This is a genomic window from Rhizobium sp. NLR22b, assembly GCF_019685295.1.
Lineage (GTDB): Bacteria > Pseudomonadota > Alphaproteobacteria > Rhizobiales > Rhizobiaceae > Rhizobium.
In genome coordinates, this window is sequence record NZ_JABDWM010000017.1 from 56,202 (window position 1) to 169,995 (window position 113,794).

General features: G+C 62.0%; 104 protein-coding genes, 1 tRNA gene, 1 other RNA gene and 1 pseudogene (2 of these 107 only partly in view). 62 read left to right on the top strand and 45 right to left on the bottom strand.

All coding sequences use genetic code 11. The features are described from left to right. The 14 genes from phnH to HJC00_RS24805 form a co-directional block, all read left to right on the top strand. Window positions 1-18: the 3' portion of a phosphonate C-P lyase system protein PhnH gene (gene phnH, locus HJC00_RS24740; protein WP_210629607.1), read on the top strand. It extends 591 nt beyond the left edge of the window; 18 of the gene's 609 nt are visible here — the last part of the coding sequence; its start codon lies off the left edge, out of view; the stop codon is at window positions 16-18. Between the two features lie 4 nt (window positions 19-22). Beyond that, window positions 23-1,129: a carbon-phosphorus lyase complex subunit PhnI gene (locus HJC00_RS24745; protein ID WP_221164737.1), complete on the top strand. Its 1,107-nt coding sequence runs from the start codon at window positions 23-25 to the stop codon at window positions 1,127-1,129. Continuing rightward, the gene (locus HJC00_RS24750; RefSeq protein WP_221123528.1) at window positions 1,126-2,001 is read left to right on the top strand and encodes an alpha-D-ribose 1-methylphosphonate 5-phosphate C-P-lyase PhnJ; all 876 of its coding nucleotides are present in this window, start codon (window positions 1,126-1,128) and stop codon (window positions 1,999-2,001) included. Before HJC00_RS24745 ends, HJC00_RS24750 begins: the two co-directional genes overlap by 4 nt. Then, entirely contained in the window at window positions 1,998-2,774 is a 777-nt protein-coding gene (gene phnK, locus HJC00_RS24755; protein ID WP_221123527.1) for a phosphonate C-P lyase system protein PhnK, read from the top strand. Before HJC00_RS24750 ends, phnK begins: the two co-directional genes overlap by 4 nt. 24 nt (window positions 2,775-2,798) lie before the next feature. Beyond that, window positions 2,799-3,506, top strand: a complete 708-nt coding sequence (gene phnL, locus HJC00_RS24760; protein WP_221124363.1) for a phosphonate C-P lyase system protein PhnL — start codon at window positions 2,799-2,801, stop codon at window positions 3,504-3,506. Then, window positions 3,503-4,120: a DapH/DapD/GlmU-related protein gene (locus HJC00_RS24765; protein ID WP_221164738.1), complete on the top strand. Its 618-nt coding sequence runs from the start codon at window positions 3,503-3,505 to the stop codon at window positions 4,118-4,120. The genes phnL and HJC00_RS24765 overlap by 4 nt, the downstream gene beginning before the upstream one ends. A gap of 118 nt (window positions 4,121-4,238) precedes the next feature. Continuing rightward, window positions 4,239-5,084: a phosphonate ABC transporter ATP-binding protein gene (gene phnC, locus HJC00_RS24770; RefSeq protein ID WP_210629613.1), complete on the top strand. Its 846-nt coding sequence runs from the start codon at window positions 4,239-4,241 to the stop codon at window positions 5,082-5,084. Window positions 5,085-5,170: 86 nt separating this feature from the next. Then, a complete protein-coding gene (gene phnD / locus HJC00_RS24775) occupies window positions 5,171-6,076 on the top strand; it encodes a phosphonate ABC transporter substrate-binding protein (protein ID WP_221164739.1) in 906 nt (301 codons plus the stop codon). A gap of 64 nt (window positions 6,077-6,140) precedes the next feature. Beyond that, a complete protein-coding gene (gene phnE, locus HJC00_RS24780; protein WP_221124360.1) occupies window positions 6,141-7,100 on the top strand; it encodes a phosphonate ABC transporter, permease protein PhnE in 960 nt (319 codons plus the stop codon). A 7-nt stretch (window positions 7,101-7,107) separates the two neighbouring features. Beyond that, window positions 7,108-8,451 carry a phosphonate ABC transporter, permease protein PhnE gene (gene phnE / locus HJC00_RS24785; RefSeq protein WP_221147674.1) on the top strand — a complete coding sequence of 448 codons (1,344 nt, stop codon included), beginning with the start codon at window positions 7,108-7,110 and terminating at the stop codon, window positions 8,449-8,451. A 141-nt stretch (window positions 8,452-8,592) separates the two neighbouring features. Continuing rightward, window positions 8,593-9,288, top strand: coding sequence for a DUF1045 domain-containing protein (locus HJC00_RS24790; protein ID WP_210629617.1), 696 nt, complete (start codon window positions 8,593-8,595; stop codon window positions 9,286-9,288). A gap of 13 nt (window positions 9,289-9,301) precedes the next feature. Further along, window positions 9,302-10,441 (top strand): alpha-D-ribose 1-methylphosphonate 5-triphosphate diphosphatase, encoded by a 1,140-nt coding sequence (locus HJC00_RS24795; protein WP_210629618.1) that lies wholly within the window; start codon window positions 9,302-9,304, stop codon window positions 10,439-10,441. After that, a complete protein-coding gene (phnN, locus tag HJC00_RS24800) occupies window positions 10,438-11,034 on the top strand; it encodes a phosphonate metabolism protein/1,5-bisphosphokinase (PRPP-forming) PhnN (RefSeq protein ID WP_210629619.1) in 597 nt (198 codons plus the stop codon). The genes HJC00_RS24795 and phnN overlap by 4 nt, the downstream gene beginning before the upstream one ends. A gap of 20 nt (window positions 11,035-11,054) precedes the next feature. Continuing rightward, complete coding sequence (locus tag HJC00_RS24805; RefSeq protein WP_221124358.1) at window positions 11,055-11,558, top strand: GrpB family protein; 504 nt, start codon at window positions 11,055-11,057, stop codon at window positions 11,556-11,558. A 50-nt stretch (window positions 11,559-11,608) separates the two neighbouring features. Here HJC00_RS24805 and HJC00_RS24810 read toward each other — a convergent pair whose 3' ends face one another. Beyond that, window positions 11,609-12,319, bottom strand: a complete 711-nt coding sequence (locus HJC00_RS24810) for a LysR substrate-binding domain-containing protein (protein WP_311044190.1) — start codon at window positions 12,317-12,319, stop codon at window positions 11,609-11,611. Window positions 12,320-12,346: 27 nt separating this feature from the next. Next, window positions 12,347-12,508: pseudogene (locus HJC00_RS33045) on the bottom strand (LysR family transcriptional regulator); the annotation flags it as partial. 537 nt (window positions 12,509-13,045) lie between these two features. Between HJC00_RS33045 and HJC00_RS24815 the strand changes: the two are divergent. From HJC00_RS24815 to HJC00_RS24830, 4 genes are all read left to right on the top strand, one after another. Then, window positions 13,046-14,095 carry an ABC transporter substrate-binding protein gene (locus HJC00_RS24815; RefSeq protein WP_221164740.1) on the top strand — a complete coding sequence of 350 codons (1,050 nt, stop codon included), beginning with the start codon at window positions 13,046-13,048 and terminating at the stop codon, window positions 14,093-14,095. A gap of 109 nt (window positions 14,096-14,204) precedes the next feature. Then, a complete protein-coding gene (locus HJC00_RS24820; RefSeq protein ID WP_221147672.1) occupies window positions 14,205-15,278 on the top strand; it encodes an ABC transporter ATP-binding protein in 1,074 nt (357 codons plus the stop codon). After that, the gene (locus tag HJC00_RS24825) at window positions 15,275-16,444 is read left to right on the top strand and encodes an ABC transporter permease (protein ID WP_210629622.1); all 1,170 of its coding nucleotides are present in this window, start codon (window positions 15,275-15,277) and stop codon (window positions 16,442-16,444) included. The genes HJC00_RS24820 and HJC00_RS24825 overlap by 4 nt, the downstream gene beginning before the upstream one ends. Before the next feature lies 1 nt (window position 16,445). Then, window positions 16,446-17,234: an ABC transporter permease gene (locus HJC00_RS24830; RefSeq protein ID WP_210629623.1), complete on the top strand. Its 789-nt coding sequence runs from the start codon at window positions 16,446-16,448 to the stop codon at window positions 17,232-17,234. Between the two features lie 58 nt (window positions 17,235-17,292). Here the strand turns inward: HJC00_RS24830 and HJC00_RS24835 are convergent, their stop codons facing one another. Both HJC00_RS24835 and polA read right to left on the bottom strand, forming a co-directional pair. Beyond that, complete coding sequence (locus tag HJC00_RS24835) at window positions 17,293-19,662, bottom strand: DNA translocase FtsK (RefSeq protein ID WP_221164741.1); 2,370 nt, start codon at window positions 19,660-19,662, stop codon at window positions 17,293-17,295. Window positions 19,663-19,832: 170 nt separating this feature from the next. Continuing rightward, window positions 19,833-22,832, bottom strand: coding sequence for a DNA polymerase I (gene polA, locus HJC00_RS24840; RefSeq protein ID WP_221164742.1), 3,000 nt, complete (start codon window positions 22,830-22,832; stop codon window positions 19,833-19,835). 404 nt (window positions 22,833-23,236) lie between these two features. Here polA and HJC00_RS24845 point away from each other — a divergent pair, with 404 nt between their 5' ends. Then, window positions 23,237-23,653: a MarR family winged helix-turn-helix transcriptional regulator gene (locus tag HJC00_RS24845; protein ID WP_011423544.1), complete on the top strand. Its 417-nt coding sequence runs from the start codon at window positions 23,237-23,239 to the stop codon at window positions 23,651-23,653. Window positions 23,654-23,659: 6 nt separating this feature from the next. Here HJC00_RS24845 and HJC00_RS24850 read toward each other — a convergent pair whose 3' ends face one another. Beyond that, window positions 23,660-26,047 carry an EAL domain-containing protein gene (locus HJC00_RS24850; protein WP_221156100.1) on the bottom strand — a complete coding sequence of 796 codons (2,388 nt, stop codon included), beginning with the start codon at window positions 26,045-26,047 and terminating at the stop codon, window positions 23,660-23,662. A 211-nt stretch (window positions 26,048-26,258) separates the two neighbouring features. Here HJC00_RS24850 and HJC00_RS24855 point away from each other — a divergent pair, with 211 nt between their 5' ends. The 6 genes from HJC00_RS24855 (at window position 26,259) to HJC00_RS24880 (ending at window position 35,557) form a co-directional block, all read left to right on the top strand. Next, complete coding sequence (locus HJC00_RS24855) at window positions 26,259-27,647, top strand: M20/M25/M40 family metallo-hydrolase (protein WP_210629627.1); 1,389 nt, start codon at window positions 26,259-26,261, stop codon at window positions 27,645-27,647. 372 nt (window positions 27,648-28,019) lie between these two features. Then, window positions 28,020-28,712 carry an SH3 domain-containing protein gene (locus tag HJC00_RS24860; RefSeq protein WP_210629628.1) on the top strand — a complete coding sequence of 231 codons (693 nt, stop codon included), beginning with the start codon at window positions 28,020-28,022 and terminating at the stop codon, window positions 28,710-28,712. A gap of 542 nt (window positions 28,713-29,254) precedes the next feature. Further along, entirely contained in the window at window positions 29,255-31,582 is a 2,328-nt protein-coding gene (locus HJC00_RS24865; RefSeq protein ID WP_210629629.1) for a transglycosylase domain-containing protein, read from the top strand. Window positions 31,583-31,864: 282 nt separating this feature from the next. Beyond that, the gene (dnaK, locus tag HJC00_RS24870) at window positions 31,865-33,781 is read left to right on the top strand and encodes a molecular chaperone DnaK (RefSeq protein ID WP_221147668.1); all 1,917 of its coding nucleotides are present in this window, start codon (window positions 31,865-31,867) and stop codon (window positions 33,779-33,781) included. An 85-nt stretch (window positions 33,782-33,866) separates the two neighbouring features. Beyond that, window positions 33,867-34,994 carry a molecular chaperone DnaJ gene (gene dnaJ / locus HJC00_RS24875; protein WP_221147667.1) on the top strand — a complete coding sequence of 376 codons (1,128 nt, stop codon included), beginning with the start codon at window positions 33,867-33,869 and terminating at the stop codon, window positions 34,992-34,994. Between the two features lie 362 nt (window positions 34,995-35,356). Beyond that, on the top strand, window positions 35,357-35,557 hold the full coding sequence (locus HJC00_RS24880) for a hypothetical protein (protein ID WP_085776534.1): 201 nt from the start codon (window positions 35,357-35,359) through the stop codon (window positions 35,555-35,557). Between the two features lie 124 nt (window positions 35,558-35,681). Here HJC00_RS24880 and HJC00_RS24885 read toward each other — a convergent pair whose 3' ends face one another. Further along, on the bottom strand, window positions 35,682-36,047 hold the full coding sequence (locus tag HJC00_RS24885) for a helix-turn-helix domain-containing protein (protein WP_210629632.1): 366 nt from the start codon (window positions 36,045-36,047) through the stop codon (window positions 35,682-35,684). Window positions 36,048-36,423: 376 nt separating this feature from the next. Here HJC00_RS24885 and recF point away from each other — a divergent pair, with 376 nt between their 5' ends. Genes recF through HJC00_RS24900 form a run of 3 tightly spaced genes read left to right on the top strand, consistent with a single transcriptional unit; the run spans window position 36,424 to window position 38,848 of the window. After that, window positions 36,424-37,548 (top strand): DNA replication/repair protein RecF, encoded by a 1,125-nt coding sequence (gene recF / locus HJC00_RS24890; protein WP_221156103.1) that lies wholly within the window; start codon window positions 36,424-36,426, stop codon window positions 37,546-37,548. After that, on the top strand, window positions 37,545-38,378 hold the full coding sequence (locus HJC00_RS24895) for a molybdopterin-synthase adenylyltransferase MoeB (protein WP_405048799.1): 834 nt from the start codon (window positions 37,545-37,547) through the stop codon (window positions 38,376-38,378). Before recF ends, HJC00_RS24895 begins: the two co-directional genes overlap by 4 nt. Then, window positions 38,375-38,848 carry a GNAT family N-acetyltransferase gene (locus HJC00_RS24900; RefSeq protein ID WP_210629634.1) on the top strand — a complete coding sequence of 158 codons (474 nt, stop codon included), beginning with the start codon at window positions 38,375-38,377 and terminating at the stop codon, window positions 38,846-38,848. The genes HJC00_RS24895 and HJC00_RS24900 overlap by 4 nt, the downstream gene beginning before the upstream one ends. 33 nt (window positions 38,849-38,881) lie before the next feature. Here HJC00_RS24900 and HJC00_RS24905 read toward each other — a convergent pair whose 3' ends face one another. Continuing rightward, a complete protein-coding gene (locus HJC00_RS24905) occupies window positions 38,882-39,883 on the bottom strand; it encodes a D-glycerate dehydrogenase (RefSeq protein ID WP_210629635.1) in 1,002 nt (333 codons plus the stop codon). 185 nt (window positions 39,884-40,068) lie between these two features. Between HJC00_RS24905 and HJC00_RS24910 the strand changes: the two genes are divergently transcribed. Beyond that, window positions 40,069-40,608, top strand: coding sequence for an SH3 domain-containing protein (locus HJC00_RS24910; RefSeq protein ID WP_221164743.1), 540 nt, complete (start codon window positions 40,069-40,071; stop codon window positions 40,606-40,608). Here HJC00_RS24910 and HJC00_RS24915 read toward each other — a convergent pair. Beyond that, complete coding sequence (locus tag HJC00_RS24915; RefSeq protein WP_221147666.1) at window positions 40,601-41,593, bottom strand: adenosine kinase; 993 nt, start codon at window positions 41,591-41,593, stop codon at window positions 40,601-40,603. The two genes, HJC00_RS24910 and HJC00_RS24915, sit on opposite strands and share 8 nt — an antisense overlap. A 524-nt stretch (window positions 41,594-42,117) precedes the next feature. Here HJC00_RS24915 and HJC00_RS24920 point away from each other — a divergent pair. Continuing rightward, the gene (locus HJC00_RS24920) at window positions 42,118-43,065 is read left to right on the top strand and encodes an AEC family transporter (protein WP_210629638.1); all 948 of its coding nucleotides are present in this window, start codon (window positions 42,118-42,120) and stop codon (window positions 43,063-43,065) included. Window positions 43,066-43,186: 121 nt separating this feature from the next. On the opposite strand, the gene HJC00_RS24925 is transcribed toward HJC00_RS24920, so the two are convergent. Further along, window positions 43,187-43,750: a cytochrome c family protein gene (locus tag HJC00_RS24925; protein ID WP_210629639.1), complete on the bottom strand. Its 564-nt coding sequence runs from the start codon at window positions 43,748-43,750 to the stop codon at window positions 43,187-43,189. Window positions 43,751-43,903: 153 nt separating this feature from the next. On the opposite strand from HJC00_RS24925, the gene HJC00_RS24930 reads away from it, so the two are divergent. Further along, window positions 43,904-44,659, top strand: coding sequence for a 3-deoxy-manno-octulosonate cytidylyltransferase (locus HJC00_RS24930; RefSeq protein WP_210629640.1), 756 nt, complete (start codon window positions 43,904-43,906; stop codon window positions 44,657-44,659). Window positions 44,660-44,669: 10 nt separating this feature from the next. Then, a complete protein-coding gene (locus HJC00_RS24935; RefSeq protein ID WP_210629641.1) occupies window positions 44,670-45,524 on the top strand; it encodes a prephenate dehydratase in 855 nt (284 codons plus the stop codon). Between the two features lie 19 nt (window positions 45,525-45,543). Here the strand turns inward: HJC00_RS24935 and HJC00_RS24940 are convergent, their stop codons facing one another. The 5 genes from HJC00_RS24940 to HJC00_RS24960 form a co-directional block, all read right to left on the bottom strand. Next, window positions 45,544-45,912 (bottom strand): VOC family protein, encoded by a 369-nt coding sequence (locus HJC00_RS24940; RefSeq protein ID WP_210629642.1) that lies wholly within the window; start codon window positions 45,910-45,912, stop codon window positions 45,544-45,546. Between the two features lie 132 nt (window positions 45,913-46,044). After that, on the bottom strand, window positions 46,045-46,305 hold the full coding sequence (locus HJC00_RS24945) for a hypothetical protein (protein ID WP_210629643.1): 261 nt from the start codon (window positions 46,303-46,305) through the stop codon (window positions 46,045-46,047). 142 nt (window positions 46,306-46,447) lie between these two features. After that, window positions 46,448-47,143, bottom strand: a complete 696-nt coding sequence (locus HJC00_RS24950) for a YafY family protein (protein WP_210629644.1) — start codon at window positions 47,141-47,143, stop codon at window positions 46,448-46,450. Window positions 47,144-47,147: 4 nt separating this feature from the next. Beyond that, a complete protein-coding gene (gene nudC, locus HJC00_RS24955; RefSeq protein WP_210629645.1) occupies window positions 47,148-48,107 on the bottom strand; it encodes an NAD(+) diphosphatase in 960 nt (319 codons plus the stop codon). Then, complete coding sequence (locus HJC00_RS24960) at window positions 48,104-48,514, bottom strand: HIT domain-containing protein (RefSeq protein ID WP_210629646.1); 411 nt, start codon at window positions 48,512-48,514, stop codon at window positions 48,104-48,106. The genes nudC and HJC00_RS24960 overlap by 4 nt, the downstream gene beginning before the upstream one ends. A gap of 89 nt (window positions 48,515-48,603) precedes the next feature. Here HJC00_RS24960 and ffs point away from each other — a divergent pair. The 3 genes from ffs to HJC00_RS24975 all read left to right on the top strand — a co-directional run bounded on the left by ffs (window position 48,604) and on the right by HJC00_RS24975 (window position 50,958). Next, an RNA gene (ffs, locus tag HJC00_RS24965) (signal recognition particle sRNA small type) lies at window positions 48,604-48,700 on the top strand. A gap of 46 nt (window positions 48,701-48,746) precedes the next feature. Then, window positions 48,747-50,612, top strand: a complete 1,866-nt coding sequence (locus HJC00_RS24970) for a DNA polymerase III subunit gamma/tau (RefSeq protein WP_210629647.1) — start codon at window positions 48,747-48,749, stop codon at window positions 50,610-50,612. Window positions 50,613-50,634: 22 nt separating this feature from the next. After that, window positions 50,635-50,958 carry a YbaB/EbfC family nucleoid-associated protein gene (locus HJC00_RS24975; RefSeq protein ID WP_003571208.1) on the top strand — a complete coding sequence of 108 codons (324 nt, stop codon included), beginning with the start codon at window positions 50,635-50,637 and terminating at the stop codon, window positions 50,956-50,958. A gap of 84 nt (window positions 50,959-51,042) precedes the next feature. On the opposite strand, the gene HJC00_RS24980 is transcribed toward HJC00_RS24975, so the two are convergent. Continuing rightward, window positions 51,043-51,660, bottom strand: a complete 618-nt coding sequence (locus tag HJC00_RS24980; RefSeq protein ID WP_221164744.1) for an MOSC domain-containing protein — start codon at window positions 51,658-51,660, stop codon at window positions 51,043-51,045. Between the two features lie 57 nt (window positions 51,661-51,717). On the opposite strand from HJC00_RS24980, the gene recR reads away from it, so the two are divergent. Both recR and HJC00_RS24990 read left to right on the top strand, forming a co-directional pair. Next, window positions 51,718-52,323: a recombination mediator RecR gene (gene recR, locus HJC00_RS24985; RefSeq protein ID WP_210629650.1), complete on the top strand. Its 606-nt coding sequence runs from the start codon at window positions 51,718-51,720 to the stop codon at window positions 52,321-52,323. Window positions 52,324-52,334: 11 nt separating this feature from the next. After that, window positions 52,335-53,573, top strand: a complete 1,239-nt coding sequence (locus HJC00_RS24990) for a lytic murein transglycosylase (protein ID WP_221123519.1) — start codon at window positions 52,335-52,337, stop codon at window positions 53,571-53,573. Between the two features lie 6 nt (window positions 53,574-53,579). Here the strand turns inward: HJC00_RS24990 and HJC00_RS24995 are convergent, their stop codons facing one another. Together HJC00_RS24995 and HJC00_RS25000 are read right to left on the bottom strand one after the other, a co-directional pair. After that, entirely contained in the window at window positions 53,580-54,035 is a 456-nt protein-coding gene (locus HJC00_RS24995) for a GNAT family N-acetyltransferase (RefSeq protein ID WP_221147662.1), read from the bottom strand. An 8-nt stretch (window positions 54,036-54,043) separates the two neighbouring features. Further along, complete coding sequence (locus HJC00_RS25000; protein ID WP_221164745.1) at window positions 54,044-55,675, bottom strand: MFS transporter; 1,632 nt, start codon at window positions 55,673-55,675, stop codon at window positions 54,044-54,046. A gap of 244 nt (window positions 55,676-55,919) precedes the next feature. On the opposite strand from HJC00_RS25000, the gene rimP reads away from it, so the two are divergent. The 10 genes from rimP (at window position 55,920) to HJC00_RS25050 (ending at window position 68,166) form a co-directional block, all read left to right on the top strand. Further along, window positions 55,920-56,525 (top strand): ribosome maturation factor RimP, encoded by a 606-nt coding sequence (rimP, locus tag HJC00_RS25005; protein WP_088396888.1) that lies wholly within the window; start codon window positions 55,920-55,922, stop codon window positions 56,523-56,525. 59 nt (window positions 56,526-56,584) lie between these two features. Further along, window positions 56,585-58,186 carry a transcription termination factor NusA gene (gene nusA / locus HJC00_RS25010; protein ID WP_210629654.1) on the top strand — a complete coding sequence of 534 codons (1,602 nt, stop codon included), beginning with the start codon at window positions 56,585-56,587 and terminating at the stop codon, window positions 58,184-58,186. Then, entirely contained in the window at window positions 58,183-58,875 is a 693-nt protein-coding gene (locus HJC00_RS25015) for an RNA-binding protein (protein WP_210629655.1), read from the top strand. The genes nusA and HJC00_RS25015 overlap by 4 nt, the downstream gene beginning before the upstream one ends. Window positions 58,876-58,977: 102 nt before the next feature. Then, window positions 58,978-61,731: a translation initiation factor IF-2 gene (infB, locus tag HJC00_RS25020; RefSeq protein ID WP_210629656.1), complete on the top strand. Its 2,754-nt coding sequence runs from the start codon at window positions 58,978-58,980 to the stop codon at window positions 61,729-61,731. A gap of 150 nt (window positions 61,732-61,881) precedes the next feature. Continuing rightward, window positions 61,882-62,286, top strand: a complete 405-nt coding sequence (gene rbfA, locus HJC00_RS25025) for a 30S ribosome-binding factor RbfA (protein WP_009993666.1) — start codon at window positions 61,882-61,884, stop codon at window positions 62,284-62,286. Between the two features lie 12 nt (window positions 62,287-62,298). Continuing rightward, a complete protein-coding gene (gene truB, locus HJC00_RS25030; RefSeq protein WP_221147660.1) occupies window positions 62,299-63,231 on the top strand; it encodes a tRNA pseudouridine(55) synthase TruB in 933 nt (310 codons plus the stop codon). Between the two features lie 79 nt (window positions 63,232-63,310). Next, window positions 63,311-64,159 (top strand): alpha/beta fold hydrolase, encoded by an 849-nt coding sequence (locus HJC00_RS25035; RefSeq protein WP_221158282.1) that lies wholly within the window; start codon window positions 63,311-63,313, stop codon window positions 64,157-64,159. A 151-nt stretch (window positions 64,160-64,310) separates the two neighbouring features. After that, on the top strand, window positions 64,311-64,580 hold the full coding sequence (rpsO, locus tag HJC00_RS25040; protein ID WP_009997779.1) for a 30S ribosomal protein S15: 270 nt from the start codon (window positions 64,311-64,313) through the stop codon (window positions 64,578-64,580). A gap of 350 nt (window positions 64,581-64,930) precedes the next feature. Further along, entirely contained in the window at window positions 64,931-67,069 is a 2,139-nt protein-coding gene (gene pnp, locus HJC00_RS25045) for a polyribonucleotide nucleotidyltransferase (RefSeq protein WP_011423507.1), read from the top strand. A gap of 80 nt (window positions 67,070-67,149) precedes the next feature. Beyond that, on the top strand, window positions 67,150-68,166 hold the full coding sequence (locus HJC00_RS25050; protein WP_210629659.1) for a class I SAM-dependent methyltransferase: 1,017 nt from the start codon (window positions 67,150-67,152) through the stop codon (window positions 68,164-68,166). Window positions 68,167-68,259: 93 nt separating this feature from the next. Here the strand turns inward: HJC00_RS25050 and fabI are convergent, their stop codons facing one another. From fabI to fabA, 3 genes are read right to left on the bottom strand one after another with little or no spacing between them, the layout of a single operon-like run. Next, window positions 68,260-69,066, bottom strand: a complete 807-nt coding sequence (fabI, locus tag HJC00_RS25055) for an enoyl-ACP reductase FabI (protein WP_210629660.1) — start codon at window positions 69,064-69,066, stop codon at window positions 68,260-68,262. Window positions 69,067-69,070: 4 nt separating this feature from the next. Next, window positions 69,071-70,303: a beta-ketoacyl-ACP synthase I gene (gene fabB / locus HJC00_RS25060; RefSeq protein ID WP_221147657.1), complete on the bottom strand. Its 1,233-nt coding sequence runs from the start codon at window positions 70,301-70,303 to the stop codon at window positions 69,071-69,073. Window positions 70,304-70,348: 45 nt separating this feature from the next. Beyond that, on the bottom strand, window positions 70,349-70,864 hold the full coding sequence (gene fabA, locus HJC00_RS25065) for a 3-hydroxyacyl-[acyl-carrier-protein] dehydratase FabA (RefSeq protein ID WP_020920068.1): 516 nt from the start codon (window positions 70,862-70,864) through the stop codon (window positions 70,349-70,351). A 301-nt stretch (window positions 70,865-71,165) separates the two neighbouring features. Here fabA and irrA point away from each other — a divergent pair, with 301 nt between their 5' ends. Next, a complete protein-coding gene (irrA, locus tag HJC00_RS25070; RefSeq protein WP_210629662.1) occupies window positions 71,166-71,585 on the top strand; it encodes an iron response transcriptional regulator IrrA in 420 nt (139 codons plus the stop codon). A 15-nt stretch (window positions 71,586-71,600) separates the two neighbouring features. On the opposite strand, the gene HJC00_RS25075 is transcribed toward irrA, so the two are convergent. Then, window positions 71,601-72,236: a trimeric intracellular cation channel family protein gene (locus tag HJC00_RS25075; protein WP_210629663.1), complete on the bottom strand. Its 636-nt coding sequence runs from the start codon at window positions 72,234-72,236 to the stop codon at window positions 71,601-71,603. Window positions 72,237-72,413: 177 nt separating this feature from the next. Here HJC00_RS25075 and HJC00_RS25080 point away from each other — a divergent pair, with 177 nt between their 5' ends. Continuing rightward, the gene (locus tag HJC00_RS25080; protein ID WP_221164746.1) at window positions 72,414-72,887 is read left to right on the top strand and encodes a hypothetical protein; all 474 of its coding nucleotides are present in this window, start codon (window positions 72,414-72,416) and stop codon (window positions 72,885-72,887) included. A 2-nt stretch (window positions 72,888-72,889) separates the two neighbouring features. On the opposite strand, the gene HJC00_RS25085 is transcribed toward HJC00_RS25080, so the two are convergent. Then, complete coding sequence (locus HJC00_RS25085; RefSeq protein WP_221164747.1) at window positions 72,890-73,678, bottom strand: YdcF family protein; 789 nt, start codon at window positions 73,676-73,678, stop codon at window positions 72,890-72,892. A gap of 74 nt (window positions 73,679-73,752) precedes the next feature. Then, complete coding sequence (locus tag HJC00_RS25090; RefSeq protein WP_210629666.1) at window positions 73,753-74,469, bottom strand: YoaK family protein; 717 nt, start codon at window positions 74,467-74,469, stop codon at window positions 73,753-73,755. Between the two features lie 228 nt (window positions 74,470-74,697). Here HJC00_RS25090 and HJC00_RS25095 point away from each other — a divergent pair, with 228 nt between their 5' ends. After that, window positions 74,698-74,934, top strand: a complete 237-nt coding sequence (locus tag HJC00_RS25095) for a DUF2798 domain-containing protein (protein WP_221147656.1) — start codon at window positions 74,698-74,700, stop codon at window positions 74,932-74,934. A gap of 56 nt (window positions 74,935-74,990) precedes the next feature. Here HJC00_RS25095 and HJC00_RS25100 read toward each other — a convergent pair whose 3' ends face one another. From HJC00_RS25100 to HJC00_RS25110, 3 genes are all read right to left on the bottom strand, one after another. Further along, window positions 74,991-75,230 (bottom strand): GIY-YIG nuclease family protein, encoded by a 240-nt coding sequence (locus HJC00_RS25100; protein WP_210629668.1) that lies wholly within the window; start codon window positions 75,228-75,230, stop codon window positions 74,991-74,993. Between the two features lie 120 nt (window positions 75,231-75,350). Beyond that, window positions 75,351-75,426, bottom strand: a tRNA-Ala gene (locus HJC00_RS25105). Window positions 75,427-75,574: 148 nt separating this feature from the next. Continuing rightward, on the bottom strand, window positions 75,575-75,958 hold the full coding sequence (locus tag HJC00_RS25110; RefSeq protein ID WP_210629669.1) for a TIGR02300 family protein: 384 nt from the start codon (window positions 75,956-75,958) through the stop codon (window positions 75,575-75,577). Window positions 75,959-76,344: 386 nt separating this feature from the next. Between HJC00_RS25110 and cmk the strand changes: the two genes are divergently transcribed. Beyond that, window positions 76,345-76,992: a (d)CMP kinase gene (gene cmk / locus HJC00_RS25115; protein WP_210629670.1), complete on the top strand. Its 648-nt coding sequence runs from the start codon at window positions 76,345-76,347 to the stop codon at window positions 76,990-76,992. A gap of 175 nt (window positions 76,993-77,167) precedes the next feature. Further along, window positions 77,168-78,871, top strand: a complete 1,704-nt coding sequence (rpsA, locus tag HJC00_RS25120) for a 30S ribosomal protein S1 (protein ID WP_210629671.1) — start codon at window positions 77,168-77,170, stop codon at window positions 78,869-78,871. A 77-nt stretch (window positions 78,872-78,948) separates the two neighbouring features. On the opposite strand, the gene HJC00_RS25125 is transcribed toward rpsA, so the two are convergent. The 3 genes from HJC00_RS25125 to HJC00_RS25135 form a co-directional block, all read right to left on the bottom strand. Next, window positions 78,949-80,475, bottom strand: coding sequence for a hypothetical protein (locus HJC00_RS25125; protein ID WP_221164748.1), 1,527 nt, complete (start codon window positions 80,473-80,475; stop codon window positions 78,949-78,951). Between the two features lie 225 nt (window positions 80,476-80,700). Beyond that, window positions 80,701-81,327 (bottom strand): ribonuclease D, encoded by a 627-nt coding sequence (locus HJC00_RS25130; protein WP_064800202.1) that lies wholly within the window; start codon window positions 81,325-81,327, stop codon window positions 80,701-80,703. Window positions 81,328-81,411: 84 nt separating this feature from the next. After that, a complete protein-coding gene (locus HJC00_RS25135; RefSeq protein ID WP_221164749.1) occupies window positions 81,412-82,221 on the bottom strand; it encodes a MerR family transcriptional regulator in 810 nt (269 codons plus the stop codon). Window positions 82,222-82,386: 165 nt separating this feature from the next. Here HJC00_RS25135 and HJC00_RS25140 point away from each other — a divergent pair, with 165 nt between their 5' ends. After that, a complete protein-coding gene (locus HJC00_RS25140) occupies window positions 82,387-83,667 on the top strand; it encodes a 4-aminobutyrate--2-oxoglutarate transaminase (protein WP_210629674.1) in 1,281 nt (426 codons plus the stop codon). Window positions 83,668-83,730: 63 nt separating this feature from the next. Then, the gene (locus tag HJC00_RS25145) at window positions 83,731-85,212 is read left to right on the top strand and encodes an NAD-dependent succinate-semialdehyde dehydrogenase (protein ID WP_210629675.1); all 1,482 of its coding nucleotides are present in this window, start codon (window positions 83,731-83,733) and stop codon (window positions 85,210-85,212) included. A gap of 43 nt (window positions 85,213-85,255) precedes the next feature. Here the strand turns inward: HJC00_RS25145 and HJC00_RS25150 are convergent, their stop codons facing one another. Beyond that, window positions 85,256-85,465 carry a SlyX family protein gene (locus HJC00_RS25150; protein WP_210629676.1) on the bottom strand — a complete coding sequence of 70 codons (210 nt, stop codon included), beginning with the start codon at window positions 85,463-85,465 and terminating at the stop codon, window positions 85,256-85,258. A 180-nt stretch (window positions 85,466-85,645) separates the two neighbouring features. Here HJC00_RS25150 and uxaC point away from each other — a divergent pair, with 180 nt between their 5' ends. Together uxaC and HJC00_RS25160 are read left to right on the top strand one after the other, a co-directional pair. Next, on the top strand, window positions 85,646-87,061 hold the full coding sequence (gene uxaC, locus HJC00_RS25155; protein ID WP_221147654.1) for a glucuronate isomerase: 1,416 nt from the start codon (window positions 85,646-85,648) through the stop codon (window positions 87,059-87,061). Next, window positions 87,058-88,515 (top strand): mannitol dehydrogenase family protein, encoded by a 1,458-nt coding sequence (locus HJC00_RS25160; RefSeq protein ID WP_221164750.1) that lies wholly within the window; start codon window positions 87,058-87,060, stop codon window positions 88,513-88,515. The genes uxaC and HJC00_RS25160 overlap by 4 nt, the downstream gene beginning before the upstream one ends. Before the next feature lie 226 nt (window positions 88,516-88,741). Here the strand turns inward: HJC00_RS25160 and HJC00_RS25165 are convergent, their stop codons facing one another. The 7 genes from HJC00_RS25165 to HJC00_RS25195 all read right to left on the bottom strand — a co-directional run bounded on the left by HJC00_RS25165 (window position 88,742) and on the right by HJC00_RS25195 (window position 97,500). Further along, window positions 88,742-91,192: an FAD-dependent oxidoreductase gene (locus HJC00_RS25165; RefSeq protein ID WP_221164751.1), complete on the bottom strand. Its 2,451-nt coding sequence runs from the start codon at window positions 91,190-91,192 to the stop codon at window positions 88,742-88,744. Continuing rightward, window positions 91,193-92,068, bottom strand: a complete 876-nt coding sequence (locus HJC00_RS25170; protein WP_221164752.1) for a phosphotransferase — start codon at window positions 92,066-92,068, stop codon at window positions 91,193-91,195. 99 nt (window positions 92,069-92,167) lie between these two features. Further along, window positions 92,168-93,244, bottom strand: a complete 1,077-nt coding sequence (locus HJC00_RS25175) for an ABC transporter ATP-binding protein (RefSeq protein WP_221164753.1) — start codon at window positions 93,242-93,244, stop codon at window positions 92,168-92,170. Between the two features lie 26 nt (window positions 93,245-93,270). Next, window positions 93,271-94,368: a Gfo/Idh/MocA family protein gene (locus tag HJC00_RS25180; RefSeq protein ID WP_221164754.1), complete on the bottom strand. Its 1,098-nt coding sequence runs from the start codon at window positions 94,366-94,368 to the stop codon at window positions 93,271-93,273. Next, a complete protein-coding gene (locus HJC00_RS25185) occupies window positions 94,368-95,255 on the bottom strand; it encodes a carbohydrate ABC transporter permease (protein WP_405047683.1) in 888 nt (295 codons plus the stop codon). The genes HJC00_RS25180 and HJC00_RS25185 overlap by 1 nt, the downstream gene beginning before the upstream one ends. Beyond that, window positions 95,248-96,207, bottom strand: coding sequence for a carbohydrate ABC transporter permease (locus HJC00_RS25190; RefSeq protein ID WP_221164755.1), 960 nt, complete (start codon window positions 96,205-96,207; stop codon window positions 95,248-95,250). The genes HJC00_RS25185 and HJC00_RS25190 overlap by 8 nt, the downstream gene beginning before the upstream one ends. Before the next feature lie 6 nt (window positions 96,208-96,213). Continuing rightward, window positions 96,214-97,500 carry an ABC transporter substrate-binding protein gene (locus HJC00_RS25195; protein WP_221164756.1) on the bottom strand — a complete coding sequence of 429 codons (1,287 nt, stop codon included), beginning with the start codon at window positions 97,498-97,500 and terminating at the stop codon, window positions 96,214-96,216. A gap of 306 nt (window positions 97,501-97,806) precedes the next feature. Here HJC00_RS25195 and HJC00_RS25200 point away from each other — a divergent pair, with 306 nt between their 5' ends. The 5 genes from HJC00_RS25200 to HJC00_RS25220 all read left to right on the top strand — a co-directional run bounded on the left by HJC00_RS25200 (window position 97,807) and on the right by HJC00_RS25220 (window position 103,219). Then, the gene (locus tag HJC00_RS25200) at window positions 97,807-98,484 is read left to right on the top strand and encodes a TetR/AcrR family transcriptional regulator (protein ID WP_210629685.1); all 678 of its coding nucleotides are present in this window, start codon (window positions 97,807-97,809) and stop codon (window positions 98,482-98,484) included. A 131-nt stretch (window positions 98,485-98,615) separates the two neighbouring features. Continuing rightward, window positions 98,616-99,764, top strand: a complete 1,149-nt coding sequence (locus HJC00_RS25205) for a Gfo/Idh/MocA family protein (protein WP_210629686.1) — start codon at window positions 98,616-98,618, stop codon at window positions 99,762-99,764. Window positions 99,765-99,767: 3 nt separating this feature from the next. After that, a complete protein-coding gene (locus HJC00_RS25210; RefSeq protein WP_210629687.1) occupies window positions 99,768-100,931 on the top strand; it encodes a dihydrodipicolinate synthase family protein in 1,164 nt (387 codons plus the stop codon). A 30-nt stretch (window positions 100,932-100,961) separates the two neighbouring features. Further along, window positions 100,962-101,792, top strand: coding sequence for a sugar phosphate isomerase/epimerase (locus HJC00_RS25215; RefSeq protein WP_221147648.1), 831 nt, complete (start codon window positions 100,962-100,964; stop codon window positions 101,790-101,792). A gap of 149 nt (window positions 101,793-101,941) precedes the next feature. Further along, entirely contained in the window at window positions 101,942-103,219 is a 1,278-nt protein-coding gene (locus HJC00_RS25220) for a Gfo/Idh/MocA family protein (RefSeq protein ID WP_221156181.1), read from the top strand. A 21-nt stretch (window positions 103,220-103,240) separates the two neighbouring features. Here HJC00_RS25220 and HJC00_RS25225 read toward each other — a convergent pair whose 3' ends face one another. Genes HJC00_RS25225 through HJC00_RS25235 form a run of 3 tightly spaced genes read right to left on the bottom strand, consistent with a single transcriptional unit; the run spans window position 103,241 to window position 107,140 of the window. After that, window positions 103,241-104,251, bottom strand: coding sequence for a hydroxyacid dehydrogenase (locus HJC00_RS25225; protein WP_210629690.1), 1,011 nt, complete (start codon window positions 104,249-104,251; stop codon window positions 103,241-103,243). Next, the gene (locus HJC00_RS25230; protein WP_210631715.1) at window positions 104,248-106,104 is read right to left on the bottom strand and encodes a DUF2264 domain-containing protein; all 1,857 of its coding nucleotides are present in this window, start codon (window positions 106,102-106,104) and stop codon (window positions 104,248-104,250) included. The genes HJC00_RS25225 and HJC00_RS25230 overlap by 4 nt, the downstream gene beginning before the upstream one ends. Window positions 106,105-106,111: 7 nt before the next feature. Further along, complete coding sequence (locus HJC00_RS25235; protein WP_221156183.1) at window positions 106,112-107,140, bottom strand: LacI family DNA-binding transcriptional regulator; 1,029 nt, start codon at window positions 107,138-107,140, stop codon at window positions 106,112-106,114. Between the two features lie 146 nt (window positions 107,141-107,286). Between HJC00_RS25235 and HJC00_RS25240 the strand changes: the two genes are divergently transcribed. Next, entirely contained in the window at window positions 107,287-108,573 is a 1,287-nt protein-coding gene (locus HJC00_RS25240; protein WP_210629692.1) for an ABC transporter substrate-binding protein, read from the top strand. Window positions 108,574-108,633: 60 nt separating this feature from the next. Here the strand turns inward: HJC00_RS25240 and HJC00_RS25245 are convergent, their stop codons facing one another. The 5 genes in view from HJC00_RS25245 to HJC00_RS25265 are tightly spaced (at most 35 nt apart) and all read right to left on the bottom strand, a layout consistent with a single transcriptional unit that may run on beyond the window. After that, the gene (locus HJC00_RS25245) at window positions 108,634-109,605 is read right to left on the bottom strand and encodes a glycoside hydrolase family 26 protein (protein WP_210629693.1); all 972 of its coding nucleotides are present in this window, start codon (window positions 109,603-109,605) and stop codon (window positions 108,634-108,636) included. 3 nt (window positions 109,606-109,608) lie between these two features. Beyond that, a complete protein-coding gene (locus HJC00_RS25250; RefSeq protein ID WP_210629694.1) occupies window positions 109,609-110,127 on the bottom strand; it encodes a DUF995 domain-containing protein in 519 nt (172 codons plus the stop codon). Between the two features lie 35 nt (window positions 110,128-110,162). After that, entirely contained in the window at window positions 110,163-112,019 is a 1,857-nt protein-coding gene (locus tag HJC00_RS25255; protein ID WP_210629695.1) for a glycosyltransferase family 2 protein, read from the bottom strand. Next, window positions 112,016-112,999, bottom strand: a complete 984-nt coding sequence (gene galE, locus HJC00_RS25260; RefSeq protein ID WP_210629696.1) for a UDP-glucose 4-epimerase GalE — start codon at window positions 112,997-112,999, stop codon at window positions 112,016-112,018. The genes HJC00_RS25255 and galE overlap by 4 nt, the downstream gene beginning before the upstream one ends. Window position 113,000: 1 nt before the next feature. After that, on the bottom strand, window positions 113,001-113,794 hold the 3' portion of the coding sequence (locus HJC00_RS25265; RefSeq protein ID WP_221156193.1) for a UDP-glucuronic acid decarboxylase family protein. It continues 226 nt past the right edge of the window; only the last 794 of its 1,020 coding nucleotides appear in the window; its start codon lies beyond the right edge, outside the window; the stop codon is at window positions 113,001-113,003.

The window sequence follows — 113,794 nt, forward strand, 5'->3', positions numbered from 1 at the left end:
ACAGCAACGGAGATCTGAGCTCATGTATGTTGCCGTCAAAGGTGGCGAGGCCGCCATCGCCAATGCCCATCGGCTGCTTGCCGACCGCCGCCGCGGCGACCGTTCGTTGCCGGCGATCGGCATTGAGCAGATCGTCGAACAACTCGCCCTCGCCGTCGACCGCGTCATGGCGGAGGCCTCGCTTTTCGACCGCACGCTCGCCGCCCTCGCCGTGCGCCAGTCGCGCGGCGACATGATCGAGGCGATCTTCCTGCTGCGCGCCTATCGCACGACGTTGCCGCGCTTCGGCTATTCCAAGCCGCTCGAGACGGCTGATATGACGATCGAACGGCGCATCTCGGCGACTTACAAGGATCTGCCGGGCGGCCAGCTGCTTGGGCCTACTTTCGACTATACTCATCGCCTTCTCGATCCGTCGCTGCTTCAGGACGAACTGGTCGAGGCGCCGGCCCGGCGCCCGGCCGAGACCGGCCGCGTCATGCGCGTCTCCGAAATCCTCGGCGAAGAGGGCCTGATCGAGGCCGACGGCGACATGCCCGAAGATCACGAGATCGGAGACCTGACCCGCGAGCCGATGGAATTTCCGATGCCCCGCGACCTGCGCCTGCAGGCGCTTTCCCGCGGCGACGAGGGCTTCCTGCTAGCGCTCGGTTATTCCACTCAGCGTGGCTATGGCCGAAACCACCCCTTCACCGGCGAGATCCGCATCGGCGAAGCCGAGGTGGAATTCGACGTGCCGGAGCTCGGTTTCGCCGTCTCGCTTGGCACAATCCAGATCACCGAATGCCAGATGGTCAACCAGTTCAAGGGCTCGGCCAAGGCGCCGCCGCAGTTTACCCGCGGTTACGGCCTGGTCTTCGGACAGAGCGAGCGCAAGGCAATGGCGATGTCGCTGGTCGATCGCGCGCTTCGCGCCGAAGAACTCGGCGAGGATATCACCGCGCCGGCACAGGACGAGGAATTCGTCATTTCGCACTCCGACAATGTCCAGGCGACCGGCTTCGTCGAGCACCTGAAGCTGCCGCATTATGTGGACTTCCAGGCGGAACTCGATCTCGTCCGCCGCATGCGCCGCGAATTCGAAGCCGCCCGCAATGCCGGCGAAGACATGAAGGAAGCCGCCGAATGAGCGATCTCGCCAGCTACAACTTCGCCTATCTCGACGAGCAGACCAAGCGGATGATCCGCCGCGCCATCCTGAAGGCGATCGCTATTCCGGGCTACCAAGTGCCCTTCGCCAGCAGAGAAATGCCGATGCCTTACGGCTGGGGCACCGGCGGCGTGCAGGTGACGGCCTCGATCATCGGGCCTGATGACGTGCTGAAGGTGATCGACCAGGGCGCCGACGACACGACCAATGCCGTTTCGATCCGGGCCTTCTTCCAGAAGGTCGCCAATGTCGCGGTGACGACGCGCACCAGCGAAGCGACGATCATCCAGACGCGCCACCGCATCCCGGAAGAGAAGCTCGGGCCTGGCCAAGTGCTCGTCTACCAGGTGCCGATCCCCGAGCCGCTGCGCTTCCTCGAACCGCGCGAGACCGAGACGCGCAAGATGCATGCGCTGGAAGAATACGGCCTTATGCATGTGAAACTCTACGAGGATATCGCCCGCAACGGCCGCATCGCCACCACCTATGCCTATCCGGTCAAGGTACATGGGCGTTATGTCATGGATCCCTCGCCGACGCCGAAATTCGATAATCCGAAGATGCACAGGTCGGAAGCGCTGCAGCTTTTCGGCGCCGGTCGCGAAAAGCGCATCTATGCCGTGCCGCCCTATACCGATGTCGTCAGCCTGGATTTTGAGGACCATCCCTTCGAGATCCAGCGCTTCGACAGGCCTTGCGCGCTCTGCGGCGCTGAGGAGGTCTACCTCGATGAGGTCATCCTCGATGACAAGGGCGGGCGCATGTTCGTCTGCTCCGATACCGACCATTGCGAAGATCGCCGGGCCCAAGGGCATGCCGGCAAAATGCTGGCCCGGGGGGCTGCAGAATGACCAATATCCCGCTTCTCAAGGTCAACGACCTCTCGAAGTTCTACGGCAAGCGCATCGGCTGCCGGAACGTCTCCTTCGAGCTCTGGCCCGGCGAGGTTCTCGCCATCGTCGGCGAATCCGGTTCGGGCAAGACGACGCTGCTCAATTGCATCTCCACCCGGCTGATGCCGACGACCGGCAGCGTCGAGTACCACATGCGCGACGGCGGCTACCGCGACCTCTACCACATGAACGAGGCCGAACGCCGCTTCCTGATGCGCACCGACTGGGGCTTCGTGCACCAGAACCCGGCCGACGGGCTACGCATGAGCGTCTCTGCCGGCGCCAATGTCGGTGAACGGCTGATGGCGATCGGCGACCGGCACTATGGCAAGATCCGCTCCACCGCCATCGACTGGCTCGAACGCGTCGAGATCGATGCCGATCGCATCGACGATCAGCCGCGCGCCTTTTCCGGCGGCATGCGCCAGCGCCTGCAGATCGCCCGCAACCTCGTCACCGGTCCGCGTCTGGTCTTCATGGACGAGCCGACCGGCGGCCTCGATGTTTCGGTGCAGGCGCGCCTGCTCGATCTGATGCGAGGCCTCGTCAACGATCTTGGCCTCTCGGCCATCATCGTCACCCACGATCTCGCCGTCGCCCGCCTGCTCTCGCACCGCATGATGGTGATGAAGGACGGCTACGTCATCGAACAGGGCCTCACCGACCGCGTGCTCGACGATCCCAGAGAGCCTTACACGCAGCTGCTCGTCTCCTCGATCCTGCAGGTCTGAGCTAGAAACCAGGAGAACCATATCATGCCAACGCCCCTCGTCGTTTCCGAAGTCTCGAAGAGCTTCACCATGCACCTGCGCGACGGCATCAGGCTGCCCGTCGTCTCCGACGTCGCCTTCTCCGTGTCGTCAGGCGAATGCGTCGTTCTCGGCGGCCCCTCAGGCATCGGCAAGAGCTCGCTGCTCAAGATGATCTACGGCAATTATGCCGTCGACACCGGCCAGATCCTCGTCCGCCACGACGGGCGGATCGTCGACCTCGCCGCCGCCGATCCGCGCACCGTGCTCAATGTTCGCCGCGATACGCTCGGCTATGTCAGCCAATTCCTGCGCACCGTACCGCGCGTGGCGGCAATCGACGTGGTGGCCGAGCCGCTCGTGGCGCGCGGCGAAGAAATCGTCGTTGCACGCGAAAAGGCAGGCGCCCTGCTTGCCAGGCTCAACCTGCCGGAGGCGCTTTGGCAACTTCCGCCCGCCACCTTTTCCGGCGGCGAGCAGCAGCGCGTCAACATCGCCCGCGGCTTCATCACCGAGCATACGATCCTGCTTCTCGATGAACCCACAGCCTCGCTGGATGCGAAAAACCGCGCCGTCGTCGTCGGCATGATCGCAGAGAAGAAGAAGGCGGGCGTCGCCCTTCTCGGCATCTTCCATGACGAGGAAGTGCGCGAGGCCGTCGCCGACCGCATCCTCGACGTCCAGCAGTTCTCGCCGAGGAAGATTGCCGCATGAGCCGCAAGCTTGGTATCGAGCCCGCCATCCACGAAACGGCCGAGGTCAGCGATTCCACCTTCGGGCGCTATACGGAAGTCTGCGAACGCTGCCGCATCAGCGAGGCGACCTTCGGCGACTATTCCTACATCATGCAGGACGGCGCCGTCTGGTGCGCAACGATCGGCAAGTTCGTCAATATCGCCGCCGCTGTGCGCATCAACGCCACCAACCACCCGACCTGGCGCGCGACTCTGCATCATTTCACCTATCGCGCCGCCAATTACTGGCCGGACGCCGATATGGAGACGGATTTCTTCGCCTGGCGGCGCTCGAACCGGGCGACGATCGGCCACGACGTCTGGATCGGCCATGGCGCGACCATCCTGCCCGGCGTCAACGTCGGCAATGGCGCCGTCATCGGGGCCGGCGCGGTCGTATCGAAGGACGTTGCATCATACACGATCGTCGGCGGTGTGCCGGCGAAGCTGATCCGCGAACGTTTCCCGAAAGAGATCGGCGAACGCATGGACAGGCTTTCCTGGTGGGATTGGCAACACGACCGGTTGCGCCTGGCCTTGCAGGATTTCCGCAACCTTAGCGCGGAAGATTTTCTGGCCCGCTACGAATGCTAGACGCCACCGCCGAGACACGGAGATTTGTGACACCTCTTACACAAATATGACATTGGAGGTTCATGAAGCGGGACTAATGCGATGCTGACCAAGGCCTGGAGTGCAAGGGAAGAGCATGATGTTCGAGCTGAAGGATGTCACCCGCCGTTTCGGAAACAAGCTCGCCGTCGATGCCGTGACGCTCACCGTTGCCCAGGGCCAGATGGTTGGCATCATCGGCCGCTCCGGCGCCGGCAAGTCGACGCTGCTGCGCATGATCAATCGGCTGCAGGAACCGAGCTCCGGCTCCATTCATTTCGCCGGCGTCGAGGTCTCCGGGCTTCGCGGCCAGGCATTGCGCAACTGGCAGCGCGACTGTGCGATGATCTTTCAGCAGTTCAACCTGGTGCCGCGCCTCGATGTTCTCACAAATGTCATGCTCGGCCGCCTCAATCACCGCTCGACGCTTCTGAGCCTTCTCAACATCTTCACCCGGGAAGAACGCGTTCATGCGATCGCCGCACTGGAGCGCCTCGGCATCGAGCAGACGGCGCTGCAGCCGGCCGGCACGCTTTCCGGCGGCCAGCAGCAGCGCGTGGCGATCGCCCGGGCGCTGATGCAGAACCCGAGGATGGTACTCGCCGACGAGCCTATCGCCTCGCTCGACCCGCTGAACGCCAAGATCGTCATGGATGCGCTGCGCGACATCAACGAGCGCGAGGGCATCACCGTCATCACAAATCTGCATACGCTCGACACTGCCCGCAACTATTGTGAGCGCATCGTCGGCATGGCCGGCGGCCGCGTCGTCTTTGACGGCAAGCCCTCGGAGCTGACGGCCGAAGCCGTGAAGGCAATCTACGGAACGGACAAGGATGGCGCCGGCATCGACGAAACCATGACGTCGACATCCATCAATATCGCTGCCGAGCGGGCAGACAATCCATCCGCCGGCGCCCAACCGCTGGCATTGGCCGGTCTCTGAGCGGGACCGCCGCGATCGAACGCCCGCGTCAAGGGCACATTCTTCGTAACGGGAAGGCCGGAACACCGGTCGATAGGAGAGAACGCATGTTGAAGAAAGCACTCTTTGCGGCAACGGCGCTGTTCGCGCTCGCCGGCGCCGCCAATGCCGCAGACCTCAAGGAATTCCGCATCGGCATCCTTGGCGGCGAAAACGAAACCGATCGCCTGCGCAATTATGCCTGCCTTGCCGACCATCTGAAGCAGGAGTTCGGCTTCGAGAAGGTCTCGCTCTTCCCGGCCGCCGATTATGACGGCGTTATCCAGGGTCTGCTCGGCGGCACGCTCGACTTCGCCGAACTCGGCGCTTCCGGCTACGCCTCCGTCTACCTCAAGGACTCGAAGGCCGTTACGCCGATCCTGACGACGCAGCAGAAAGATGGTTCGACGGGTTATTACTCGATCGGCCTTGCACTGAAGTCCTCCGGTATCAAGACCATCAAGGACGCCAAAGGCAAGAAGCTCGGCTACGCCGATCCGGACTCCACCTCCGGTTACCTCGTTCCGCTGACGCAGATCCCGAAGGACACCGGCATGCCGAATGACAAGTTCTTTGCCTCGACCCAGTTCAACGGCGGGCATGAAAACAACCTGCTTGCCGCCTATGACGGCAAGGTCGACGTCGCAGTCGACGACTCGTCGGGCATCGGCGATTTCAAGGACGGCTACACCTCCGGCACCTTCCGCAAGGAAGTCGACAAGGGCGCCGTGGACCCGAACAAGCTCGTTGAAGTCTGGCGTTCGCCGCTGATCCCGAACGGCCCGCTCGTCGTGCGCAACGCCCTCGGCCAAGAGTGGCAGACGAAGCTCGCAGCCTTCTTCATGGCCCTGCCGGAAAAGGATCACAAGTGCTTCTCGGCTGTCGAAGGCGGCGACTACAAGGGCTATGCCCCGGTCAAGCACGACTTCTACAATGCTGTCGTCGAGGTTCGCAAGGCGGCCATCGGCGGCTGATCGCCTTTTCAATGCGGGGCGGCCGGCAACGGCCGCCCTTTGTTTGTTACCGCGCGGAGCGTCCATGACCATTGCCGATACACAGCCGCACGTGCAGAGCACGCAGGAGATCGCCACCGCCTGGGATCGGATGGTCGCGAAGCGCCGCTTTTATACCGTCCTTGGCTTGGTCATCCTCGTTGCGGCATTCGTCAGCTCCGTCCGGTTCGCCGATGAGAGCAATGCCGGCCATTTCTTCGAGCGTCTGCCGCATCTTTTCGACTTCCTGAGCTGGCTCATTCCCAAGGATTGGAACGATGTCTGGCGCGCGCTGTTCGACATAGCCAGCGTCAACGACAGAGGCGGCGAGGAATTCAACTTCGACAAGGGCCGCGTCTACGTCTGGGGTGCCTTCTACATTCCGGAATATTTCGAGCTGATGATCGTCACGATCAACGTAGCGCTCATCTCGACCATCATCGCCTTCATCTTTGCGGTTCCCTTGAGCTTCTTTGCCGCGCGCAATCTCACGAATTCATGGCCGCTGCGCATCGTCACCAAGCGGCTGATGGAGTTCCTGCGCGCCTTCCCCGAGATTGTCATTGCCGGCCTGTTTTCGGCGATCCTGTCGATCGGGCCGGTCGCCGCCATCATAGCCATCACCCTGCACACGATCGGCGCGCTCGGCAAACTCTTCTACGAAGTCGCCGAAAACATCGATATGAAGCCGCATGAGGGGATGAAGGCCGTCGGCGCCAACTGGTGGGAGCGCGTGCGCTTCGCCGCCCTGCCACAGGTGCTGCCGAATTTCACCTCCTATGCGCTCTTACGCCTGGAGATCAACGTGCGCGCCTCGACCATCATCGGGGCCGTCGGCGGCGGCGGCATCGGCGAGGAGCTGAAGCTTTCGATCTCGCGCGGCTTCGGCGCCAAGACGATGGCGCTCGTTCTGCTGCTCTTCGTGACGATCGTCGCCGTCGACCAGTTCTCCGCATGGCTGCGTCGCCGTCTCGTCGGCGAGCACGCTTTCCTTCCGCAACATTGAGGCCGCCATGACGGTGATTGACGCAAACCGCATGCATGAGATCGAAGCGCGCTATCCGGAATATTTCCACCGATCGTTCCGCCAGCGTTTCGGCGGGCTGATGATCCTCATTGCGACGCTGCTCTACGGGCTCTATGCCGTCTGGTTCTTCGACCTGCCCAAGCTCTTCGCCGAGGCCCATTGGGAACGCGTCGGCATCTATCTCAGCCAATGGGTGAGCTACGATGTCCAGCCGGACCTCCGCATCCAGGACGACGGCTCGATCGAGGTGCGTTATCCCCGCTTCTCACCGCTCGGCGATCATCCGCACCCGGACTGGGTGGTCAACAATCCCGACGGCAGCATCACCGTTTCCATCAGCGGCATCAGCCGCAGCGTCACCGTCTCAAAGAGCGAAACGATCGTGACCGCGCACGGCGTCAGCGTCCCCGTCGACGTATCGAGCGGCGCGCCTGAGGTGGTCGGGCCGGTGCCGAGCTGGATGACTGTTTATGACGACAACGTGCTTGCGGATCTCGGCTTTGCCGGCGACGTCAGCATTTCCGTCGATCGCGTGAAGGTCCGCAAACGCTTCCTCGGCTGGGCGAATTTCATCTTCGACACGCAATCCTCCTTCTTCGACAAACCGGTCGGCGAAGTCATCGGCCTCGTTGTTTCCGGCCCGCGCATCAAGCCCGACCAAACCAACCTATCGCTCGCCTTCGAGGATATCTGGAACAACAGCGAATGGCAGCATGGCGACGTCTGGACCAAGCTTTTCCAGACGATCGTCATGGCCTTTCTCGGAACGCTGCTCGGCGCGCTTGCCGCCTTCCCCCTCGCCTTCCTGGCAGCGCGCAACATCACGCCGAACCGCCTCCTGAACCAGATCCTGAAACGCTTCTTCGATTTCCTGCGCTCGGTCGACATGCTGATCTGGGCGCTGTTCCTGACGCGCGCCTTCGGCCCCGGGCCGCTCGCCGGCAGCGGCGCGATCTTCCTCACCGAGACCGGCACGCTCGGCAAGCTTTATTCCGAGGGGCTCGAGAATATCGACAACAAGCCGCGGGAAGGCATCAAATCAACCGGCGCCCAAACGGTGCTCGTCCATCGTTACGGCATCATGCCGCAGATCGTTCCGGTTATCGTCAGCCAGACGCTCTACCAGTGGGAATCGAACGTGCGCGGCGCGACCATCATCGGCGCTGTCGGCGCGGGCGGCATCGGCCTCAAACTCTGGGAGGCGATGCGCACCAACGCCAACTGGGAAAACGTCGCCTATATGGTCATTCTGATCTTGATCGTCGTCTTCCTGTTTGACGCCGCCTCGAACGTCCTGCGCCACCGGCTGATGGGCACGAAGACGCACTGACCGTTCGACGAGGGGCGACGGCGACGCTGCCGCCATCATCATTCTGTCACGGAAATCTTTTAGCCGGGAGCCTGCTTGCGGTTCGCCGCCAAATCACTGCACATTGCGCTCCCCGTTTCGACGATCCCCAGGATAAAAGCCTTGCGCTACGCTCTCTATTTCTCGCCGCCGAAGGATGATCCCCTGACCGGCGCGGCTTCGCTCTGGCTCGGCCGCGATGCTTTCACCGGCAAAACCTATCCTGCACCCGAACATGAGACACTCAGTGCGGCAGAGCAGTTCGAGCTGACCGCCGACCCACGCCGCTACGGCTTTCACGCGACGATCAAGGCGCCGTTTTCGCTTGCCGCTTCCGTCACCGAACGGGATCTCATCACCTTTGCCGAGGATTTCGCGGCGCGCACCCCGGCCTTCAAGATTCCTGAACTCGTGCTCGGCCAGCTTGGCCGTTTTTTTGCACTGGTTCCCGGTTCTCTTTACCAACCTCTTCAGGATTTCGCCGGAAAGGTGGTAAAATCCTTCGAACCGTTCCGCGCTACGCTTTCCGAGACTGATATCGCGCGACGCAACCCGGAGAAGCTCAGCGACAGCCAGCGCGCCAATCTGCAACGCTGGGGCTATCCTTACGTCATGGAGGATTTCGGGTTCCACATGACTCTGAGCGGCCAGGTGCCGGAGACACGCGCGGAGGTGATGAAAACGGTCCTGGCGGAGCGTTTTGCCGGTTTTACCGGCCGGCCGCTTTCGATTTCCGGCCTCGCCGTCTTCATCGAGGAGACGCGCGGCGCCCCGTTCAAAGTTCATTCCTGGCTGCCGCTTTCCGGCGCCAAAAGCTGAAAGACCTGACGATATGAGCAAAGAGACCGTCTTTTCCAACGCCCGCATCGTTCTCGAGGAGGACGTCCTTTCAGGATCGATCCTCATCCGCGACGGCAAGATCGTCGATATCTCCGAAGGCAATTCGGTAGCCGGCGAAGATTTCGAGGGCGACTACGTCATTCCCGGCCTTGTCGAGCTGCATACCGACCATCTCGAAGGCCATTATCAGCCACGTCCGGGCATCCGCTGGCACAAGACGGCTGCCGTCCAGGCGCATGACGCCCAGATCGTCACATCGGGCATCACCACGGTCTTCGACTGCCTGCGCATGGGCGCGGACGAGGACGGCGGCTTCGAACATGGCGAGATGCGCGAGATGGCCGACGCCATCCAATCGGCGGAGAAGGAAGGCAGGCTGCGCGCGGAGCACCTCCTGCACCTGCGCTGCGAGGTCTCGGCCGACAACGTGCTCGAACATTTCGCCGATTTCGAAAAGGATCCGCATGTGCGGCTCGTCTCGCTGATGGATCACGCGCCCGGCCAGCGGCAGTTCCAGACGATGGATCAGTATATCTTCTACTACCAGAAGAAGCGGGGCCTGAGCGATGAGGCTTTTGCCCGTTTCGTCGCCAAGCGCCAGGCGGAATCGGCGCGCAATTCGACGCCTCATCGCAATGCCATCGCCAAGGTCTGCGCCGAGCGCGGCATCACCGTCGCAAGCCATGACGACGCCACGCTCTCTCATGTCGACGAGGCGATCGACAATGGCGTGCGCCTCGCCGAGTTTCCGACCAGCTTCGATGCCGCCCGGGCATCGCACGAGCACGGCATGAGCGTGCTGATGGGCGCACCGAATATCGTGCGCGGCAAATCCCATTCCGGCAACATCGCCGCCCGCGATCTCGCCGAAATGGGCGTGCTCGACGTGTTGTCCTCCGACTACGTGCCGCTCAGCCTGCTGCATGCACCCTTCATCCTCGCCGACGAGGTGGAGAGCATCACCCTTCCGAAAGCGATCGCGATGGTGACATCGACGCCCGCCCGCACGGTCAGCCTCGACGATCGCGGCCGGATCGCGACCGGGCTGCGCGCCGATCTCGTCCGTGTCCACCGTTCGCACGGCGTGCCGGTCACACGCTCCGTCTGGCGCCAGGGACGCCGTGTCGCATGACCCCGCACGAACCACATGCAGCAGCCGGAGCCGAACGGGGCATCATGGTCGTCGTCGTTGGGCCGAGCGGCGCCGGCAAGGACACGCTGATGAACCTCGCTGCGCGACGTTTTGCCGGCCGCGACAATGTGCATTTCGCCCGCCGCGTCATCACCCGCCACCGTGACGCCGGCGGCGAGGATCATCTTTCCGTCTCTCTCCAAGGCTTTGCCGCCATGGAGCAGTCAGGCTCCTTCGCCGTCTGGTGGGAAGCGCATGGCCTGAAATACGGCATTCCGGCCGAAGTCTCGGTGGCGCTGTCGCGAGGCCACGTCGTCGTTGCCAACGGCTCGCGCTCGGCGCTTCACCGCTTCCAAGCCGCTTTCCCGCGGCTGAAGGTCATCAACGTCACGGCCCGTCCCGAAGTGCTCGCCAGCCGGCTGGAAGCGCGCGGCCGCGAGACACATGAGGACATCATGGCCAGGCTCGCCCGCGGGCCGCTGACCGTGCGTGGCGACTACGACGTCACGGAGCTCGACAATAGCGGCTCGCTCGAAGAAGCTGAGCAGAAGATGATCGCGATCCTGGACGGATTGTTGGCCGAAGTGCGCTGACGACAATCGCGAGGAAGGGCATGCGCGCCGTCAAAGTGGTCGACTACAACCCGTCCTGGCTGCGGCTCTTTGCCGAAATCAGCGCCGAGATCTCCATCCTGCTCGGCAATCTCGTGCTTTCCATCGATCATATCGGCAGTACGTCGGTTCCCGGCCTGGCCGCCAAGCCGAAGATCGACCTCGATATCGTCACGATCTCCGACGACGCTCTACCGACGGCGATCGATGCGATGCGCGCGGCCGCTTTCGTCTTCCACGGCGATCGGGGAGAGAAACGCTGGGCCTTCACCCGGGATCACCCGGGTTACGGATTCAAGCTCTATCTCTGCGGAGCCGATAATCGCGCGCACCGCGAGCGCATCCTGTTTCGCGACTATCTCAGGGAGCACCCGGAAAGAGCCCGGGCCTATGCCGAGCTGAAACGCCGGCTGGCTGTGGCGGCAGGCGGCGACTGGGATTTCTACACCGGCGGGAAGACCGGGTTCGTCAGTGAGACGGTGCGGCTGGCCATATCGGGAGCGTGAGATCGGCTGTGCGCCCTTTTTCAAACCAGGAAAGCGTGTTCCACCCCCTCCTATCGCCCCGGCTTGCTGGTTTCATCAGACGAATGACCGCCAATAGTTTCAGCGATTGACTGTTGCATCCATGCGCGGAACCGCGCCAAGGTCACTTCATTCCAGCGTTCTCGCGATCCGACGAAATAGTAGCCGCCGAGCCGAACATCCGTTTCGAGCAATTCGACCAGCCGCCCAGCGCGCAGGTCATCCGCAGCGATCAAACGCGTCGCAAGCGCTATTCCTTGGCCCGCGACCGCCGCATCGACCGTCAGATTGGCCGACCAGAGGCGCGGACCATTCAAAACGACTTCATGCTCGAAGCCGGCCTTGTGGAACCATTGGCGCCATTGGTCGCGGCTTTCCTCATGGATCAACGGCTGGCACACCAGATCATCGAGAGTGCGTATTGGGGCGTTCCTGCTGATCCATTCGGGGCTTGTAACCGGAAACATGCGGGGCCTCTCCAGCAAGATCCAGCGGACATTTCCTCTTGGCTCGTCAGAGTAGCGAATGTCCACATCGGCCTCATAACGCGTGAAATCCGGTTCCAGATCGGTTGCGCGCATCACGAAATCGATTCCGGGCAAGGCAAGCTGGAGCTGATTGAAGCGCGGCGTCAGCCAACGCGTTGCGAGGCCCGGCACGCACCAGATGCGCAACACGGTGCGGTTGACCGCTGGGCGCAATTCCGCCGTCGACTTGGCAATGAGGTCGAAAGCGATCCCCACGGTCTCGGCAAAAATCCGGCCTTCCGCCGTGAGCCTGATGCCGCGCGGTCCGGCATCGACAAGCCGTGTGCCAAGCCAGGCTTCGAGGTTGCGGACGTGACGGGATATGACGGTGTGGCTGAGATTGAGATCGTCCGCGGCCCTGCGCATCGAGCCCAGCCGGCTGACCGCCTCGAAAGCGCGCACCATGGATAATGGTGGCAAACGTCCGCGTTTCTGAACCCCTGCCGGTTCATCTGCCAACGATTTCCCTCTGCGCAATCCTGTCCCTCACAAGGAAAGTGGTTCGACCGAACCGAAGTCGGAATGCCGTCTACGCCTTCCATATTACACAGGCTTCGGACCTTCGGTGTAACGAAGAGTGGTGCACGGTGGTGCATATGATGCACCACTTACCGGTTACTTGACAATTGCGCTACCGGCCCCTTTTTCACCGGCGAGTCCCGTCGAATTCTGGGGCTTGAGCAATGCCTGGCCGTGGAGGTCGATTGGGAGCGGTGCATCCACGTCTCCACCGAGGGCAACAAAAAGCGCCTTTCCGCCCCTTGGGACATCCGCCAGCATTGTCCCTAGCAAAACCGTCCGCCTCTTGGAGATGACACATGGCAAGCCTGCTGCAGCCGGGCTTTGCTTATCCCACAGGCGCGGCTGACGAGATCGCCAACGATTCAGAAGATCGTGGCTGTCAACCAGGCGTCTGAGACGCTCAACAAACAGGGGAAGCGAATGAAACTCAAGAACAGGTCTACGATTGCAGCTCTGGGACTGCTGTCATTGGCAGTCGCTGCCGGGCCGAGCGTGGCCAGGGACCTCACCATAGCTTCCTGGGGTGGGAACTTTCAGGATGCTCAACGAAAGATTTTTTTCCAACCCTTTTCTGAAGTCACCGGCAAGCCCTTGCTCGATGAGGCCTGGGATGGCGGTATCGGTGTACTTCAAGCGAAGGTCAAAGCTGGCAATCCTTCCTGGGACGCCGTGGAGGTCGAGGCAGACGAGCTTGCGCTCGGCTGTGCAGACGGTCTTTTTGAAAAGGTGGACTGGAGCAAGCTCGGCGGCAAGGATGCATTCCTCCCATCCGCCGTCAGCGATTGCGGCGTCGGCTCCATCGTTTGGTCGACAGCAATCGCCTATGACGGCGCAAAGATTGCCAAGGGCCCGGAATCCTGGGCCGATTTCTGGGATGTGAAGAAATTTCCGGGCAAGCGTGCGCTGCGCAAGGGGCCGAAATACACGCTCGAATCCGCGCTGATGGCCGATGGCGTGCCGGCAGATCAGGTTTACGAGGTCCTGGCGACATCGGCAGGCGTCGACCGCGCCTTCGCCAAGCTCGACGCCTTGAAGCCGAGCCTCGTCTGGTGGACCTCGGGCGCCCAGCCGCTGCAACTGCTTGCCTCCGGCGAGGTTGCCATGACCAGCGCCTATAACGGCCGCATCACCGGCATCAACCGCTCGGAAGGCAGGAAGTTCAAGGTTGTCTGGCCGGGCAGCATCTACGCCGTGGACAGCTGGGTCGTCCTTAAGGGTACCGAAAACAAGGATGCGGCCTTTGACTTCGTTGCCTTCGCCAGCAAGTCGGAAAATCAGGCCAAACTGCCGCAATATATCGCCTACGGTCTTACGAACACAGAAGCCGGCAAGACCCTGCCGCCCGACCAACTGGCGGACCTGCCGACGACCCCGGCCAACATGCAGGGTGCCGTCAGCCTCGATACAGACTTCTGGATCGACAATTCGGAAGCGCTGACCAAAAGATTCGACGCCTGGTTGGCACAGTAGCGGCACAATATCGCCCCACGGATCGCTCGTGCCGAGGATCCATGGGGGCTTCCGCACATCCTCGTCACTTCGTCTCCTTGAGAACCGATAATCCGAACGGAGGGCCGCCTTGGCTACGCCGCGCATACGCTTTGATAGAGTCTCCAAATCCTATGGCACGCTTCAGGTCGTCAAAGACCTGTCGCTCGACATCGAGAGAGGCGAATTCGTCAGCCTTCTCGGACCTTCGGGTTCCGGCAAGACAACCTTGCTGATGATGGCGGCGGGTTTCGAAAACCCAACCGGCGGCAGCATCTGTCTCGACGGCCGCCGTATCGACCATCTGCCGCCGCATCGGCGCGAAATGGGTGTCGTTTTCCAGAATTATGCACTCTTTCCGCATATGTCGGTCGCCGACAACATCGCCTTTCCGCTGAAGATGCGCGGTACCGGCCGCAGTGAGATCGAGGATCGCGTAAAACGAGCGCTCGACATGGTGCAGCTGTCTGCAATGAGCAGCCGCAAGCCGGCCCAGCTCTCCGGTGGCCAGCAGCAGCGCGTGGCACTTGCCCGCGCCCTGGTGTTCGAGCCGGCCGTCGTGCTGATGGACGAGCCACTTGGTGCGCTTGACAAGCAGTTGCGGGAACAGATGCAACTCGATATCCGCGCACTCCACAAACGTCTGGAGCTGACCGTGGTGTTCGTAACCCACGATCAGGCCGAGGCGCTTACCATGTCCGATCGCATTGCGGTCTTCGACCATGGGAACATTGAGCAGATCGGTTCGCCGCGTGATATCTATGACCGCCCGCAAACACGCGTCGTCGCCGAATTCATCGGCGAAACCAATCTGATAGAAGGAACGGTGAAGACGACGGGAGCAGCCGGGGCTTCCATCGAGATCGCCGATGGACGGCATGTGATGGTATCCGGCTACGGCTCCCTCTCGGTCGGAAGCCGCGTCCATATTTCGGTCCGCCCCGAGCGGATTTCTCTTATGGCCCGCGGCACCGGCTCTGCGATGAATGCCTTGCCGACGAAAATACTCGACAGCGTATACCAGGGCGATCACTTGCGGGTACAGCTTGACCACGATGCCTTCCGCTTCGTGGTTCGGACCGACAGGCGATCGGTGGAGTGGCCAGCCGGCGCCGAAGTGGTGGCGCATTTCGCACCGGACGATTGCTGGGTGATTGCGGCATGAGCGCTTTCCGTCAAAGCGTGGGCAGCCTCGCCCTCGTCCTTCCTCTTACCCTGTTCCTGGGTGTCTTCTTCATGTGGCCACTTCTGACAGTGCTCGAGCAGGCGGTGTCCGATCCTGTCGTCAGCCAAAACCTGCCCCGGACGACCGCCGCGGCCTCAACCTGGAACCGTATTTCCCCACCCTCCGACGACATGCAGACAGCGCTTGTCGACGACCTGAAATCGATCGACGACGATCAGAAGCTGGGCGAGGTGGTCCGAAGACTGAACAGCGCCCAGCCGGGCTTCCGCACTCTGATGAGAAAGACCGTCGCCGCGGTCAAAGACGGCGCTGGGGCGGCAACCCTCGGCGAGGTGGACGCGCGATGGAACGATGCTGCGTTCTGGAGAGCGATCGCCGAGGCGACCAATCCTTATACCGATCGCAATCTCCTTGCCGCGGTTGATCTTCAGCACGACACATCGGGAGCGATCGTGGCGATGCCGGATGGAGAGTCGGCCAATCAGGCGATTCTTCTAAGAACTTTCGGTGTGGCTGCCGTCGTGACCTTGGCGACATGCCTGACCGGCCTGCCATATGCGATGCTGGTCGCAGCCACCAGTGGCTGGCGGCGACAGCTTCTCCTTGCCGCGGTGCTCCTGCCGCTATGGACATCGCTGCTGGTGCGCACCGCGGCGTGGTACATTCTCCTGCAGGACAAGGGGCTTATCAACTCCTCCCTCCTGTCGCTCGGCCTCGTCAGCGACGCGTTGCCACTTCTCTTCAACCGAACGGGTGTCATTATCGCCATGACGCATGTTCTGCTGCCCTTCATGGTCCTCCCGATCTACAGTGTCCTCATCGCAATCCCTCGAAATCTCATGCCGGCGGCAGCCTCCCTCGGTGCGAGACCGATCCGGGCCTTCCTGCATATCCTGTTGCCTCTGACATTGCGCGGTATCGCTTCCGGCGGGCTGCTCGTTTTCATGGCAGCGCTCGGTTATTACATCACGCCGGCGCTCATCGGCGGGCCGAAAGACCAGATGATCAGTTCGGTGATTGCCTTCTACGCCACCGGCTCCGCCAATTGGGGCATGGCCGGCGCGCTCGGTATCGTGCTGCTTGCCGCGACCATCGTGCTCTATGGCGTCTATGGCCGGCTCACGACGAAGACGGCAGGTGCATGACATGATAGTTCGTTTGCTTAAATCTCTGTACGGCGCGGCAACGGTGATTTTTCTGCTGGCCCCGCTTTTGGCGATCCTTCCGATCGCATTTACCTCCAGCAGTTTCCTGGCCTATCCCATCCCTTCTTTTTCGACCCGCTGGTTTGCGGAACTCGCAAACGAGGACGCCTGGCGCCGGTCCATCGTCAACAGCCTGCTGATCGGTACGGGGACCACTCTGCTTTCAACCGTGCTCGGCATGCTGGCCTCGCTTGCGCTGCGCAGGCGCATTGTCTTCGGCTCAACGCTGCGGACAATGTTCCTTCTGCCGATGGTCGTTCCAGCGGTCGTGCTCGGCGTCGGGCTTCAAATCCTGTTTGCCAAGCTCGGATTTCCGAATACCTTTGCGGCCGTCATCATAGCGCATACCGTTGTCGCCGTACCCTTCGTGCTGATCAGCATTACCGCATCGCTTGAAGGTATCGACTATCGTGTCGAGCGGGCGGCGACGAGCCTGGGGGCTTCCCCGGCAAAGGTCTTCTGGAAAGTGACGCTGCCGCTCGCCATGCCGGGCGTGCTGTCGGGCGCGGTGCTTGCTTTTGCCACCTCGCTTGATGAAGTCGTGCTGACATTGTTTGTTGCCGGCCCAAATCAGTTGACGCTCGCGCGCCAGATGTTCTCGTCGATTCGCGAAAACATCAGCCCGGCCATCGTCGCTGCGGCATTTCTCTTCATCCTCGGAACGGTCTTTCTCGGAGGCCTGCTGGCCGTCGTGCACAAACGCGCCGCCCGTTCCACAATCGTGGGATGATCCGGGGCTATGGAGTGCAGCGCCTCACGTCGAGCCGTGACGGCGCTGCTCATGCCGATCAATCGCCCTCGCTCCGTCCGGAAACGATCTCGCGCTTGCCGACATGGTTTGCCGGGCCGACGAGACCTTCCTTCTCCATGCGCTCGACGAGCGAAGCGGCTCTGTTGTAACCGATGCCGAGGCGGCGCTGGATATAGGAGGTCGAGCACTTCTTGTCGCGCATGACGACCTTGACGGCCTGCTCGTAAAGCTCATTGCCATCCTCCGAAGCCATGGCGCTCTTGTCGAAAACGGCGCCGGCGTCTTCCTCTTCCGGCTCTTCCTCCTCGTCGGCCGTCACGGTGTCGAGATATTCGGGGCGCCCCTGCGTCTTCAGGTGCGCAACGACTTTCTCCACTTCGGCATCGGAGACGAAGGGACCGTGGACGCGGGCGATGCGTCCGCCGCCCTGCATATGCAGCATGTCGCCCTGGCCGAGCAGCTGTTCGGCGCCCTGCTCGCCGAGGATGGTGCGGCTGTCGATCTTCGAGGTGACCTGGAAGGAGATGCGGGTCGGGAAATTCGCCTTGATCGTGCCGGTGATGACATCGACCGACGGGCGCTGGGTCGCCATGATCAGATGAATGCCCGCGGCACGCGCCATCTGCGCCAGACGCTGGATCGCGCCCTCGATCTCTTTGCCGGCGACCATCATCAGATCGGCCATTTCGTCGACGATCACGACGATATAGGGCATCGGCGCAAGATCCAGCTCTTGGCTTTCCTCGATCGGCGCGCCGGTCTGCCGGTCGAAGCCGACCTGGACCATGATGTGGATGGTCTCGCCCTTTTCGCGCGCCTGGGAGACGCGGCCATTGTAACCGTCGATGTTGCGCACGCCGAGGCGCGACATCTTGCGATAACGCTCCTCCATTTCGCGCACGGCCCATTTCAGCGCCATGACCGCCTTCTTCGGATCGGTGACGACGGGCGTCAGCAGATGCGGAATGCCGTCATAGACGGAAAGCTCAAGCATCTTCGGGTCGACCATGATCAGTCTGCATTGTTCCGGCGTCATGCGGTAGAGCAGCGACAGGATCATCGTGTTGATGGCGACCGATTTGCCCGAGCCGGTGGTGCCGGCGACGAGCAGGTGCGGCATCTTCGCGAGCTCGGCGATCACAGGCTCACCGCCGATGGTCTTGCCGAGTCCGAGCGCCAGCTTATAGCCGCTCTTGTCGAAATCCTGGCTCTCGATCATCTCGCGGAAATAAACTGTTTCACGGGTGACATTCGGCAGCTCGATGCCGATGACGTTGCGGCCGGGAACGACGGCGACGCGAGCCGACAGCGCCGACATCGAGCGGGCGATATCATCGGCCAGGCCGATGACCCGCGACGACTTCACGCCGGGCGCCGGTTCGAATTCATAAAGGGTGACGACGGGGCCGGGGCGGACATGAATGATCTCTCCCTTGATGCCGAAATCCTCAAGCACGCTTTCCAGAAGGCCGGCATTCTGCTCCAGCGTCTCCTGCGACATGATCTCGCCGAGACGTTCAGGCGGCTCCTGCAAAAGAGCGCGCGGCGGGAATTCATAACCCGATGCATCGATCTTTTCAGGCCTCGCCGCAAGGCGCGGCGACGGCAGGACTGCGGCGACCGGGGGCGTAGGCCGAGACACGGGGGCGGCCTGGGGCACGAGGGCAGTCTGAGACTCTGGGGCGGCCTGAGGCACCGGCGTGACCTGAGGCATCGGCGCAGTCTGGGGCGCGGCCTGCGGCGCCGGTGCAGTCGCCGCCTCGCGGGTAGGCACGGGCCTTTCCAGGGAAATGGCCGCCGGCGGGCGCGGAGCTATCGGCGCGGGCGCTGCAGCCGGCGGCTGGACCGGTCGGGACGCCGCCTGAGTGGGCTTCGGCGCGCCCGGGCGCCATTCCATGATGCGAAACAGCGAGGTAATTGATTCGGGCGCGGTCTCGATCTTCGGAAGAATGATCGAGGGCGCGCGTACCGGTTCGCCCTCCTCGAAGGCCATGACTTCCCAGAAGGCAAAATCGGAAATCGAAGACAGTTCGGAAGCGACGCGCAGGGTGGGAGCCTCCAGCGCGGCGGCCGGCGGCTGCGGCGTCTCGGTCGTCTGAGCCGGTGCTGCGGCAGCTCCAGCGGGCTCCGGCAGGTAGATATCGAAGGGCACGTCGACCGTGACCGGTTCTATCCGTATCGCCTGCTGTTCCGCTTCCGGTTCGCTGCGAACGGGCTCGTTCGACGGGCGGCGGCGGCTGATCAGCGTTTCGGGCGTGCGGGTGAAGCGAACATTCGGCGCGAGCGAGAAGTTGCTCTGCCAGATCGGCGCCGGCGGCCTCTCGCCTGGATTTTCCTCCGGAAGCTCCGTTTCAATGCCGCTGGAAAAATCTGCGGCATCCGTCAAATTGGTTCTGGGAAAACGCATGCGTCCGCTACTCACTCATGCCTAACAAACTACGACCCTACCGGGATAGAAAAGGAAGGTTAATAAGTTCCTTCCAGCCGTATCGTTCCGATACGAACCAGGGAAGCACATCGTCGTGAATTCAATAAGTTAGGGGAAGCGGAAAAATCTTTTTCGTTTTGGGGAGGCGGTTAATGCGCCTCGTCCCAATTGCTGGCGGCGCGAGCATCGACCTTGAGCGGCACGCGCATTTCGAGCGCCGGCATCGTGGCGTTTTCCATGACGGAGACAATGACCGGCATCGCCTTTTCGACGTCCTCGTCCTCGACCTCGAAAATCAGCTCGTCATGCACCTGCAGCAGCATGCGCACACGCTCGGCAAGACCGGCTTCGGCCAGCGCCGGCTCCATCTTGATCATCGCCCGGCGGATGACGTCGGCAGCAGAGCCCTGGATCGGCGCGTTGATCGCCGCCCGTTCGTTGAAGGCGCGCACCGAAGGGTTGGAGGAGCGGATTTCGGGATAGTTGATGCGGCGGCCGAAGATCGTTTCGACATAACCCTTGTCGCGGGCCATCGCCTTGCGGCTTTCCATATAGTCGCGGATGCCGGGGAAGCGCTCGAAATATTTCTTGATGTAGTCGCCGGCTTCCGAGCGCTCGATCGAAAGCTGGTTGGCGAGGCCGAAGGCGGAGATGCCGTAGATGATGCCGAAATTGATCGCCTTGGCGCGGCGGCGCACCTCACCCGGCATGCCTTCGACCGGCACGCCGAACATTTCCGAGGCCGTCATGGCGTGAATGTCGACGCCATCTTCGAAGGCCTTGGTCAGCTGCGGGATCTCGGCCACATGGGCGAGCACCCGCAGTTCGATCTGGCTGTAGTCGGCGGAGATCAGCTTGTGACCCGGCGTCGAGATGAAGGCGGTGCGGATCCTGCGGCCCTCTGCGGTGCGCACCGGAATGTTCTGCAGGTTCGGTTCGGACGAGGACAGGCGCCCCGTGGTCGTCGAAGCCAGCGAATAGGAGGTGTGGACCCGCCTGGTTTCCGGATGGACATAGCCCGGAAGCGCGTCGGTATAGGTGGATTTCAGCTTGGTGAGCTGGCGCCAGTCGACGATCTTGCGCGGCAGCTCGAAACCGGCGGCGGCGAGGTCCTCGAGCACTGAGGCGGAGGTCGACCATTGTCCGGTCTTCGTCTTGCTGCCGCCGGCAAGTCCCATCTTGCCGAACAGGATGTCGCCCAGCTGCTTCGGCGAACCGATGTTGAAACGCTCGCCGGCGAGCTGGTAGATCTCGTCTTCCAGGCGCGCCGCACCCTGAGCCAGTTCGCCTGACAGCCGCGACAGGATCTGCCGGTCGACGGTGATGCCGCGCGCTTCCATACGCGCCAGCACCGGCAGCAGCGGCCGCTCCAGCCGCTCGTAGACGCTGGTCAGCCCCGTCGCCGCCAGCCGCGGCTTCAACACCAGCCACAGGCGCAGCGTCACGTCGGCGTCTTCAGCGGCATAATGGGTGGCGCGGTCGATATCGACCAGATCGAAGGTGACGTTCGCCTTGCCGCTGCCCGCCACATCCTTGTAGGGGATCGGCGTATGGCCGAGGAATTTTTCCGAGAGCGGATCCATGCCGTGAGCGCCGGTGCCGGCGTCGAGCACATACGAGATCAGCATCGTGTCGTCGAAACTCTTCGTCTCGATGCCGTAGCGCTTCATCAAGAGGTAGTCGTATTTCAGGTTCTGGGCGATCTTGAGGACCGATTCGTCCTCCAGCAATGCCTTCAGCCGCGGCAAGGCGTCACCCATGGGAATCTGGTTGTCGGCCAGGCCGCCGCCGAGCAGATCGCCGACGCCGTTCTTGTGGGCAAGCGGCACATAGGCGGCGCGAATCTTCGTTCCAGTGGGATCGCTGACATTGTCGGCGATCGCCATCGCAAAACCGACAAGCTCGGCCTGCATCGCATCCAGCGACGTGGTCTCGGTATCGAAAGCCACGAGGCCGGTGTCGCGCGCATCGGCGATCCATCGGTCGAGCGCCGCCAGATCGCGGATCGTCTCATAGGTCGAATGATCGAAAGGCAGCGCCGCAAAAGCCTCGGCCCGCGCTTTGGCTAGATCCGCCGGCGAAAAAGCGCCTTCGACACCGCTCTTTGCCTTCGCGCGCGGCGGCACGGGCACCGATTCGCCCGAAACGTCGGGGATGCCGCCGGCAACGGGCTCCGGCTCGGCCGCATCGAGATCGGGACCATGGGCCGCCTTACCCCATTCGATAGGGACGACCGCCGGTTCGATGGCGCTCGCATCGCAATCGCAGACTTCGGCGACGCGTCGGGTCAGCGACGTGAATTCCATCATCTTCAGGAAGCCGATGAGCTTCGGGCCGTTCTGCGGTTCCAGCACCAGCGCGTCGAGATCGAGATCAAGCGGCACGTCGGTGCGCAGCCGCACGAGTTCGCGCGAAAGCCGCGCCATCTCGATATTGGCAAGGATCGTCTCGCGGCGTTTGACCTGCTTGATCTCGGTGGCGCGATCGAGCAGCGTGTCGAGATCGCCATATTCCTCAAGGAGCTGGGCAGCCGTTTTCGGGCCGATGCCGGGAATGCCGGGAACATTGTCGACGGAGTCACCGGTCATCGCCTGCAGGTCGATCATCTTTTCCGGCGGCACGCCCCATTTCTCGACGACATCGGGAATGCCGATCTGCTTGTCCTTCATGCTGTCGTACATGTGGACATTTGAGGTGACGAGCTGCATCAGATCCTTGTCGGAGGAAACGATGGTGACATCGGCGCCCGCCGCCTCGGCCTGGCGGGCGTAGGTGGCGATGATATCGTCGGCCTCGAAGCCTTCGGTCTCGATGCAGGGCAGGTTGAAGGCGCGGGTCGCCTCTCTTATCAGGCCGAATTGCGGGATGAGCTCTTCCGGCGGGGCCGAGCGGTTCGCCTTGTAGGCGTCATAGAGATCCTTACGAAAGGTCTTGGCGGAATAGTCGAAAATGACGGCAAGATGGGTCGGCGTTACGCCGACATCGGTGTTGCGCGCATCCCTCAAGAGCTTCCACAGCATGTTGCAGAAACCGGAAACGGCGCCGACCGGCAGACCGTCGGTCTTGCGTGTCAGCGGCGGCAATGCGTGAAACGCCCGGAAGATGAAGCCGGAACCGTCGACTAGGAAGAGATGATCGCCTTTTTTCATGCGTGCATGGATAGCGCGGGCAGGAAACCAGGTCCATATAAAGTTCGGTGCACCAGGAGCGGAAAGGATTTCCGCTCACCAAACTGTTACCAATTTGTAACGTACCGTGACCCTTGAAAAACCACATTCGTAGCCACAAATCCATGTCACCGGCGCTTGATCGCGTCGCGGGTCTGATTACCGGCTTGTCCCCCGCCGCATCAGGCTTGGACAAAGGCCTTATCCCCCTCTCCGGGCCTTTGTCCCCATTTTAAAGTCGCCATGGCCAACCTCCAGGTCATGGCGACTTTTATTTTCCAGGTCCGCGCAGTTCCGGCTTACATTTTTTGCAGCATCCTCTGCGATTTGCTGCATTGTCTCCGGCACGGTTTTGAGCCTAACTTGCAATCATGGGATTTAACCGCATGGATTCGGGAGCTTACCTTGCCAGCCAGCTGGCGAAGGGTTTTGCCCGCTCGCTGCACCAGCGCGCGGTAGGGCTCGGTTTCTCTCCCGGCCAGTTTCCCATCCTGCTGGAACTCTGGGCCGAGGATGGGCTGACCCAGAAACAGCTTCTCGACCGAGTTGCTATCGAGCAGGCGACCATGGCCAACACGCTTTCGCGCATGGTCCGCGACGGGCTGATCGAACGCCGGCCGCATCCGTCCGACAAGCGGGCGCAGCTGATTTTCCTGACGCCGAAGGCCCGTGCCATGGAGGCTGAGGCGATCGAGACCGCGCGTGAGGCGGACCTGGCGCTGTTCAAAGGCTTTCGCGGATTCGAGCGCGAGCTGACGCTCGAATATATCCGCCGGCTGCTGGAAAACGCCAAGGCGCTCTGACCGGGACTACTCGCAGGCAAGACGCGTAGGTCGCCGCCACGGTGTTGACAGCGCGTCGGAGTCGGCCGTCGAGGACAGAAGACTTTTGCGGGCGGCGAGCTTGATGCTCGGCTCGATATCCGGCTTGCCGAGCAAAAAGCCCTGTACCTGGGCGCAGCCTTCTTCGACGACGATCTGGCGCTGCGTCTCGGTTTCGACGCCCTCCGTTACGACAGGCATGCCGAGGCTGTGGCCGAGACCGATGATTGCGCGCACGATCGAACGTGACGCAGCGTCATGTTCCAGCATGCCGGTGAAGCTGCGGTCGACCTTGATCTTGTCGAACGGGAAGGTTCGCAGGTTGGAAAGCGAGGAAAAACCGGTGCCGAAGTCGTCCATGACGATGTGAACACCCAGACTGCGCAGGCGCTGCAGCGTGGCCATCACCCGATCGCGGTCACGGATGAGAGCGGCTTCGGTGATTTCGATTTCCAGCCGGTCCGGCGCGAGCCCCGTTTCCTCGAGGATTGCCTCGATCCGCTCGCAAAGGTTCGGCAGCATGAACTGCACCGGCGAGACATTGACGGCGATCGTCAGCGGATGCGGCCAGCGCGCAGCCTCTGTACAGGCCTCGCGCAGCACCCATTCGCCGAGCTGGACGATCGATCCGCTTTCCTCGGCGATTGGAATGAAGACATCCGGCTCGCTGATGCCGTGCCCCGGCCGGTTCCAGCGCATCAAGGCCTCATAACCGCTGACCTCGCCGCTAAGCGCACCGTAAATCGGCTGATAGCAGACATGGATCTGATTGCGGGTGATGGCGTGGCGCAGTTCGCTTTCGATTTGGCGGCGGGCTCGCGTGGCCTCGTCCATTTCCGCATCGAAGAAACAGGCCTTTCCGCGGCCGCCGTGTTTGACCCGATAGAGTGCGATATCGGCATTGTTGCAGATCTCGTCGACATCACGTCCGTCGGCCGGGTAAAGGGCGATGCCGAGGCTGACGCCGACGGCGGTGGGGTCGCGCGCCGTATCCATCTCGGCGGCGAATTCGTCGAGGATCGCGGCTGCGAGCTTCTGTGCGGCCGCCGGTTGCTGTCCGGCGGGCTGGATGATGGCAAATTCATCGCCACCGAGACGGGCGATCGTATCGCTTTCATCAGCGACGCGACGGAGAATCGAGGCGACCTTGCGGAGAATTCGGTCGCCCTCGGCATGGCCGAAAATATCGTTGACGCTCTTGAACCGATCGAGATCGATGTAGAAGAGAGCCACCTTGCTGCTCTTTCGTTCGGCCATCTGCAGCGCCTGGCGGATGCGCGTATCGAACAACGACCGGTTGGGAAGATCGGTCAGAACATCGTGGTGGGCGAGATGTTCTATCATCTCTTCGGCCTGCCTGCGCTCCGTCAGATCGCGCACCGCCAGCACGTCACAATTGTGACCGCGATAGACGATCCGGCTCGTATTCACTTCGACGGCGATCTCCTTGCCGCTGCTGGTGCTGAGCAAGGTCTCGCCGGGCCTGTTCTGCCCCTGGATGACGGTCAAGGCAGCGGACGCCGCCTTGCCGGCAAGATCGGCAAGCTTCCAGCCGGAAAGAGCCTGGAAGCGTTCATTGGCATCGATGATCCTGCCATCGCGCAGGATCAGCAATCCTTCCTGTGAGGCATTGGCGAGCCCTCTCAGATCCGTCAGATGGCTTTCGATAAAGACCACCGCGATAGCGGTCAGAATGAGAGCGGTCGCCGCTACCACCACGATCGCCGCCAGCAGACTGGTATCGAGCACCATCGCCGGAACCTCTTTGCCGGGATCCGGCACGAGCGTGATGCTTGCCATCGAAATGAAGTGGAGAGCGCAGATTGCAAGGACGAAGGTGACGGACGAGGTGAGGAGCCGCCTCGGGCCCCTCCACCGGAAGAAGGCGTGGAAGGCAGCGCTCGACAGCAGCGCCCCCGCCAGAACCGCACTCAGCGTCATGTAGGGATCATAGACGATTACCGCCTGTGTCTCGATCGCCTGCATACCGGTCAGGTGCATCGAGGCGATGCCGAGCGCCATCAGGACGCCGCCGCGGATGCGCGAAAACCTGCCGCGGCTCTCCGAAGCGACGACGATCGCCGCCCACGAACCGGCAACCGACAGGAGGAAGGAAAGCGCCGTCAGCCCCAGTTGGTAGCTGATCGGCATGCCGCCGTCATAGGCCAGCATCGCGATGAAGTGCGTTGCCCATACGCCGGTGCCGAAGGCGAAAGCCGAGGCGCCGATCCAGAGCTTGCGGCGCCCGGCATCGCATTCTTGAGCGCGCGAAAGTGGCAGCATTGCTGCCATCGCGCCGACCAGACAAACCGCGGCGGCCGCAAGTACCAGCCGCCAATCATGATCGTCCCGAATACATGTAATGACCGAAAACATCCGTCCCCCCGAACAGCTGAATTCAGTCAGATTATTTAGGTTGTACTAAATAACTGTAAATTGAATTAGAAGCTTCTTCTATATTAACCGGCAATCTTCTTGCACCCCGATCCGGATATGGCCGCGTTCGCGCCGCCCATTTTGCTTTTCCGCCTCGCCTGCCTTCCTCGTTTGGTCTATCGTCCGGCCAAATTTCAAAAAGGAGTCGACAATGGCGGATCTACAACAGGTGCTTGCGCGCGCGGATCACAACCTTTCCTCAAGCCTCGAAAAGCTGTTCGAGCTTCTGCGCATCCAGTCGATTTCCACCGATCCCGTCTACAAGGCCGAATGCCGAAAGGCAGCCGAATGGCTGGTCGCCTATCTCGAAGGCCTTGGCTTTACCGCCTCGGTGCGTGACACTCCGGGCCATCCGATGGTGGTCGCCCACCATGGCGGCGCTTCCGCCGACGCGCCGCATGTGCTTTTCTACGGCCATTATGACGTGCAGCCGGTCGACCCGATCGAGCTCTGGGAAAACGATCCCTTCGAGCCATCGATCAAGGATGTCGGCGATGGCCGCAAGATCCTGACCGGGCGCGGCACCTCCGACGACAAGGGCCAGTTGATGACCTTCGTCGAAGCCTGCCGCGCCTATAAGGAGATCAACGGCGCACTTCCCTGCCGCATCACCATTCTGTTCGAGGGTGAGGAGGAATCGGGCTCACCGTCCTTGAAGCCTTTCCTCGAAGCAAACGCCTCCGAACTCAAGGCCGATTATGCGCTTGTCTGCGATACCGGCATGTGGGACCGCGATACGCCGGCAATCGCCGCGGCACTGCGCGGCCTCGTCGGCGAGGAGGTGGTCGTGACGGCCGCCGACCGCGACCTGCATTCCGGCCTCTTCGGCGGTGCTGCGGCCAATCCGATCCATATTCTCGTCGAGGCGCTTGCCGGCCTGCATGACGAGACGGGCCGCATCACGCTCGACGGTTTCTACGACGGCGTCGAGGAAACGCCCGACAACATCAAGGCGTCATGGGAGACGCTCGGCAAGACGGCCGAGAGCTTCCTCGGTGAAGTCGGCCTTTCCATTCCCTCCGGCGAAAAGGGCCGGTCGGTGCTGGAACTCACCTGGGCAAGGCCGACGGCCGAAGTCAACGGCATCTGGGGCGGATATACCGGCGAAGGCTTCAAGACGGTCATCGCCGCCAAGGCCTCGGCAAAGGTTTCGTTCCGGCTCGTCGGTACCCAGGATCCGGCTGCTATCCGCGAAGCTTTCCGCAGCTATGTCAGGTCGAAAATTCCGGCCGACTGCTCGGTGGAATTCCATCCGCATGGCGGCTCGCCGGCGATTCGTCTCTCCTATGATTCGCCTGTTCTGACCAAGGCGAAGACGGCGCTTTCCGACGAATGGCCGAAACCTGCCATCGTCATCGGCATGGGCGGCTCGATCCCGATCGTCGGCGATTTCCAGAAGATGCTCGGCATGGAATCACTGCTCGTCGGTTTCGGTCTCAGCGACGACCGCATCCATTCGCCGAACGAGAAATACGAGCTTGTTTCCTATCACAAGGGCATCCGCTCCTGGGTGCGTATCCTTCAGGCACTGGCCGGCTGAAGGGCAATGGCGTGCCTGACCAGGAAAACAAAAACAAAAGGCCGGTCGCCCGGCCTTTCGTCATCCGCTCGGCTCGGTGCCAGTTCATCCGTGGTCAAGGAGCAAGCAGGTATTGACGCCAGATTGCAGCCGCAAGGTTAACAGAGCGTTAACGCTTCGAACGCAACCGATTTCCGGGACGAGCATGAGAGCACAAATCTCCCCCCGTTCAAGCTACGTTCATCGCGCTCAATCTATAAAGCATTGAAAGACAAGCGAATGATGACGCCCTAACAAATGCCGGCGATCGCTCTATCTTTTGTTCCAGATGGCATATGCCAAGGAAACGCAGCCGAGTGCTGCCTGAAAACACGCCAACGAGGAGTAAGAAGCGTGAAAAACCTGATCGTCAAGATAGCCGGGGCCGCGCTGCTGTTGCTGGCTCCGGCAATCGCGCAGGCCGCCGAGGGTTACTCGACGGCAAACGTCAATATGCGTGCGGGTCCGAGCACCCGGTATCCCGCCGTCGCCGTCATACCCGCCGGATCATCGGTCGAAATTCGCGGCTGCCTTTCCAACGTCAACTGGTGTGACGTCGAGTTCTATGGCGGCCGCGGCTGGGTCTCGGGCCAGTACGTGCAGGCAGTCTACCAGCAACGCCGCGTCTATGTCGGGCCGGAATATTATCGCCCGCTGGGCATTCCAATGGTCACCTTCAGCGTCGGCAATTATTGGGACCGTTACTACCGCCATCGCGATTTCTATCGCGAGCGCGACCGCTGGAGCCGCGGCCCCGACTATTATTACCGCAACCGCGACGGCGATTATTACCGCAACCGCGACGGCGATTATTACCGTGACCGCGATCGCGGTTATTATTCCCGCGACCGCGACTACCGGGAACGCAACCGGGACTGGCGCGACGATGATCGCAGAGAGGAAGTCCGCCGGCCCGAGCGTCGGAAAACCGACACGGATTTCCGTGACCTGCCGCAGTTCAGAGGTGGTAAGGCCGACACCCACAATCGTCCGGATCCAAGGGCTTCGCCTTTCGTCTGCCGTCCGGGCGATCCCGCCTGCGACTGAAACATTGAGGGCGGCAGCGATGCCGCCCTTTCTGCGTCACGGGGTGCTCTTGCGAAAATGGAGCTAAGAAAGAGCCCGGCGCTCCTTGGGGGGATGCACCGGGCCTGATGTCGATCGGCGCGCGTTGAGGGGAGACGGCCGATCAATCGCGGGACGTGAGGGGCTGTCCCGCTTCCCCATAAACAATCGTCGAGCCTATTGGTTCCGCTCGCCGCATAATTCCTTAAACCGGAAATCCTGTTTGCTCGGCCGGCGCAACGCGTCCCTATCTCTCTGGTCATGACCATGCGGCTTCGACAATGCGCCGGGCGCTTGTCGGCCTTTAACACCCCGTTAAATCGCCGCAATTACAGTTCACTCGGATGATCGCGTCGCCCGCTGCATAGTTCCTTAAATCGAAACCAGTTTAAGGAAAAAATTATGCAGCACTTCAAAGTGCTACAGCGTCCTTCGCGCGTCTAAAGACACGCCCGGCGCTGTAATAGGGGCGCCGTTATGCGAAGTGGGCTTCGCGATCGAACAGGGGATGCGACCGGTCCGCGATGGCAGGCAGAGGCAAATCAGGCGACAGAATCGAACCGTCCTTCAGCGGCCGCCCGGCCCGCGAAGATGATGAATTTTCGCTCGACGCCGATGACCGCGTCATCGGAAGTGGATCCGTGCGCCGCGGCGGCTCCAAGCCGCCGCCGCAGCGTGCCGCCCGCCAGCGGCGGCGCGAGCCGCGGGAGCGTGAGGGCGGCGGCCTTTTCGGCTTCTTGCGCCGCGTGGTCTATTGGTGCGTCGTGCTTTTCATCTGGGCCGGCATCGGCATTGCCGGGCTCGTCCTCTACTACGGCTCGCGCATGCCGAGCGCCAGCACATGGGCGATTCCCGAGCGGCCGCCGAACGTCAAGATCACCGCCGTCGACGGCAGCGTCATTGCCAATCGCGGCGCCACCGGCGGCGAGGCGCTGTCGCTGGAAAACATGTCGCCCTATATTCCGGAGGCCGTCATCGCGATCGAGGACCGGCGCTTCTATTCGCATTTCGGCGTCGATCCGCTCGGCCTCGGCCGGGCGATCGTCACCAACTTCACGGCCGGCCACATGGTGCAGGGCGGCTCGACGCTGACCCAGCAGCTTGCCAAGAACCTCTTCCTCTCTCCCGAGAGAACACTGGAGCGCAAGGTGCAGGAGGTTCTGCTCGCGCTGTGGCTGGAGCAGAAATATACCAAGGACCAGATCCTTGCGATGTATCTCAACCGGGTGTTCTTCGGATCGAACGCCTATGGCGTCGAGGCAGCGTCGAGGCGCTATTTCAACAAATCGGCGCGGGATGTGAACCTCGGCGAGGCAGCAGTGCTGGCAGGCCTGCTCAAGGCGCCGTCGCGGCTTTCGCCGGCCCGCGACGCGGAAGCGGCGAATGCGCGCGCCCAGCTCGTGCTCGCGGCCATGCGCGAGCAGGGTTTCATCACCGATTCCGAGGTCAAGACAGCAATGTCGCAGACCCCGGCTTCGGCCAAGAGCTACTGGTCGGGCGCCGGGCATTACGTCGCCGACATGGTCATGGACGAGCTGCCGGGCCTGATCGGCGACGTCAAGGAAGACATCATCGTCGATACGACGATCGACAAATCGCTGGAGAAGAAGGCTGAGCAGTCGCTGGTCGACGTGCTCGACAAGGAGGGCGGCAAGCTCGATGCCTCACAGGCGGCCCTGGTTTCGATCGACGGCACCGGGGCGATCCGGGCACTCGTCGGCGGCAGAGACTATGCGACGAGCCAGTTCAACCGCGCCGTCAAGGCCAAGCGTCAACCGGGATCTTCGTTCAAGCCCTTCGTCTATACCGCGGCGCTGGAAAAAGGGCTGACGCCTTTTTCGGTGTTCAACGACGCGCCGATCCGCATCGGCGACTGGACGCCGGAGAATTACGAAAAGAAATACAATGGCGAAGTGACGCTGGCGACCGCGCTCGCCAAGTCGCTGAACACGGTGGCCGCGCAGCTGGTGATGTATGACGGGCCGGATCAGGTGATCAAGCTCGCCCACCGGCTCGGGATCGAAAGCGAGCTGCAGCCGAACGCCTCGATTGCGCTCGGGACGTCCGAAGTGTCGTTGATGGAATTGACCGCCTCCTATGCCGCCTTCATGAACGGCGGCTACAAGGCGACGCCGCACGTCATCCGCCGGGTGACGACCGCCGAGGGCAAGGTTCTCTACGAAAATACTTATGACAGTCCGCCGCGCGTGCTTTCCGAGCAGATCGCCGCGCAAATGGATACGATGATGATGGGCGTCATCGAGAACGGCACCGGCAAGAGTGCTAAGATTCCCGGCTGGCAGGCGGCGGGCAAGACCGGCACGACGCAGAATTCGCGCGACGCGCTGTTCGTCGGCTTCACCAGCAATCTCACGACAGGCGTCTGGTTCGGCAATGACGACGGCAAACCAATGAAAAAGGTGACCGGCGGCGGTCTTCCTGCCAAGGCCTGGAAGGAATTCATGATCGCCGCCCACAAGGGTCTTTCGCCGGCACCGCTCTTCGGTAACGGCCAGCTGATCGACAATCCGAACAGCGGTCAGCCGATGGCGCAGGCAACGCCCGACGGCGGGCAGCCGGTCACGGCCGAAGTGCCGCCGCCAACGACGATCGGCGGCATCATTTCCGGCGTCTTCGGCGGCGGCGAGAATGCCGAGCGTTATCCGCAGGCGCCTGTCCGGCAACCGCGGGCAAGCCCCGGAAACGGCCCTGTTCCTCCTGCAGACGTTGCCGAAGGCGGCGGTTCAAGCTACGACGGCATCGTGCCGCCCGGCGATGTCGGTGGGCCGCAGACGACCTCGTCGGTGCAGCCTCGGCGCACGACTCTGCTCGATCTGATCATGGGTCAATGAGATTCCGTGCTGCATGCCCGGCGCAGGCCACATTTCCTAGAAATCGCACGCTTCCGGGGGATCGGGCGGCCTCTTTCCCGGCTGCTGCGAAAATTGAAGGCAACACATTCGTTTTGCTGGATTCCGGGCTATTTCCCGCCTTGCAGTCCAGAAAACCGCTCCTTATATACGCCGCATCACCGCAATCACGATTGCGTAATCTCAAATAGACCCATCCCGTAAGGGGCTGTCAGGGAAATGCCTTCTGGGGGTTCCGACAGCTTGCTTCAAGGAGAGAATGACATGGCAAAAGTAATTGGTATCGACCTTGGAACGACGAATTCCTGCGTCGCAGTCATGGACGGCAAGGACGCAAAGGTCATCGAGAATGCGGAAGGTGCGCGCACGACCCCTTCCATGGTGGCCTTTTCCGACGATGGCGAGCGCCTCGTCGGCCAGCCGGCCAAGCGCCAGGCGGTCACCAACCCGACGAACACGCTCTTTGCGGTCAAGCGCCTGATCGGCCGCCGCTACGAAGACCCGACCGTCGAGAAGGACAAGCATCTCGTTCCCTTCAGCATCGTCAAGGGCGACAATGGCGACGCCTGGGTCGAAGCCAATGGCAAGGGCTACTCGCCCGCACAGATTTCCGCGATGATCCTTCAGAAGATGAAGGAAACCGCCGAATCCTATCTCGGTGAAAAGGTCGAGAAAGCCGTCATCACTGTTCCCGCCTACTTCAACGACGCGCAGCGCCAGGCAACCAAGGATGCCGGCAGGATCGCCGGTCTCGAAGTGCTGCGCATCATCAACGAGCCGACCGCTGCCGCTCTCGCCTACGGCCTCGACAAGAAGGACGGCAAGACGATCGCCGTCTACGACCTTGGCGGCGGCACCTTCGATATTTCGATCCTCGAGATCGGCGACGGCGTCTTCGAAGTGAAGTCCACCAACGGCGATACCTTCCTCGGCGGTGAAGACTTCGACATGCGCCTCGTCGAATATCTCGTTGCCGAATTCAAGAAGGACAACGGCATCGACCTGAAGAACGACAAGCTTGCCCTGCAGCGCCTCAAGGAAGCTGCCGAAAAGGCGAAGATCGAACTGTCGTCCTCGCAGCAGACCGAAATCAACCTGCCGTTCATCACGGCTGACGCCTCCGGTCCGAAGCACCTGACGCTGAAGCTGACCCGCGCCAAGCTCGAGAGCCTGGTCGACGATCTCGTCCAGCGCACGATCGCTCCGTGCAAAGCGGCTCTCAAGGATGCCGGCGTCACCGCTGCCGAAATCGACGAAGTGGTCCTCGTCGGCGGCATGAGCCGCATGCCGAAGGTGCAGGAAGTCGTCAAGCAGCTGTTCGGCAAGGAGCCGCACAAGGGCGTCAATCCGGATGAAGTGGTTGCGCTCGGCGCCGCCATCCAGGCCGGCGTTCTGCAGGGCGACGTCAAGGATGTCCTGCTGCTCGACGTCACCCCGTTGTCGCTCGGCATTGAGACACTCGGCGGCGTCTTCACCCGTCTGATCGAACGCAACACGACAATCCCGACCAAGAAGAGCCAGACCTTCTCGACCGCCGAAGACAACCAGCAGGCCGTCACCATCCGCGTTTCGCAGGGCGAACGCGAAATGGCTGCCGACAACAAGCTGCTCGGCCAGTTCGACCTCGTCGGCCTGCCGCCGTCGCCGCGCGGCGTGCCGCAGATCGAAGTCACCTTTGACATCGACGCCAACGGCATCGTGCAGGTTTCGGCCAAGGACAAGGGCACCGGCAAGGAACAGCAGATCCGCATCCAGGCTTCCGGCGGCCTCTCCGACGCCGACATCGAAAAGATGGTGAAGGATGCCGAATCCCACGCTGCCGAAGACAAGAAGCGCCGCGAGACCGTGGAAGCCAAGAACCAGGCCGAGAGCCTGATCCACTCCACGGAAAAGTCGCTGAAGGATTACGGCGACAAGGTCTCCGAAGCCGACCGCACCGCCATCTCGGATGCGATCGCCGCGCTGAAGTCCTCGACCGAGGCAACCGAAGCCGACGCCGAAGACATCAAGGCCAAGACCCAGACGCTGATGGAAGTTTCCATGAAGCTCGGCCAGGCGATCTATGAAGCACAGCAGGCCGAAGGCGGCGCTGCTGCCGATACCTCCGCGGAAGGCGGCGACAATGTCGTCGACGCCGACTACGAGGAAATCAAGGACGACGACCGCAAGAAGTCCGCGTAATCCGCGGCGGCGTGGTTATGCTTCAACACCTGATCCGGCTGCTCACCATGGCAGCCGGAAATCCATTTCCGGGGTTTAATCCTTAATGGCAAAAGCGGACTTTTACGAAACTCTGGGTGTAGCCAAATCGGCGGACGAGAAAGAGCTGAAGAGCGCCTTCCGAAAGCTGGCGATGAAATATCATCCGGACAAGAACCCGGATGACAAGGAAGCCGAACGGAAGTTCAAGGAAATCAACGAAGCCTATGAAATGCTCAAGGACCCGCAGAAGCGGGCAGCCTATGATCGTTATGGCCACGCAGCCTTTGAGCATGGCGGCATGGGCGGCGGTGGCGGCGGCTTTGCCGGCGGCGGCTTCTCCGACATCTTCGAGGATATTTTCGGCGAGATGATGGGCGGCGGACGGGCGCGCCAGCGCTCGTCGGGAGGCCGCGAACGCGGCGCCGATCTTCGCTACAATATGGAAATAACGCTGGAAGAGGCTTTCTCGGGCAAGACGGCGCAGATCCGCGTTCCCACCTCCATCACCTGCGACGTCTGTTCGGGTTCAGGCGCCAAGCCCGGCACGCAACCGAAGAACTGCGGCACCTGCCAGGGCACGGGCCGCGTGCGCGCGGCGCAGGGTTTCTTCTCGATCGAGCGGACCTGCCCGACCTGCCACGGCCGTGGCCAGATCATTCCCGATCCGTGTCCGAAGTGCCACGGCCAGGGCCGGGTGACGGAAGAGCGGTCACTCTCGGTCAATATTCCCGCCGGCATCGAGGACGGCACGCGCATCCGCCTACAGGGCGAGGGCGAAGCCGGGGCTCGCGGCGGACCGGCCGGCGATCTTTATATCTTCCTGTCGGTGAAGCCGCATGAATTCTACCAGCGTGACGGAGCCGACCTCTATTGCGCCGTGCCGATCTCGATGACGACGGCTGCTCTCGGCGGAACCTTCGACGTAGCGACACTCGACGGCACCAAATCGCGGGTGAGCGTGCCTGAGGGCACGCAGGCCGGCAAACAGTTCCGTCTCAAGGGCAAGGGCATGCCGGTGCTGCGTTCGGCGCAGACGGGCGACCTTTATATCCAGATCCAGATCGAGACACCGCAAAAGCTCACCAAGCGTCAGCGCGAACTGCTGCAGGAATTCGAGCAGATTTCTTCCAAGGAGAACAATCCGGAGTCGACGGGTTTCTTTGCCCGGATGAAGGAATTCTTCGAAGGCTGAGCCGTCGATCGATAGGCAATCGCGAAAGCCGGGGACGGAAACGTCTCCGGCTTTTTTTGCACCCGCAAATCCTGATTTGGGACATGGGCAGTTCATGCCAGGCGATCTGTTCCAGATCTGCCGCGCAATCTGTTCCAGATCGACACGGTGCCCGCTCGGAACAGGAACTTGCGTTAACGCAGCCCGATGATGCCGCTTGCAAGTTTTTAAAATGACTCCAATCTCTGCTGTCAGCGCATGACCCAGGAGCTCGGAATCGATGTCAGGGGGGTGATGCGCAGTTTCAGAGCGACAGAGCGTTTCCCGCGCGTCCAATTGGACGCAGGCGCTCTAACGGGGACCACGAAGCAAGAGTATTCATCATGGCGCCAGCCTTTTCCTCTCAGTCCGAAGATGTCGACGTTCTCGCCGGCGCCATTTACACATGGTGTGCCGAGCGCAATATCAAGCTTCGCAGCCAGCAGGGCCTTTCCATCGCCAGTATCGCGATCGACCTCTACCACGCCGGCCACCAGACGCAGGACGACCTGCTAACGGCGTTGCATGGGTGCGAGATTCACTGATTCACCAACGCGTCGCGAAATGCGTCTACCGCTGGGGACAGGCAGCCCCCGACATCGCTCGGAGGTCATCCCTGTCTGAAGAAGTCTTGCTTCTCCCGAAGGTCAGCTAACCGCTTCAGCGGAGTCAGGCGGCGCTATCGACCGCTTCGCCGCTCATCAGTGTAAGGATTGTCTTGACCGCTTCCTTGCCTGCCGCCGAATTCAGCTTGTCGTAGCTCAGCGCAAGGGCATAGGCATCAGGGCTGAGTTCGATACGGCCGCCGAATTCCGATATATCGGTCCCCTCGAAGAGGGCGGCGATCTCGACGCCGAGAAAAACCGCGATCTGATGCAGCTTGCTGGCTGAAACCCGGTTCGTTCCCTTCTCATATTTCTGGATCTGCTGGAAAGTCAGTCCGAGTGCTTCACCGAGCTCGAGCTGGGAAACACGACGAATGGCGCGAAGCTGTCTGATGTTGCGACCAACGATGATATCGACCGGATCTGGCACTTCACCACTCTCTTATACATGAACCTTTTGTTCACCATATCGTTTTCCCGAGATAAGGCAATCCTGTAGTTGCAAAATTCAACCGACTTTTTCCAGGCGTCACGTTACGTCAGCAAACGTCGAGAAATGCCGCAGAAGCCCTGTCATCCAGGTGATCAGAGAGCGACGACGACGGCTGTCGTCGGTAAGGACGGCCAATCTCGACGCCTCGGATTCGGTTGTATTTTTCGCGGGTTCGAGAAAACCGTACCGAAAAGTTCCGGAATTGACCGTGTTTACGATGCTCCCTGTCAAGCGGGCGCGATCCGCGCGCGAACGCGCTTGCCATCTGCGCCGCTTCGGCTTAGCTGTCACGCTTCACGGACCCGGATACGCAATGCCGCATAAGGTTTCTCTCTCCCGTCTGAAGCTGACGGACTTCCGCAATTATGCGGCCGCGAGCCTTAGCCTCGATGGTCGGCATGCCGTGCTGACCGGAGACAATGGCGCCGGCAAGACCAATCTCATGGAGGCGGTCTCGCTGCTTTCGCCCGGCCGCGGCCTGCGCCGAGCCGCCTATGGCGACATTACCCGCGTCGGCGCGGCCGGCGGCTTTTCGATCTTCGCGGCGCTGGATGGCATGGAGGGCGAGGTCGAGATCGGAACCGGCATAGAAGCGGGTGAGGAGACCACAGCCCGCCGGCTTCGCATCAACGGCACCCCGGCAAAAACCGCCGACGAGTTGACCGATCACCTGCGTCTTCTCTGGCTGACACCGGCGATGGACGGGCTCTTCACCGGCGCCTCCTCCGACCGCCGGCGCTTTCTCGACCGGCTGGTGCTGTCGCTCGATCCGGCCCACGGCCGCCGCGCCAGCGATTTCGAGCGTGCCATGCGCAGCCGCAACAAACTGCTGGACGAGAGCCGCTTCGACCCTTCCTGGCTTGCGGGTATCGAAGAACAGATGGCAAGCCTCGGTATTGCCATGGCGCTCGCCCGCCAGGAAATGCTCGGCCTTTTGAGCCGGCTGATCGAGGAAACACTGGAGAGCTCGCCTTTCCCCTCGGCCTCACTGCAGCTCTCGGGCTTCATGGACGGCCAGTTCTCGCGCCCATCGGTCGACCTCGAGGACGACTACGCGGCGATGCTGGCCGAGAGCCGCTACCGCGATGCCGGCGCGGGGCGCACGCTGGAGGGACCGCACCGGGCTGACCTCATCGTCCACCACCACGAAAAGGCGATGGAGGCGGCGCGTTGTTCCACCGGCGAGCAGAAAGCGCTGCTTGTCGGCCTGGTGCTTGCCCATGCACGACTCGTCGGCAATCTTACCGCCCATGCGCCGATCCTGCTGCTCGACGAAATCGCCGCGCATCTCGACGAGAACAGGCGCGCCGCGTTGTTCGACCTCATCGACGGACTGGGCGGTCAGGCCTTCATGACCGGAACGGATCGGGGAATGTTCTCGGCCCTCGGCGACAGGGCGCAGTTCTTTACGGTTGCGGACGGAAGGGTGTTCGGATGAGGGAGACAGCTTTTCCCGATGTCGCTTTTCCCGATGTCGGGGGCCATGCTACCATCGCCGCCATGGAACCTCTCAGCCCCGATGAAATCGCCCGGTATCAACGCCATATCCTGCTCCCCGAAATCGGCGGCGCAGGCCAGCAGAAACTCAAGGCCGCCCGCGTGCTGGTGATCGGCGCCGGCGGGCTCGGTGCGCCGATTCTGCAATATCTCGCCGCCGCCGGTATCGGCACGCTCGGCATCGTCGACGATGACCGGGTGTCGCTGTCCAATCTGCAGCGCCAGGTGATCCATGATTCCGGCACGATCGGCGAGCGGAAAACCGAAAGCGCCGCCTTGGCCATTGCCAGGCTCAACCCGCATGTGCGGCTCATCCGCTTCGAGGAACGCTTTTCTCGCGAGACTGCCCGGCGTCAATTGTCCGGCTTCGATCTCCTGATCGACGGCTCCGACAATTTCGATACGCGTTATGCCGCGGCCGATGCGGCGGAGGAAGCACGTATCCCACTCGTCACCGGAGCCGTCGGTCGTTTCGACGGTTCGCTGACGGTGCTAAAACCTTACGCGACGGCCGAGGACGGAGCGCCCAACCCAGGCTACCGCGACCTGTTTCCCGAGGCGCCACCGGCGGGCCTGATCCCCAGCTGCGCCGAAGCCGGCATCATCGGCGCGCTCACCGGCGTCATCGGCACGATGATGGCGATGGAGGCGATCAAGCTCGTCACCGGCGCCGGCGAGCCGCTGATCGGGCGGCTGCTGCTTTACGACGCACTCTCGGCCCGGTTCGAAACCGTGCGCTACAAGCGCCGCCGCGCAAGGCAGGCCGGATGACGATTATCCGCCTTGATCGGAGCTTCACGCGCTGGGACGAGCTGCTCGCCCTCATCCTCACGGCCTTCGCTTCGATGAACGGGAGGATCGATCCGCCGTCCTCGGCGCTCAGTCTGACGGCGGAGGCGCTGGCAGCAAAGGCTGAGGCCGAGATCGGCCATGTCGTCATCGACGATGGCAAACTGACCGGCTGCCTGTTTCTGCGGCCGGAGGCCGATTGTCTCTATGTCGGCAAGCTCGCCGTTCTGCCGGCAGCGCAAGGCAAGGGCCTCGGCAGGCGTTTGCTCGCAGTTGCCGAGGAGACGGCTGCAGAACTCGGCTTTGCCGCTTTGCGGCTGGAGACACGCATCGAGCTCACCGACAATCACGCCGTCTTTGCCGCCTGGGGATTTTCCAGAAGCGCCGAAAAGGCCCATCCTGGTTTTGCCAGGACGACCTTCGTCGAGATGCGGAAGATCCTTACTCGCTGACGCGCATCGACCGAATCCGCTCCCCGAATTAGCTCACCGGCCCGGCAGCACCCGGTTCGGCGGTCTGTGGCCGTCGATGAAGGTGCGGATATTGATGATGACCTTGTCGCCCATGTCGATCCGGCCTTCGATCGTCGCCGAACTCATGTGCGGCAGCAGCACGACCTTGCCCTCATTGGCGAGCTTGACGAGCTTCGGATTGACGGCCGGCTCGTTCTCGAACACGTCGAGGCCGGCGCCGGCGATCTTGCCCTCCCTCAGGCATTTGATCAGCTGGGCTTCATCGACGACGTCACCGCGCGCTGTATTGACGAGATAGGCGGTGGGCTGCAGCAGCGCCAGGCGGCGCGCCGAAATCAGGTGAAAGGTTGCCGGTGTCGAGGGGCAGTTGATCGAGACGATGTCGACACGGGCCAGCATCTGGTCGAGGCTTTCCCAATAGGTTGCCTCCAACTCGTCCTCGACGGCTGGATTGACGCGCTTGCGATTGTGATAGTGGATCGAAAGACCAAAAGCCTTGGCGCGGCGGGCCACCGCCGTGCCGATACGCCCCATGCCGACGATGCCGATGCGCTTTCCGTGAATGCGCCGGCCGAGCATCCAGGTGGGAGACCAGCCGGCCCACTCGCCCGGCTTGTCGGTCAGGATCCGCGCCCCTTCGCCGAGCCGCCTCGGAACCGCGAGAATCAGCGCCATTGTCATATCGGCGGTGTCCTCGGTCAGGACGTTCGGCGTGTTGGTGACGGTGATGCCCTTGCGCGCCGCCGCCTCGACGTCGATGTGGTCGGTGCCGTTGGAGAAGCTGGCAATAAGCTTCATCTGCGGCCCCGCCTCTTCGATCAGGGCCGCATCGATGCGATCGGTGACCGTCGGCACCAGCACGTCGGCAGTCCGGACAGCGGCGATAAGCTCGGGAACGGAGCGCGGCGCGTCATCGATGTTCAGCTCGGCATCGAACAGCTCCCGCATTCGGGTTTCGACGGCATCCGGCAGCTTGCGGGTGATATAGACCTTCGGTTTTTTCTTCGCTGTCATGGCTGCCTGCGGTGCCTTGTTCAGAGGTCTTTAACCAAGAGGGGTGATAATTTTCCCGTTCCGGGCAATTTCTACCAGACCCGCACGCGAAGACAAACAAAACTCGTGGTGCAGCCGGGGAATGTCAAAGCCCGGACCGCGTGCAGGCCGGGCTTGCCCGCGAATTCGAGCAAACGGAAGCCTCCATGCGCAGCAAAGTCCTGAAGTCCTGCCTCGCCCTCGCGATCTCTCTGGCCGCATCCATGGGAACCTTAGAATTTGCTCATGCGCAGGCGGCCAAAGGGCCGAGCGGCCTGCCGTTGCCGCGCTTCGTCACATTGAAATCGAAGCGCGTCAACCTGCGCATCGGCCCCGGAACGGATTTCGCCGTATCGTGGATGTATCTGAAATCCGGCCTGCCGGTGGAAATCATCCAGGAATACGACAATTGGCGCCGCATCCGCGATGCCGACGGCACTGAAGGCTGGGTCAATCAGTCGCTGCTGTCAGGCCAGCGCGCGGCGATCGCCGCACCCTGGATGAAGGCGAAGGGCAAGGGCGTCTATGTCAACCTGCGCCGCGAGGCGCAGCCCTCCGCCTCGATCGTCGCCAAGCTGGAACCCGGCGTGATGCTGACGATCGGCGAATGCAACGGCGATTGGTGCCACGCAGAAACTGACGGCGCCGCAGGCTGGGTGGCGCAGTCGGAAATCTGGGGCGCCTATCCCGGCGAGGCCTTCAAATAAGCCCCGCCTGTTTGGCGGCGTCGGAAAGCGAGGTCATCGGGCGTGGGCCGATCTGCTGAATGACAATGCCGGCGGCGAGACAACCGAGCTTGCCGCAATCCTCCAGGGACCTTCCCTGCGTGTAGCCATAGAGGAAGCCGGAGGCAAACAGGTCGCCGGCGCCCGTTGTGTCAACAACTTCCCGAATCCTGATCGCATCGACGTAATAACGCTCGCGGCCCTTCAGGATGACGGCGCCGTTCTCGCTCATCGTCACGGCGGCGATCTTGCAGTCCGCGGCGATCCTGTTCAGCGCCTCTTCAAAATCGTCGGTCTGGTAAAGCGACAGCGCCTCCTGGCGATTGGCAAAGACGATATCGACCTTGCCGGAGCGCATCAGATCGAGGAACTCGCCGCGATATCGGTCGACGCAGAAACTGTCGGACAGTGTCATCGACATTTCCCGGCCGTGTTGATGGGCGATGCGGGCGCAATCGAGAATCGCCTCCTTGGCGCGCGGCGGATCCCACAGATAACCTTCGAAATAGGTGACCTTGGCATTGGCGACGACATCGGCCTCGACATCCTCAGGACCGAGTTCGACGCAGGCGCCGAGATAGGTATTCATCGAACGCTCGCCATCCTCGGTGACAAAGATCATCGAACGCGCCGTCGGCGGGAAGGTGCCCTTCGGCTTCGTCTGATAGTGGACGCCCTGGGCGCGGATGTCGTGGGTAAAGATGTCTCCGAGCTGATCTGCGGCGACATTGCCGAAATAGGCGGCCTTACCGCCGAGGTTGGCAACGCCCGCCGCCGTGTTGCCGGCGCTGCCGCCGGAGGCTTCCAGTGCCGGTCCCATGCGCGAATACAAGAGTTCGGCGCGTTCGGCGTCGATGAGGTTCATCGCCGCCTTCGTGATCTGGTTGTCAATGAGGAACTGGTCGTTGCAACGGGCGATGATATCCACGATTGCGTTGCCGACCGTCAGAACATCGAATCTTGTCATGAAATGGGGGGTCCCGGATTTGTGATAGCCGGGGTTCGGTCTTAGCGAAATTTCTGCGGTTTGGAAGGACAAATGGTGAATGGCGCATCTATTTCTTCGCAAAAGTGCCGCTTATTCGTCACGCCGCTGTCATCTTCGAAATCTACAAAAACTCGCAGGAAAACCGGCATGAGCAGCTTTCAGTTGCGGCCGGGCGCCCGAGGGATGATCCCTTCGATCTTACCGGCGCGATGCTGACCACGGATGAACTGGCAGCTTCGTGATCGGGATATCCGGCAGGGCCGGAGCGGAAAAGCGGGCTGTGCCCGCTTTTTTTGCTTTGCGGAGAGCCGAGCGCCGGAGCGGGCGGCGCTTGCCTTTTCAATTCGAACCTTTTGCTGCCAGAGCGCCGTGCATCCGTTCGGATGCAAAGGACGCTCTCACTCTTTAAATCTACGCATCGGACTTACCGAAAATCGATTCCGATTTTCGGGCCGATGCTGTAGAGGTCGGATACTCCCCTCCCCCGCAGAGCATCCTGCCTCATGTCAGCCATCATTCTCGACGTCCTCCCCATCTTCATCCTGATCCTCATCGGCTGGGTGATCGTTCGCAGCGGCCTGATGACGTCGAATGTCGGCGACGCGCTCAGCGAATTCGTCTTCAAGATCGCCGTGCCGCTGCTGCTCTTCCGCACCATCGCCGAAGCGGATTTCCACGGCGCCTCGCCTTTCCGGCTCTGGATCGTCTATTTCTCCGGCGTCGCCATCACCTGGACGGCCGGGCATATCGCCGCCACGCGGCTTTTCGGCCGCGACGAACGGATCGGCGTTCTCGCCGGGGTGTCCTCAGCCTTCGCCAACAACGTCTTCATCGGGCTGCCGCTCGTTCAGCGGACCATCGGCGACGAAGGGCTGGTGGCGTTGTCGATCCTACTTGCCGTGCATCTGCCTGTCATGATGGTCGCTGGCACAGTGCTGATGGAACATGCGGAGCGCAAGATCGCCGGCAAAAGCGACCGCAGCATGATGTTCGTGCTTCGCCAGATCGCCATCAATCTCATACGCAATCCGCTGGTGATCGGGCTTGCGGCGGGCATGGCCATGCACCTTTCCGGCCTTACCATGACTGCAACGCTGGCGACGGTCGTCAATCAGATCGCCGGCATTGCCGGTCCGGCAGCGCTGATCTCGCTCGGGATGGCGCTGGAGAGATACGGCGTCTCCGGCAATTTCGGTATTGCCAGCGTCACCTCGAGCTTAAAGCTGCTGCTGCTGCCCGGTTGCGTCTGGGCGGCGAGCCATCTCCTCGGCCTCAACCCTGCATGGACGGCAGCGATCGTGCTGACCTCGTCGGTGCCGACAGGCGTCAACGCCTGGCTGATCGCCAACCGGTTCGGCGTCGGTCACAGCCTCGCCGCCTCGACGATCACGGTGACAACGGCTCTCGGCGCCATCACGGTCTCGCTCTGGGCCTATTTCCTCGGCGCCTGAGCATGTCACCCGAAATGCGCGGCGGTCTTGTCATAACGACGCGCGCAAAAACTCGCTCTTCGCGCAGCAAAAAGCCCGGCGCGCGGGCCGGGCTTTGAAAATCAGGCGATCATCCCGCCGTTCACTGCGTGGCCGTTTTCGGATCCGGCAGCGGCACCGGCGAATCAGCGAGCGTGTGCAGGTAGAGGATGACGTTGGCGCGATCCTGATCCTTCGCCAGACCGGCGAAGCCCATTGCGGTGCCGGGAACATCCTTCTTCGGCGCCAGCAGGAACTTGTTGAGGTTCTCGAAAGTCCACTTCTCGCTGCTACCCTTGGAGAAATCCTTCATCGCAGCGGAATAAGCGAAGCCTTCATGCGAGGCGATCGGGCGATCTACGACACCAAAGAGGTTCGGACCGACCTTGTTCGGTCCGCCTTTGGTGCCGTCATGACAGGCCTGACACTTCTTGAAGACCGCTTCACCGGCCTTGGCATCTGCAGAAGCGAGCAACTGCGCGATCGGAACGGCAGCGGCCGGCGCAGCTTCGCCACCGGCGGCCGGCGCCTCTTCGGCAACGATCGCGAAACCTTCCTTCTCCGGCGCTTCGGAATGGAAGATCCCCTCGGACGCGATGGAGACCGACATCAGAACGAAAATCGTTCCGAGCAGCGCCCCCACGGCCGTATTGACGTATGAATTCATCTGCAATGCTCCCCTTGCAGCCGGCAGACAAGAACCGGACCATCTTGAAATCGCGCGGAACCTATGTCTTTTGACTGTTCGTTGCAACTGTCTAAATGGTCTTATGCGTGAGACTTTTTGACACTTTTCAGCCCGGAATAGAAGGCCCGAACAATGCGTGATTCAAATTTCGACGACGTGCTCGTATTGATTCCGGCACGGATGGCCTCCACCCGGCTTCCGGGCAAGCCGCTCGCCGATATTTGCGGACTGCCGATGGTCGTGCAGGTGGCGATGCGCGCAAGAGAAGCCGAAATCGGCCGGGTCGTCGTCGCCGTCGACGATCCGCAGGTGTTCGATACGGTGGCCGCCGCCGGCTTCGAAGTTGTCATGACCAGCAAGGATCATCAATCCGGCTCGGACCGCATCTTCGAGGCGTTGACGAAGGTCGATCCGGACGGCAAGGCGAAGTTCATCGTCAACGTCCAGGGCGACCTGCCGACGATCGAGCCGGAAACAGTGCGGGCGGCCTTGCGCCCCCTCGAGAACGAGGCGGTCGATATCGGCACGCTGACCATCGAAATCGATAATGAGGAGGACAAGACCGCGCCGCACATCGTCAAGGTCATCGGTTCGCCGATTTCCGACACCCGCCTGCGCGGCCTCTACTTCACTCGCGCCACGGCGCCCTACGGCAAGGGGCCGCTCTACCATCATATCGGCCTCTATGCCTATCGGCGCGCGGCGCTCGAACGGTTCGTGTCGCTCGGCCCGTCGACGCTTGAAAAGCGCGAGTCGCTGGAGCAGCTGCGGGCACTGGAGGCCGGCATGCGCATCGATGCCGAGATCGTTGACACGGTTCCGCTCGGTGTCGATACTCCCGCCGACCTCGAAAAAGCGCGGCGCATCCTCTCTGCACGGCAGAACTGACAGGACGATCATGAACATCAAGACCAACAGGATCGCCTTCCAGGGCGAATTCGGCGCCAATTCCGACATGGCCTGCCGCGACATGTTTCCGACCATGGAGCCGCTGCCCTGCCAGACTTTCGAGGATGCCTTCACGGCCGTCGACAATGGCGACGCCGATATCGCAATGATCCCGATCGAGAACACCATTGCCGGACGCGTTGCCGATATCCATCATCTGCTGCCGGAATCGCGGCTGCATATCATCGGCGAATATTTCATGCCGATCCGCTTCCAGCTGATGGTGCTGCCCGGGGTCACCCAGGACGAGATCCGCACGGTGCACAGCCATATCCACGCACTCGGCCAATGCCGCAAGATCGTGCGCGCTCACGGCTGGAAGCCTGTCATCGCCGGCGATACGGCGGGGGCGGCTAAACTCGTCAAGGAAACCGGCGATCGCTCGATGGCGGCACTCGCGCCGCGCCTTGCCGCCGATCTCTATGGGCTGGAGATCGTCGCCGAGAACGTCGAGGATACCGAAAACAACGTTACCCGTTTCGTCATCCTGTCCCGCGATGAGGAATGGGCGCAACGCAGTTCGGCCGAGGAAAAGGTCGTCACCACCTTCGTCTTCAACGTTCGCAACATTCCGGCCGCGCTCTACAAGGCGCTCGGCGGATTTGCCACGAACAATATCAACATGACGAAGCTCGAAAGCTATCAGCTCGGCGGAAAATTCGTGGCGACGCAATTCTACGCCGATATCGAGGGCCATCCGAACGATCCGAACGTTCGCCGGGCATTGGAGGAGCTGCGTTTCTTCTCCGAAAAGGTGCGCATCCTCGGCGTCTACAAGGGGCATGTGATGCGAGGTCTGCTTTAACAGGCCTCGCGCTCTCTCATTATTTATCCGGCTCGCAGACGCGCAGCCGATGCCCGTCCGGGTCGAGCACCACGAAGGTCGGGCCGAAATCGAGTTCGGTCAGTTCCTGGGCAATCGGCAGGCCGCGCTGACGCCAGTCATCATATTGCCTGGCGACGGCATTTTCTCCCGCCACCATGAAGGCCACTTCGCCTCGATTGCCGATGGCGGAAGGCTGCGGCTCGACCTTGCTGCGCCGCCAGAGACCAAGGGTGAAGCCGCCATCGAGCGGGAAGGCGACGAAATTCGGCGCTTCGACGGCCGGCTCGCGGTTCAGGAGGTTCCGGTAGAAGCTGGCGCTTTCGGCAGGATCCTTGACATAGAGGATTATCAGATTGGGGCTGGTCATTTCGATTCTCCCGTTGCTGTAAGTTGGGTCATGCGAGATGTCCTGCTGCCAATTTGTGGCAGCAGGAAACGAAAGGCGCCGCGAAAGCAACGCCCCGTTCTCGTCAAGTGGATGAGCTGGACAATCAGATATTTAGAGCGGGAACCGGTCCTGGAGGCGCGGGTTGCGCCCATCCATGAAACCGAGGTCGCGCCTGCGGGAATCCGGCATGGCTTCGACATCGAGTTTCGAGCGGCTTGCCTCGGGGATCCGGAAAAGGCTCATAGCCAGGCGCAGCAGGCCGGAGCGTGCCGACTGCCGGACGTCGGCAAAAGTTTCGGCCGAAATGATATCTGCAAAACTATCGGAGGCGAAGCGATCGCCGGCCTGTTGAATGATTGGAGGCGTTACCATGATCAGTACTCCTTCCCAAGCGCATCGGCACGATGCGCAAAACCTGGATGTCACAGCCTCCTGCGTGTCCGAAGACGCGCGGCGCTGTAGTGAAGTGAGGCTGATAATAACTCTCCCTGCTGACAGTTTATGGCAGCAGCGTTCAGGTCTCCAGCGGCACGTCCTGCGTCTCGCGCCATTCCTTTAGGAGCACCGTGCGGCGACGGGGATAACGCATCTCATGGACCGCCATGTCGATGATGCGATCGGTGCGGAAATGGCGAAAATCCTGGCGCAGTTCGCACCAGGCCATGATGATGCGCACATGCTCGAAATAGCCGAGCGCGAAGGGCCAGACACGGCGGCGGGAGATACGGCCCTGCTCGTCGCCGTAATGCAGTTCGAGCACGCGCTCCAGGCGGATCGCCTTGCGGATAGCCGAAACATCAGCCCTGTCCTCGTCCTGGCGTTTGCGACCAACGAACAGTGTCGCCGAATCGACCGTTTCACGCATGTCGGCCGGCAGCACGGCGACGATCTTGGCGAGCGCATCGGCGCCGGCGCCCGCAAGGCGCGGCTCGGCGGCGCGGGCCACCCAGCGCGAACCGAGCACCAAGGCTTCCAGCTCTTCTTCGGAAAACATCATCGGCGGCAACATGAAGCCGGGCTTCAGCACATAACCGATGCCCGCTTCGCCTTCGATCATCGCCCCCTGGGCCTGCAGGCTGGCAATATCGCGATAGAGCGTGCGCAGGCTGACGCCGGTTTCCTGGGCAAGAACAGTTCCGGTCACCGGCCGCCGATAACGCCGGAGCGTCTGGAGCAGCGTCAGCAGCCGTTCCGAGCGGGCGACCGGCATCGTGTTACCGCTTCCACTCCGCCCAGTCGCGCATCAGGCGGTGGGCGATCGCCCCTTTCGGTGGAGAGGCCTTGCCCGTTGCACTCGGGCGTTCCAGCATCTCGATTGTTTCCTCGCGGGTGAACCAGCGGCAATCCTCGAGTTCCGTCTCGTCGCGTGTAATTTCGGTGGATTTGGCCTCGGCGTAACAGCCGATCATCAGCGAATGCGGCATCGGCCAGGGCTGCGAGGCGTGATAGCGGATGCGGCCGGTGCGGATGCCCGATTCCTCCAACGTTTCCCGGCGCACGGCATTCTCGATGGTTTCGCCGGGTTCGACGAAGCCGGCTAGGCAGGAATACATGCCGGGCGCAAAATGCGGGCTGCGGCCGAGCAGGCAAAGGTCGCGCGTCTCGTCGATCGTCAGCATGATGACGACGGGGTCGGTACGAGGGAAGATCATGTGTTCGCAGGCGGCGCAGACGCGCTTGTAGCCGCCGATATGAATCTCCATCGCCGCGCCGCAGCGGCCGCAGAAGCGGTTGTCGCCATTCCAGCGGATGAGGCTTGCGGCCTGGGCGAATTCGCCGAGCAAGACTTCGTCGATCAGCATCTCGCGAAACAGCGTGCGGCCGTCGGCCGGCTTGTATTGGCTGGCAAGGTCCTCGACGTCGATGCCGACGGGAACGGCAAGGCGCGGCTCGCCTGATTTGCGGTAGCCGAGCAGCACAGTCTCGTCCCAATTCGGCTGCAATTCCTGCAGTTCGTAACGGGCAAACAGCGGATCGAGCACCTGGCCGTCATGTTTCAGCACCAGCTTGTCCCGGGCAAAGGCGAAGATATGGGTACCGTCCTTTGCCAGCGCCCTTTCGACGGAATGTTCGTCGCGATGTTCGGAATCGCGATTGAGGTCGTTGGCGGCAAAGGCAGTGAGATTGCTGGGTTCCGGATGCGGCACATCCGAATCGAAAAGCGAATGGTTCATGATGAAAGGGCTTCCCGCAGCTTTGCTGTGAATTCGTCTCTCCTTGCGTCCTCGTAAGGCTCGGCGCGCTCGAAACCCCAGATGGGACCCGGCCAGTTGGCATCGCCTTCGAAGCGGGCAATGACATGAACATGAAGCTGGCGGACGATGTTGCCAAGAGCCCCTATGTTGATTTTTGTCGCGCCGGTGATGTTCTTCAAGGCCTTGGCGACAAGCTCCGTCTCGAAGGCGAGCAGCACCTGATCGAGCGGCGTCAACTCGAAAATTTCAGCAATGCCGGCCCGGCGCGGGACCAGAATGAGCCACGGCCAGCGGGCATCCTTGGATAATCTGAGATCACAGAGACCGGTGACCATGATGCTGACGCTGTCGTTTTCCAGCCGGGGGTCGAGCACAAAACCGTCCAAGGGACATTCCTCCTGTCTTTTCCTAGGACTAGCAGTTTTTTTGGATGTTGGCTTGCTTTTGATGACGATATTGCCGATATGTGCATCCGGGAGGTTGGTGGTGGACGAGCCACTCGCCAACCGGGTCAGGTCCGGAAGGAAGCAGCCCTAACGAGCCCGGCACGGGTCATCGTGCCAGCCTCCCACCTTCTCTCCACGAAATGCTCGACAATTTCGGGCGACAAGCAGGGCGATGAGCGATACCGAGCGACAATCAAAAGATGCCGCCTCGACGGGCACCGGGTACCGGGTGCTGGCTCGCAAATACCGCCCCAAGGATTTCACGGACCTGATGGTCGGCCAGGAGCCGATGGTCCGCACGCTCACCAACGCCTTCGAGACCGGCCGCATTGCCCAGGCCTATATGCTGACCGGCGTGCGCGGCGTCGGCAAGACGACGACGGCGCGCATCCTGGCGCGGGCGCTGAATTACAAGACGGCAGAAATCGACAAGCCGACGATCGACCTGCGTGTGCCCGGCGAACATTGCCAGGCAATCATGGAAGGCCGGCATGTCGATGTGATCGAAATGGATGCCGCTTCGCATACCGGTATCGACGATATAAGAGAAATCATAGAGCAGGTGCGCTACCGGCCGGTTTCGGCGCGCTACAAGGTCTATATCATCGACGAAGTGCACATGCTGTCGACCCAGGCCTTCAACGGCCTGTTGAAGACGTTGGAAGAGCCGCCGGAGCATGTGAAGTTCATCTTCGCCACCACCGAAATCCGCAAGGTGCCGATCACCGTGCTGTCGCGTTGCCAGCGCTTCGACCTGCGCCGCATCAGCGCGTCGGATCTCGTCGGGCTGTTTTCGACAATCGCGGCCAAGGAGGGCATTGAGGCGGAAGGCGACGCGCTGGCGATGATCGCGCGAGCCGCCGAAGGCTCTGCCCGCGACGGCCTGTCGCTGCTCGACCAGGCGATCGCCCATGGCGCAGGCGCCGTGCAGGCGGAAGCGGTGCGCGGCATGCTCGGCCTTGCCGACCGCGCCCGGATCGTCGATCTCTTTCAGCATATCATCAAAGGCGACGTGGCCGCCGCCCTCGGCGAATTCCAGAACCAGTACGAGGCCGGCGCCAATCCGGTGGTCGTACTCACCGATCTTGCCGATTTCACCCATCTGGTAACGCGACTGAAATATGTGCCGGATGCGGCAAACGACCCTTCTCTCAGCGAGATCGAGCGCACCAAGGCGGCGGAATTCGCCAAGGGTGTTGCGGTGACGACGCTGTCGCGCATCTGGCAGATGCTGCTGAAGGGCATTCCCGAAACGGAAGGCTCGTCGCGCACGGCGGGTGCCGCCGAGATGGTGCTGATCCGGCTTGCGCATGCGGCCCATCTGCCGGCGCCCGAGGATGCGGCGCGGCGGCTTACGGAGTTTTCCGGCGATAATGTCGGCCAACGGCCCTCCTCACCTTCGGGCAATGGCGGCGGCAACGGAACACGGGTTCCTTATCAGAGCAGCGTTACGGCACGGGCGACGGAGCCGACACCACGGCCGCAGCCTTCGGGGCCGACCGCGATGCTCCGCGCCGTGCCAAATCCGGAACCGCAGAATATCGGCCGCACCGAGGCCAGGCCGGCAGAGGCTCCGAAGCCGCTCGTGCGTGTCAATTCCATCGCCGACATCGTCGAGCTTGCGAGCGAGAAGCGCGACGTCAAGCTGAAGGCACTGGTGCGCAACTTCGTGCGCCCGGTCCGTCTTGAGCCGGGTCGGCTGGATGTGAACCTCACCGAAGGCGCTCCGAATACGCTGCTCAACGAGCTTGCCGTTAAGCTCAAGGAATGGACCGGCATCCACTGGATCGTCAGCACCAGCCGCGAAGAAGGCGGGCCGACGATGGTGGAGGCGGAAGCCAAGGCGCAGGAGCAGCGTGTGAGCGACGCGCGCCAGGACCCTGACGTAGCGGCAATCCTGGCGCAGTTTCCGGGCGCGAAAATCATCGACGTGCGCGTGCGGGCACCCGAACCGGAGGAGGAAGGCGAGGTCAAACCGCCGGCTGTCGCCGAATCCGAGGAAGGCGACATCCTGCCGGGCGACGACATAGAATTCTAAGGTTTCAAGAAGGAGCGAGACGATGCGCGACATCATGGGCATGATGGGCAAAGTCAAGGAAATGCAGGCCAAGATGGAGCAGATGCAGGCGGAAATCGCCGAGCTCACGGCCGAAGGCAAGGCGGGCGGCGGCCTCGTCACCGTCATCATCTCCGGCAAGGGCGAACTCAAGAGCCTGAAGATCGACCCGTCGCTGTTCAAGGAGGACGACGTCGAGATCCTCGAGGATCTGATCGTCGCCGCTCATAAGGACGCCAAGGACAAGGCCGAGGCGCTCGCCGCCGAAAAGACCAAGGCGCTGACCGCCGGTCTGCCGATCCCGCCCGGCTTCAAGCTGCCATTCTGATAGAAGGCAATTGGTCTTCATATTGACGGTAGTTCCAATAGCCGATGCGGCTACCGAGCCGGCGATGCCTACAGAACGCCGCTCTTAACGCTGTGCTTCCAGCATCGCCCGCAGCTTGTAGTGAATGGGGGCGGCGAGATATCGCGACCGGTCCGCCTCCGAAAGCTGCCGGCCGAATGTTCTCATCAGCTCCGGCATCGTCACCTTATTGCCTGAAAAGGGCTGATGCTCGACCGCCGTTCCGACCTCGGCCACACCGCGCCTGATGACACGAGAGTAAATGCCGGGACGGGCGGCATCGGTGTAGCGTTTGACGAATTTCGGATCGTGCATCCTGGCGGCGAAGGTGGCGCAGGGAATGCGGCATGCGGTGACTTCGAGGATGAGATCGCCTGATACGAACCGGTCGCCGACGGCAACGTCGCGATTGTCGAGACCGGAGATGACCATGTTTTCGCCGAAGGTGCCGGGCTCGTAAGACCGGCCTAACTCCTCGCTCCACCAGTCGAGCGTCAGCGATCCCTCGATATAAACCGCCTGATCGACACCGCCATGGTGTTTGCGGTTGCAGATGGCATCGCCGACCACCCCCTCGGCGTCGATCATCACCGCGCCGTTGACGGGCCGTTTGAAGATACCGGTCTTGTAGCTCTTGCCGGCCAGCCTCTCCGGATTGCCGATACAAAGCGCCAGAATTTTCATGGGGCAGCCGATCCTTCCGCGATTCCGTTTTCGTTCCATATCAGTTAAGAACAGCGCATGGCAAAACGAGTCACCGGCCCCGAAATCGAAAAACTCATCCAGCTTCTGGCGAAGGTGCCGGGCCTCGGGCCGCGCTCGGCCCGCCGGGCGGCGCTGCATCTGATCAAGAAGAAGGACCAGTTGCTCGGGCCGCTGTCGAACGCGATGGGCGAAGCCTATAACAGGGTGAAGATCTGCTCGCGCTGTGGCAACGTCGATACGGTCGACCCCTGCACCGTCTGCACCGACACGCAGCGCGATCAATCCGTCATCATCGTCGTCGAAGACGTATCCGATCTCTGGGCGCTGGAGCGGGCGGGGGCGATGAACGCCGCCTATCACGTGCTCGGCGGCACGCTGTCGCCGCTCGACGGGATCGGGCCCGACGACCTCAACATTCGCGGGCTGGTCGCCCGGATCGGCGAAGGCGGCATTCGCGAACTGATCATCGCCGTCAACGCCACCGTCGAGGGGCAAACGACGGCGCATTACATCACCGACCAGTTGCAGGGACTCGAGGTGAAGATCACGCGGCTGGCGCATGGCGTGCCGGTTGGCGGCGAGCTCGACTATCTCGATGAGGGCACGCTGGCGGCGGCGCTGCGGGCGCGGACGGTGATGTGAGGGGTTTGTCTATGCTTCGAATATTCGCGCTCGCCGTAACAGCCGCGCTTCTCCCCCTCCCTTCCCACGCGGCCCCTTCCAAAGCCGATGTCGAGGCGCAGTTCGAAAACTGGGTGCAGAAGGACCTCTGGCCGGAAGCAAAGACAGGCGGCATTTCCGAGAAGACCTTCCAGGCCGCCTTCTCCGGCGTCACGCTGAACTGGAACCTGCCCGATCTCGCCCCGCCCGGCTTCCCGTCGCCGAAGGAGCAGAAGCAGACGCAGGCCGAATTTTCCTCGCCCGGTCCCTATTTCAACGAGGACCGGCTGAAGAGACTTGCCGTAACGGGACGCGGCTTTGCCGCGCAATATGGCTCGACGCTGAAGCGGATCGAGAAGACCTATGGCGTGCCGGGCTCGATCGTGCTTGCCATCTGGGGCCGGGAGACGGGCTTCGGGGCCGCGAAGATCCCGAATTCGGCGATCGAGGTACTGGCGACCAAGGCCTTCATGTCGTCGCGCAAGGAGATGTTCCGTACCGAGCTGCTGGCGGCACTGCACATTCTCGACGGCGGCGACGTCACACCCGTCGATTTCAAGAGCTCATGGGCCGGCGCGCTCGGCCAGCCGCAATTCATGCCGACGAGTTATCTGAAATATGCGGTGGATTTCGACGGCGACGGCCACCGCAACATCTGGACCTCGGTGCCGGATACGCTCGCCTCGATCGCCAACTATCTGGTCAAGAAGGGCTGGCAGCGCGATCGTGACTGGGGCTTCGAGGTATCGATACCCGAAGCGGTCTCCTGCGCGCAGGAGGGGCCTGATCTCGCAAAGCCGCTTTCGCACTGGGCCTCGCTCGGCATTGAGCGCATCTCCGGCAAGGCCTTTCCCTCAGGTGAGATGAAGGCTCAAGGGATGATGCTGGTGCCGGCCGGCCGCGACGGTCCGGAATTCATCGTCACGCCGAATTTCTACATCATCAAGGAGTATAACAACTCCGACCTCTACGCGCTCTATATCGGCAATCTCGCCGACCGGATCGCCTCGAACGGCGGCACCTTCGAGGGCGAATGGGGCGATGTCGGCAAGATGCTGCGTTCGGATGTCGCCGCCATGCAGAAGGCGCTGGAGCGCCAGGGTTATGACGTCGGCGGTTCCGACGGATTGCCGGGCTACAAGACGCGGCGCTCGATCGGCCAGTGGCAGGAGAAGAACGGCATGAAGCCGACATGTTTTCCCGAAGCCAGCATGAAGGGCAAGCTGAAGTAGCCGGCTTCACAGGCTGCGCTTCATGCCCATATGGCTGGCGACGAAGCCGAGCTTCTCGTAGAAGCGGATCGAGTCTTTCCGCGTTTTGTCCGATGTCAGCTGCACGAGGCCGCAGCCGCGCTCGACGCATTGGGCGACCGCCCATTCGATGAACTGCGCGCCGAGACCCGAACCGCGAAGCTCTCTTGCGACACGGACGCTTTCGATCTGACCGCGCCACATGCCGGTCCGGGAGAGGCCGGGAAGAAAGCTCAGCTGCAGGCAACCGACGACCTGGTCGGAGGCGTCGGTTGCGACAGCCAGCAGCTGGTTGGCATCCGCCTCGATCGCCGCGAAAGCCGAGAGATAACGCGCGTCAACGGGATCGGAGACAATTTCTCTGGCGGCGCCGAGATCGTCATCGGCGAGAAGCCGGACGATGGCGGCGAGATCGGATCGGTGGGCAAGCCTGAAACTGTGCATGGCTGGTCTCAATGATGCAGATCGATCGGCGCCTTGTGGAAGACATCGTCGTCTGGCGGGATGGCCTGGCGCTCGATCATGCGGTGGACATGGGGCGGGCCTTCGCCGCGGTGGAGCGCGCGCAGCCGGTCGATGTTTTCGGCGTCGGCCTGCGTGCGCCGCTGGTTGTGTCTTATATATTCGACCCAGGTCGGCGTATGGTAGGTCTCGGTCCACAGCCCGGGATTTTCGAGATCGCGCATCAGCGCCCAGTTGCGCGCGCCGTCCCGGATGCGGATGCGGCGGCGCTCGCCCATCAGCGCCATGAATTCCGCCAGGTCGTCGTCGGCGATCTGGTAGTCGACCTGAATGACGATCGGGCCGCTGCGCGGGGTGATGTCGAGGCTCAAGGCCGGCGCAGTGAAGCGGTTTAAGGGATCGAGATTGAGCGAGGCGAAGGCCGGCATGGAAAAGCGCAGGCCGATCGCAATGCCGAGCAGCATGACAACAGATGACATCAGCAGCGCATCGGCGACCCCATAGCGATCGGCGGCGACACCCCAGAGCCAGCTGCCGCCGGCGATGCCGCCGAAGGTGACGGTCTGGTAGAGCGACAGCGCGCGGCCGACCACCCAGCGCGGCGTCGACAGCTGCACGATGGTGTTGAAGAGCGACAACGCCGAGACCCAGCAGGCGCCGGAGACGAGCAAGCCGGCGGAGGTCAGCACGGCGCTCGGACTGTAGGCGGCGATGACGGCACTCAGCGCGAAACCGGCAAAGGCCAGGCGGATGATCGTCTCGCTGGACAGCGCCTGGCGAATTCTCGCACTCAGCACCGCACCACCGATCGCACCGATGCCGAAGGCGCCGAGCATGAAGCCATAGGTCAGCGGACCGCCGGCAACGAGATCGAGGGCGACGACCGGCAGCAGCGCCAGGATCGAGCTCGCGCCGATGCCGAAAACCAGCCCTCGCACGAGGACCTTTTCAAGATTGGGCGACATCGAGACATAACGCAGGCCGGCGAAGATGGCGCTGCCGAGCGCTTCGCGCGGCAGGGTGGAGACGGGCGTGCTCGGGCGCCAGCGCAGCAGGGCGTAGATCAGGGCGAGGTAACTTGCGGTGTTAACCGCAAAGGCCGCGGCGGCACCCGCTGCCGCCACAATGACGCCGCCGATCGCCGGGCCGACGCTGCGGGTGATGTTGAAGCCCATGCTGTTCAGCGTGACGGCGCCGGGCAGATCGGCGCGCGGCACCATATCGCCGACGGAGGCCTGCCAGGAGGGGTTGTTGAGCGCCGTGCCGCAGCCGATCAGGAAGGTGAAGAAGAGCAGCAGCCAGGGCGTGACCCAACCAAGAAGGGCCGACGCCGTCAGCAACGCCGAAACCGTCAGCATCATGCACTGCGCCGTCAGCATAACCCGGCGGCGATCAAAATTATCGGCCAACGCCCCCGATATCAGTGAAAACAGCATGATCGGCAGCGCTGTCGAGGTCTGCACCAGCGCGACCATGTCCTCCGAGGCGGTAATCGTCGTCATCATCCAGGCGGCACCCACCGCCTGGATCAGGCCGCCGAAATTCGAGGAAAGGCTGGCGAACCAGATGGTGCGGTAGGTATCGTGCCGCAAGGGCGCCAGTGTCGACGATGAATAGCCCACGATGTCTCCCGCTTTTGTTATTGTGTGCCAACGGCAATATATGCGGAAGACGATCGCTGGCCATAGGTCCGTTCTCCTCGCCCGGCATGAATTGGCGGAATCGCTCTCAGACCTTGCAATTTCGGAAAAACCCGACTATATGGCTCTCAAATTCTTGATCGCTTGATGAAGAGTGGGCCGCAAGGACCCGCTCTTTTTTATTAGCTCGATCGCCTGAACAGCTTGAAATTGCGAGGAGCGCCGCTTGTCGGACATGACAAACGCAGACAACGAACTTGAGCCGCGGCTGATTACCGAAACCGGGCTCGACCAGCGTCTTGCCGATATCATCGAACCGGTTCTCGTCGGCATGGGCTTCCGGCTGATCCGCGTGCGCATGCTGAACCAGAACGGCGCCACGATGCAGGTGATGGCCGAGCGCAATGACGGCACGATGACGGTTCAGGACTGCGAAGAAGTCTCGATGGCGATTTCTCCCGTCCTCGATGTGGAAGATCCGATCGATAAAGAGTATCATCTCGAGGTGTCTTCGCCCGGCATCGACCGTCCGATGGTGCGGAAATCCGATTTCGTCCGCTGGCAGGGCCACCTTGTAAAGTGCGAAACGTCGATCATGATCGGCAACCGCAAACGCTTCCGCGGCAAGATCGTCGAAGCAGACGCCGATGGATTCACGCTCGAGCGTGACCAGGTCGCCTATGGGGAAGAGCAGAAGGTCGTCATTCCCTTCACGGCGCTTAGCGATGCGAAGCTCATTCTGACCGACGATCTGATCCGCGATGCGTTGCGCGCCGACAAGCTGGCGAAAGCGCAGGCCGCGAACCAGAACGAAGCAGACGACCAGGAATAACCGATCAACAGACCGCTACAGGGACGGGAACCCTGGAGTAAAGACGGAGAAACAAGACAATGGCAGTCAGTGCGAACCGGCTCGAACTTCTGCAGATCGCAGATGCAGTGGCGCGCGAAAAAGTCATCGACCGGGAGATCGTGCTTGCCGCAATGGCCGATGCCATCCAAAAGGCGGCGCGCTCCCGTTACGGCACCGAATCCAACATCCGGGCCGACATCAATCCGAAGACCGGTGAAATCCGTCTGCAGCGTCTGCTCGAAGTGGTCGACAAGGCCGAGGATTATTCGACGCAGATCCCGCTAGAGCTTGCCCGCGACCGCAATCCGGACGCAGCCCTTGGCGATTTCATCGCCGATCCGCTGCCGCCGATGGATTTCGGCCGCATCGCCGCACAGTCCGCCAAGCAGGTGATCGTGCAGAAGGTGCGTGAAGCCGAGCGCGACCGCCAGTTCGACGAATTCAAGGATCGCGTCGGCGAAATCGTCAACGGCACCGTCAAGCGCGTCGAATACGGCAACGTCATCGTCGATCTCGGCCGTGGTGAAGGCATCATCCGCCGCGACGAAATGATCCCGCGCGAGAACGTGCGCTATGGCGATCGCGTCCGTGCATACGTATATGATGTTCGTCGGGAGCAGCGCGGTCCGCAGATTTTCCTGTCGCGCACACATCCGCAGTTCATGGTGAAGCTCTTCACCATGGAAGTGCCTGAGATCTACGACGGCATCATCCAGGTGAAGTCGGTCGCCCGCGATCCGGGTTCGCGCGCCAAGATCGCGGTGATCTCGAACGACAGCTCGATCGATCCGGTCGGCGCCTGCGTCGGTATGCGCGGCTCGCGCGTCCAGGCCGTCGTCGGCGAACTCCAGGGTGAGAAGATCGACATCATCCCCTGGAGCCAGGACCCGGCGACCTTCGTCGTCAACGCCCTGCAGCCGGCGGAAGTGGCCAAGGTCGTTCTCGACGAGGACGCCGAGCGCATCGAAGTCGTCGTTCCCGACGAGCAGCTGTCGCTTGCGATCGGCCGCCGCGGCCAGAATGTCCGCCTCGCTTCGCAGCTGACCGGCTGGGATATCGATATCATGACGGAGGCCGAGGAATCGGAACGCCGTCAGAAGGAATTCAACGAGCGCACCAACCTGTTCATGGATTCGCTCGACGTCGACGAGATGGTCGGCCAGGTTCTGGCGTCGGAAGGCTTTGCCGCCGTCGAAGAACTTGCCTATGTCGATCTCGACGAAATCTCCTCGATCGACGGTTTCGACGAAGAGACGGCGCAGGAAATCCAGCAGCGCGCCCGCGAATTCCTCGAGCGTCTCGAAGCCGAGATGGACGAGAAGCGCAAGGCGCTCGGCGTTGAGGACGAGCTGCGCCAGATCGACGGCATGACCGCCCAGATGATGGTGGCGCTCGGCGAGGACGGCATCAAGACGATCGAGGACTTTGCCGGTTGTGCGGCCGATGACCTCGTCGGCTGGACGGAACGCAAGAACGGCGAAACGAAAAAATTCGAAGGACTGTTCTCGAAGTTCGACGTCTCGCGTGTCGAGGCCGAGCAGATGATCGTGCAGGCCCGCCTCGCGGCCGGCTGGATCACCGAAGAGGACCTGGCGAAGGGGACCGAGGAAGAGGTCATCGAAGCCGAACAGGAAGCATGATGACCGCGCATGAGCCGAACGTTCTTCCTGAGGACGACGATCTTGCAGGGTATGACGTGAACGGACGCATGTGCATCGTGACGCGCGAAAGCGGATCGCCGGAGGAGCTGATCCGCTTCGTCGCGGCTCCCGACGGAACCGTCGTCGCCGACCTGAAGCGCGAGCTTCCGGGGCGCGGCTGCTGGGTGAAGGCCGACCGGTCGCTGGTCGACAGGGCGGTGGCGAAAAAGCTGTTCGCCCGGGCGCTGAAAACGGAAGTGAAGGCAGCAGACGATCTCGGCGCGAGCGTCGACCGGCTGCTGGCGGCGCAAGTGATGCAGATGATGAACATGGCGCGCAAGGCCGGCCAGTTCGTCAGCGGCGCCTCGAAAGTGGATGCCGCAGTCAGAAGTGGAGCAGCCCTTGCGGTGTTTCACGCTACTGACGCAGCGGATGATGGAGTGCGAAAAATCGACCAGGCCCGCAAGGCCTGGCACCTCGGAATGGAGACCGAGGAGGAGATACCTTCCTACCGTTTCTTCTCGGAGAGCGAAATGGAAGGCCTGATGGGCCAGAATGCTTTTATCCATGCCGCAGTGCTTGCAGGGCAGGCGGGTGAGGGTGTAGTGAAGCGCGCAAAGATGCTCGAACAGTACCGTATTGGCGGTCAGTCCCGGGCAGCGGGCGGCGCTGGCCGGCAACAACAATGAGGCGGTCACCGGCATCGGCCGGTCTCATTCTCATTGATCGACAGTATTTGAACGACAGGGTCTGATCTAGTCATCGCTCCCTGTCCGAAGGAACGGGAACGAATGACCGATAGTAACGACGACAAGACACTCAGCGTAACGGGCAAGAAGACGCTCACCCTGAAACCATCGGGGATGAGCCAGGGCACCGTTCGCCAGGATATGGGTCGGGGTCGCACCAAGGCGGTCGTGGTCGAGACCCGCAAGCGGCGCCCGATGCGCCCGGAAGACGAAAAGCCGATCACGCCTGCAGCCCCCGCAGCTCCGGTTCGCGCAGCCGAACCGGCGCCGGCACCTGCTCAGGCGCGTCCGCAGCAGTCGACGCCGGCACCGCGGATTCATCAGCCCGGCGGCAGCCAAGCCAACCAGCGTCCGCAGCAGTCCTATCAGCAGCCGCGTCCGAACGATCGCCCGCGCCCTGTCGTGCTGAACCATCTGTCGCCTGAGGAAATGGATGCGCGCCGCCGTGCGCTCGCCGAATCTCAGGCGCGTGACGCCCAGGATGCGATCCGCCGCGCCGAGGAAGAAAAGCGCCGCGCCGCCGAAGAGGCTGTCCGCAAGGCAGCTGAAGCGGAGGAAGCCGCACGCAGAGCCGTCGAAGAGGCAGCCCTGCAGGCCGAAGCGGCCGCCGCTGCCGCCGCCGAACCGGTAGCCGCTGCTGCAGCGCCGGCTCCCGCTACGGCCGAGGCTCGCCCGAACACGACCCCGCGCCCGGCAGCACCCGCGCCGGCAGCACGCCGGCCCGATGCCGACGGAGCAGCCGCTCGCCCGGCGCCCGGCGCGCCAGCTGGCGTGCGCGGCCGTCGCAATGACGGCGACGATGACGACCGTGGCGCTTCGCGCAGCGGTCCGGCGCGCGGCCGCGTCGTTCGCCCCGAACCTGCAAAACCGGTGACGACCCGTCCGAAAACGGATGAGGAGCGCCGTCGCGGCAAGCTGACGATCACCACCGCCGACGTCGACGGTGAGGACGCCGGCCGCAGCCGTTCGCTTTCGGCGATGCGCCGCCGGCAGGAGAAGTTCCGCCGCAGCCAGATGCAGGAGACTCGCGAGAAGATTTCCCGCGAAGTCGTCCTGCCGGAGACCATCACCATTCAGGAACTGTCGCAGCGCATGTCCGAACGCGCCGTCGACGTCATCAAGTACCTGATGAAGGAAGGCCAGATGATGAAGCCGGGCGACGTCATCGACGCCGACCTTGCCGAACTCATCGCCGGCGAATTCGGCCATACCGTCAAGCGTGTCTCTGAATCCGACGTCGAACTCGGCATCTTTGACATCGCCGATGTCGAAGGCGACCGCGTTTCGCGTCCGCCCGTCGTCACCATCATGGGCCACGTCGACCACGGCAAGACCTCGCTGCTCGACGCCATCCGCCATGCCAACGTGGTTGCCGGCGAAGCCGGCGGCATCACGCAGCACATCGGCGCCTATCAGGTGGAACAGAACGGCCAGAAGATCACCTTCATCGACACCCCCGGCCACGCCGCCTTCACGGCGATGCGTGCCCGCGGCGCGCAGGCGACCGACATCGCGATCCTGGTCGTGGCAGCCGACGACAGCGTCATGCCGCAGACGATCGAATCGATCAATCACGCCAAGGCGGCCGGTGTTCCGATCATCGTGGCGATCAACAAGATCGACAAGCACGAAGCCGATCCGCAGAAGGTGCGCAACCAGCTTCTGCAGCACGAAGTCTTCGTGGAATCGATGGGCGGTGAAACGCTTGACGTCGAAGTGTCGGCCAAGACAGGCAAGAACCTCGACAAGCTGCTCGAAGCCGTTCTGCTGCAGGCGGAAATCCTTGACCTCAAGGCCAATCCGAACCGCACCGCGGAAGGTACCGTCATCGAAGCTCAGCTCGACCGCGGCCGCGGCTCGGTTGCCACGGTTCTCGTTCAGAACGGTACGCTGAAGCCGGGCCAGATCATCGTCGCAGGCGATGTCTGGGGCCGTGTGCGCGCGCTCGTCAACGACAAGGGCGAGCATATGAAGGAAGCACCGCCGGCGATGCCCGTCGAAGTGCTTGGCCTTTCCGGCACGCCGCAGGCGGGTGACAAGTTCGCCGTCGTCGAGAGCGAAAGCCGCGCCCGCGAAATCTCGGAATACCGTCAGCGTCTTGCCCGCGACAAGGCGGCTGCCCGCCAGTCGGGACAGCGCGGTTCGCTGGAACAGATGATGACGCAGATGCAGAGCACCGGCATCAAGGAGTTCCCGCTCGTCATCAAGGGCGACGTGCAGGGTTCGATCGAAGCGATTGCCGGCGCGCTGGAAAAGCTCGGCACCGACGAGGTCCGTGCCCGCATCGTCCATTCGGGCGCAGGCGGCATCACCGAGTCGGATATTTCGCTCGCCGAAGCCTCGAACGCGGCCATCATCGGCTTCAACGTTCGCGCCAATGCGCAGGCACGCCAGTTCGCCGAGCGCCAGGGCATCGAGATCCGCTACTACAACATCATCTACGACCTCGTGGATGACGTGAAGGCAGCGATGTCGGGCCTCCTGTCTCCGGAACGGCGCGAGACCTTTATCGGCAATGCCGAAATCCTGGAGGTGTTCAACATCACCAAGGTCGGCAAGGTGGCCGGTTGCCGCGTTGTCGAAGGCAAGGTCGAGCGCGGGGCGGGTGTGCGCCTCATCCGCAACGACGTCGTCGTTCACGAAGGCAAGCTCAAGACCCTCAAGCGCTTCAAGGACGAAGTCTCCGAAGTGCCGATGGGCCAGGAGTGCGGCATGGCCTTCGAAAACTACGAAGACATGCGCGTCGGCGACGTCATCGAGTGCTTCCGCGTCGAACATATCACACGCACGCTCTGATCCTCGGCGTTACAGCAGCTTGACAAAAGCCATCCGCTCTCCGGCGGGTGGCTTTTCTATCTGCCGGCTTGACCTTTTCGGCCAAAAGAGTCATGGACGCTCTCCTTTGACGGGTTCGATTCCCAGCCGCATCGGCAAACAGAGATAACAATGACCAGACCAACATCCTCCGCGCCTTCGCAGCGCATGCTGCGCGTTGGCGAACAAGTCCGCGCCGCGATCACCCAGGTGCTGCAGCGCGGTGAAGTGCGTGACGACATCATCGAGGCGACCGTGATTTCGATCTCCGAAGTGCGCATGTCGCCCGATCTCAAGATCGCCACGGCTTATGTGACGCCGCTCGGCGTTTCCGACCACAGCATCGTCATCGAGGCGTTGAACCGCCATGCGAAGTTCATCCGCGGCCGGCTCGGGCCCCAGCTTCGGCAGATGAAATACATGCCGGAGGTGCGCTTCCGCGACGACACCAGCTTCGACAATTACAAGAAGATCGACGAGCTGCTGCGTTCGCCCGAGGTGAGCCGAGATCTCGATGGCGACAACGACGAACAGTAACAGAAGAGACTGATGTCCAAACCACGCAAACCCAAGGGCCGACCGATTTCCGGCTGGCTGATTCTCGACAAGCCGGTGGATTTCGGCTCGACGGAAGCCGTTTCCAAGATCAAGTGGCTCTATAAGGCGCAGAAGGCCGGCCATGCCGGCACGCTCGATCCGCTGGCCTCCGGCATGCTGCCGATCGCGCTCGGCGATGCAACCAAGACCGTTCCCTATGTGATGGACGGCCGGAAGATCTATGAATTCACGGTGAGCTGGGGCGAGGAGCGCGCCACCGACGATCTCGAAGGCGAGGTCACTGAGAGTTCGAACAAGCGGCCGAGCGAACAGCAGATTCGCGATATCCTGCCCAAATATATCGGCACCATCAGCCAGGTGCCGCCGCAGTTTTCCGCCATCAAGATAGCGGGAGAACGCGCCTACGACCTGGCGCGCGACGGCGAAGCCGTCGAGATCCCCTCGCGGGAAGTGGAAATCTTCCGGCTGACCCTGCTTGCCTGCCCGGACGCCAATACCGCGCATTTCGAAGTGGAATGCGGCAAGGGCACCTATGTCAGGGCGCTTGCCCGCGATTTTGGCCGCGAACTCGGCTGCTACGGACATATATCAGGGCTGCGGCGCACTTTTGTCGCGCCCTTTTCGGAAGAGGTCATGGTTCCGCTCGCAAACCTCGTGGCGCTGGAATCGATCGAGGATATGGATGAGCGGCTCGCCGCCCTCGATGCGCTGCTGATCGACACCTGCGAAGCATTGTCGGCCCTGCCCCATCTCGTCATCAACGACGACCAGGCGCACCGGCTGAAGATGGGTAATCCGATCCTGGTGCGCGGCCGCGATGCGCCGATTGCCGAAAGCGAAGCCTATGCGACGGCACGCGGCAGGCTGATCGCGATCGGCGAAATCGGCCAGGGCGAGTTTCGACCGAAGCGGGTTTTCGCCTGAATCCGTACCACTGACGATTGTCAGGCGGTAGCGATACGATATCCTTGCCCTTGGGCCATGGTGGCTCGAGGGGAAAACCATGCGTAGAATCGCGAAAGTACTGACGTTCTTTTCGTTGTTCCTGATCGTTGCCGGCGCCCAAGCCACCGAACGATGGGCCGAGCTTCCCGCCTTTCCTTCAATGCCCACGCCGAAGACGAGCGGCATGGCTGATGTGAACGACATCAAGATGTATTACGCCGAATATGGTGAAGGCGATCCGATCCTCTTCATCCATGGCGGTCTTGGAAATGCCGACGTCTGGGGTCATCAGGTGGCGGAGTTTGCTCGGGATCATCTGGTCATCGTCGCCGACAGCCGCGGTCACGGCCGGTCGACACGTAGCCGGCAGGCTTTCGGCTACGATCTGATGACCTCGGACTACGTTGCCCTTCTCGACTATCTGAAGATCGACAAGGTGACGCTCGTGGGATGGTCGGACGGCGGCATCATCGGCATCGACATGGCGATGAACCATCCGGAAAAGCTGACCCGCGTTATCGCTCAGGCGGCCAACGTCACGACGGACGGCGTTAAGGGCGACGTTTTGGAGAACAAGACCTTCAGCCACTATATCGAGGTTGCCGGTGACCAGTACAGAAAGCTTTCGCCGACGCCGACCGAATACGAGGCCTTCGTCACCCAGATCTCTCAGATGTGGGCGACGCAGCCGAACTGGACGGCGGCGGACCTTAGAAAGATCACCGTACCCGTCACGCTTGCGATCGGCGATCACGATGAAGCCGTCAAGCTCGACCATACGGAGATGATGGCAAAGGAGATCCCGGGCGCAAAACTTGTCATCCTCAAGGATGCCAGCCATTTCGCCATGCTGCAGGATCCCGGCGGTTATGATGCGATGATCCGGGACGCCATGGCCGGCCGTTGAAAGCGGCTGCGGGAGCCCCCTCTTTCCATCGCTGCATATTTGGTTTATAGGCAGCGCCAGCGTCAGGTCCGCCTGCTCGCATTCACGGCCAAAGCTGGACGACATCCCGGCTTTTGGCGACGTCTTCTCCTCTCATAGAAAGGAACGTCCGATGTCGATCACTGCTGAGCGCAAGGCTGCGCTGATCAAGGAATACGCAACCGCCGAAGGCGATACCGGTTCTCCGGAAGTCCAGGTCGCGATCCTGACCGAGCGCATCAACAACCTGACCGAACACTTCAAAGACCACAAGAAGGATAACCATTCCCGCCGTGGCCTGCTGACGATGGTTTCGAGCCGCCGCTCGCTTCTTGATTATCTCAAGAAGAAGGATGAAGGCCGCTATTCCAAGCTGATCAACAGCCTGGGTATCCGCCGCTAAAATTATCCGGCGGGCGCTTTTAAGCGTCCGCCGGATCTGTTTCGGGACGACGCTCCCGATGAAATGTTCCGCCCGCGCCCTATCTCATGCGGTGGAACGACCGGCAGACCCGGATGGGCCGGTTCTGCCAAACCAACCGCTGACCTGTCATGGGGCAGGATTGCCGGATGCTTTCGGCCAAAGCTCTCCAAGGCTTTGGCCCAAGTTTCTCAGGAACTCTCACGTTCGAGAAACTGCCGATGAAAAGCCTCCCGTTGTCTTGCCCGTGATACGTCACATTGATTGCGGTCGACTGTGCGCTGCGCCCTGAAATCGGCGATGGCGCGTGCTCCCGCATTGAAGGACAAGATATGTTTGATACACACACAGTGGAAATCGAGTGGGCCGGCCGCCCGCTGAAGCTCGAAACCGGCAAGATCGCCCGTCAGGCCGACGGTGCGGTTCTCGCCACTTACGGCGAGACCGTCGTTCTTGCCACCGTCGTCTCTGCCAAGGCGCCGAAGCCCGGGCAGGACTTCTTTCCGCTCACCGTCAACTACCAGGAAAAGACCTATGCAGCCGGCAAGATCCCCGGCGGCTATTTCAAGCGTGAAGGCCGTCCGAGCGAAAACGAGACTCTCGTTTCCCGCCTGATCGACCGCCCGATCCGCCCGCTCTTCCCGGAAGGCTACAAGAACGACACCCAGGTCGTCGTCACCGTCGTCCAGCACGACCTTGAAAACAATCCTGACATCCTGTCCATGATCGCCTCTTCGGCGGCGCTGACGCTTTCCGGCGTTCCCTTCATGGGCCCGGTCGGCGGCGCGCGCGTCGGCTACATCAACGGCGAATATGTTCTCAACCCGCATCTCGACGAGATGGATGAGTCGAGCCTCGACCTCGTCGTCGCCGGCACCTACGACGCCGTGCTGATGGTCGAGTCCGAAGCCAAGGAACTGCCCGAAGACGTCATGCTCGGCGCCGTCATGTTCGGCCACAAAGGCTTCCAGCCGGTTCTCGACGCGATCATCAAGCTCGCCGAAGTCGCCGCCAAGGAGCCGCGCGACTTCCAACCGGAAGACTATTCCGAGCTCGAAGGCGAGATGCTGAAGCATTTCGAAGCAGAACTGCGCGAAGCTTACAAGATCACCCAGAAGGCTGACCGCTACGCCGCCGTCGACGCCGTCAAGGCAAAGGTCAAGGCGCATTTCCTCCCCGAGGAAGGCGAAGCCAAGTATACGGCCGAAGAAGTCGGCGCGATCTTCAAGCACCTGCAGGCCAAGATCGTCCGTTGGAACATCCTCGACACCAAGAGCCGCATCGACGGCCGCGACCTTGAAACCGTTCGTCCGATCGTTTCGGAAGTCGGCCTTCTGCCGCGCACGCATGGCTCGGCGCTCTTCACGCGCGGCGAAACGCAGGCGATCGTGGTTGCCACGCTCGGCACCGGAGAGGACGAGCAGTATGTCGACAGCCTGACCGGCATGTACAAGGAGCGCTTCCTGCTCCATTACAACTTCCCTCCCTTCTCGGTTGGTGAGACCGGCCGCATGGGGTCCCCGGGTCGCCGCGAGATCGGCCACGGCAAGCTCGCATGGCGTGCGATCCGTCCGATGCTGCCGTCGGCGGAGCAGTTCCCCTACACGCTGCGCGTCGTTTCCGAGATCACCGAATCCAACGGCTCGTCCTCGATGGCAACCGTCTGCGGCACGTCGCTGGCGTTGATGGATGCCGGTGTCCCGCTGGCGAAGCCGGTTGCTGGTATCGCCATGGGCCTGATCCTGGAAGGCGATCGCTTCGCCGTCCTCTCCGATATCCTCGGTGATGAAGATCATCTCGGCGACATGGACTTCAAGGTTGCCGGTACGGCCGATGGCATCACTTCGCTGCAGATGGACATCAAGATCGCCGGTATCACCGAGGAGATCATGAAGGTCGCTCTCGGCCAGGCCAAGGGCGGTCGCGCCCATATCCTCGGCGAAATGGCCAAGGCCATCACCGAAAGCCGCGGCCAGCTCGGCGAATTCGCTCCGCGCATCGAAGTGATGAACATCCCGGTCGACAAGATCCGCGAAGTCATCGGCTCCGGCGGCAAGGTCATCCGCGAAATCGTCGAAAAGACCGGCGCGAAGATCAACATCGAGGACGACGGCACCGTCAAGATCGCCTCCTCTTCCGGCAAGGAAATCGAAGCGGCGCGCAAGTGGATCCACTCGATCGTCGCCGAGCCTGAAATCGGCCAGATCTATGAGGGCACTGTCGTCAAGACCGCCGACTTCGGCGCCTTCGTCAACTTCTTCGGCGCCCGCGACGGCCTCGTTCATATTTCGCAGCTCGCTTCCGAGCGCGTCGCCAAGACGACTGACGTCGTCAAGGAAGGCGACAAGGTCTGGGTCAAGCTGCTCGGCTTCGACGAACGCGGCAAGGTTCGTCTGTCGATGAAGGTTGTCGACCAGGCCACCGGCCAGGAGATCCCGAACGAGAAGAAGAAGGAAGAAGCGGCCGAATAAGCCGCCTCCGCCAGCTTTAGAGCTTTTCCGGGCGCGGGAATCTTCCGCGCCCCTTTTCTATTCTAAATGAGACGAGACCGATGAGCCGCGAAACGTTGAAGACCCTATTCCATCCGTTTGCCAGCGGTACAATCCAGCCGCCCGGCGAAGGCGAGCGTGTGCTCTTTCTCGGCGCCGAAGCAGGCTTTGCGCTGCCGGAAGGTTTTGCCGCCTCGCTCAGCGCCGTCCAGGGCTTCCGGCCGCTCTACCGCCAGCTGCTGGCGCAGCGGATCGAAGCCACACCTGAGATCGACGGCGAGGACTATGACGCAGCACTCGTGCTCTGCACCAAGCACAAAGGCGAGAACGAGGCCAACCTCGCCGCCGCGATCGCCCGCACGCGGGCCGGCGGGCTGATCGTCGTCGCCGGCGCCAAGGAAGACGGCGTCCAGCCGCTGCGCAAGCGGATGGAAGGTTTCGGCCTCGCCATCGACCACATGCCGAAATATCACGGCGTCGCCTTCTGGTTCGGACGGCCGGCCGAGGCCGGCGGCATCATCTCCAAACTGGCAAAGGCGCCGGTGCGCGTCGATAATCGCTTCCATGCGACAGCCGGCATGTTCTCGCATGATCGGATCGATGCCGGATCGGAACTGCTCGCCTCGCGCCTGCCGCAGGATTTTACCGGCGACGTCGCAGATTTCGGCGCCGGATGGGGCTATCTCTCGGTCGAGATGGCACAGAGATCGCGCGGGCTGGCCCGCCTTGACCTCTATGAGGCCAATCACGCGGCCCTGGAGGCCGCGCGGGGTAACCTGGCGGAGAACTGCCCGAACGCGCCAGCGCGCTTCTTCTGGCACGATCTGGCGGGCGAGCCGGTCAAGGACAAATACGACCTCGTCATCATGAACCCGCCCTTCCACGAGGGCCATGCCGCCGAGCCATCGCTCGGCCAGGCGATGATCAAGACAGCCGCCTCCGCCGTTCGCGGCGGCGGCAGGCTGATGCTGGTCGCCAATCGCGGCCTGCCTTATGAGCCTGTTCTGGCAGCGAACTTCAGGGAAAGCGGCGAAACCTGCCGCAATGCCCGCTTCAAGGTTCTGTGGGCGAAGAAATAAGGCTCAGGCCGCTTCGACCCCGAGTTCTTACCCGCAAAACAAAAGGCCGTGCGCAGAGGATGCGCACGGCCTTTGAATTTCAATCAGCGGCGTTTATTCGACGTCGGCGTTGCGCAGGGTCTCCAGCGTTGGCATCGAGGTGATGTTGAAGCCGGCATCGACGAAGTGGATTTCGCCGGTGACGCCGGCGGAGAGGTCGGAGAGCAGGTAGAGCGCCGAGCTGCCGACCTGATCGATGGTCACGGTCTTGCGCAGCGGCGCATTACGCTGGTTCCAGGAGAGGATCGCGCGCGCGTCCGAAATTCCGGCGCCGGCCAGCGTGCGGATCGGGCCGGCGGAAATGCCGTTGACGCGGATGCCGCGCGGGCCGTAATCGGCAGCGAGATAACGCACCGAAGCCTCGAGCGCCGCCTTGGCGACACCCATGACATTGTAATTCGGAATGACGCGCGTCGAGCCGTTATAGGTCAGTGTCAGCATCGCGCCACTGCCTTCCATCAGCGGAGCGCAGCGCTTGGCGATCTCGGTGAAGGAGAAGCAGGAGATGACCATGGTGCGGCTGAAATTCTCCCGCGTCGTATCGGCGTAGAGGCCCTTCAGCTCGTTCTTGTCCGAGAAGCCGATGGCATGGACGATAAAATCGAGCTTGCCCCAGCGCTCGCCGAGCGCGTCGACCACGGCATCGACGGAAGTGATGTCCTCGACGTCGCAAGGCAGCACGAAATCCGAGCCGACTTCGGCGGCCAGCGGCCGGACGCGCTTGCCGAGCGCATCGCCCTGATAGGTGAAGGCGAGGTCAGCCCCCTGTGCGGCGAGCGCTTTTGAAATCCCCCAGGCAATCGAATGGTTGTTTGCGACGCCCATGATGAGGCCGCGCTTACCCTGCATGATTCCAGTCATGTTGTTATCCGTTATAGCGCTGGAAGACGAGCGTGGCGTTCGTCCCGCCAAAGCCGAAGGAATTGGAGAGAGCGATATCGATCTTCGCATTGTCGATTCGCTTGCGCACAATCGGCACACCTTCGAATTCGGGATCGAGCTCGGCGATATGGGCGCTTTCGCCGATGAAACCTTGCTGCATCATCAGCAGGGAATAGATCGATTCCTGCACGCCGGCCGCACCGAGCGAATGGCCCGTCAGCGACTTGGTCGATTGGATATGCGGGATCTTGGTGCCGAACACCTCGCGGATGGCGCCGATTTCCTTGCTGTCGCCGACCGGCGTCGATGTGCCGTGGGTGTTGATATAGTCGACATCGCCTTTGACGGTGGAAAGCGCCTGGCGCATGCAGCGGACAGCGCCCTCGCCCGAGGGAGCGACCATGTCGTAACCATCAGAGGTGGCGCCGTAGCCGACGATTTCGGCGTAGATTTTGGCGCCGCGGGCCTTGGCGTGCTCCAGCTCCTCCAGCACCAGCACGCCGGCGCCGCCGGCGATGACGAAACCGTCGCGGTTGACGTCATAGGCGCGCGAGGCAGTATCGGGCGTGTCGTTATATTTGGAGGACATGGCCCCCATCGCGTCGAAGAGGTTGGACATCGTCCAGTCGAGATCTTCGTGGCCGCCGGCAAACATCATGTCCTGCTTGCCCCACTGGATCATTTCAGTGGCATTGCCGATGCAATGCGCCGAGGTCGAGCAGGCCGACGAGATCGAATAGTTGACGCCGTGGATCTTGAACCAGGTGGCGAGTGTGGCCGATGCGGTTGACGACATCGCCTTCGGCACGGCGAAGGGGCCGATGCGCTTCGGGCTGTGGTTCTTTACGGTGATCTCGGCCGCCTCGATGAGTGTGCGGGTGGACGGGCCACCGGATCCCATGATGATGCCGACGCGCTCGTTCTGTGCGTAGTCCGTCTCTTCCAGACCGGAATCGGCGATCGCCTGCTTCATGGCGACATGGTTCCAGGCGCCGCCCTGCGACAGGAAGCGCATGGCGCGGCGATCGACCAGTTCGCCAAGTTCCGCCTGGCCGAGCTTGGGGCTGCCCCAGACCTGGCACTTGAAGCCGTGTTCGGCGAAATCGTTGGAAAAGGAGATACCCGACTTTGCCTGGCGCAAGGATTCGGTGACTTCGGCCGCATCGCTTCCGATCGAGGAAACGATACCCAGACCCGTGACAACTACCCGTCTCATCTGATCAAACCTTTGTTGTTTTCGTCAGCCGCTCGAAATGCGGTTTCAGGCGGTCTTGTCTTTCGATAGACCGACGCGAAGGTCGGACGCCTGGTATATGGTCTCGCCATCCGCCTTCAGCCAGCCATCGGCCGTGCCGAGCACGAGGCGACCGCGCATGACGCGCTTGAAGTCGATGCCGTATTCGATCAGCTTCGTATGCGGCCGGACCATGCCCTTGAATTTCACTTCGCCGGTTGAAAGCGCCATGCCGCGACCTTCCTCGCCAAGCCAGCCCAGGAAGAAACCGGTCAGCTGCCACATGCCGTCGAGGCCGAGGCAGCCAGGCATGATCGGATTGCCTTCGAAATGGCAGGGAAAATACCAGTCGTCGGGGCGTACATCGTATTCGGCCCTGAGATAGCCCTTGTCGAAGGCGCCGCCCGTTTCGGAAATGTCCGTGATGCGGTGAACCATCAGCATGGGCGGCAGCGGCAGCTGCGCATTACCGGGTCCGAACAGCTCGCCATGGGCGCAAGCGATGAGTTCTTCATACGAGAAGCTGGACTGTCTGGTGGTCATAAAATTTCTTTTTCCCCCCGCGTGAAGCCGATGGATGTGAACGTGTAGTCCAAGTTCTTCAGAAAATGAAGCACAAGCAAGGCAGCTTCATTCATCGGTTTGGACCGGGCTTACGCCATTATTTGGTGGTCGCATACAGGAAGGCCAGAGCTGCGACCAGACCTATTTGCATCAAAAGCCCGTTTTTGCCGCGTTTGTCAGGCTCTTGTCCCCACTGAACTATTGAAAGGCTCCGATGCAAAAGTTATACCGCTTGAAGAAACATGATTGCTTTATGCAGGAATAATCGGAGTTGGTGTTGATGACGGGTGCACTCCCGATCGCAATAGAGGTAAGGCTGCGCCGCGCGGGCCTTCGCCCCACACGCCAGCGCGTCGCGCTCGGCGACCTCCTGTTTGCCAAGGGCGACCGGCATTTGACCGTCGAGGAACTGCATGAGGAGGCGGTTGCCGCCGGGGTGCCGGTTTCGCTGGCGACCGTCTATAACACGCTGCACCAGTTCACCGAAGCCGGTCTCATCCGCGTTCTCGCCGTCGAGAGCGCCAAGACCTATTTCGACACCAATGTTTCCGACCACCACCATTTCTTCATCGAAGGCCATAACGAGGTGCTCGACATTCCCGTCAGCAACCTGACGATCGGCAATCTGCCGGAGCCGCCCGAAGGTTTGGAGATCGCTCATGTCGACGTGGTGATCCGCCTGCGAGCCAAGCAAGGCTGACGGCGACCAAAAGGCTCACATCACATCGTCGGGATGCCGCCCGGGCTTGTGTTTGTAGATCGGGAAGGTCCAGCCGAACCAAAGGGCGCCGCCGCGAACGGCAAAGGCCGCCACAACGCCGCAGCCGGAGGCGAGATAGAGCGGCATTCCCAACGCATTGGCGAGCGTGAACACGCCGGCCCCGACCAGCGCCGCCGTCACATAGATTTCCGGCCGCAACAGCACCGAAGGCTCGTTTGCCATCAGATCGCGCAGGATGCCGCCGAAGGTCGCCGTCAGTGTGCCGGTGACGATCGCGATGGTCGGCGAGCCGGTAGCGGCAAGTCCCTTGGCGGCACCCAGAACGCAATAGGCGGCAAGGCCGATCGCATCCAGCCAGATCAGCAGGCGATAGCGCGATTCCAGCAGATGGGCGGTGAAGAAGACAATCACGCCCATGATGCAGCAGACGAGGATATAGGCAGGGTTCAGCACCCAGAAGACCGGTACACGGCCGAGCACGATGTCGCGCACGGTGCCGCCGCCGGTTCCCGTGACCATGGCAAAAAACAGAAAGCCGATCAGATCGAGCTGCTTGCGCGAGGCGGCGAGCGCGCCTGTCGCGGCAAACAGCGCAATGCCGGCATAATCGAGATAGACGAGCAAGGACATGCGGACCCCGGAGCCGGCGAACAGTTTCCGGAAAGAACCATGGCGGCAAGGGCGGCGCAAGGCGGCGCGGCGATAAAGCATCAGTCTTTATTCGATGTATGTCGTATCCCGAAACCGCTGCATGGTTTTAGGCGACATGCCTTGGCTTCAGAGCCTTTGTCCAAAAGAGGAAAGCCCGTGAAAACGCTGGTGCTCGCCGTTCTCAATATTGTCCTGCTGCTCGCCATGCCGGTAGCCGCGCTTGCCCAGCAATCGCTGATCTCCGACCCCGAAATCTACGAGAAGAAGCATTTCCAGGAACAGTGCAAAGCGGCCGAATTCGCCGACGGCTTCGTTATCAGGCAGGACATCAACAATGACGGGCTGATCGACGCCGTGGTCAATGAGGGCCAGCTGACCTGCGACGGGCAGAAGGGGCCGCAATGCAACGACGACGGCTGCACCTATAATTTCTATCTGCAGGTCGCCGAAGGCGGTTATTTCATGATCGCGACGGCACAGATCTACGGCTACGACTTCGTCCAGCGCTTCGGCAACATGGTGCTGGCGATGAAGATGCATCCGCGTTTCTGCGACCGCACCGATGGCGATCCCTGCATCGTGACCGCGCGTGTGCGCGGCACGAAATTCGTCACCATCTCGAAGAAATAAGCTTAGCGCGGATAAAGCTCCGACGACCGGCCGGCGAGATAGTAGCCGACCAGGCCGTACCATTCGCGGATCGCCGTTGCCATATTCTGGGCGTTGAGGTTCGGCTGAGTGAAATCCAGGTTCAGCCGAACCTGCCCGTCGGTGCGATAGTCGGTCGGCCAGGGCACGATGTCGATGCCGAGCTTACGGAAGATGCCGACGGAACGCGGCATATGGAAGCCCGAGGTGATCAGCAGGCACTGGGAAAGGCCGTGGCCCGCGAGGACTTCTTTTGTATTGACGGCGTTTTCGAAGGTGGTGCGCGATTGCCGCTCCTCGATCAGGCGATCCTTGCTGACGCCGAAGAGCGGGAAGAAGCGCTCGGATGCCGCCGCATCGCCTTCGTAAATGCCCGAGAGTGAGCCGTCGCCGCCCGAGATCAGAATGCGCGACTGCGGAAACTTCTGCGCGAGCCGCAGCGCTTCGATGAAGCGGTCGGCGGCAGGATTGAATTCAATGCCGTGGCGCGCCGTATTCACCTCGTTTTCGAAGGCGCCGCCGAGCACGATCATGCATTGCAGGCTGTCGGGATCGGCGGCAGGTTTGGCGAAGCGCTGCTCGAGCCCCTGCATCAGAAGGTTGCCGGCCGTGGTGTAGAGCGTGATGAAGAGGATGAGGGCTGAAGCCATCGCGCCGAGGACGCTTGAGCTGTGCCAGCGCAGAAGTCCGGCGGCAAAGGCGAAGAAGACGAGAAGGAATGCCAGCGACAGCGGCTGGGCAAAAATCCAGACAAGCTTGGAAATGACGAACAAGACCTACTCCTTGAGGATGGGCGCGCGTCCTTCCTATCCGATTCGGCGGTAACAGGAATGCGACGGTCCTATCGCTAGCGCAGGGCGCCCGTGTGATGCGGCGCGAGCTTCTGGTTGAAGCGCCGCTGAAGCGGCCGGGGAATGAACATGGCGACAAGCGCCAGCGCCATGGCAAAGATGGAGACCAGCCACAAGGCATGGGCGCCGGTCAACCGGGTCAGGACGGCACCGGCGATCGCGCCGAGCATCATGCCGCCCCAGGGGACGAGCTGGATCGTCCATTCGACACGGCGATCGCCGATAATCCAGCGGCCGATGCCGCGGCCGAAACGCGACAGTGCGCCTGTAACATAAGTCAGGCCGATCGGCAGGCCTTCGATATGTTCGACGGCGGCGTTCACCATGCCCATGGAACAAACGATCATGTAGAACCGCACCAGCATCAGGCTCTCAGCCGTCGTCATCGAAGCAAGCGCCAGAACGGCCCCGACGCAGCCGAGAACGACGAAGATGCGCCGCTCGGAGACATGGGCGATGACGATACCGGTCGCATTGCCGAGCACGAAAACGAGAATGGCGGAGATCAGCACCGCCGCATGATAAAGATTGCCCTGGCCCAGCGCGAGTGCGGCCCGCGTCGTATTCCCCGTCATGAAGGAGACGAAATCGCCGGTCAGCAGCAGCCCGGTCGCATCGGTCATGCCGGCCAGAAATGAAATCGAACCGACGAGGGCGAGCCCGGTCAGGGTTCGTCGTGTACGAATGATACGGCGGCGTCTTGCTCTGGTCATTGGGGATCCTGAAGGCGAATCACTGAGATTCTTGCAGCAAGGATAAATCCTGTTCGTTGAGGAATTGGCAAAGAGGATTTGGCCGGGGCCACGCTTGCGCGAAAAGATTCTTTCGATCATAAAACGGCGTCGCTTCAGACCGAAGCTCCGTAAGCGTTTACGTCAATCAACGCGCAACCGCCGATCGGCGCTGCGCGATTGTTCGATCGGCATCTTACGGAGATCAAAATGCCCAAAGGCAAACTCCCCAAGCGCTACAATGCGATCGTCATGCCGCTCATCCTCTCGCTGCTAATGACATCAGTCGTCTCCGCAATCAGCATCGTCAGAGCGCAAGGCCTGACCGCAGTTGCACTTGCCATGTGGCCATCCGCTTGGGTCCTCTCCTGGGCCATCGCCTTTCCGGTGCTGTTATTGGTGCTGCCGGTGGTGAAACGGGTGACGGCAGCGATCGTGGAGATGTGAGGCGGAAGGCGCCGGCAGGCTGTGGGAACGGTCTGCCGGGGGTGGCGTGAGCGCGGCTAGAGTCTTTTCTTTGCGAATGCTCTGCCGGAAGCCGACTTCAAATACTTCTCAAAGGCAAAGGCCTGCGCTTCGTCGGAGAAGGCGAGATAGGTCTTGAGAGACCAAGGGGCGTATTTCGAGGTATGAGAAACTTCTCCGGCATTATGTTTTGCCAGACGCGACTTCAGGTCGCCCGTCACGCCAACGTAATAGCGATCCGGAAGTTCGACACTATTGAGAATGTAGACATATTTCATGGAAGGATCACAGCCCGCCTACGTTGCTTCGCAACTACGTCGCGGCAGCCTCCGCCTCCTTCTCGCCCTCGTCCCGTCAAGCCTTCCGGCTTGCCAAGCCGAAGCTCGAAGAGCGTAGGCTGGTGGAGCTAAGCGGGATCGAACCGCTGACCTCTTGCATGCCATGCAAGCGCTCTCCCAGCTGAGCTATAGCCCCATCAAGGCGGTCCGGCATGGCCGGTCCTGGGATGCTCCGGAGGGCGTTCCCTCTGGAGTGGCGGCTTCTTACTTGCGGTTTTCGCAGATAGCAAGCCCAAAAAAACCGACCCGGAATTTTTTTGTTGTCCGGGCCGGCATTTGTCCGATCAGACTTCGTCTTCGTCGCCGGTCACGCCGATAATGTCGCTCATGTCGTCATCGTCGTCGTCTTCGTCGGGCGTGAGGAAAGTGTCGTCATCGTCGTCGCCTTCGATTTCGACATCGTCGTCGCCCATGTCCGGAATGTCGTCGCCAGAGGCGCCGTCGTCGGCATCCTCAAGCGAAACCAGTTCGACTTCGGTGTTTTCGGTATCGACTTCCGCGACCTCGTCTTCTTCGGCAACCTCAGCGATCGCCGAGGTTTCCTCGAAGAAGGACAGGGGATAGGACTTGCCGGTATAAGGGGAAACGATCGGATCCCGGTTCAGATCATAAAACTTCTTGCCGGTTTCCGGATCGGTGCGCTTGGTTCCAAGTTCCGCTTTCGCCACTATAAGCCTCGTGAGAATGGCCGAATCCGCGATTCGGCAAAATGCCGTGCAAGCCGGCGTTCCATCGGAATTTATAAGCCGGTCCCCTTAATCGCTGTGGCTTCCCATGTCAAAGCCAAACTTTATCATCTCGGCGCGGGCGTTTTGGCCTGCAGACGGATGACCGCTCATGGTGTTTGTGGTAACGAGCCGCGGCAGTAGAAGAAGCGGGCGAAGGCAGCAGCCGGCCAGGCCGACGCTTCGGAAGAAATGTGCTGCAGTTACAGAGGATTACGGGATGCATGGCTCTGCGCCGCAGCCCACCGCCAGCTTCCAGCTGTTCCAGCCGCATCCGCGCAAGACGACCCCTTTGGCGCCATACGGCGCATCATTGCAGGATTGATCCCATGGCAACAAAGAGTTTCACCATCGCCATCGACGGCCCGGCGGCGGCCGGCAAGGGGACGCTTTCGCGTCTTATCGCTGAACGATACGGCTTTCACCATCTCGACACGGGGCTGACCTACCGCGCAACGGCCAAGGCGCTGCTCGATGCCGGCCTGCCGCTCGACGACGAGGCGGTGGCCGAAAAGATCGCGCGGGAGGTTGAACTCGCCGGACTGAATCGCGATATACTTTCCCGACACGAGATCGGTGAAGCCGCCTCGAAAATCGCCGTCATGCCGGCGGTGCGCCGGGCGCTGGTCGAGGCGCAGCGCCGGTTTGCGGCAAAGACGCCGGGCACGGTGCTCGATGGGCGCGATATCGGCACGGTCGTATGCCCGGATGCGCCGGTCAAGCTCTATGTGACGGCGTCGCCGGAGGTGCGCGCCAGACGCCGTTACGACGAGATCCTGGGCAAGGGGGCGACGGCGGATTTGGAGGCGATTTTCGAAGACGTCAAGCGGCGCGACGAACGCGACATGGGGCGGGCCGACAGCCCTTTGAAACCAGCTGATGATGCGCACTTGCTTGATACGTCGGAAATGAGTATAGAGGCCGCGTTTCAAGCCGCTCAATCGATCATCGATGCGGTCTTGAACCGAAATGCCTAAATTCAAGCGATTTTGCATGCTCAGACGCATGGATCGCTTTAATGCAGCCTGAAATTCCGTCCAAGCGCCGGATTGCCTTCGTCAGAGAAGGCGGACTGGGTTCAGGCCCATTCAACACGAACCAACCGGCGCATACGTGGGCCTTGACGCTATCGAAGGCCACGCAGGAGATTTTATGTCAGTAGCAACTCCCTCTCGCGAGGATTTCGCGGCCCTTCTCGAAGAGTCCTTTGCCAAAAACGATCTGGCTGAAGGCTATGTCACCAAGGGCATCGTCACGGGCATCGAAAAGGATGTCGCCGTTGTCGACGTCGGCCTCAAGGTCGAAGGCCGCATCGCGCTCAAGGAATTCGGCGCACGCGCCAAGGACGGTTCGCTGAAGGTCGGCGACGAAGTCGAAGTCTATGTCGAGCGCATCGAAAACGCGCTTGGTGAAGCCGTTCTGTCGCGCGAGAAGGCTCGCCGCGAAGAAAGCTGGATCAAGCTCGAAGCCAAGTTCGAAGCCGGCGAGCGCGTCGAAGGCGTAATCTTCAACCAGGTCAAGGGCGGCTTCACGGTCGACCTCGACGGTGCGATCGCCTTCCTGCCGCGTTCGCAGGTCGACATCCGCCCGATCCGCGACGTGACCCCGCTGATGCACAACCCGCAGCCCTTCGAAATCCTCAAGATGGACAAGCGCCGCGGCAACATCGTGGTTTCGCGCCGCACGGTCCTGGAAGAGTCCCGTGCCGAGCAGCGTTCTGAAATCGTTCAGAACCTCGAAGAAGGCCAGGTTGTCGACGGCGTCGTCAAGAACATCACCGATTACGGTGCGTTCGTCGACCTCGGCGGCATCGACGGCCTGCTGCACGTCACCGACATGGCATGGCGCCGTGTGAACCATCCGTCGGAAATCCTGAACATCGGCCAGCAGGTCAAGGTTCAGATCATCCGCATCAACCAGGAAACCCACCGCATCTCGCTCGGCATGAAGCAGCTCGAGTCCGATCCGTGGGATGGCATCCAGGCCAAGTATCCGGAAGGCAAGAAGATCTCCGGTACCGTTACGAACATCACCGACTACGGTGCGTTCGTTGAGCTGGAGCCGGGCATCGAAGGCCTGATCCACATCTCGGAAATGTCCTGGACCAAGAAGAACGTTCACCCCGGCAAGATCCTGTCCACGAGCCAGGAAGTCGAAGTCGTCGTTCTCGAAGTCGATCCGTCCAAGCGCCGTATCTCGCTCGGCCTCAAGCAGACGCTGGAAAACCCGTGGGCAGCATTCGCCCGCAGCCATCCGGCCGGCACTGAAGTTGAAGGCGAAGTCAAGAACAAGACCGAATTCGGCCTGTTCATCGGCCTCGACGGCGATGTCGACGGCATGGTGCACCTCTCCGACCTCGACTGGAACCGTCCGGGCGAACAGGTCATCGAGGAGTTCAACAAGGGTGACGTCGTCAAGGCCGTCGTTCTCGACGTCGATGTCGAGAAGGAACGCATCTCGCTCGGCATCAAGCAGCTCGGCAAGGATGCTGTTGGTGAAGCAGCAGCTTCCGGCGACCTGCGCAAGAACGCCGTTGTTTCCTGCGAAGTCATCGCCATCAACGATGGCGGCATTGAAGTGAAGCTCGTCAACCACGAGGACATCACGTCCTTCATCCGTCGCGCCGATCTCGCCCGCGACCGCGACGAGCAGCGTCCTGAGCGTTTCTCGGTCGGCCAGGTCGTCGACGCCCGCGTCACCAACTTCTCCAAGAAGGACCGCAAGATCATGCTGTCCATCAAGGCCCTGGAGATTGCGGAAGAGAAGGAAGCCGTCGCTCAGTTCGGTTCGTCCGACTCGGGCGCTTCGCTCGGCGACATCCTGGGCGCAGCCCTGAAGAACCGCGGCGGCGAATAAGCCTCGCAGTCACGTCTGAAATGCGGAACCCGCCGGAGCGATCCGGCGGGTTCTTCATTTTCAGGTGATGAAAGCCGCTATTCCCAGCCGGCCATGCGCTGATAAAGCGCGTAGACCGGATCGGCTGCAGTGTCGGGCCGATATGCCGACGGCTCGGTATCGATCATCCTCGGCGTCCTGCGCTCGGGTGCCGCCTCCGCCCCTTCAGCATCGGGTTCGGCATCCTCGCCGCCGGATTGCGCCTGCTGCTCGTCCTGCGGCGCACCGTCCTGGTGATGGTGATGCTGGTGGCTCGTTTCACCGGCCTTTTCGTTCGACGGCGTATCCTTGGCGAACTGATAAGGCAGCTGAGCATAGGCAAAGCCCTCCGCCACCTTGGCCGCGAGCGGCACATAAGAGGCCTCCGCCATGTCGGGCAGCGGCATCGGTTGCGGCTGTGCGGCAATTTCTTTCGGCTGGCGGGCAGCCGCAGCCGTGGCCCCGGGTTCCATCTGAGACAGGTGGGGCATTGCGGACTGTCGAGCATCGGCAGCGGCCAGATCTGCCGGCTGTCTCGTCAAGGTCTCCTTCGCTTCGCTGCTGACGGCCTCGTCGAGAATGGCATCGACCTCCACCGCCGCCTCGACGGGACCATCCTCCTGCACCGTTTCGACGTCCTGCTCACGGATGATGGTTACGATCATCTCGGAGACCGCTTCGGTCATGGAGGCGAGGATTCCCGTCCAGTTCCGGGGAATGAGAGGATCGGCTTTTTCCGACGTTGCGAGAGGCTGAATGACCGGCGGCTCCGTCACCTCGGCCGTGTCGTCACCCGCACGCGGCTCTGCCGGCACTGATTGCCGGGCTTCGACCTTCGGGGCAAGCTCTGCTTTTGTCACCGAAGCGGAGCGAATCCAGTTTTCAGACTGCGAAATTTCAGGATCCGCGGCTTCCACGGCTGCGGCGCTCACCGCTTCCTCGCTTGCCGCAAGCAGGGCGGTCTCGATCAATTTGCCGGCTGGTTCAGATTGCGTTTCCGCCGGCTGGCGGATCGCGGCGAGCAGGCTGGCTTCATGCAGCTGGATCTCGGGCCGGGCTTCGGCGCGCATCGGCGAAGCATCGTTCTGACCATAGGATCGGACGACGGCGCGGGCAGCGAGATCACGGTCCTTATAGCGCACGATTTCCAGATAGGCGATGATACGCGCCGCCTCAGGCCCTGTCGGATTCTTCAAGGCTTCCGCGATCGTCCGAAGCGGCAGACTGTGCCCCTGCGCGCTCAGCTGGCCTTCGACCTCATCGATCCTGGCGGTCGGCAGCCCGCGGATGGCATCGGCGAGCCGGGAGGCGAAGGCGGAATTGCTCTCGTCCTCGCCGCGATCGAGCGAGATCGAGCGGCCAGCCGCATCGATGACATCGAAAAGGGCTTCAACCATGCGCTCGCGCGCCGCAAGGAGCAGGATATTGAGCTTGCCGGCAATGGCGGAATTCAGCTCAGTGGCCTCGACCGCGTTGACGGGCGCGGGGGCAATCACCGAACGGTCAGGACTGCCGGCCACGATCGCCGCAGTCTGGCCCTGAGATGAAAAGCTTGCATTGGACGCTGCACGAACGGGGGTCAGCATGGCATGCCCTTTCGTAAAGTGACGATGAAAGCAGGCTCTATGAAAGGACCGCGCTCATCCGGTCCCTTGCATCCCGAGCAGATCCTCCTGTCCGCATGACGCAAGCGGCGCCATCGAATGCCTAAAAATTAAATCGAATATTAAGAAACAGAGATTAACGAATCGCTAACGCCGGCGGATCAGTTCACCCGCGACCGCAGACAGTGAAGATTGACGGCAATTCGCTCAGCTGTGAGCGAAGATATCGGCCTCTTCCCAGCCGAGCAGGTCGAGCTTGGCGCGGGTCGGCAGGAATGCGAAGCAGGCCGTGGCATGATCGAACCGGCCGTCGCGGATCAGGCGGGCCGTCAGCTTGTCGCGAAGCGCGTGCAAGTAAAGCACGTCGGAAGCGGCATATTCGAGCTGGGCCGGCGACAGCGTCTCGGCCGCCCAATCGGACGATTGCTGCGCCTTGGAGACATCGACGTCGAGCATTTCCTTGAGATTGTCCTTGAGGCCGTGGCGATCGGTGTAGGTGCGGCAGAGGCGCGAGGCGATCTTGGTGCAGAATACCGGGTTCGTCGTGACGCCGAAGGTATGGAAGAGCACGGCAATATCGAAGCGGCCGTAATGAAAGATCTTCTGGTGCGTGGGATCTTCGAGCAGAGCGACGAGATTGGGGGCCTCTTTCTGGCCGGCCGCGATGCGGATGATGTCGGCGGTGCCGTCACCCGGAGAAAGCTGGACGACGCAGAGACGATCCCGCCGCGGCACCAGGCCCAGCGTCTCGGTATCGATCGCGATCGCGCCGGTGTAGCGGGCCGCGTCGGCCGCGGAAATATCGCCTTCGTGATAACGGATGGTGGCGGCCATGAGACTGTCTTTCGTTCGGATATTCTCCACTCGCGCTATAGCGCAAAGGCACACATTGCGAAACTGCTTCCTGCTGCGGCTGGTTCAGAATGTCGGCGGCGTGTTGATCCAGAGAAGCACGGTTTCGCCATCGTGGCGGTTGCGCCAGGAATGGTAGCGGCGGCTTTCGAAATACAGTGAATCGCCCGGGCCGAGATCGAAGAACTGATCGCTGTCGAGCACCAGTTCCAGCCGGCCGGACAGGACATGCATGAATTCCTCGCCTTCGTGGCGATAGGCGCCCTCGCTGGCAGCGCCCGGCGCCAGCACGAAACGATGGCAATCCATCATCCTGCGGCCTTCGGCAAGCAACTGCACCGTAACCCCGGGGGTCGTTTCCGGCCAGGTGCGCCACTCGCCGGCGCGTATCACTGCCGGCACCTCCACGCTTTCCTCGCCGGAGAGGCGGGAGACGGTGGTGGCGTAATATTCGGCGAGGTCGTGCAGCGTCTTGAATCCGACGCCTTGCGAGGTGCGCTCCAGCGTCGAGAGCGTCGACGCGGTGATGCCAATATCACCGGCCACCTGATCGAGCGTCTTGCCTGCGGCGTGGCGGAGGCTCCGCAGTTTCCGGCCGAGGCCGGAATCCTGGCCGGGTTCGGCACTGTCCGCGGAGGGTTCCTCGCTCTCCAGCGCCTCTCGGATTGCTGCCGGATTGAGACCGCGCTCGACCCGGTACCAGGAGATGCGCCTCAGCCGCGCCACGTCGTCGGCGCTATATTGCCGATGGCCGGTTTCGGAGCGGCCGGGAACGACCAGGCCCTGGCTTTCCCAGAGGCGCAGCGTCGAGGCGGAGACCCCCGCCAGCCGCGCGGCCTCCGCTACCTTGTAGCGCACAGGCCCGTTGTCACTCATCAGCCAATACCCCGATTCTCGTTGCGCGAGCATTCATCAAATCGCGTGATGTTTGAAGCAAAAAATGCCGCTTGTTTTCTTGCAGAAAAAATGTAGGAATTTCCAGAGAATCTTACAGAACTTATGCAAGATAATTCCAAAAACCTTCAACACGGGAGCAGATCGATGACCGCGACAAGCCTTACCGACCGGAAGAACGCCGCGATTTCACGCGGCGTCGGCATGACTACCCAGATCTATGCGGATCGCGCAGAGAATGCCGAAATCTGGGACAAGGAGGGCCGCCGCTATATCGATTTCGCCGCCGGCATCGCCGTGCTCAACACCGGTCACCGCCACCCCAAGGTCATTGCGGCGGTCAAGGATCAGCTCGACCGCTTCACCCATACCTGCCACCAGGTGGTGCCCTACGAGAACTACGTCAGCCTCGCCGAGCGGCTGAACGCCCTGGTGCCCGGCAATTTCCAGAAAAAGACCATCTTCGTCACCACTGGCGCCGAGGCGGTCGAGAACGCCGTCAAGATCGCCCGTGCCGCGACCGGCCGCTCGGCCGTCATCGCCTTCGGCGGCGGCTTCCACGGCCGCACCTTCATGGGCATGGCGCTGACCGGCAAGGTCGTGCCCTACAAGGTCGGCTTCGGCGCGATGCCCGGCGATGTCTTCCATGTTCCTTTCCCCGTCGAACTGCATGGCGTCTCCGTCGATCAGTCGCTTGCGGCGCTGAAGAAACTCTTCGCCGCCGATGTCGATCCGCAGCGTGTCGCAGCCATCATCCTCGAGCCGGTGCAGGGTGAAGGCGGCTTCTATCCGGCGCCCGCAGCCTTCATGAAAGCCCTGCGCGAACTTTGCGACCAGCATGGCATCCTGCTGATCGCCGATGAGGTGCAGACCGGTTTTGCCCGCACCGGCAAGATGTTCGCGATGGATCACCACGAGGTGGCCGCCGACCTGACGACGATGGCGAAAAGCCTCGCCGGCGGCTTCCCACTTGCTGCCGTCACCGGCCGCGCCGAAATCATGGACGCGCCGGGGCCGGGCGGGCTCGGCGGCACCTATGGCGGCAATCCGCTCGGTATCGCCGCTGCCCATGCCGTCCTCGACGTCATCAAGGAGGAGGATCTCTGCAACCGAGCGAACCTGCTCGGCGGGCGGCTGAAGCAGCGGCTGGAATCCTTGCGTGAAAAGGTGCCGGAGATCGCCGATATTCGCGGACCGGGCTTCATGAACGCCGTCGAATTCAATGACCGGAGGACGGGATTGCCGAGTGCTGATTTCGCCAACAAGGTGCGGCTGACAGCGCTCGACAAGGGGCTGATCCTGCTCACCTGCGGCGTCCATGGAAACGTCATCCGCTTCCTCGCGCCGATCACCATCCAGGACGAGGTCTTCGGCGAGGCGCTCGACATTCTCGAGACCTCGATGCTGGAGGCGAGTGCCGCCAGCTAGCGCCGATCGAACCCGGATTTCAATGGCGCCGGCGATCGGCAGCCGCTCCCAAGGAGATATGATATGGCTTTCACTACCGCACTGACCAGGCACATTGCCTTTTCCTCGCCGCTGTTGCGCGATGCCGGCTATATCAACGGCGTCTGGACCTCGGGCGACGCCGCAAAGACCTTCGACGTTCTGAACCCGGCAACCGGCGAGCTGCTCGCCTCCCTCCCCGATATGGGCGCAGCCGAAACGCGGGCGGCGATCGATGCGGCCTATGCTGCCCAGCCGGCCTGGGCTGCCCGCCCCGCCAAGGAACGCAGCCAGATCCTGCGCAAATGGTTCGACCTGATCGTCGCCAATGCCGACGCGCTCGCGGCGATCCTGACGGCCGAAATGGGCAAGCCCTTCCCCGAAGCGCGCGGTGAGATCCTTTATGCCGCCGCCTATATCGAATGGTATGCGGAAGAGGCCAAGCGCATCTACGGCGAGACGATCCCGGCGCCTTCCCAGGATAAGCGCATGATCGTCATCAAGCAGCCGGTCGGCGTCGTCGGCACGATCACACCGTGGAATTTCCCGGCGGCGATGATTGCCCGCAAGATCGCCCCGGCGCTTGCCGTCGGCTGCACTGTCGTCTCGAAGCCGGCCGAGCAGACTCCGCTGACTGCGATTGCCCTCGCCGTGCTCGCCGAACAGGCCGGCATTCCCGCCGGCGTCTTCAATCTGATCGTCGGGCTCGACGGGCCGGCAATCGGCCGAGAGCTCTGCGGCAATGAGAAAGTGCGCAAGATCAGCTTCACCGGCTCGACGGAAGTCGGCCGCATCCTGATGCGGCAATGCGCTGACCAGATCAAGAAGGTGAGCCTGGAGCTCGGTGGCAACGCGCCGTTCATTGTCTTCGACGATGCCGATCTCGACGCCGCCGTCGAGGGCGCGATCGCCTCCAAATATCGCAATGCCGGCCAGACCTGCGTTTGCGCCAACCGCCTCTATATCCAGTCCAGCGTCTATGACGCCTTTGCCGCGAAGCTTGCCGCCAAGGTCGCCGAGTTGTCGGTCGGGGACGGGTTCAAGCCCGGTGTCGAGATCGGGCCGCTGATCGACGAGCAGGGTCTTGCCAAGGTGGAGGACCATGTCGGCGACGCGCTGGCCAAGGGCGCCAAGGTTCTGACCGGCGGCAAGCGCATCGACGGCGCCGGCACCTTCTTTGCGCCGACGGTGCTGACCGGCGTGACCCGCGGCATGACGGTGGCGCGCGAGGAAACCTTCGGGCCGGTGGCGCCGCTCTTCCGCTTCGAGACGGCCGAGGACGTCATCGCTCAGGCCAACGACACCGAATTCGGCCTGGCCGCCTACTTCTATGCCGGTGACCTGAAGAAGGTCTGGCGGGTGGCGGAGGCGCTGGAATACGGCATGATCGGCATCAATACCGGGCTGATGTCATCCGAGACGGCGCCCTTCGGCGGCATCAAGCAATCCGGTCTCGGCCGCGAGGGCTCCCGCCATGGCGCCGACGATTATCTAGAGATGAAATATCTCTGCATTGGCGGCGTCTGATCGGCCCCTGTACCGAGAGCACGCGGCATTCCGCCGCGTGTTTTCAATAATGCGGCGGACGAGTGATGGCCGGCGCGTCCAGCGACTGCTCCTCCAGCGACAGGAAGCGTTCTGTCAACCGTTCGAGCTTGGTGCGCATCTGCTCCACGCTCTTCCATTGTTCGGCGAGCTGATCGGAAAGCTCCTCGATCGTCTTTGCCTGATGGGCCAGCATTTCCTCCAGCCGGGTGATGCGGTTGGTCTCGTCGGACATCGATCCTCCTTTGCCGACACCGGCAGAACAGATGGTTCTCCCAAACCGGAAATAGGCCGCCGCGTCAATGTTTTCGATCCCCGGCGCGGCCATGCGCAAAACTGAACCGTTTGGTTACTAAAAGACCTTGCCGTGCCCGATGTAGTGGGGTAGGCCCTAATCCATCAGGGAGGAATACTGATGGATGCAGGCAACGGCTTTCTTCATCCGGACCGGCTCTTTCCGGCCGACCCGGCGACACGGACCATCGCGCGAGACCTCTACGAGACGGTGCGCAATCTTCCGATCGTCAGCCCGCATGGGCACACCGAACCGTCCTGGTTCGCCGACAATAAGCCTTTTGAAGACGCCGCTTCGCTGCTGGTCATTCCCGATCACTATCTTTTCCGCATGCTGCACAGCGTCGGCGTCACCTTGGACGAGCTCGGTGTTCCCAGGCTCGACGGCAAGCCGGTGGCTGAGGGGCGGGCGATCTGGCGGACCTTTGCCAAGCATTACCATCTCTTCCGCGGAACGCCCTCGAGCCTCTGGGTTGATCATGCAATGTCGGCCGTGCTCGGCTGCACCGAACCGCTGACGGCGGATAATGCCGATGCGCTTTACGATCACATCAATGCCCAGCTCGCCCGTCCCGAATTCCGCCCGCGGGCGCTGCATCAGCGATTCGGCATCGAAACGATCGCGACGACCGAAGGTGCGCTCGACCCGCTTGTCCATCACCAGAAGATGGCGGCGGAGGGCTGGATCGGTAAGGTGCGCACCACCTACCGGCCGGACAGCGTCACCGATCCTGATGCCGTCGGTTTCCGCGACAATCTCCTCAAGTTCGGAGAAATCACCGGCGCCGACGTGACGAACTGGGACGGCCTGATCGAGGCGCATCGGCGCCGGCGCGCCTATTTCCGCAAGTTCGGCGCGACTGCCACCGATCACGGCGTGCCGACAGCCTTCACCGCTGATCTGCCGCTGGCCGAAAAGCAGGCGTTGCTCGACAAGGCATTGAAGGGCCCGCTTTCGGCTGTTGAGGCCGAGCTTTTCCGCGGCCAGATGATGACCGAGATGGCCGGTCTCTCGGCCGAGGACGGCATGGTGATGCAGATCCATGCCGGCTCGCGACGCAATACCGACAGCGGACTCTTTGCCACCCGCGGCCCCAATATGGGCGCCGATATCCCGACACGCACGGACTGGGTCGGCGGCTTGAATGCGCTGCTTTCCAAATATGGCCATGCGCCGGGCCTGCGCATCCTGCTTTTCACGCTCGACGAGACGACCTATGCGCGAGAGCTGGCGCCGATGGCCGGCCATTGGGCCTGCCTGATGGTGGGCCCGCCCTGGTGGTTCCATGACAGCCCGCTCGGCATCCGTCGCTATCTCGACCAGGTGGTAGAGACGGCCGGTTTCGCCAATATGGCAGGTTTCAACGATGACACGCGGGCGCTGCTGTCGATCCCGGCCCGCCACGACGTCTGGCGCCGTGAAGTCTGCCGCTTCCTCGCTCAACTCGCAGCCGAGCATCGGATTTCCGGGAAGGAAGCCGAGATCGTGGCGCGCGAACTCTCCTATGACAATGCAAAGAAGGCCTACAAGCTGTGAGCGACAGACTGCAGAACGTGACCGGCCTTGCGCCGACGGCGAAGCTTCCCGCCTATAACAGGAATGCGCTGAAGGCTGGCATCCTGCATCTCGGCCCGGGCGCCTTCTTCCGCGCCCATTTCGCGCCCTTCACGGATGCTGCACTCGCAGCAGCCGGCGGCGACTGGGGCATTGAGGTGGCGAGCCTGCGCACGCCCGATGTCGCGGACAATCTCTCCGCCCAGAACGGGCTTTATACGATGCTGATCCGCGATACATCAGGCACGACGGCCGAAGTGATCGGCTCGATCCTGAAGGCGCATGTGGCGCCACGCGATCCGGCCGGCCTGCTGGCGCGGCTCGAGGACCCTGCCATCCGCATCGTCAGTATGACGGTCACGGAAAAGGCCTATGGCTTCGATCCCGCAACCGGCGGCCTCGACCTCAAGCATCCCGATGTCGTTGCCGACCTCGCCAATCGGCATGCGCCGCGCGGCGTCATCGGCTATCTCGTCGAAGGACTGGCGCGCCGACGGCAGAAGGGCACCGCCCCCTTTACGCCGCTCAGCTGCGACAATCTGCCGAGCAACGGCGCCGTGCTGAAACGCCTCGTGCTGGAATTCACTTCGCGCATCGATGCCGACCTGCATCGCTGGATCGAAGCGAATGTGCCCTTCCCCTCGACGATGGTCGACCGCATCACGCCGGCAAGCACCGAAGCGACCTATGCCGATGCCGAGCGGCTGACGGGCCGCACCGACATGGCGGCGGTCGAGACGGAACCCTTTACGCAATGGGTCATCGAAGACCATTTCGCCAATGGCCGTCCGGCCTGGGAAAAGGTACGCGGCGCGCTGATGGTCGAGGAAGTCTCGGCTTACGAAAAAATGAAGCTCAGGATGCTGAACGGAGCCCATTCGCTGCTCGCCTATCTCGGTTATATCGGCGGCTATGAATTCATCCGAGACGTTATGGATGATGCCGGCCTGGCGGCGCTTGCCTACCGCCACATGCACGCGGCGGCGCGCACACTGGACGCGGTGCCGGGCATCGATCTCGATGACTACGCCAATGAATTGATAGCACGCTTTGCAAATAAGGCGATCGCGCACCGCACCTATCAGATCGCCATGGACGGCACGCAGAAACTGCCACAGCGGCTGCTGGAGCCGGCATGCGAGGCGCTTGCCCTTGGCGACCGGGCGGAGACCTGCGCGATCGCCGTCGCGGCGTGGATGCGTTATGCGATCGGCGAACATGGCAATGGCGAGCGCTATGAGCTGCGCGATCCCCGCGCTGCTGAGATCGCCGCGCTGATTGCCGACGTCCCGCGCACCGGCCCGGCGATTTCGGCGGCGCTCTTCACCCTCCCCGGCCTTTTCCCGTCGGCTTTGACCGGGCATCGGGCCTGGACGCAGGATGTCTCGGACAAGTTGGAGATCCTAATCCAGGACGACCGGCTGCCGCTGTTTTAAGAAGTGTGAGTCTTTTCGGCAAAAGAGAGGGTGTGCCACACGGCATACCCTTTCCTCCGTCATCGCTGTGCTCGTCACAGGGATCCAGTGCGCCCAAGTCCCTGGGCGCGGGGAACTCTATTCAGGCCGTAGGAATCCAGCCACCGCGCAGACGCGCGGTGGCTGGATTCCTGCGACGAGCACAGGAAGTTCAGGGTTGCTCTTTCTTCTCCGCCATACCGCATGGTCAAGCCTTCACCCGCGTCATATCGGGATCGTAGAGCGGCGCCAGCGACACCTTGCAGGGAATGCGCTCCCTGGCGACATCGAGTTCATAAGCGCCGGCGAGAACGAAATCCTCCGTCACGCCCTCCGGGTCGCGGACATAGCCGTAGCCGATCGCCTTCCCAAGCGTATAACCGAAGCCGCCGCTCGAGAGCCAGCCGACACGTTTGCCGTTGCGATAGATGGTTTCACGGCCGAGCAGCACGGTATCGGGATCGTCGGGAACGAAGCAGGCGAGGCGCTTCTTCACGCCGTCTGCAAGCTGCCGCTCGATCGCCTCGCGGCCGCGGAACGGAATGTTCTTCCTGATCTTCACCGCCCAGCCGAGGCCGGCTTCAACCGGCGTGTGGTCGGGGCCGATATCGGAGCCCCAGGCGCGATAGCCCTTTTCCAGGCGGCAGCTCTCGATGGCGCGATAGCCGGCATTGACGAGGCCGAATTCGCCGCCTGATGCCATCAGCACGTCATAGACCGTGGTCGCATATTCAATGGGAACATGCAGTTCGTAGCCGAGCTCGCCGACATAGGTGATGCGCAATGCTCGCACCGGGCAGCCCGATATGCCGATGGTTCTGACCTGACCGAAGGGGAAGGCGGCATTCGAGACATCGCTGCCTGTCACCTTTTCCAGCACCGCGCGTGCATTCGGTCCCATCAGCGACAGCACGGAATAGGCCGAGGTGACCTCGACCAGCTCGGCATGCATCTCCGCCGGAATATTGCGGGCGATCCAATTGAAGTCGTGGGTGGCGAAACCGGTGCCGGTGACGATGTAATATTCGTCCTCGGCGATGCGGGCGACGGTCAGATCGCATTCGATTCCGCCCTTGTCGTTCAGCATCTGCGTGTAGATGAGCGATCCCACGGGCCTTGCAACATCGTTGGCGGCAATCCAGGAGAGTGCCGCCTCGGCATCCCTGCCCTTCAGCACGAATTTGGCGAAGGAGGTCTGGTCGAAGATGACGGCCGCCTCGCGCACCGCCTTATGCTCGCGGCCGACGGCATCGAACCAGTTCTGCCTGCCGTAGCTGTAGATATCCTTCGGCTCCTCATTGGCGAAGAGATCGGCAAACCAATTCGGCCGCTCCCAGCCGAGCTTTTCGCCGAAACAGGCGCCTTGCGCCTTCAGCCGGTCATAGAGCGGCGATTTGCGGCAGGGGCGGCCGCTCGAATGCTCCTCGAAAGGCCAGGCCATGGTGTAGTGCTTGCCATAGGCTTCGAGCGTGCGGGTGCGCACCCACGCGGTATCGAAGTGCGGGCGACCGAAGCGGCGGATGTCGACCGGCCAGAGATCATAGGGCGGCTCGCCCTTCGTCACCCATTCGGCGAGCGCCATGCCGGCGCCGCCGGCCGAGGCAATGCCGAAGGCGTTGAAACCGGCGCCGACGAAGAAGTTCTTCAGCTCCGGCGCCTCACCGAGAATGAAGTTACCGTCAGGCGTAAAACTTTCCGGGCCGTTCAGCAACTGCTTGACGCCGACATCCTCCAGCGCCGGAACGCGGCCGAGCGCTTGTTCCATGATCTGCTCGAAATGGTCGAAATTGCTATCCAGCAGCGTGTAATGGAAACCCTCCGGGATGCCCTGCTTCGCCCAGGGAATGGGATTGGGCTCATAGCCGCCCATGATGATGCCGCCGACCTCCTCCTTGTAATAGGTCAGGCGATCGGGATCGCGCAGCGTCGGCAGGTTGGAGGGCACGCCGAAGGATTCGGTGATGATATATTGGTGCTCGACCGAGACCAGCGGCACGTTGACGCCGAAACGCTGGCCAAAGGCGCGCGTCCATTGGCCGGCGCAGACGACGACGCGCTCGCATTCGATACGTCCCTCGGCGGTCACAACGGCGCGGATTCGTCCCTTGTCGATCTCGAGGTCGAGGACTTCGGTATCCTCGAAGATCGAAACGCCTGCTATGCGGGCGCCTTTCGCCAGCGCCTGGGTGATATCGGAAGGATTGGCCTGACCGTCCGTCGGAAGGAAGGCGGCGCCGACGAGATCGTCAATCGTCATCAGCGGCCAGAGATCGAAAGCCTCCTGCGGCGTCAGCAACTGCATTTCGAGGCCGAAGGACTGGGCGGTGGTCGCCTGGCGCTTGACCTCCGTCCAGCGCTCCTCGTTGCAGGCAAGGCGCAGGCCGCCGTTCATCTTCCAGCCGGTGCCGAGGCCCGTTTCCTCTTCCAGCCGCTTGTAGAGATCGACGGAGTAGCCGAGCAACTGGGTGATGTTGGCGCTGGTGCGCAGCTGGCCGACGAGTCCGGCGGCATGAAAGGTGGTGCCCGAGGTCAGCTTCTTGCGTTCGAGCAGGACGGTATCGGTCCAGCCGAGCTTGCCGAGATGATAGGCTGTCGAGCAGCCGATGATGCCGCCGCCGATGACCACGGCCTTTGCCGTCTTCGGTAATTGTCTCGTCATTTATGGATCCTGTTCAAAGGCTTGATAGGCGCGCTCGAAGCGCGCCAGATTCTCGGCCGTATAGGCGGCATAGTCGAAATCGATGGTGGAGTGGATTTCCGAAATCATGCTCCAGAGCGTCTCGCGCAGCAGCGAGGCGCATTTCATCGCGCCGTAGCGGCGGCTCAGCTCATCGGTCAGCGGCCGGTCGAAATAGCTCTCGAGCATCATCTGCTCGGCGGCTTGCGAGAACTCGTTGTTGGAGGCCAATCCGCCGAGATCGAACAGCGGCGTGTTGAAGCCGGCATAATCCCAGTCGATCAGCCAGAGCCGCTTGCCGTCATCGAGAAAATTGGCGGCCAGCAAATCGTTATGGCCGAAGGCGATCTCGAACGGCCCTGCCGCTGCTTCCAGCATGTCGGCCTTGCCGATCAACGCCGGCAGCAGCGGAAGGTGGAGGCTGCCCGATTCCTTCAGGCTGGCGGCGTAATCGCGGATGACGTGGAAGACCCAGAAGATCATCGCCGGGCCGCGGAAATGCCGCGCGATGTCATGGTGGCAGGCGCGCAGCAGCGGCACGACCCGGGCCAGCATGTCAGGTGCCCTGATATCCTCGGGCGACAGCGCCCGCGCCTCGACATAGTCGAGCACCAGCACCCCGGGCGAATGGTGGATGACGGCAGGCGACAGGCCGGCGGCATGCGCCGCGCGGCTTGCGGCAAGCTCGTTCTGCCTGATGATGTGGTGGATCGGAATATCGGCGCCGAGTCTCACCACGCAGCGCACGACGGCATCGCTAACCAGATAGTTCCTGTTGGTGATGCCGCCGGATATTGGCGAAATTTCAATCGGACCCTGCCAGATGCCAAGCGCATGAATCCTATCCTCAGGCGTCATGCTATCCCCCTTGCGGCGCTTGCAAAATGATGGGGCAGAGCGGGATAGGCTGTCAAGCCGCGGCGCGCGTCCTTCCGGACGCGCGAAGGGGCTATAGGGTCAGATCGTCTTGCCGGCAGCGTCGAAGACGTGGCAGCGGGCCGGATCGAAGAAGGCCTGCACATTGGTGCCACGCTCGACCTTCTGCTGACCGTCGAGGGCAATCGTCAGGAGCTGTCCGTCCGGCGTCGTCGTATAGAGCATGGTGGCGCCGCCGAGATTTTCGACGAGATCGACATTGACGGTCGAAAGCGTGATGGTGCCCTGCGTGAGGGACAGATGCTCGGGGCGGATGCCGAAGGTGACGGCCTCGCCGGCCCCGCCCCTCAGCCGGCGCGGCAGGCGGACGGAATTGCCGCAGACATGAATACTGGTTTCGGCCTCGCCGACCTCTTCGATGCGCGCCTGCAAAAAGTTCATCTTCGGGCTGCCGATAAAGCCGGCGACGAAGCGGTTGGCCGGGTTGTTGTAGAGATCGAGCGGCGCGCCGACCTGCTCGATGCGGCCGGAATTCAAGACGACGATCTTGTCGGCCATCGTCATCGCCTCGACCTGGTCATGGGTGACGTAGATCATGGTGTTGCCGAGCTGCCGGTGCAGGCGGGAGATCTCGACACGCATCTGCACACGCAGTTCGGCATCGAGGTTCGACAGCGGTTCGTCGAACAGGAAGATGCGTGGCTCGCGCACGATGGCGCGGCCGATCGCCACGCGCTGGCGTTGGCCGCCGGAGAGCGCCTTCGGCTTGCGCTCCAGCAGCTTCTCGATCTGCAGGATTTCGGCGGCGCGCTTCACCTTCGGCTGGATCTCGGCCTTCTTGTAACCGGCCGTCTCCAGGCCGAAAGCGAGGTTCTTGTAAACCGACATGTGGGGATAGAGCGCATAGGACTGGAAGACCATGGCGATGCCGCGCTTGGCCGGCGCCACCTCGTTCATGCGCTCGCTGTCGAGCAGCAGCGCCCCACCGGTGATCTCCTCGAGGCCGGCGATCATGCGCAGAAGGGTCGATTTCCCACAGCCCGAGGGGCCGACGAAAACGACGAATTCGCCGGGATCGATCGTCAGGTCGATGCCATGGATCACATCCAGCGAGCCGTAGCGCTTCTCGACCTTCTGAAGAACGACACTGGTTGCCATCGTCTCAAAACCCTCTCTTTTGCAGGTTACTTCGTTCTTGCGCGCCAATCGGCGTATTTGGGACTGTCGGGACCGACCGGCAGCGGCACTTCGGCGCCGCTGTCCGATGACTGGTAGATGGCGGTGACGAGTTCCAGCGCGCGGCGCGCATCCTTCGATGTCACCGGCAACGGCCCCTGGCCGCTGAGGAAGGCATGGAACTGGCCCATCTGTGTGGTGAAACGCGGCGCGACGGGCTGCCAGTCGCCGACCACCCGATCGATCTTTTCGCGGACGTCATCGTTGGCGGCGATGATTTTCCAGGGATCCTTGCCTGGCGTGTAGGGTTCGTGCGTGCTTTCGAAGGTGACGTTTTCAAAATGCAGTCTCAGCCGGCTGATCTGTTCCTGCGAACCCAGCGTGCAGGACAGCGAGACGAAGGCGCCGTTTTCCATCAGCAGGCTGGCGGAGGCGCAGTCCTCGACCTCGATATCGTTGACACGGGTGGCCACCCGGCCGAAAACCCTTGCCGCCGGGCCCATCAAATGCATCAGCATATCATGCAGATGCAAGGCATGGGTGACGAGCACGCCGCCAAGCTCCGTCGCCCATTTGCCGCGCCAGGGCACGGCGTAATATTCGGGCTTGCGCAGCCAGAAGGTTTCGACAGATGCCGTATAGGGCTTGCCGGCAATGCCGGCATCGATGATCCGCTTGGCCTTCTGGATGCCGTCGCCGTAGCGGTACTGGAAGATCGGCATCAGCACGCCTTTGGCGGTTTTTTCCGCCTCCATGATGGTATCGACCCCGGCAAGGGAGCCCGTCAGCGGCTTTTCGCAGACGACGTGCTTGCCGGCCGCCAGGGCCGCGACCACCTGTTCCAGATGGATGCCGGGAGGGGTGCAGATATCGATGATGTCGATCGTGTCGTCGGCCAGCAGCGCCTGGAAAGAGGTGGTGCGGCGTTCGATGCCGAACTCGTCGCCGACGGCCGCCAGGCGTTCTTCGTTCAGATCGCAGATCGCCGTCACCTTGAACTTGTCGGAATGCGGCAGATAGCCTTCGACAATATGCGAACGGCCGATGCCGCAGCCGACGATCGCGACGGTCTTGATGCTCATGTCAGTCTTTTCCACTACTGCCATCAGCGTTTCATTCCGGTCGTGGCGATGCCTTCGATCAGCAGGCGTTGGAAGAACAGGAAGAAGAAGAACACCGGCACCAACGTCAGGGTCGACATGGCGAAGAGACCACCCCAATCCGACGCGCTGGTGGAATCCACGAAGGTGCGCAGGCCGAGCTGGATCGTGTAGGTGTTCATGTCGTTCAGGTAGATCAGTGGTCCGAAGAAATCGTCCCAGGTCCAGATGAAGGAGAAGATGGCGGCCGTTGCCAGCACCGGCAGCGACAGCGGCAGCATGATCTTCCAATAGATCCGCCAGGCGCTGCAGCCATCCATCATCGCCGCCTCGTCGAGTTCACGCGGGATGCCACGGAAGAACTGCACCATCAGAAAGATGAAGAAGGCGTCGCTTGCCAGGAACTTCGGCACGACAAGCGGCAGGATGGTGTTGACCCAGCCAAGGTTGAGGAAGAGCACATATTGCGGGATCAGCGTCACGTGATAGGGGATCATCAGCGTGCCGAGCATGATCGCGAACCAGAAATTCCGGCCGGCAAAACGCAGCCGCGCAAAGGCGAAGGCCGTCAGCGAACAGGCGATGACATTGCCGGTCACCACCAGCAGCGAGATGACGAGCGAATTCCAGAAGAACCGGCCGAAGCTGACATCGAGGCCGACCCAACCGCGCGCATAGGACGAGAAATCGATCGAGGACGGAATGAGCGAGGTCGACGAAAAGATCTCGGTTTCCGGCCTGACCGATGCCGAGACCATCCACAACAGCGGATAGAGCATCAGAAGCGAGGCGGCGATCAGCAGGGCGTGGATCATGAGTGACCCGGGCAGGCTGCGTTTCGTGATGTCCGATGGCGGCCTGGCCGCGGTGACGGGAGCGGTCATCTCAGTCATCGTAATGCACCCAATAACGCGAGGTCAGGAAGGAGAAGGCGGTGAAGATCGCGATGATCACCACCAGGATCCAGGCGAGCGCCGAGGCGTAGCCCATGCGGAAATTGCCGAAGGCTTCCTGATAGAGGTAGAGCGTGTAGAATAGCGTCGAATTGATCGGCCCACCCGTGCCGCCCGATATGATGAAGGCCGGCGTGAAGGCCTTGAAGGCTTCGATCGTCTGGACGACGGCGTTGAAGAAGATCACCGGCGTCAGAAGCGGCAGCGTGATCTTGTAGAATTGACGGAATTTCGAGGCGCCGTCGAGACTTGCCGCCTCATACATATCCTGCGGGATCTGGCGCAGGCCGGCGAGGAAGATGATCATCGGCGAACCGAACTGCCAGACGGACAGCGCCACCAGCGTATAGATCGAATAGTTCGGATGCGAGATCCAGCTTGGTCCTTCGATGCCGATCTGGGCGAGCGCGGCGTTGACGAGGCCGTCGCTGGCGAAAAGCTGGCGCCAGAGCACGGCGATCGCCACGCTGCCGCCGAGCAGTGACGGCAGGTAGAAGATGGCGCGATAAAAGGTCAGCCCGCGCAGGCCGCGGTTTAGCGCCATGGCGACCAGCAAGGCAAAGGTCAGCTTGAGCGGCACCGAGAAGACGACATAAGTCAGGGTGACGTGCATGGCGGCGGAAAATTTCGGATCCGCCGTGGCGATGCGCACGTAATTCGCAATTCCCACCCACCGCGGCGACTGCAGCATGTCGAAGTCGGTGAAGGAGAGGTAGAGCGAAATCAGGGCCGGCCCGAGCGTCAGCCCGAAAAAGCCGATAAGCCACGGAAGGAGGAAGAGATAGCCGGGCGCGTTGGCGTTCCAGAGACGCCTGAAGCGTCCCTCGGCCACTGCGCCTTGATATCTTTCCACTGGTATGGCCCCTGCGGGCGTGCGCATCGCATTGCTCATACGGGATCAGCCTCGTGCGAGAATCTGCGTGATTTCATCAACAAGTTGTTTGCCGCCATCGGCGGGAGATAACTGCCCGAACCCGACCTGTTCGGCGATGTTGCGCAGCATGAGTTCGCCTTCACCGGCACCGGCCGGCGGGGGCGGCGGCAATTTGCCGGCGAGGTCGCCAAGGCCGCTGACATATTCCAGCGGGACCTTGCCATTCTCGTCGAGCTTAGCTGCTACGACCTCGCGCATGGCAGCGGATTCCGGGATGCCGCGTTCGACGTCGAGCAGAACCGCTGCCTCGGGATTCTTGACGAAGAAATTGACGTAATCGACCGCCAGGTCCACGGATTTCGACTGGGCCGAAACCGAGAAGAACATCGACGGCTTGCGATAGTGGCCGCCCTTCGAATCCGGCTTGATGCGCATGTAGTTGGTCAGTGCCAGCTTATCCTTGTTCATTGCCTGATAGGCGACGAACTGGTTGGAATGGGCAAAACCGGCCGCAGCCTTGCCAAGCGACACCGTGTTGGTTTCGATATCGTTTTTGTCGAGAGCCTGGATATCTGCCGGAACGCAGGCGCCGGACGCACGGAACTTGGTCCACATGTCGTACCATTCCGAGGCGTCATCCACGTCGAATCCGATCTTGCCGTCGGCGGTATAAAGCGCCTTGCCGCGCTGGCGCAGCCAGTTTTCGAACAGTGGTTCGCCGCCGCTGCCGTCGGCGATGCCGAACATGCCCTTGCGCTTGCCTGCCTTGGTAATCTCAGCACCCATGCGACCAAATTCCTCCCAGGTGGTCGCCTGGGTCGGCAGATCGACGCCGGCCTCCTTGAAGGCAGTGGTGTTCAGCACCGTCGCAGCCGAGTTCGCGCCCAGGCTGACGCCGTAGAGATGGCCGTCGACGCTGCCGCCTTCAATTTGCGCCTTGTCGAAATCCCCGAGATCGAGCTTGGCAGGCATATAGGATTCAAGCGGGGCGAGCGCGCCGCGCCGTGCATATTGGACGATGTAACGGTAATCCATCTGGATGACGTCCGGCGCGTTGCGGCCCGCGACCTGGGTCGCAAGGCGCGGCCAGTAGTCGCCCCAGCCCAGGAACTCGCCGGTGATCGACGTCCCCGGATTCTTGGTCTGATAGAGCTGCGATACCTTGTTGGTGCGGTCGGCGCGCGGCTGCGAGCCCCACCACAGGAGACGCAGGCGCTTTTCCTGTGCCAAGGCGCTGGTTCCGAGCGCCGAGAGCGACAGAAGCGCGGCGCTTCCCGCAACGAAATTACGCCTGCTTACACGTAGAGTCATTTCTTTCCTCCTCCAAAGGGAAGCGCCTCCACACGCTTCCAAACTAGTTTCGCTTGCGCAAATAACTAATTGGTTACAAGCTACGTGCAAAGCGGCAAGGCTGTCAAGCGGTGTTGGCCAAAGCATGATGCCGAACGTGTAAGCGAGCGGACGACATTCTGCTCTCACTGCTTAAGTGGGAGCAGGATGATTTTGGGGGTTAACAGGCCTCATCATCCTGTTTCAGCAGGGGCCTTTCCAAATTCGGTTTTTACAATTTCGCACCGAAGGCTTATGAGCGCAACATGTGACGACAGGGGTGGAGCGATGAACGATAGCGGGGGAAATAACGGAAAGAAGCAAGCTCGGCGACCGTCGATGGAACGGACGGCCCAACGCGATCCGGAGCGGACACGCGCGGCAATCCTCGATGCGGCAACCCGGGAATTCGCCGAAAACGGCATGGGCGGCGCCCGCGTCGACGCCATCGCCGAACGGGCCGGCACCAACAAGCGCATGCTCTACCACTATTTCGGCGACAAGGAGCAGCTCTACCTCAAGGTGCTCGAAGAGGCCTATGTCGGCATCCGCACGGCCGAACGCGCGCTGCATATCGGCGACCGCAGCCCCGAGGAAGGCATCGGCGAACTGGCGCTCTTCACCTGGCGTTATTTCCTCGAGCATCCCGAATTCCTGAGCCTGCTCGGCACCGAAAACCTGCATCGCGCCCGGTGGCTGCGCCAGTCCGTCCGGCTCAAGGAACTGCATTCGCATCTGATCGGCGAGCTGTCGCAGGTGCTCGAGCAGGGCAAGAAACAGGGTGTCTTCATCGAGACCGCCGATCCCCTGCACGTCTATCTGACGATCGCCTCGCTCGGCTATTTCTATCTTTCCAACCAGTACACGCTTTCGACGATCTTCGGCCGCGACCTGATCGAGCCGGCCAATCTCAGTGCCTGGGAAAGGCATATCGTCCACGTCACCCTCGCCTCGATCAAGCGCTGAACACTGAAAGCAGGATTTGGCTATTGACAGGCTCGCCGCTCTTCTGCCATCAAGTAACCGTTTAGTTACCGGCTTGGGAGGGCCGGGCGAGGACGCCCGCTCCCACCGCAAAAGATCGCAGGGAGGAAAATATGGCACGCTTGGGGATCATCTTGCACGGCGTCACCGGCCGCATGGGTTACAACCAGCACCTGGTGCGCTCTATCCTGGCCTTCCGCGACCAGGGCGGCATCACGCTGAAATCGGGCGAGAAACTCGAGATCGACCCGATCATCGTCGGCCGCAACGGCGCCAAGATGGAAGAGCTGGCGAAAAAGCACACCATCAAGCGCTGGTCGACCGATCTCGATGCTGCGCTGGCCAATCCCGACGATACGATCTTCTTCGATGCCGGCACGACGCTGATGCGCGCCGAGCTTCTGTCCAAGGCGCTCGACGCCGGCAAGCACGTCTATTGCGAAAAGCCGATTTCCGACGATCTGCAGGTTGCGATCGATCTCGCCCGCAAGGCACGGCGCTCCGGCCTCAAGCACGGCGTCGTGCAGGACAAGCTCTTCCTGCCCGGCCTGCGAAAGCTGGCGCTGCTGAAGGATTCCGGCTTCTTCGGCAAGATCCTCTCGGTGCGCGGCGAATTCGGCTACTGGGTCTTCGAAGGCGATTGGGGCGTGCCCGCCCAGCGCCCTTCCTGGAACTACCGCAAGGCCGACGGCGGCGGCATCATCCTCGATATGCTCTGCCACTGGCGCTACGTGCTGGACAACCTGTTCGGCGAGGTCAAGGCCGTCTCCTGCCTCGGCGCCACGCATATTCCGCGGCGCATCGACGAGCAGGGCAAGCCGTATGATTGCGACACCGACGATGCGGCCTATGCGACCTTCGAGCTCGACGGCGGGGCGATCGCCCAGATCAACTCCTCCTGGGCCGTTCGCGTGCGCCGCGACGACCTCGTCACCTTCCAGGTCGACGGCACGCATGGCTCGGCCGTCGCCGGCCTGACGAAATGCTGGAGCCAGCACCGTGTCAACACGCCGAAGCCGGTCTGGAATCCCGACCAGCCGCAGACGATCGACTTCTACAAGACCTGGGATGAGGTTCCGGATACCCAGGCCTTCGACAATGGTTTCAAGGCGCAGTGGGAAATGTTCATCCGCCACGTGGTCGAAGACGCGCCGTGGCCCTACGGGCTGGAAGCCGGCGCCAAGGGCGTGCAGCTCGCCGAACTCGGGCTGAAATCCTGGGCCGAGCGCCGCTGGCTCGACGTCCCCGCACTGGAGTTCTGAGCCGTGAGCACGATCAACCTTCCCCTCGACGGCAAGATCGTTCCCTACGCGCTCGCCGGCACGCCGATCGAACTCAAAAAACGCGATGCCAAGAGCTTTCCGCGCATCGCCTTTGCCGCTGCCCATGTGGTCGCCGATCCGCTTGCCGACAACGATCCCTGGCTGACGCCGGCGATCGATTGGGAGCGGACGCTCGCCTTCCGGCACCGGCTCTGGGATCTCGGCCTCGGCGTCGCCGAAGCGATGGATACGGCACAGCGCGGCATGGGCCTCGGCTGGCCGGAAGCCCGCGACCTCATCCGCCGGGCGCTTGCCGAGGCGGCCGGCCGCAAGGACGCGCTGATCGCCTGCGGCGCCGGCACCGATCATCTGTCACCCGGTCCGGACGTGACCATCGACACGATCATCAGGGCCTATGAAGAGCAGATCGAAACGGTGGAGGCGGCCGGCGGCCGCATCATCCTGATGGCAAGTCGGGCGCTTGCCGTCGCGGCCAAGGGGCCGGACGACTATATCAGGGTCTATGACCGCATCCTTCGCCAGGTCAAGGAACCCGTCATCATCCACTGGCTGGGAGAAATGTTCGACCCGGCGCTCGAGGGATACTGGGGCAATGGCGATCACCTGAAGGCAATGGAAACGTGTCTGCAGGTGATCGAAGCCAATGCTGCAAAGGTCGACGGCATCAAGATCTCGCTGCTTTCCAAGGAGAAGGAAGTGACCATGCGCCGGCAACTGCCGAGATCCGTGCGCATGTATACCGGCGACGATTTCAACTATGCGGAATTGATCGCCGGCGACGAAGAGGGCCATTCCGACGCGCTGCTCGGCATTTTCGACGCCATCGCCCCGGCAGCTTCGGCTGCGCTCGACGCGCTCGGCCGCAAGAGCAACCACGAATTCTTCGACCTTCTCGAGCCGACCGTTCCGCTATCGCGCCACATCTTCAAGACGCCGACCCGCTTCTACAAGACCGGCGTCGTCTTCCTCGCCTATCTCAACGGTCTGCAAGATCATTTCGTCATGGTCGGCGGCCAGCAGAGCACCCGCTCGCTGGCGCATCTGGCCGAACTCTTCCGACTGGCCGACAAGGCGCGGGTTCTTGCTGATCCCGAACTCGCCGCAAGCCGCATGCGCCAGGTGCTCGCGGTCCACGGCGTCAACTGACGCCGCTATACCTGACGGAAGGAGAATGACATGCAGGTCGAAGGACTTTCGATCAATCTGGCGACGATCCGTGAGCAATGCGGCTTTGCCGAAGCCGTCGATACCTGCCTGAAACACGGCATCACCTCGATCGCGCCCTGGCGCGACCAGGTCGCCAAGGTCGGCCTCGACGAGGCGGTGCGGATCGTTAAATCGAACGGTATCAAGCTGACCGGCCTTTGCCGCGGCGGCTTCTTTCCGGCGGCAAACGAGGCCGACTGGCAGAAGAATCTCGACGACAACAGACGGGCCATCGACGAGGCGGCCGCCTTTTCCGCCGATTGCCTCGTGCTCGTCGTCGGTGGTTTGCCGGGTGCATCGAAAGATATCGTCGCGGCTCGTCAGATGGTACTCGACGGCATTGCCGCCGTGCTGCCGCATGCGCAGGCTGCCGGCGTGAAACTTGCAATCGAGCCGCTGCACCCGATGTATGCCGCCGACCGGGCCTGCGTGAACACGCTCGGCCAGGCGCTCGACATGTGCGAGCCGCTCGGCGAGGATGTCGGCGTGGCGATTGACGTCTACCATGTCTGGTGGGATCCCGATCTTGCCAACCAGATTGCTCGCGCCGGACGCATGAACCGTATCTTCGCCCATCACATCTGCGACTGGCTGGCGCCGACGAAGGACATGCTGCTTGACCGCGGCATGATGGGCGATGGCGTCATCGACCTGAAGGGCATAAGACGGATGATCGAAGCCGCCGGTTTCTTCGGCGCACAGGAAGTGGAGATCTTCTCGGCCGAAAACTGGTGGAAGCGTCCGGCCGACGAGGTGATCGCCACCTGCGTCGAGCGGTTCCGGAGCTGCTGCCAGATGTGATTCTTGAGCATTTCCGTTTTTCTTCGAAACACGAAAATGCTCTATCTCTTTGTTTTTACGCAATTCCGGACGCAAAAACCGCTGCACATTTTTGCTGGAATTGCTCTGAAATCCCATTGTTTCATCACGTATGAAAGAGGAGTCATTCGATGGAGAAACGCCGTTTTGCCCTGATCGGCACCGGTAACCGTGGCACCACCATGTGGGGCAAAGACCTGCTTGCCGGCTGGCGCGAACATGTCGATCTCACAGCCATCGTCGAAAAGAACGCGCTACGCGGCGAGCGCGCCCGCAACATGATCGGCAGCAATGCGCCGCTCTATGACAACATCGAATCCATGCTCGCCGAGCAGAAGCCGGATCTTGCCATCGTCTGCACGCCCGACCATACGCATGACGATATCATCGTGCGGGCGCTGGAATCCGGCATCGATGTCATCACCGAAAAGCCGATGACCACTTCGATCGAGAAAATTCGCCGGATTCTCGACGCCGAAAAACGCTCCGGCCGCCGGGTCGACGTCTCCTTCAACTATCGCTATGCGCCGACAGCCGCGAAGATCAAAGAGCTCCTGAACGCCGGTGAGATCGGCCGCGTGACCTCGGTTGATTTTCACTGGTACCTCAACACCAAGCACGGCGCTGATTATTTCCGCCGCTGGCATGCCTATACGGAAAATTCCGGCAGCCTGTTCGTCCACAAGGCCACCCACCATTTCGATCTGCTGAACTGGTATCTCGACAGCGATCCGGAAGCCGTCACCTCGTTTGCCGACCTGCAGAACTACGGCCGCAGGGGCCCGTTCCGCGGCCCCCGCTGCAAGCTCTGTCCGCACGCGCAGGAATGCGACTATTATCTCGATATCGAAAAGGATCCCTTTCTCGATCAGCTTTACGAGGATCCTTCGAAGATCGACGGCTATTTCCGAGACGGCTGCGTCTTCCGCGAAGATATCGACATTCCCGACACGATGGTCGTGTCCATCCGCTACCGCAACAACGTCCATGTCTCCTATTCGCTGAACACCTTCCAGCCGATCGAAGGCCATCACCTCGCCTTCAACGGTACCAAGGGACGTATCGAGCTTCGCCAGTATGAGGCTCAGCCCTGGGAGGTGCCGAAGGAAGACACGATCCTTCTCATTCGCAATTTCCCGAATGGGAAGGAGGCGGTGGAGCGCATCGTCGTGCCGCATTTCACCGGCGGCCATTACGGCGGCGACGATCGGATGCGCAACATGATCTTCAAGCCCGGCATGGAAGATCGGCTCGGCCAGCGCGCCGGCACACGGGCGGGCGCCATGTCCGTGCTCTGCGGCATTGCGGCGCTGACGAGCTCGCGCACCGGCAAGGTGGTCGATATCGCCGAGTTGATGCCCGAGCTTGCCAATGACGGCTCGCCCAATTCCTTGAGATCACCACGCTGACGCGTGTCCCTGACGGATGCGTCAGGCGATATTTTCGAGATCCTGCCGGCTGATCTGGTAGAGCAGCGGCCGGCCCGTTGTAAAACGCTCGACCTCGTCCGCCGCCATCGCACCGAGACGCGCCCGTTCCAGGCCGATGGCGCCGGCGATGTGCGGCGTCAGGAAGACATTGGGCAGATCGTAGAATGCCGAACCCACTTCCGGAATTTCCGGATCGGTGACGTCGATCACCGCGTCGATGCGGCCGGTCTTCAGCTCTGAAAGCAGGGCTGCCTCATCAATGAGGATTCCGCGCGCGGTGTTGATCAGCGTTGCCCCGTCCTTCATCAGCGACAGTCTTCGCGCATCGATCATATGCTGCGTCGACGGCAGCGACGGCGCGTGCAGGGAAACAATATCGGCTTGCCGCATCAATTCGTCGAGATCGACCTTTTCAGCTCCGAGACCGGCTGCTTCGGCGGCATCGAGCATGGGATCGAACAGCAGCAGCCTGTAGTCGAAAGGCTTCAGGAGTTCGATCACCCGCCTGCCGATGCGCGAGGCGCCGACGATGCCGAGGGTTCGGCCATAATTGCCGATCGCTTCGCGCTGCATCGGATAAGTCCGATCGCGATTGCGGTCGCCGACGTAAAGCTCGCGGAAGCGGAAGGCGCGTTTGCCGGCAAAAAGGATCGCGGCGAGCGTGAATTCGGCAACCGGCACGGCATTGGCCTCGGCCGCGTGGCTGACCGCGATGCCGGCTTCGAAGATGGCGTCATCGATGATGCCCTTGACCGTACCGGCCGCATGGACGACGAGGCGCAGCCGCGGCGCGACAGCAGGGATCTCAGGCCCGACACAGGGCGCACCCCAGCCGGTGATCAGGATTTCCGCTCGGGAAAGCAGGCGTCTCGCCCGCGCGTCGTCCAGCCGCTGCAGCGGCTCGGGATCAAGCAGGCGGCCGATCGCATCGAGCCGGCGCAGGATCTCATCGGGCAGGACATGCTCCGTGCGGGACGGCTCCATGGCAAGGACGATGGCCGGTCGGCTCATGGCATCTGACCCGGTGCTTCGATGGCGCTGACGGTCACGCCCTTTTCCCGCACCAGCGCCTGCAGCGCCGCAATATCGGGCGCTTTCGGCGGCTGCGTCCAGGCCGACGAGACGGCGGCGGGATCGTCGAGCGCCAGCACCGCCGTCACCAGGATGGTCTCGCCGGCCGGAATCTGACCGCGCAGTTGTGGCACGATGGTCTTGGCGACGATCACATTGGTGTTGGGTTGGGCCTTCTGCGCGAGCCCGACACGTTTGATCGAAGAGCCGAGATCGAGAATGCCGGTGAAATCGGCTTCACCGATCGCATAGGCTGCCCCCTCCGAGGCCGACAGCCGATCCTGCTCGAAGTCGCGGCGGCCGGTGGCAAAGCCGCCTTCGGCAATCCGCAGCGGCCGGCCCGACCTGATCCGGTGGAGGCGGATATGCCAGGGGGCGGCGGGCACGAGCCAGGTTTCGACTTCGGCATCGGGGAAGGGCGACCATCTCGAATGAAGCACATCACCCGCGAGCCGGGCTTCCTCATTCGTTTCACGCACGCGGTAGTGCAGGCCGTCATCGCTGAAGGCCAGCATCGAATCGAAGGCGGCCAGCGCAAAGCCGCGTTCATCGGACTCGACGCTGAAGCCGTACCGGGCCGAATATGCGAATTTCGCGTATTTCTCAGTGCCAAAACGCATCTGCAGGTTTTCCTGGCCAGAAGACAGCGCCACGACATCGCCGCCTGCCCGCATCAGAACCATGCCGGGATGACGCTGGGGAACGACCTCGGGCGCCGGCTCCGGCGCCTTCTCGCTGGCGGTCCAGAAGGGATGATCCCCAGCGATTGCGAGCGGCAGAAAGGCCTTCAAGGCCCAATAGGGCGAGCCGGCGGAGTTGTAGCTCTCCGACATCAGCAGGTTCGGGTAGCCGAATCCGATCGACAGAACGCCGTCACGATCGGCAATCGGCTTGTCCCTCCACCAGCGCAGATGCTGCAGGCAGAGATGCTTGACCTCGCCCCAGGGCAAAGCCTCGAGATCGGCAAAGGCGAGCGCCGACCAGAAGCCAGCGCAGGCAAAGCGATAGGTCAGGCTGCGGCCGAAGGGGATCGTCGCGCCGTCGGCGGCAAACCAGTGGCGGAAATCTCGGGCGAAGAAGATGGCGCGCTCGCGATAGCGTTTCGCATAATCGTCATCGACGAGCTTCGAATAGATCAGCCCGTAAAAATGCATGGCGAAGGGAATGTAGTGGTCGATGCGGCGCACGTTTCCGTCGCGATACCAGCCGTCGCCGATATAGAAGCCTTCGAGCTCCTGCAGATATTGCCGCGTCAGGCTGCGGTCGAAATCAACGCCGAGACGATCGAGGGCGATATCAACGAAGATGCGGAAAAATTTCCAGTTGTTGTCGGCATAGTCGAACTGCCTGGCATGTTTGAGATAGGCGACGACATTGCCACGGGCACGCGCATCAAGCGGCTCCCAGATCTTTTCCGGCACCAGCGCCAGGGCAAAGCCGAGGGCAGCAAGCTCGACCATCCGCTGATCCCGGCCGTTGACTGTTCCCCAATATTCGGGATGGGCGGGGTCGGTGCCGTTTGCGAGGCCTTCGGCAAAACGATGCCAATGGGCGAATTCTCCACCACCGGCGCCAAAAGGGGCCAATCCCCAGAGCGGGCGGGCGAAACCCTCGAGATCGGCGGCCGCCCGATCGAAATGGGCGGCGAGACCACTGAGCCTGACGCGGGCATTGCCCTTGGAAAAACAGGGAAGCAGCGGATCGAAGAGCGCGAGCAGAGCGCGGCTCATATCGGCGCGGCTTTCCAGCGGATTGCCGGCAAGCGGATTGGCGCTGGCGGGATCATAGGTCATCGGCACCTCACGGGTTCTCGGCATTGGCAACGGTCCCTCCCGGAACGGGAACGACCGCCTGGCAGATGTGGCGCGCAGCCGCTGTTCGGTTGCGGAACCGGGTGAGCATCATCGACACAGCCTCGCGCCCGAGGGCAGCCCGATCGACCCGCATGGTGGAAAGCCGCGGATTGGTCATCAATGCGCAGGGCAGATCATCAAAGCCGACAATCGCGAAATCGTCCGGCACTCGCAGGCCGGCTTCGGTGACCGCCTCCAATACGCCGACGGCAATGAAATCATTCATGCAGAACGCCGCGGTGAAGCCGGCATTCTCGGCAAGAACTGCCGCGGTGCGTTCATGAGCCTCGCGGCTTGCGCTACCCTGCAGCGCCAGCGAAACGAATCGTCCTTCGGCGCCGGGGACGGCGGAGATCGCCGCCTCGAAGCCACGAATGCGCTCCCGAATCGTATGGCGGTGAGAGCCGCTCAGATGCAGGATACGGCGATGGCCAGCCCTCGTCAGCCGGCTGGCCGCCTCGTAGGCCCCAAAGAAATTAGCCGGCGAAACACCGTCGAACTGCATCCTGGGATCAGCGCCATTGACAAGCACGGTCGGCGTCATGGTGGCCCGCAGCCAATCACGCAGAGTGTCGTTGGGATCGATGCCGACGAGAAAAAGACCCTGGGCACCCGCCGCCTGCATATAGTCGCGCAGGGCATCCGGCGTGATTCGATCCTCGCGGACCATGCGAATTTCGAAGGGCATGCCCGCTTCGGCGGCTCCGGTACGCAAGCCGTCGACGATCGCTTCGTAGAAGACGCTGAGCCCGCCGGTGACGCCGTCGCTGGCAATCAGCGCCAGCCCGCCGGCAACGGCTTCGGCAGCAGGTTTGACCGGATAACCGTGTTCGGCGGCCACCTTCAATATCTGCCGCCGGACGGTTTCGCTGATCCCAGGTTCGTTGGCGAGCACGCGCGACACGGTCGAAACGGAGACGCCGGCCAATGTGGCTATGTCGGCCTGTCGCAGCCGTCTGACTTTTTCATCGCTCATAGGCAAACTTTATGCAAATAATGCAAATTTGCAATACCAGAGTTATTTCTTGCAATAAATTCTTTTTTGCGTAACCTGTCTCACGAAAATGCCGGACGACGCCATGGAGGATGGCAGCGGACATATTGGGACAAGGGAGGATACCGATGCAGGTCAATCGCCGTTCATTTCTGATGGGTTCAGCCGGTGCATTCGCCGGCCTTGCCTTTGGCGCCGGAAGCGCCGTCCCGGCCTTTGCCGAAGACACGCAGCTGCGAGCCATGTGGTGGGGGTCGAACGACCGCGCCAAGCGGACGCTCGACGTCGCCAAACTCTACCAGTCGAAAACGCCCGGCGTGACGATCATCGGTGAATCGCTTTCGGGCGACGGCTACTGGACGAAGCTCGCCACGCAGATGGCCGGCCGCTCGATCGCTGACGTCTTTCAGCTCGAGCCCGGAACCATCTCCGATTATTCCAAGCGCGGCGCCTGCATGCCGCTCGACGAATTCGTCCCCTCGACGTTGAAGGTTCAGTCCTTCGGTGCCGACGTGCTGAAACTGACCACCATCGACGGGAAACTCTACGGTGTCGGCCTCGGCCTCAACTCTTTCTCAATGTTCTTCGACACGGTGGAATTCGAAAAGGCAGGCATTCCGGTGCCGACACCCGACCTGACGTGGGATGAATATGCCAAGCTCGCGGTGGAACTCGGCAAGTCCTCGGGCAAGGCAGGCGGCCCTTATGCGGCCCGCTACGCCTATGTCTTCGATGCCTGGCTGCGCCAGCGCGGCAAAAGCCTCTTTGCTAAGGAAACGGTCGGTCTCGGTTTCACGGCCGACGATGCCACGGAGTGGTTCGACTATTGGGAGAAGCTGCGCAAGGCAGGAGGCACCGTTGCTGCCGACGTCCAGACGCTCGATCAGAACACCATCGACACCAACGCCCTCGGTCTCGGCAAATCGGTGATCGGCATGGCCTATTCCAACCAGATGATCGGCTATCAGCTGATCATCAAGAACAAAATCGGCATCACCATGCTGCCGCGGGAAAGGAAGGGCGGGCCGTCGGGCCACTATTACCGCCCTGCGCTGATCTGGAGTGTCGGCGCCACGACAAGGAATGGCGAAGCGGCCGCGAAATTTATCGACTTCTTCGTCAACGACATCGAAGCCGGCAAGATTCTCGGCGTCGAGCGCGGCGTGCCGATGTCGCCGGCCGTGCGTGAAGCCATTCTACCGCAGCTGAACCCGACTGAGCAGGAAACGGTCAAATACGTCAATATGCTCAAGGATCAGGTCGGCGAATATCCGCCGCCGGTGCCGATGGGTGCAACGCAATTCGACCAGCGCGTGCTGCGCCCGATCTGCGACGAACTCGCCTTCGAACGGACCTCGCCCGCCGATGCGGCGACCCGGCTCGTCGAAGAGGGTAAGGCAACGCTCAAGGGATGATCGCCTGCCTGATATGAAAGGAGAGGGCCGCAAACCCCGGCGGGCCTCTCCCTCGCAACATCAGTTGGCCGCCAAGCTCTCGACCACGCGCCAGTCAGGCCGGCCGAGATTGAACGGCCAGGCGTTCACGTCCCGGTCATTGAAATAGACCACTTCCCGAAGGTTCGGGAAGGCGCCCTGCTTCAGAGTCGCGGTGTCGATCCAGGGCCTCATATAGGCGTCGCCGCCTTCGTAGCCGAGCTCTGCGACCCAGATGGGCTTTCCGTAGCCGGCGACGAGATCATACCCCTGCTTCAGCGCCTCCGAAAAGGTCCGGTGCGTGTTGTAAGCAAGTTCATCATAGCGCTCCAGCCCGAAGACCGACAATCCGACGAGATCGACATAATCGTCGCCGGGATAGTAGTCCTGCAGGCCCGGCAGGCCCTTCGGCGACCACATTATTTCGGTGCCGGGCGCCTCCTCGCGGAGGATGTCCATCATTCTTTTGTAGGCGGTGATATAGTCTTGCGGGTCCCAGCCGGCCCACGAAAACCGCCCGGATTTGTCTTCCATCTCCTGTCCCCAGCGGAGGATCACGGGGCTTTTCAGCTGGGATATCATTTGCGCGATCGCCCGCATGTTGACATCGTAGTCGCCGCGCAGAACCTTTGCGCGAAGCTCGCCCGAGGTCAGCCGCCAATCGACATCCCAGGACCAAGGCTCCACCGTTATCAGCAGGTTGCGGCCCCTGGCCAGCGCATAGGCATCCGCGATGCGCAGCGTCTCCAGGTCAACGTCTTCCCACGGCAAGAACAGAGCTTCGGTCGAAACGTTGGCCTGAGCGCCGAAATCCCCATGCGGGTCGTAGGCGCCGAACTTGATGCCATCGGCATGAACGACCGGGCGTTTGTCGATGATCGTCCGCGCGCTCGCCGCCGGGTTCGACGCAATGCCCGCATATTGCACCTCACTTCGGCCCGGCAGTTCCGCGACGCACAACAGCAGCAGCGCGATGGCGGCGGTGGAGAGGTGATTTTTCGTCAGCTTCTTCATGGCTCACCCTCCTTTTCGGGCTATTTCCTGATGCAGCAGGAGCTGCTTCAGGTCATACGCCTTGGCGCTGACGGTATCCGTGGAGACGAGCTTGCGGAATTCGTCATCCTGGCGCACCGAAGAATGGCGGAAGACGTACCAATCGCCGTCGGGCTGACGGCGCTGGTAGATCGTGTTGCCGATCTTGCGGTGACCGAAACAGGTGCTGGCACGCGCTGCTCCCTCGGCATTCGTCCAGGTCGCGCGCATGCAGAGCTGGCCGAGATCGTCGACCACCCATTTGCCTTCGGCGAAGGACTGCTTGCCCTTGTCGTTGGTCCAGGCCACGAACCGCCGGCCCTCATCGAAGAAACGGCCGCCGCCGGTGCCCCAGGTCCAGGTCTTGTCACCGTAGATACGATAGAGTTCATAGGCGCTGAGCGGTGTCGGCGGCTTCTTAGCGGCCTCGGCAGCTTGCGCCACCACAGGCAGGCACAGGCTGAGAGCCAGGGCTATGCCATACAGTCTCGGTCCGATGCTCATTGTATACTCCTCTCGACACATGCCGGTTGGCCGGTTCAAACACCCTGTTGGTCCCGTCCCGTGCTTCCGAATCCATTCCACCTGAGGCGAAACTTCACGGTCCTGGTCTTGCCGAGCCCGGCCCCGGCGACGGCAAATTGCGATTGGCTGAAACTGACAAGCGTCTGGCCATGAGAAAGGGCTTCGAGGCCGCGCAGACCGTGATTGCCCGCCTGCATGCCGCCGGTGACACAGATCGCCAAACCCATGGCCGTCGCGAACCAAAGGCCGCGCGATTGCGGCAGCAGCGGCAGGCCGTTCTCGATCGCATGGCGAATGACGATCAGCACCGTCAACGACAGATAGATCGCGAGGTTCATCGCGGCGAAAAGATAGAAGCCCTGAGCGGCGGCCTCGCCGGCGAGCGCCATGGCTGCGGCGCAAAGCCCCGCGAGAGCAAGATAGGGCGCAACGACACGCAGCGGCAAAGACTGCTGCTGCTGCTTTCCCTTCGGGGTGATGCGAAAGTCGACGAAAGAACCGGAGACATGGTCGCGAATGGCGGCCAGGCTGCCGGCCAGCGACCATGGCCAGCGCAGAAAGATGAAGGCGAGCCCTTCCCAGCCAAACAGTTTCGCATCGCACGGCCGGAAAGTTCCCGTGGCCCGCCAGAAGAAAGCAAAGAGCGCCAGCACGATCGATATCGGCGCGAAATGCAGCAGAAAATCCGGATAGGTCACGTTGACGAAGACCTGGCCCGTCAGCAAGGCGGCCACCGGCAGCAGGAACGTCACTGCCATGACGGTGGAGAAGAGCGGATACCACAGCTGCGAAAAGACGAACTGGAATTTCAGCCGCCAGGGCAGATGGATGACATAGCGGCGGGAATATTGCAGCAGGATGGTGACGAGGCTGCGCGACCACTGGAATTCCTGCACGGCGAGATCGACGAAATTCGCCGGGCCGTCGCCATGAGCGATCGCATCGATCGCGTGGACGCCGCGCCAGCCGCCGGCGTTCATCATCAGCGTGGTCGAATGATCTTCGGCAAGCTCGGGCCCAAGGCCCCCGATCTGGCGAAGGGCTGATGTGCGGACCGCATAGTGGGAGCCGATGCAAAGGGGCGCCCAGCCATTGTTGTAACCGGTCTGCAGCGAGCCGTGCAGACTTGCCTCTGCGTAGAGCCTGCCGCGCGCGACCCAACTCGCCGCGGCATTCGCATCACAGATGCTGGGAGCGGAAACATAGCCGACGCCAGGATCGGCGAAGGGGCGCAGGACTTCACGGAGATAAGTCGGTGTCGGCACATGATCGGCATCGAACTGGGCGACGAAATCGTAACGCGCATAACCGAAATGGTCGTAGAAATAGGCAAGATTGCCTTCCTTGCACCGCGTCCGGCGCGGCCAGGTCGTGCGGTGATACTCCGCCACGCCCTTTCGCGTCGAGATCAGCACGCCGTGCTCGGCGCACCAGCGTCTGGTTTCCGCGGAAGGATCCTCGTCGGCCAGCCAGACATCGAAGTCGACACCGGTCTGATCGAGCATCGCCTGAAGCGTGGCGCGGACGACGGCAAAGGGCTCGGACGGCGCCTTGGTGACGACCATCGCCACGCGTCCTTCCGGCAGCCGGGCGCGCGAACTGATCGCTCTCGCATCGAGGAAGATCAGGATGAAATAGGCAGGCACAAGCGTGATCCAGGCAAGCACGACGGTGACGAGCACGAAGGCTGACCAGGAGATGATATGGGCGGACTGACACCACCAGATCCAGAAATAGCCGAGTGCCGCCAGCCAGCAGAAGATGCCGAAACCATAGGCGACACGCTTCCGACCGGTGAAAACCGGGTTGAATGCATCAGCGGCGGCTTTCGCCGTCCTGATCCGGTGATCGATCTCCGAAACCAGGCTCATGCCGTCACCTCCAGCCCGAAGGTGGGTCCGGCCGTGCGGATGATGGTGTCGAGATCCGAAAGAGCCGGCACGAAGCCGAGCTCTGCTTTGGCCCGAGCCGTGTTGGCAAAGAGGATCGGCGGATCGCCGGGGCGGCGAGCGCGATAACGGACGGGGACTTCGCGGCCGCTGGCGCGATAGACCGCGTCGAGGATCTCGCGCACTGACGTGCCGCGGCCGGAACCGAGATTGACGCTGAGCGAGGCGCCGTCTGCGATCAGGTGGTTGACGGCGGCCAAATGCGCCTGCGCAAGATCGCTGACATGGATATAGTCGCGAACACAGGTTCCGTCCTCGGTCGAATAGTCGGTGCCGAAGATATCGAGCCGCTCCAGCCTGCCGGCGGCAGCCAGGAGGGCGCGAGGAATGAGATGTGTCTCGGGCTCGTGACGCTCAGAAAGCTCGCCCTCCGGGTCGGCGCCGGCCGCGTTGAAATAACGCAGGGCGGCGAAGCGGATGCCGTAGGCGGCAGCAAAATCCTCGAGCGCCATCTCGAAGATCAGCTTGGTGCGGCCATATGGATTGACCGGTTGCTGCAGGCTTTCCTCCCGTACCGGCAACGAGGCGGGAACGCCATAGGTGGCGCAGCTGCTCGAAAAGACGATCTTGTCGATGTCCTGGTCGAGACAGGCCTCGAGCAGCGTGAGACTGCCGACGACATTGTTGCGGTAATATTTCCTCGGCATGTCGACGGATTCGCCGACATAGGCGTTGGCGCCGCAATGGATGACGCAATCCGGCGAAAATTCAGCCATCGTCTGGCGTAGCGCGGCTGCGTCGCCGAGCTCACCGCGGACGAGCGGGCCCCAGCGGACACTGTCGGCATGTCCGGTCGAGAGGTTGTCGTAGGTAACCGGAATCATCCCGACGCGCGACAGCGCTTTGCAGATGTGACTTCCTATGAAACCGGCGCCGCCGGTGACGAGAATATAGCGGGGCATCTCATACAGCCTCCGCCTGCTTCGTCCCGGCTAGCAGGCCGTCGAAATATTCGACCGTGCGCGCCAAGCCGGCTTCGAGCTCGATATGAGGCTGCCATGCCAGCTCCGTCTTCGCCCGGGAGATGTCCGGCCGCCGCTGGCGGGGATCGTCGACGACAGCAGGCAGGTGAACGATGCGGGAACGCGAATTCGTGAGGTCCCGGATGATCTCCGCCAAGCGTCGGACGGTGAACTCGCCCGGGTTGCCGAGATTGATCGGGCCGTGGCATGCACTGCCGGAGGCCGAGAAACGCAGGAAACCTTCGACAAGATCATCGACATAACAGAAAGAGCGGGTCTGCTGGCCGTCGCCGTAGATGGTCAGGTCGGCGTTGCGCAGGGCCTGCACGATGAAGTTGGAGACCACCCGGCCGTCATCCAGGCGCATGCGCGGGCCGTAGGTGTTGAAGATGCGGCCGACCTTGATATCGACGCCGTAGGTCCTGTGGTAGTCGAAGAACAGGGTTTCGGCGCTGCGTTTTCCCTCGTCGTAACAGGCGCGCGGTCCGATGGAGTTGACATTGCCGCAATAGGATTCGCGCTGCGGGCTCTGGGTCGGGTCGCCATAGACTTCCGAGGTCGACGACTGAACGACGATCGCGCCCGTCTTTCGCGCGCAGTCCAATGTGTTGACGGCGCCAAGTACGTTGGTGAGCAGGGTACCCACCGGGTCCCGTTGGTAGTCGGGCGGAGAGGCCGGCGAGGCGAAGTTGAAGATCAGCGACGCTTCGATATCGAAGGGCTGACGGACATCGT

Coding starts and splice junctions, on each gene's coding strand:
- HJC00_RS24745 (WP_221164737.1), top strand. CDS start 23: ATGTATGTTGCCGTCAAAGGTGGCGAGGCCGCCATCGCCAATGCCCAT.
- HJC00_RS24750 (WP_221123528.1), top strand. CDS start 1,126: ATGAGCGATCTCGCCAGCTACAACTTCGCCTATCTCGACGAGCAGACC.
- phnK (WP_221123527.1), top strand. CDS start 1,998: ATGACCAATATCCCGCTTCTCAAGGTCAACGACCTCTCGAAGTTCTAC.
- phnL (WP_221124363.1), top strand. CDS start 2,799: ATGCCAACGCCCCTCGTCGTTTCCGAAGTCTCGAAGAGCTTCACCATG.
- HJC00_RS24765 (WP_221164738.1), top strand. CDS start 3,503: ATGAGCCGCAAGCTTGGTATCGAGCCCGCCATCCACGAAACGGCCGAG.
- phnC (WP_210629613.1), top strand. CDS start 4,239: ATGTTCGAGCTGAAGGATGTCACCCGCCGTTTCGGAAACAAGCTCGCC.
- phnD (WP_221164739.1), top strand. CDS start 5,171: ATGTTGAAGAAAGCACTCTTTGCGGCAACGGCGCTGTTCGCGCTCGCC.
- phnE (WP_221124360.1), top strand. CDS start 6,141: ATGACCATTGCCGATACACAGCCGCACGTGCAGAGCACGCAGGAGATC.
- phnE (WP_221147674.1), top strand. CDS start 7,108: ATGACGGTGATTGACGCAAACCGCATGCATGAGATCGAAGCGCGCTAT.
- HJC00_RS24795 (WP_210629618.1), top strand. CDS start 9,302: ATGAGCAAAGAGACCGTCTTTTCCAACGCCCGCATCGTTCTCGAGGAG.
- phnN (WP_210629619.1), top strand. CDS start 10,438: ATGACCCCGCACGAACCACATGCAGCAGCCGGAGCCGAACGGGGCATC.
- HJC00_RS24805 (WP_221124358.1), top strand. CDS start 11,055: ATGCGCGCCGTCAAAGTGGTCGACTACAACCCGTCCTGGCTGCGGCTC.
- HJC00_RS24815 (WP_221164740.1), top strand. CDS start 13,046: ATGAAACTCAAGAACAGGTCTACGATTGCAGCTCTGGGACTGCTGTCA.
- HJC00_RS24825 (WP_210629622.1), top strand. CDS start 15,275: ATGAGCGCTTTCCGTCAAAGCGTGGGCAGCCTCGCCCTCGTCCTTCCT.
- HJC00_RS24830 (WP_210629623.1), top strand. CDS start 16,446: ATGATAGTTCGTTTGCTTAAATCTCTGTACGGCGCGGCAACGGTGATT.
- HJC00_RS24835 (WP_221164741.1), bottom strand. CDS start 19,662: ATGCGTTTTCCCAGAACCAATTTGACGGATGCCGCAGATTTTTCCAGC.
- polA (WP_221164742.1), bottom strand. CDS start 22,832: ATGAAAAAAGGCGATCATCTCTTCCTAGTCGACGGTTCCGGCTTCATC.
- HJC00_RS24845 (WP_011423544.1), top strand. CDS start 23,237: ATGGATTCGGGAGCTTACCTTGCCAGCCAGCTGGCGAAGGGTTTTGCC.
- HJC00_RS24850 (WP_221156100.1), bottom strand. CDS start 26,047: ATGTTTTCGGTCATTACATGTATTCGGGACGATCATGATTGGCGGCTG.
- HJC00_RS24855 (WP_210629627.1), top strand. CDS start 26,259: ATGGCGGATCTACAACAGGTGCTTGCGCGCGCGGATCACAACCTTTCC.
- HJC00_RS24865 (WP_210629629.1), top strand. CDS start 29,255: ATGGCAGGCAGAGGCAAATCAGGCGACAGAATCGAACCGTCCTTCAGC.
- dnaK (WP_221147668.1), top strand. CDS start 31,865: ATGGCAAAAGTAATTGGTATCGACCTTGGAACGACGAATTCCTGCGTC.
- dnaJ (WP_221147667.1), top strand. CDS start 33,867: ATGGCAAAAGCGGACTTTTACGAAACTCTGGGTGTAGCCAAATCGGCG.
- HJC00_RS24880 (WP_085776534.1), top strand. CDS start 35,357: ATGGCGCCAGCCTTTTCCTCTCAGTCCGAAGATGTCGACGTTCTCGCC.
- recF (WP_221156103.1), top strand. CDS start 36,424: ATGCCGCATAAGGTTTCTCTCTCCCGTCTGAAGCTGACGGACTTCCGC.
- HJC00_RS24895 (WP_405048799.1), top strand. CDS start 37,545: ATGAGGGAGACAGCTTTTCCCGATGTCGCTTTTCCCGATGTCGGGGGC.
- HJC00_RS24900 (WP_210629634.1), top strand. CDS start 38,375: ATGACGATTATCCGCCTTGATCGGAGCTTCACGCGCTGGGACGAGCTG.
- HJC00_RS24905 (WP_210629635.1), bottom strand. CDS start 39,883: ATGACAGCGAAGAAAAAACCGAAGGTCTATATCACCCGCAAGCTGCCG.
- HJC00_RS24910 (WP_221164743.1), top strand. CDS start 40,069: ATGCGCAGCAAAGTCCTGAAGTCCTGCCTCGCCCTCGCGATCTCTCTG.
- HJC00_RS24915 (WP_221147666.1), bottom strand. CDS start 41,593: ATGACAAGATTCGATGTTCTGACGGTCGGCAACGCAATCGTGGATATC.
- HJC00_RS24920 (WP_210629638.1), top strand. CDS start 42,118: ATGTCAGCCATCATTCTCGACGTCCTCCCCATCTTCATCCTGATCCTC.
- HJC00_RS24925 (WP_210629639.1), bottom strand. CDS start 43,750: ATGAATTCATACGTCAATACGGCCGTGGGGGCGCTGCTCGGAACGATT.
- HJC00_RS24930 (WP_210629640.1), top strand. CDS start 43,904: ATGCGTGATTCAAATTTCGACGACGTGCTCGTATTGATTCCGGCACGG.
- HJC00_RS24935 (WP_210629641.1), top strand. CDS start 44,670: ATGAACATCAAGACCAACAGGATCGCCTTCCAGGGCGAATTCGGCGCC.
- HJC00_RS24940 (WP_210629642.1), bottom strand. CDS start 45,912: ATGACCAGCCCCAATCTGATAATCCTCTATGTCAAGGATCCTGCCGAA.
- HJC00_RS24945 (WP_210629643.1), bottom strand. CDS start 46,305: ATGGTAACGCCTCCAATCATTCAACAGGCCGGCGATCGCTTCGCCTCC.
- HJC00_RS24950 (WP_210629644.1), bottom strand. CDS start 47,143: ATGCCGGTCGCCCGCTCGGAACGGCTGCTGACGCTGCTCCAGACGCTC.
- nudC (WP_210629645.1), bottom strand. CDS start 48,107: ATGAACCATTCGCTTTTCGATTCGGATGTGCCGCATCCGGAACCCAGC.
- HJC00_RS24970 (WP_210629647.1), top strand. CDS start 48,747: ATGAGCGATACCGAGCGACAATCAAAAGATGCCGCCTCGACGGGCACC.
- HJC00_RS24975 (WP_003571208.1), top strand. CDS start 50,635: ATGCGCGACATCATGGGCATGATGGGCAAAGTCAAGGAAATGCAGGCC.
- HJC00_RS24980 (WP_221164744.1), bottom strand. CDS start 51,660: ATGAAAATTCTGGCGCTTTGTATCGGCAATCCGGAGAGGCTGGCCGGC.
- recR (WP_210629650.1), top strand. CDS start 51,718: ATGGCAAAACGAGTCACCGGCCCCGAAATCGAAAAACTCATCCAGCTT.
- HJC00_RS24990 (WP_221123519.1), top strand. CDS start 52,335: ATGCTTCGAATATTCGCGCTCGCCGTAACAGCCGCGCTTCTCCCCCTC.
- HJC00_RS24995 (WP_221147662.1), bottom strand. CDS start 54,035: ATGCACAGTTTCAGGCTTGCCCACCGATCCGATCTCGCCGCCATCGTC.
- nusA (WP_210629654.1), top strand. CDS start 56,585: ATGGCAGTCAGTGCGAACCGGCTCGAACTTCTGCAGATCGCAGATGCA.
- HJC00_RS25015 (WP_210629655.1), top strand. CDS start 58,183: ATGATGACCGCGCATGAGCCGAACGTTCTTCCTGAGGACGACGATCTT.
- infB (WP_210629656.1), top strand. CDS start 58,978: ATGACCGATAGTAACGACGACAAGACACTCAGCGTAACGGGCAAGAAG.
- rbfA (WP_009993666.1), top strand. CDS start 61,882: ATGACCAGACCAACATCCTCCGCGCCTTCGCAGCGCATGCTGCGCGTT.
- truB (WP_221147660.1), top strand. CDS start 62,299: ATGTCCAAACCACGCAAACCCAAGGGCCGACCGATTTCCGGCTGGCTG.
- HJC00_RS25035 (WP_221158282.1), top strand. CDS start 63,311: ATGCGTAGAATCGCGAAAGTACTGACGTTCTTTTCGTTGTTCCTGATC.
- rpsO (WP_009997779.1), top strand. CDS start 64,311: ATGTCGATCACTGCTGAGCGCAAGGCTGCGCTGATCAAGGAATACGCA.
- pnp (WP_011423507.1), top strand. CDS start 64,931: ATGTTTGATACACACACAGTGGAAATCGAGTGGGCCGGCCGCCCGCTG.
- HJC00_RS25050 (WP_210629659.1), top strand. CDS start 67,150: ATGAGCCGCGAAACGTTGAAGACCCTATTCCATCCGTTTGCCAGCGGT.
- fabI (WP_210629660.1), bottom strand. CDS start 69,066: ATGACTGGAATCATGCAGGGTAAGCGCGGCCTCATCATGGGCGTCGCA.
- fabB (WP_221147657.1), bottom strand. CDS start 70,303: ATGAGACGGGTAGTTGTCACGGGTCTGGGTATCGTTTCCTCGATCGGA.
- fabA (WP_020920068.1), bottom strand. CDS start 70,864: ATGACCACCAGACAGTCCAGCTTCTCGTATGAAGAACTCATCGCTTGC.
- irrA (WP_210629662.1), top strand. CDS start 71,166: ATGACGGGTGCACTCCCGATCGCAATAGAGGTAAGGCTGCGCCGCGCG.
- HJC00_RS25075 (WP_210629663.1), bottom strand. CDS start 72,236: ATGTCCTTGCTCGTCTATCTCGATTATGCCGGCATTGCGCTGTTTGCC.
- HJC00_RS25090 (WP_210629666.1), bottom strand. CDS start 74,469: ATGACCAGAGCAAGACGCCGCCGTATCATTCGTACACGACGAACCCTG.
- HJC00_RS25095 (WP_221147656.1), top strand. CDS start 74,698: ATGCCCAAAGGCAAACTCCCCAAGCGCTACAATGCGATCGTCATGCCG.
- HJC00_RS25100 (WP_210629668.1), bottom strand. CDS start 75,230: ATGAAATATGTCTACATTCTCAATAGTGTCGAACTTCCGGATCGCTAT.
- cmk (WP_210629670.1), top strand. CDS start 76,345: ATGGCAACAAAGAGTTTCACCATCGCCATCGACGGCCCGGCGGCGGCC.
- rpsA (WP_210629671.1), top strand. CDS start 77,168: ATGTCAGTAGCAACTCCCTCTCGCGAGGATTTCGCGGCCCTTCTCGAA.
- HJC00_RS25125 (WP_221164748.1), bottom strand. CDS start 80,475: ATGCTGACCCCCGTTCGTGCAGCGTCCAATGCAAGCTTTTCATCTCAG.
- HJC00_RS25130 (WP_064800202.1), bottom strand. CDS start 81,327: ATGGCCGCCACCATCCGTTATCACGAAGGCGATATTTCCGCGGCCGAC.
- HJC00_RS25135 (WP_221164749.1), bottom strand. CDS start 82,221: ATGAGTGACAACGGGCCTGTGCGCTACAAGGTAGCGGAGGCCGCGCGG.
- HJC00_RS25140 (WP_210629674.1), top strand. CDS start 82,387: ATGACCGCGACAAGCCTTACCGACCGGAAGAACGCCGCGATTTCACGC.
- HJC00_RS25145 (WP_210629675.1), top strand. CDS start 83,731: ATGGCTTTCACTACCGCACTGACCAGGCACATTGCCTTTTCCTCGCCG.
- HJC00_RS25150 (WP_210629676.1), bottom strand. CDS start 85,465: ATGTCCGACGAGACCAACCGCATCACCCGGCTGGAGGAAATGCTGGCC.
- uxaC (WP_221147654.1), top strand. CDS start 85,646: ATGGATGCAGGCAACGGCTTTCTTCATCCGGACCGGCTCTTTCCGGCC.
- HJC00_RS25165 (WP_221164751.1), bottom strand. CDS start 91,192: ATGACGAGACAATTACCGAAGACGGCAAAGGCCGTGGTCATCGGCGGC.
- HJC00_RS25170 (WP_221164752.1), bottom strand. CDS start 92,068: ATGACGCCTGAGGATAGGATTCATGCGCTTGGCATCTGGCAGGGTCCG.
- HJC00_RS25175 (WP_221164753.1), bottom strand. CDS start 93,244: ATGGCAACCAGTGTCGTTCTTCAGAAGGTCGAGAAGCGCTACGGCTCG.
- HJC00_RS25180 (WP_221164754.1), bottom strand. CDS start 94,368: ATGGCAGTAGTGGAAAAGACTGACATGAGCATCAAGACCGTCGCGATC.
- HJC00_RS25185 (WP_405047683.1), bottom strand. CDS start 95,255: ATGACTGAGATGACCGCTCCCGTCACCGCGGCCAGGCCGCCATCGGAC.
- HJC00_RS25190 (WP_221164755.1), bottom strand. CDS start 96,207: ATGAGCAATGCGATGCGCACGCCCGCAGGGGCCATACCAGTGGAAAGA.
- HJC00_RS25195 (WP_221164756.1), bottom strand. CDS start 97,500: ATGACTCTACGTGTAAGCAGGCGTAATTTCGTTGCGGGAAGCGCCGCG.
- HJC00_RS25200 (WP_210629685.1), top strand. CDS start 97,807: ATGAACGATAGCGGGGGAAATAACGGAAAGAAGCAAGCTCGGCGACCG.
- HJC00_RS25205 (WP_210629686.1), top strand. CDS start 98,616: ATGGCACGCTTGGGGATCATCTTGCACGGCGTCACCGGCCGCATGGGT.
- HJC00_RS25215 (WP_221147648.1), top strand. CDS start 100,962: ATGCAGGTCGAAGGACTTTCGATCAATCTGGCGACGATCCGTGAGCAA.
- HJC00_RS25220 (WP_221156181.1), top strand. CDS start 101,942: ATGGAGAAACGCCGTTTTGCCCTGATCGGCACCGGTAACCGTGGCACC.
- HJC00_RS25225 (WP_210629690.1), bottom strand. CDS start 104,251: ATGAGCCGACCGGCCATCGTCCTTGCCATGGAGCCGTCCCGCACGGAG.
- HJC00_RS25230 (WP_210631715.1), bottom strand. CDS start 106,104: ATGACCTATGATCCCGCCAGCGCCAATCCGCTTGCCGGCAATCCGCTG.
- HJC00_RS25235 (WP_221156183.1), bottom strand. CDS start 107,140: ATGAGCGATGAAAAAGTCAGACGGCTGCGACAGGCCGACATAGCCACA.
- HJC00_RS25240 (WP_210629692.1), top strand. CDS start 107,287: ATGCAGGTCAATCGCCGTTCATTTCTGATGGGTTCAGCCGGTGCATTC.
- HJC00_RS25245 (WP_210629693.1), bottom strand. CDS start 109,605: ATGAAGAAGCTGACGAAAAATCACCTCTCCACCGCCGCCATCGCGCTG.
- HJC00_RS25250 (WP_210629694.1), bottom strand. CDS start 110,127: ATGAGCATCGGACCGAGACTGTATGGCATAGCCCTGGCTCTCAGCCTG.
- HJC00_RS25255 (WP_210629695.1), bottom strand. CDS start 112,019: ATGAGCCTGGTTTCGGAGATCGATCACCGGATCAGGACGGCGAAAGCC.
- galE (WP_210629696.1), bottom strand. CDS start 112,999: ATGCCCCGCTATATTCTCGTCACCGGCGGCGCCGGTTTCATAGGAAGT.